The following is a 115,343-nucleotide window of genomic DNA, read 5'->3' on the forward strand; positions in this document are numbered from 1 at the left end:
GCACCGGCGCAGGCGCCGGCTGCCGCCCGCCGAGGACGTCACGGCCCCCCGCGAGGAAGCGGTCTAGTGCTGTGGCCGGGAAGGTTTGCCGGGAAGCTCGCGGCGTCCGGTGCGGTGCGTCGCAAGGCGGAGGATCGTCCTCGCACTGGGCGCACTCGGACGACTCGGCAACGCGGAGAGGTGCCGTGCCGGACGTCGCGAGCCGGTGAACCTTCCCGGCCACAGCACCGGCTTCCCCGCGGCGGGGGCCGCCGCCCGCCGCTCCGGGGAGCGCGGGGAGCGGCATACCGTGGAGAGGACCGGTCCGGATTGAGCGCGCCGCCCGGACACAAGGGAAAGCAAGCGCTTAGAAAAGAGTCCCGCATCACACCCTGCGAGCAGTGACCCGGGGCTTACGGACAGGTAGCTTCCCGCACGTAGCCAACGTGCCGACGCAGACACCCTCTGGAGCCGTGATGCCCGAAGCAGTGATCGTCTCTGCAGCCCGCTCACCCATCGGACGCGCCTTCAAGGGGTCGCTCAAGGACGTACGGCCCGACGACCTCACCGCGGAGATCGTCAAGGCGGCGCTCGCCAAGGTCCCGGAGCTCGACCCGGCGCAGATCGACGACCTGATGCTCGGCTGCGGCCTGCCGGGCGGCGAGCAGGGCCACAACCTCGGCCGGGTCGTCGCCGTCCAGTTGGGCATGGACCACCTGCCCGGCTGCACGATCACCCGGTACTGCTCCTCCTCTCTGCAGACGATGCGGATGGCCATGCACGCCATCAAGGCCGGTGAGGGCGACGTGTTCGTCTCCGCGGGCGTCGAGGCGGTCTCGCGCCAGGTGAAGGGCACCTCCGACGGCATGCCCGACACCCACAACCCGTTCTTCGCCGAGGCCGAGGCACGCACCGCCGCACGCGCGGAGAACGGCGGCGAAGGCTGGGAGGACCCGCGTGAGAGCGGCAACGTGCCCGACGTCTACATGGCGATGGGCCAGACCGCCGAGAACCTCGCACGCCTCAAGGGCGTGACGCGCAAGGACATGGACGAGTTCGGCGTCCGGTCCCAGAATCTCGCCGAGAAGGCCATCGCCGACGGCTTCTGGGAGCGCGAGATCACCCCCGTCACTACGCCGGACGGGAACACCGTGGCCAAGGACGACGGCCCGCGCGCCGGCGTGACGATGGAGGGCGTCGAAGGGCTCAAGCCGGTCTTCCGCCCCGACGGCCTGATCACCGCGGGCAACTGCTGCCCCCTCAACGACGGCGCCGCGGCACTGGTGATCATGTCCGACACCAAGGCGCGCGAGCTCGGACTGACGCCGCTGGCCCGCATCGTCTCCACGGGCCTCTCCGCCCTCTCCCCCGAGATCATGGGCTACGGGCCGGTGGAGGCCAGCAAGCAGGCGCTGGCCCGGGCCGGCATGTCGATCGGCGACATCGACCTCGTCGAGATCAACGAGGCCTTCGCGGCCCAGGTCATCCCCTCCTACCGGGACCTCGGCATCGACCTGGACAAGCTCAACGTCAACGGCGGCGCCATCGCCGTCGGGCACCCCTTCGGCATGACGGGCGCCCGCATCACGACGACGCTGCTCAACTCCCTGCAGTGGCACGACAAGCAGTTCGGCCTGGAGACCATGTGCGTCGGCGGCGGCCAGGGCATGGCGATGGTTCTGGAGCGCCTCAGCTGACACCGCCGCGGCGGCCCTCAGGGGCCGCCGCACGAGGTGCCGGGCGGCCGAACTGCCCGGTTCCACGCGAAGCATGCGCCCCCGGGATGTGATTTATCCCCCGGGGGCTTTGCGTTTGCCCAGCTCACAACGGAGGGGGCGACAGAGGTCGCTGTTCGCCTCTGTCCTATTCACGGCGTTTGGGACTACGGTCGAGACGCCTTCCGCCTGAATGGTGGATGCACAAGACCTCGGGGGAACAGACCAGACCAGGAGTACGTCAGTGAGCGCCATATCCCTGCTTCTGCTCGCGACCGCGGTGACCGCCACGGCCGTCGGCGGCGCCGCCCTGTACTCGGCTCGCGGCCTGCGCCGCCAGCTCGACGACCTGGGCGCCCGACTCGGCGTGCCCGCGGGCGCCGCCGCGGCCTCCGGGAGCCCCGCCGCCGCTGCCGCGGTGGTGCCGCAGGCCCGTACCGCCGCCTCCGCGGAGGAGATCCGCAGCATCGTCGCGGAGGCGCTCGCCGAGGAGCGGGAGCGCGAGCTGGCCGAGGCGCGGGCCTTCTGGGCCGCGCAGGAGACGCGGGCGGAGACCCCCGAGGAGGGCTCTCTGCTGGCGGGACACGGCACCGAGTACGAAGTCGCCTCCACGCCCTCCGGCGTCGACTCCACCCTCTGGGACGCGCTGCTCAAGGGCCGCGTCGACGAAGACGTCCTGCGGATCCTGCGGGAGCTGCGGGAACGCGACGTGCCCGAGCCGGGTGTCTTCGTGCCGCGCCAGGCGGAGCGTGAGATCGAGCCGGCGCTGGACCTCGACGTCGACGCCGCACCCGCGGACGGCGGGCACGGCCTGCCCGGGCCCGGAGCGGACGCCGCGGACACGGCCGACGGCTCCGTCGCGGAGCCCGCGGACGCGGGCCCCGCAGCTCCGGGAAGCGCCGAACCGCACGCGGGCGCCGCCCCGGCCTCCGGGCCTGATCACTGCCCCGAACCGCCCGAGGTCGCCGCCGCCCGCCGGCGCCACCCCTCGCAGCCCGAGTACACGCTCAGCGGCGACCCGTCCGCGCCCGCCGGGGCTCCGCCGTCCGGCGCCCAGGTCGTCGCCGGCCACGAACGCACCGTGGGGCGGCTGGCCGAGCTGGCGCACGCCCGCACGGCGCTGGCCGACGTACGGCAGGGCCCCCTGGGCACCCTCGACGTCTACCTCTTCGAGGACGGCACCACCGTGTGCCTCTCCCCCGGCCACCGCGAGACGGCGGACCTGCTGTGCGCGGCGATCCGCGACGGTGACGTGCCGGTGCTGATGGGCGGATCCAGCGTCTCCGGGGCCTACGCGCTGACCTTCGCCTACGGGGAGGGGCGGACCGCCTACCTGCTGGCGGACCGCGTCATCGCCTCGCTGTAGCGGCGCCGATGCGGCGGCCCGCCTCTTCGACGAGTGCCGTCGCTTCCGCGAGCTCGTCCGCGGCGTCAAGGCCGCGCACGATTTCCGCCAGATCGTGTGCTGCCACCGCGAGCTGGTCCCCGACGGCGAGAACGCCCACGTCGGGGAGGTCCAGCGGGGTGCTGCCGGGGAACTCGAGGAGCTGCGCCCTGCGGGCCAACTCCCGGGCCAGCGCCAGCCCTTCAGCCGCCGCGCCCCTGCGCAGAGCGCTCTCCGGAAGCCTTCGGAGACGGTCGCTGTGAAGCTGCGCGGCGGTGGTCAGCGGGGCTGTATCGAGCACCGTGCCAGCGTATGCGCCCCCTCCTGACTGTTGCCAACGCCCCCGCGCTCAGGCACCTTGGCGGGAAGGACTCCAAAAGGCAGCATCCGGAGGCGCCGATGTCCCAGATCTTCTCCGAAGAGACCCACCGGAACATGCTCACCCGCATCCCACACTGCACCGGTCGTGAAGTCGCCGACTGGCTGCGCACCGTCGACGAAGGTCCGTCCCTTTTCCGCTTCGAGGAGAAGGTCAGCTGGCTGCGCGGCGAGCACAACCTCGCCTACGGCCACGCGAAAGCCATCATCCACGAGTACGACCTGCGGCGCGCTGCGCGTCACCGCTGAACCTGCCTCCACCACGACTTGGAACCTCGGAACACGCGAAAGGGCCCGTGAGGCGTCGCCGCCTCACGGGCCCTTCGTCGTACGGCTACGGGCTCAGGCTCCGAGGCCGCTCACGGGCCTCGCCGCCCCGCCCGGTGGTGCGGGGAGCCCGGTCAGTCGTTCCCTTGCAGGATCGCGATCAGCCGCAGGAACTCCAGGTAGATCCACACCAGGGTCAGCGTCAGCCCGAAGGCCGCCAGCCACGACTCCTCACGGGGCGCGCCGTAGGAGATGCCGTCCTCGACCTGCTTGAAGTCGAGCGCCAGGAACAGCGCACCGATCACGATGCCGGCGACCCCCATGATGATGCCGAGGGTGCCGCTGCGGAAGCCGAGACCGTCGCCGCCGCCGATGACCGCGAACAGCAGGTTCACCATCATCAGCAGGACGAAGCCGATCGCCGCCGCGATCGCGAACTGGTAGAAGCGCCGCGTGACCCTGATGATCCGGGTCTTGTACATCACCAGCACCGCGGCGAAGACCGCCATGGTGCCGAGCACCGCCTGCATCGCGGCGCCATTCGCGATGTTGCTGTCGACGTAGTTGCTGATGGCGCCCAGGAAGAGACCTTCCAGGGCGGCGTACGCCAGGATCAGCGCGGGAACTGCCTTGCGCTTGAACGACTGCACGAGCGCCAGCACCATCGCGACGAGACCCGCCCCGATGGCCAGCGGCAGCACCAGGTCGGGCCTGGCATCCGCAGCGACCCAGGCCACAGCGGCCATGACCACGACGAGCCCGACCGTCATACCCGTACGGGCGACGACGTCGTCCATCGTCATCCGCCCGGTCTGGGGCGGTGCGGCGGGCGGAGCGCCGAAGGGCTGCCCCGTGGTCTGGGGCTGCTGCTGGGCGTAAGGGTTGTTCGCGTAAGGGCTGTTCGCGTACGGGTTCCCGGCCTGCGGCTGCTGTCCGGCGTTGAAACCGGCGTAGCCGCCCGAGCGGCTGAACCCCCGTCGCGAGAAGACCGGGTTGCTGCTCCTCATCTCACTCCTCCATGGCCGCACGGCACGACCTAGCTTTCAGAGTAATGCTTTAGCAAAACCAGCACGCTACTCCACCGTCAAGAACGAAGAAAAGCAACGGCTGGTTCCGTCTTCGTTCCGTTCTTGTACCGCTGCGGGAGCGGCGTACACGGTGAACGTCACACTGCGGCGGAGCTGTTCCGGCAAAGCTGTTTCCGGCCCCGGGCCCGCGGGCACCGGCACGGGGCCGCGGAACCGGTGGCGGAGGACGGCGAGGCCCTCCGGCGGAGGAAGAACCGTGCCGGGTGCGGCCAGGAGGGTCACGGCCGCGTGACTGCTGCCGGCGTTCCCGCCGCGCCCGTCAGCCGAGGCCGTGGCCGGTGGTGGCGTCGACGTGCCCAGGAAGCGGGTCGTGCCGGTCGCCCACGCTCGACGTGCCCGACGGCTCGAACAGCATGATCGAGGCGCCGTCCACGGCGACGGGCCTGTGCGGGACGCCGCGCGGGACGACGAAGACGGAGCCCTTCCGCAGGGTCACCGTCCGCTCGGCCGCGGGACTTCCGGCGCCGTCGCGGAGTGTGATGTCCATCTCCCCATGGAGGACGAGGAAGAACTCGTCGGTGTCCTCGTGCACGTGCCACACGTGCTCCCCGGCGACCTTCGCGACGCGGACGTCGTAGTCGTTCACCGTCGTCACGATGCGCGGACTCCACAGTTGCCCGAAGCGCGCCAGCGCGGAATCCAGATCGATCGGCTCGTCTCCCATACCGGGCATCCTCGCCGCTGGTGCCCGCAGGCGGTGAGTGCTAGGAATCGCATGTGCCGCACGAATCCTCGCAAGACGCCCGGCTCGGCCGGAGCCGCCGTACGGCAGGGGGAGCCGGCGCGGCACGTGCGCCGCACCGTGTCGCCGCGATCGTCGACGAGGGCTCCAACCCGTTCGAACTGGGCGTGGCGACCGAGCTGTTCGGGCTGCGCCGTCCCGAAGTGGATTCACCCTGGTACGACTTCACGCTGTGCGCCGCGGCGCCCCGTACCCGGATGCATCTCGGGATGTTCACGCTCTCGGACGTGGCGGACCTCTCCGCGGCCGACGAGGCGGGCACCGTCCTCGTCCCCAACCGGCCGGACCCCGAAGTACGGCCGTGCGGGCCCGTCCTGCAGGCCGTCGCGCGGGCGGCTGCCCGGGGCGCACGGCTGGTCGGCTTCTGCACCGGTGCGTTCACGCTGGCCGAAGCAGGCGTGCTGGAGGGCCGGCGGGCCACGACGCACTGGCGGTGGGCGGAGCTGTTCGCTGCCCGCTATCCGTCGGTCCAACTCGAACCGGACGTGCTGTTCGTGGACGACGGCGACGTGCTCACCGCCGCGGGCAGCGCCGCCGCCCTCGACCTGGGGCTCCATCTGATCAGCCGCGACCACGGGGCCGAGGTGGCCAACACGGTCAGCCGCCGGCTGGTCTTCGCCGCCCACCGCGACGGCGGGCAGCGGCAGTTCGTCGAGCAGCCGGTGCCGGTGGTACGGGACGCCTCGCTCGCGCCTGTGCTCGACTGGGCACGCCCGCGGCTCGGCACGCCGCTGACGGTGAACGCGCTGGCGGCCCGGGCCGCGGTCAGCCCGGCGACCCTGCACAGGCGCTTCCGCGCGGAGCTGGGGACGACGCCGCTCGCGTGGCTCACCGGTGAACGCGTGGCGCTGGCCTGCCGGATGATCGAGCGCGGCGAGCCCTCACTCGACGTCGTGGCCCGCGAGAGCGGGCTGGGCACAGCGGCGAACCTGCGCGCGCAGCTGCGCCGGCGCACAGGGCTCTCCCCCAGCGCGTACCGCCGCCAGTTCGGCGCCGGACGGGCCTGACGGGCCGGGGCCGCGCCGGAACGCGGGCCGTCCGGGGCCCTCTGACCGCGGATCTTCCGCGAGTACGGGCGGGCTGTGGGCGCCGCGCTCTACGCTGAGCCGGTGACCAGCAAGCGATCAGTGCCGCCGTGGGCGCGCACGCGCGTGTGCGTGGCGGTACGCAGCGGCTGTGCGATGGCCGTGCTGGTCGCCGTCGTCCTCGGCGGTCTGCTCGCCATGCACGGGCTCGGTACGGCGGCGCCACCCGTACCGGCAGCGGGCTCCGGGCACGCAGCCGCCGGCGAGCACTCGGGCGGGCACGGCGGTGTCCCGGGCGGCGGCGGGCACAGCGGGTGCCCGCACCACCGGGCTGCGGCCCATGCGCCAGGCCCCGGTCCGGACGCACCGGAGCCGGACGCACACGGGGCGGGAGCGCACGGCGCCACCCATGGCGCGCAGAGCCCCGCCACGCACGGGGCCGGCGCCACGGACGGCGACGGGGCGGGCCACGGCGGTCACCTCGCGCACGCCGACGCCGCATGCGCCGCCCAGGGCACGAGCGGCGCCCCCGATCTGCCCGTGCCCGCGGCGGGGACGGCGTCCGGACCGCCTGCCGCGCCGGGCGGCGGCGCGGGGCTCGCCGGGACGGCCGCTGCCGTGCCGGAGCGTGCTCCTCCCTCGCTCCACCAGCTCCAACTCCTGCGCATATAGGCGCGCTTGACGGCACGGAGTCCGCCTCCGGCGGGTCCGCCGCCGTCTCCGGCACGCCCGAAGTCACCACAGCACGCAGGAGTTTCACTCATGAAGTCAGACCACCGTTCCGTCACACGCGCGGCCCGCACCGCCGCTTCCGCCGTGGCAGCCGCTCTGCTGCTCGCCGCCTGCGGCGCGGGCGCCCACGAGAAGACCGCCGGCGGCGGGTCCCGGCACGGGGACCACGCGGGGAGCGAGAAGGGCTCCGGTCCGGGCAACGCCGCCGACGTCGCCTTCGCGCAGGGGATGATCCCCCATCACCGGCAGGCGCTGGAGATGGCGGAGCTGACGCCCTCCCGCGCGTCGTCCCAGGAGGTGAAGTCGCTGGCCGCGGCCGTCCGCGGGGCGCAGGAGCCCGAGATCGAGACCCTCTCGGGCTGGCTCAAGTCCTGGGACGAGAAGGTCCCGCCGAAGGGCTCCTCGGGGCACTCGGAGCATGCGGAGCACTCGGGGCACGCCATGCCCGGGATGATGACCGCGGAGGACATGGAGCAGCTGAAGAAGGCGTCCGGCAAGGAGTTCGACCGGAAGTTCCTGGAGCTGATGATCGAACACCATGAGGGCGCCGTGGAGATGGCCCGCACCGAGATGGACAAGGGCTCGTACGGCAAGGCGAAGAGCATGGCCCGCGACATCGAGCGGTCTCAGAAGGGCGAGATCGCGCAGATGCGGAAGATGCTGAAGCAGTAGCCGCCACCCCTGGCCGGGGCCGGCGGCATGCGGCGGGCCGTGCCCGGAGGCGCGGCCCGCCGTTCCGCTCCTGCGGCGCGGGGATGCGGGACCTGGGTGCCGGTCCTCAACTCCCCTTCCGCGCACCGTCGTCGGGGGCGGGCGGTCCTGAGGGCCGGTCGCCCGCGGCCTCCCCTGCGCGCACGCCGTCCCCGGCCTCCGCGCCGTCCCGTGCTCCGGTGCCGCCCCGTGCCCCCGCGCCGTCCCGTACGTCCGCGCCGCCCATCCGCCGCCTGATGAAGCGCGACCCGGCGAGCAGCGCCAGACCCGCGAGGAGGCCGCTCCCGCCGACCACCGCGAAGTACCCGGCCGCGTCCTCGCGGTTGTAGAGACGCACCACCTGCGCCGAGATCCCCTGGGCCGCGGCGTTCGACGCCAGCCACAGCCCCATCATCTGCGTGGTGAACGCGGCGGGGGCGAGCTTCGTCGTCACGGAGAGCCCGATCGGGGAGAGGAAGATCTCGCCGACCGTGATGATCGCGAAGCTGCCGAACAGCCACAGCGGACTGCTCATGCCCGGTCGCGCCGCGGGCAGCACCAGGACGAGGTACGACAGCCCGGCGAGCACCAGGCCTACGCCGAACTTCACGGGCGTCGACGGCGCCCTGTTCCCCAGCCGCACCCACAGGGAGGCGAAGAACGGCGTGAGGACGATCAGCACGAACGATCCGGTCGACTGGAACCAGGAGGAGGGGATCGCGAAGCCGAGGGCGTCCAGGTCGGTGCTCCGGTCGGCGTACTGGGCGAGCACGCTCGCCCCCTGCTCCTGGATCAGCCAGAAGAAGACCGACCCGGTGAACAGCGGTATGTAGGCCCGTACCCGGGAACGTTCGACTGCTGTGGTGCGCGGGCTGCGCAGCATCACGGTGAAGTACGCGACGGGCAGGGCCACGGCCAGCAGGCTGATGAGGTCGACGACGCGCTGCGCCGTGAGGAGCCCGGCGACCGCCCCCGCCGCCACCGCCCCGGCGAGCAGCACGGCCCCGGCGGTGATCCCGGCCGGCAGGCGCGTACCGACGTCGCGGAGGCGCAGGGGGTTGCCGGGCCGCAGGTCCTCGGGGCTGAGGTGACGCTGCCCCCGTACGTAGACCAGGAGCCCGGCGGCCATGCCCAACGCGGCGACACCGAAGCCGAGATGGTAGTCGTACGTCTGCCCGAGCGTGCCGACGATCAGCGGTGCGACGACGGCGCCGACGCTGATGCCCATGTAGTAGATGCTGAACCCGGAGTCGCGGCGTACGTCCCGCTCGTCGTAGAGCCGGCCGACCGACGCGGAGACGTTCGGTTTGAGCAGTCCCGTGCCCGCCACGATGAAGGCCATCGAGCCGTACAGAGCGCCCCTGCCGGCGGGCAGCGCCAGGCAGACGTGCCCGCACATGATCAACACGCCGCCCCAGAGGGTGGCACGACGCGCGCCCAGCAGCCGGTCGCTCACCCAGCCGCCCGCGATGGCAGCAAGGTAGATGGAGGCCCCGTACACGGCGATGAGGGAGCCGGCGGTCGCACTGTCGATGCCGAGGCCGCCGTCCCGCGCCCTGTCGTACATGTAGAACAGCAGGATCGCTTTCATCCCGTAGTACGAGAAGCGCTCCCACGCCTCGGTGAAGAACAGCGTGGCGAGACCGCGGGGATGGCCGAAGAACTCCCGGCCCGCTCCGAGACGTTCAGAGCCGGGGTTCTCGGGACCGGGCGGTCCGGGAACAGGCCGTCCGGGCGGCGGGGCGGCAGCCTTCATGCGCTCTCCGGGCTGATCGCGGCGGCCGGGCGGGGACGGCGGGAGCGGCCCGCCCGTCGACGGCTGTACGTGCGCGTCCCGGCCTTGGACTTCCGATGGGCGCACACAGGAGAGCACCCGTGCACGCGGACAGACAAGATGTAGGCAGCAACTGTCTGCCGCCGCCGTCCGCAGCCCGGTGGTGCGTCAGCTCACCCGGACCCGCCCCGCGCGTCAGGGCTTCCGCGCGACCCCCGCCAGGATCAGGGCCCTGTTGTCGGGGAGTCCGGGATCGTCCGTTTCCGGACGCCACCGGGTGACGGGCACGAGGCCGGGCTCCACCATCCCGAGGCCGTCGAAGAGCGAGAGGATCGTCCCGTACGGGCGCGCCTGCCCGTCGGAGACCTTGGACCGGTAGTACTCGGCGGCACGCTCCGACACCTCCGCCTCCTCCGTGTCCTCCGTGCCGTGGGAGATCACGAGGTAGCTGCCGGGCGCCAGCGGCTCCAGCAGCTGCCGCACGATGTCCGTCGCGGCGCCGTCGTCGGCGATGAAGTGCAGCAGCGCGACGAGCGACAGGGCGACCGGCTGATCCAGGTCGAGGGTCTCGCGCACCTCCGGGGAGGTGAGGATCGCCCGCGGGTCGGTCACGTCGGCGTGGAGGTAGGCGGTGCGGCCTTCCGGTCTCGACCGCAGCAGGGCCTGCGCGTACTGCAGCACGATCGGGTCGTTGTCGACGTAGACGACCCTGGAATCCGGGGCGCACTCCTGCGCGATCTGGTGGAGGTTCGGCTCCGTGGGGATGCCGGTGCCGATGTCGAGGAACTGCCTGATGCCCGCCTCTTCGGCCAGGAAGCGCGTCGCCCTGTGCATGAACGCCCTGTTGGCCGCGATGAGCGCGCGTACCCCGGGCCACATCTCCTCGAAGCGCCTGCCCGCTTCGGCGTCGACCTCGTAGTTGTTCTTGCCCCCGAGCCAGTAGTCGTAGACCCGCGCCGAATGGGGCTTGCTGGTGTCGATCTCCGGATTCACGTCGTCCCCTCATGAGCCCTGCCCCGTCCCCGGCTGGATCCGGGGTCGCTCCCCGGCAGGGTCTGGCCAGAGTTTAGGCGCAAGCAGTCCGCAGTTGTCCGGCTTTCGCCCGGGCCCTCTCCGCTTCCCCCCGCACCACCCCCCGACCGGCGGCGACCGGCCGGCGCCGCGCTGGGTACCCGCACGCGCGGCCCCGGCAGGCACGGCGCACGGAGAGGCGAGGACTCGGTGACTGAGGCAGGACCCGGACGTGTCTGACGTACGCCGGCGGGAGACCGCGCGCCGCTGGAAAGCGCTGGCCGTCTGCCTGGTCGCGGGCTTCATGGCGCTGCTCGACGTCTCGATCGTGAACGTGGCGCTGCCGTCCATCAAGGAGGGGCTGCACACGAGCGAGTCCGAACTGCAGTGGGTGCTCTCCGGCTACGCGCTCTCCTTCGGGCTGTGCCTGGTCCCCGCGGGACGGCTGGGGGACGCACGGGGACGCCGCAGGGTCTTCATGGCCGGGCTGGCCCTCTTCACCCTCGCGTCCGTGGGCTGCGGCACCGCCCGTACGAGCATGTGGCTGATCGTGGCCCGTCTCGTGCAGGGGCTGGGCGGCGGACTGATCTCCCCGCAGATCTCGGCGCTGATCCAGCAGATGTTCAAGGGCCAGGAACGCGGCAGGGCCTTCGGGATGTTCGGCACCGTCGTCGGCGTCTCCACCGCGGTCGGTCCGCTGCTCGGCGGGCTGCTGATCCACTGGGCGGGAGCGAGCGAGGGCTGGCGGTGGGTCTTCTACGTGAACCTGCCGCTCGGGATCGTCTGCCTCGTCCTGGCGCGGCGCCTGCTGCCGGACACGCCTTCCGCCGCCACCCGGCGCACGCAGAGCCTCGACCCGGTCGGCGTCGCCCTGCTCGGTGCGGCGGTGGTGGCGGTGCTGCTTCCCTTCGTGCAGTCGCAGCAGTGGCGCGGCGACGCCAAGTGGCTGCTGCTCGTCGTCGCGGCAGCCCTGATGGCGGTCTTCGTCGCATGGGAATCGCACTGTTCACGCAGGACCACGGTGCCGCTCGTCGACCTGACGCTCTTCCGCATCCGCTCCTACTGGCTGGGCTGCCTGCTCATCCTCTTCCACTTCGCCGGATTCACCTCGATCTTCTTCGTCACCACGCTCTACCTGCAGAGCGGACTGGACTACACGGCGCTGGAGGCGGGCGCCGCCATCACCCCCTTCGCCCTGGGCTCGGGAGCCTCGGCGGGGCTGGGCGGCAGGCACGTCCTGCGCTTCGGCAGGCCGCTGGTCGCCTGGGGGCTCGCGCTCACGGCCGTCGGCCTCGCCGGTGCCGTCGTCACCGCCCACGCGGTGCCGGGCCGCGAGACGGGCTGGTATCTGGCGGTGCCTCTGCTGGTCGCCGGCGTCGGGTCAGGGCTCGTCATCTCCCCGAACCAGACGCTGACGCTCTCGCAGATCCCGGTGGCGCGCGGCGGCAGTGCGGGCGGAGTGCTGCAGACCGGGCAGCGCATCGGGGCGGCCGTCGGCATCGCGGGGGTGGGGTCCATCTTCTTCAGCCGCCTCGACGCGGGCGGCGGCCGCCAAGGCGCCTGGCCGGACGCGTACCAGCACGGGCTCGTCCTCTCCGTCGGCTTCGTCCTCGTCGCGCTGGCCGCCGCCCTCGCCGACGTGTGGACGGAACACCGCGAGAACGGACGCGGAAGGAACCAGCCGAAGCGTCCCGGCGTGCTGCGGCGGCTGCCCCGCTGACCGGCCGGGCAGCTCGCGTGCCCGTCAGTTGCGCTGCTGCGGCTGCCCGCTGCCGTCCGCGGCCGGCTCGCCCTCGGCCCCTCCCCCGCCGCTGGAGCCGGTGGGCATCGCCGGGTGGCGCCCGAGCAGGAAGATCGCCGAGACGGCCGCCCCCAGACCGACGATCTCCCCGGTCAGCGCCAGCGGCGTGACCCGCACGGTGTCGCCGAGGAAACCGATGCTGCACGCGATCCCGGAGAGCGGGTTGGCCGCCGTCAGCGCCGGCAGCGACTGGCGCAGCGGCCCCGCCTCGAAGGCGCTCTGCACCAGGACGAGGCCCACGACCGCCGAGGTGACGATCGTGTAGGGCTGCCACGTGGTGATCAGCCCACCGATGCCCGACTCCTCCAGGACCGTGCTCGCGTCCCGCGTCAGCGCGTCCTGGAGCCCGTAGAGCACTCCCGCGCCGGCCGCCAGCCAGGGCGGCTCCTCCGCCAGCCGCAGATGGCGGGCGATCATCACCATCAGCAGGGCGACCGCGAGCACGGCCCCGATGACCAGCCAGCGGCGCAGCGGGCCGATCTGCGCGTCGTCGTTGCCCTGCGGCGAACCGGCCGCCACGAACACGGCCACGCCGCCGCTGAGCATCACCACGCCCGCCCAGCCGGTGCGGCCGAGCCGCTGACCGCTGATACGCCTGGCCAGCGCCATGGCGAACAGCAGATTCGTCGCCAGCAGCGGAGCGACCCGGGAGACGTCGCCCAGGGAGAGCGCCAAGGCGCTGAGCAGCTGTCCGACGACCATGAAAGCGATGCCCAGCAGCCACCGCGGGACCTTCATCAGGTCCAGCAGCAGACGGAACGAGAGGATGTCGCCGAGCGGGGCGCGGGCGGCGGCGTCCTGCTGCAGCACGAACCCCACTCCCAGAAAGCAGGACGCCGCCAGGCCGTACACGTAGACCAGGATCGGCATGCCACTCCACGGCGCTCGGGCGGGGCCCGCGCAGCTGCCCCGGCAGTTCGTCCGGTTTCGCCCCAGCATCTCCCACCGGTGACGCCCGGAGGCGTTCACGAGGCCGCGACACAGGCGATTGACCTCCGTGCCGCCGTCCCCCGCTGCTCCACCACGGGTGCAGGCGGGACAGGTTCACCGGCCGAGGCGCGTCCGTCCCGCCCGGGCCCGGCCACCCGTGGCTGGAAAGGCAGTGCTCACAGGACGCGCGTCGGCCCCATTCCGCAACCCGGCACACGCCCCCTTCCGCGCTGCCTAGCGTGGACGGCATGAGCCTGATGACCGAGGGAGAGGCACCGGGGCCCGTCCGGTTCTACCTGGCCTGCGACGACATCGGCTGTCCCGCGCGCGCAGTGTTCGACCTCGTGATCGACGAGCCGCCGCCCCCGATCGAGGAGGACCTCTTCGCCCACGTCCTGCACAGCAGCACGCGAGCGGCGCCCTACATCGAGAGGCAGGGCTGGACCTTCACCCGCGGCATCGGCTACTGGTGCCCCGATTGCTCCACTCCCCGCTCCCGGCGGACGGCTCCGCCGAGGCCCGCGCGGCGGTCCCCCGTACGGCGCCGGCGGCGGGACCCGAAGGGGCCGCAGGGCCCGCAGTGACCGCAGTGACCGGTCGGCGCGCCGGCCCCGGCGCCCGGCACCGCGGGACGGGTGAACCGCGGCCCGCCCGTCGCCCGCCGCAGGGCGCCGGTTTCCCGGCCCCGGCGGCCCTCCGTTCCCCTCCAGGGCCCCACCCGCGTCCGCTGCGGTTGTGTCCGGTCCCGTCTGGATCGACCCTGTAAGAAACGAATGCGGGCTGGATTGGTGCCATGAACGCGTGGAGCGAGGCCGAGAGCATCGACTTCCGTGGGCCACTCGACGTCACGAGTGCCGCCACGGCGCTGCTCGACAGCGACAACATGGTCATCGGGTGGAGCGAAGCCGCCGAAGAGCTCTTCGGCTACGAGCCGCACGAGATCCTGGGCCGCCGGGTGGACACGCTGATGGTGGGCCGCTCGACCCACGAACACGCGCTGATCGAACTGCTCGACCGGTCCGTCGGTCCCACCTGCCGCAACGAGGCCCGTATCGCCCGCCACCGCGACGGCCACCAGGTCGAGGTGGCCACGACGATCTGCTCCCTCGCCGGCCGGGACGGCTCGCCGCAGATCATGGTCGCCGTGCCGCTGGAGCCGCTGCGCTCCTGGGAGGCGCACCAGGCCATGCTCCGCGGCCTGGCGACGCAGTCCCCCATCGGCCTCGGCATCTACGACACGGAGCTCAGGCTGACCTGGGCCAACGCCAAGTACCAGAGCGAGATCGACCGGAAGTTCAGCGAGTACGCCGGGAAGCGCGTCAACGAGCTGTACAACGGCGGCGAGGTGCTCACCGAGGGGTATCCCCGCGCCCTCGAGGACGTCATGCGCGGGGTGATCGAGACCGGTGAGCCCGTCTTCGGGCTCCTCTACCAGGCGCGCCCGCCGGCCGACCCCGATCACGATCACGTCTGGTCCTGCGCGTACTACCAGCTGCGCGATCCCGACGGCCACGTGCTCGGCGTCTGCGAGGACGCACTCGACATCACGGAGCGCTACCGCGCGCAGCAGCGGCTCGCGCTCACCGTCCGGGCGGGCGTCCGCATCGGCACGACGCTGGACATGATCACCACGGCCCGCGAGATCGCCGAGGTCGTCATCCCGGCGTTCGCCGACAGCGTCACCGTGGACCTGGTCGAGGGCGTCCTTGAGGGCGAGGAGCCCCGGCCGCAGGGAGAGTCGCCCTCCCTCGTACGGGTCGTGGAGCGCGTCGGGAGCCCGTACGCGGGCGCCGACGGCGAGGACGCCCCGACCGGGGGGCCCTTCCGCGTCGCGTACGAGCCCGGCTCCCCGCAGCAGGCCGCGCTCTCCTCCCGCAAGGCCGTGATCATCGACCGGCGGAGCGAGTCGGCACCCCCGGAGAGGAACGGCATGCACTCCACGCTGGCCGTCCCGCTGCGCGCCAGGGGCACGACCATGGGGCTCGTCACCTTCCGGCGCGGCGAGAGCTCCGCCCCGTTCGACCACGACGAGATGTCGCTCTCCAACGAGCTGGCGACGCGTACCGCTCTGTCGATCGACAACGCCCGCCGCTACACGCGCGAGCGGGCCTCTGCGCTCACGCTGCAGCGGAATCTGCTGCCCCGGGGCCTTCCCGAGCAGTCCGCCGTCGAGGTCGCCCACCGCTACCTGCCGGCCGACATCGGCCTCGGCGTCGGCGGTGACTGGTTCGACGTCATCGCTCTCTCCGGTACGCGTGTGGGCCTCGTCGTCGGCGACGTCGTGGGGCACGGCATGAACGCCGCCGCCACCATGGGACGGCTGCGCACCACTGTCCGTGCGCTCGCACGGCTGGACCTCTCCCCCGACGAGCTCCTCTCCCGCATGGACGACCTCGTCCTGCAGGGGGTGGAGGAGCAGGAAGCGGGCGCCGGACCGGGGGCGGACGAGGGGCTCGGCGTCGCCTGCCTGTACGCCGTGTACGACCCGGTGTCGCGCGTGTGCACCGCGGCCCGCGCAGGCCACCCGCCCGCCGCCGTCGTCGATCCCGACGGCACGTTCAACCTGCTGGAGATCCCGCCCGGTCCGCCGCTCGGCGTGGGCGGCCTGCCGTTCGAGTCGATGGAGATCTCCCTGCCGGAGGGCAGTCTCCTCGCTCTGTTCACCGGGGGGCTCGTGCAGGATCGCGACCGCGACTTGGACACCGGTGTCGAGAAGCTCAAGGACGTCCTCTCCGACCGGGCGAGCACCCTGGAGGAGCTGTGCGACCGGGCTCTCGCCGAGCTCCAGCCCAACGGGCCCGCCACCGACGACGCGGCCCTGCTGCTGGCCCGTACCCATGAGCTGGGTGTGGACCAGGTCATCGGCTGGGAGCTGGAGGCGGAACCCAGCGCGGTCTCGCGCGCCCGCACGCTCGCGCTGGAGCAGCTGGCCGAATGGGGCCTGGACGAGCTGGCGTTCACGACCGAACTCGTCGTCAGCGAACTCGTCACCAACGCCGTCCGGCACGCCTCCGGCCCGGTCTACCTCCGGCTCATCCGGGACCGCAGCCTGCACTGCGAGGTGTCCGACAAGGGGCACACCTCGCCGAACCTGCGGCACAGCGCCACCGACGACGAGGGCGGGCGCGGGCTGTTCATCGTCGCGCAGATCGTCCAGCGCTGGGGCACCCGGTACACGGCGTCCGGCAAGACCATCTGGACGGAACAGGCCCTCCCCTGAGGGACGGGGCCCGCTGTTCGATCGGGTGGTGCCCGGAGCCGGACTTGAACCGGCACGGCCCTTGAGGGCCAACGAGGTTTAAGCTCGTCGTGTCTACATTCCACCATCCGGGCACCGGCTCCAGGACCGGCCGCCGCTACGGAGAGCGCGCCGGTCCTACCCCAGGGTGCAGGGAGAGCCTATCCAGCGTCACGCCCTCAACTACGGGGCGCTGGCCCGATGTTGTCTTATTTTATGGGCAACTGACGAGCCGTCAGCACCGCGCCCCCCATTTCGGGGCCTCCCGCGTAGCGCTTCGCATGCTCGGGAAATGACGGAAAGTCGCCGTCCGGACACTGGAATTCACCTTCCGCCGCTGAGCCGCCGCACCCGTAGCGGCCGTCAGGGAGAGCGTCATACCCAGGGATGACGGCCCGGCCGGGAGTACCCCGTAAGGCTGGGCCGGAAAGGGGCACGGGGGCGGATCCGCAGGCAGGGACCGCACGGAAGGATGAAGTCGTCCCGATCCGCCACACCTTCCGACAGGAGCACAGTCCCGTGACCACCACCTACACAGGCGTCAACGCGACCGCACCCGCGCCCGCCGGCGTCGCCGCCGCGCGCGCCACAGATCTCACCAAGGTCTACGGACAGGGGGAGACCAAGGTGGTCGCCCTGGACCATGTTTCGGTCGAATTCCGGAAGGCCGAATTCACCGCCATCATGGGCCCGTCGGGCTCCGGCAAATCGACGCTGATGCACTGCATGGCCGGACTGGACACCGTCTCCGGCGGCAGCGCCCTCATCGGCGGCACCGAACTGACGAAGCTCAAGGACAAGAAGCTCACGCAGCTGCGCCGCGACCGGATCGGCTTCATCTTCCAGGCGTACAATCTGCTGCCGACGCTCAACGCCCTGGAGAACATCACCCTCCCCCTGGACATCGCCGGCCAGAAGCCCGACAAGGCGTGGCTCGACCGCGTCATCGACACCGTCGGTCTCTCGGGGCGCCTCAAGCACCGCCCCAGCGAGCTCTCCGGCGGTCAGCAGCAGCGCGTCGCGGTGGCCCGCGCCCTCGCGAGCAGGCCGGAGATCATCTTCGGTGACGAGCCGACGGGCAACCTCGACTCCCGTTCCGGCGCGGAAGTCCTGGGCTTCCTGCGCAACTCGGTACGCGAACTGGGCCAGACGATCGTCATGGTCACCCACGACCCGGTCGCCGCCTCCTACGCGGACCGCGTCATCTTCCTCGCCGACGGCCGCATCGTCGACGACATGTTCGGGCCGACGGCCGAGTCGGTCCTCGAGCGGATGAAGAGCCTCGACGCGAGGGTGCGGACGAGCTGAACGGCCGGATCTGACGGGATGGCTCCCGGGCGGTCCGCAGACGGCGGCCCGTCCGCGCCGCGGCCTCAACTCCCGCGAACCCGCCACCAGGACAGTCCACTCGGCAGGGCACGCCACCCGACAGGGCGGGCCCTCGGGTCGGCCTGCCCGCGCACACCCACCGACGCCCGTCCGCGTCCACGACCGGACCGGCACCTCTCACTTCCAGGACTCACCGATGCTCCGTACCGCCTTGCGCAACGTCTTCGCGCACAAGGCCCGGCTGCTGATGACCGTGCTCGCCGTGCTGCTCGGCGTGGCCTTCGTCTCCGGCACCCTGGTCTTCACCTCGACCATCTCCGACGCCTACCAGAAGAGCTCCGAGAAGGGCTTCAGCAACGTCGACCTCGCCATCGAGCCGTCCGGCGGCGAGAAGCAGGGCAGGGGCGCACCGGGCAAGCAGCCCCGCCTCTCCCAGGCGACGCTGGAGAAGGCGCGCGACCTGCCCGGCACCTCCACCGTCACCGGCTCCGTCTCCGGGTTCGCCGCGCTCGCCGACAAGGACGGCAAACTCGTCGGCGAGGGCTGGCAGTCCACGGGCGCCAACTACTACGCCGGCGCCGGCGGGAAGGGCAAGGACGCCCGCTACCCCATGAGTGAGGGCAGGGCACCGCAGCGCGGCGGTGAGATCGCCCTCGATCAGAAGACCGCTGAGCGCACCGGCTACAAGGTGGGCGACACCGCACGCCTGTCCATCGACGGCCCCGTCCGCAAGGACCGCGTCGTGGGCGTCTTCACAACCGACGACGGCAACGTGGCGGCGGGCGGCACGCTCGTCCTCTTCGACACCTCCACCGCCCAGCGCCTCTTCTCCGCCCCCGGCCAGTACGACCAGGTGACGCTCGAGGCCGCCGCCGGCACGTCGCAGGCGGAGCTGAAGTCGCAGGCGCAGAAGATCCTTCCCGACGGCGCCGAGGCCGTCACCGGGAAGAAGCTCGCCTCCGACCAGTCGAAGGCGATCGAGGAGAGCATGAGCGGCATGCAGACCGGCATGCTGGTCTTCGCCGGGATCTCGCTGTTCGTCGGCATCTTCATCATCGCCAACACCTTCACCATGCTCGTCACCCAGCGGACCAAGGAGCTGGCGCTGCTGCGCGCGGTCGGCGCGAGCCGGCGGCAGGTGACCCGCTCCGTACTCGTCGAGGCGTTCGTGGTGGGGACGGTCGCGGCCGTCGCGGGCCTCGCGGCAGGCGTCGGGATCGGCGCGGCGCTGCGTTCGCTGATGGGCGAGATCGGCGCCACCGTCCCCGACGGGCCGCTCGTCGTGGACAGTTCGGCCGTCGTCACGTCGCTCGTCACCGGCATCGTGGTCACCGTGCTCGCGGCGTGGCTGCCGGCGCGGCGTGCCGCGAAGATCCCACCGGTGGCGGCGATGAGCAGCGTCCACGCCACCGCCACCGTGCGTTCCCTCGTCGTGCGCAACTCGATCGGGGCGCTCCTCGCCGCCGCCGGCACGGCGCTCGTGCTGTACGCGACGACGCTCGACAGTGCCGGCGAGGGCGACGTCCCCATGGGTCTCGGCGCCGCCGTGCTGCTGATCGGCATGTTCGTGCTGACGCCGCTGCTGTCGCGTCCCGTCATCGCGGCCGCCGCTCCGCTGATGCGCATCTTCGGGGTCTCGGGGAAGCTCGCCCGCCAGAACTCCGTGCGCAACCCGCGCCGTACGGCCGCGACAGCCTCGGCGCTGATGATCGGCCTGACCCTCATCACGGGCATGACCGTGATCGCAGGCAGCGTGCAGGAAGCCATCGACAAGATGGCGACCGAGTCGTTCAAGGCCGACTACACCATCAGCATGGCCAACTTCACGCCGCTCGCACCGCAGGTGGAGGAGAAGCTGGAGCGGGACGGCCAGGTCACCGCGTCGAGCCCGATGCGCAACTCCCCTGCCCGCGTGGGCAAGGAAGTCGAGTACATGACCGGCGTGAACGGCGAGACCATCGGTGAGCTCACCGATCTCGACTTCACCTCCGGCAGCTTCGACGGCCTGACCGGCGACAAGGTCGTCGTGGACAAGAAGACGGCCGACAGCAGGAAGTGGAAGGTCGGCTCGGCCCTCCCGGTGGTCTACGAGGACGGCAAGAAGGGCACGCTGACCGTCTCGGGCGTCTACAAGGGCAACGAGATGCTCCAGGGCATGCTGATGGACACCGGCACCCTCGACCCGCACATGGAACGCGTCACGAGCATGCAGGTGATGGTCAAGACGGCGGACGGCGCGAGCGAGTCGGCCAAGTCCACGCTGGAGGAGGCTCTCGGCAACAACCCGGCGATCCTCGTCCAGGACAGGAAGGACCTCTCCGAGTCCATCGCCGAGATCTTCACGCTGATGCTCAACATGCTCTACGGGCTGCTGGCGATGGCTGTGATCGTGGCGGTGCTGGGGGTCGTGAACACCCTGGCCATGTCCGTCTTCGAACGCTCGCAGGAGATCGGCATGCTGCGGGCCATCGGACTCGAACGCCGGGGCGTCAAGCGGATGGTGCGGCTGGAGTCCCTGGTGATCTCCCTCTTCGGCGGGGTGCTGGGAATCGGTCTGGGCGTCTTCTTCGGCTGGTCGGCCGGCGAGCTGATCGCGTCCTCGCTTCCGCAGTACGCACTGGTGGTGCCGTGGGAGAGGATCGGCCTCTTCCTGGCGCTGGCGGCCGTCGTGGGCATGCTGGCGGCGCTGTGGCCGGCGCGCCGTGCGGCGAAGCTGAACATGCTCGCCGCCATCAAGAGCGAGTGAGACGCGACAGCTGAGGCGGAATCCGCCCCAGCGGCGGACAGTGGCCCGGCTCCCCGGTCGCGGGGGCCGGGCCACTGCCGTACGCGCACCGGCTCCGGCCCGGGCGGCTGTGCGCCGCGACGTGGCCGGAGGCGCGTCAGCGCGGCGGGTCCCCGAAGTCCGGCACCGTCAGCCGCTCGCCGTCCCTGCGCGCCGAGTCGTGGGCGACGATGCCCGGCACGGTGTAGCGGGCGGCGACCCAGGCGTTCACCGAAGGCAGCGTGCCCTCGTTGACGGCGTTGACGAAGTCGTCCACGAGGAAGTGGTGCGAGCCTTCGTGCCCGTTGGGCGCGTGCGCGAACTCGCGGGGCAGGCGTGAACGGTCGTGTACGGGGGCCGTGCCGGAGATGAAGGCGTCCCGCAGCGCCGGCGCGACGTTCTCCAGGGACGGGTCGTCGGCCGCGAGCGTCGGAACCGCCTGGAGGTGTTCGGACACGTCCTGCACGCCCGTCTTGTCCTGCCAGAAGCTGACCGTCGCCAGCTGCTCGAAGCTGGCCTCCGTGCCGAAGAAGCGGAAACGGGACTCGCGGATGTGGGAGGGGTAGCCGACCCTCCGGAACTCGTTCGTACGGAACGAGCCGCCGCCGGCCACCTCGAAGAGGGCGGTGGCGTTGGAGAAGTCGTTGCCGAACTGGCTGATCCCGCGGTCGAAGACGCCGTCCCCGCGGTCGTCGGGGACCCCTACGGCGCTGACGCTGGTGGCGTACGTCTGCCACGCGCCGAGGATCCCGCCGATGGAGTGCGTGGGGTAGAGCAGCGGCGGGTAGCTGGCCGTCTCCTTCCACCGCTCCCCGCCGCTGTACTTGTACGCGTCGTAGAAGCCGAGATCCATGTCGTGGACGTAGTCGCCCTCGGCGTAGAAGAGGCGCCCGAAGCCCTCGGCGGCGATCTTCCCGCGGGCGTAGACGGTGGCGGGGTTGTAGTGGCTCGTCTCGCCCATCATGTACGTCAGGCCGGTCTCCTCGACCGCCTCGATGATGGCCTCGGTCTCCTCCAGGGAGACGGCCATCGGCACCGCCGAGTAGACGTGCTTCCCGGCCCGCAGGGCCTGCACCACGAGCGGCCCGTGCGTCCAGCGCTGGGTGAAGAGGGCGACGGCGTCCACGTCGCCGGCGAGGAGTTCCTCGTAGGAGGCCGCGCTGCCCGCCAGACCCAGCTGCTTCACGAGTCCGTCCGCACGCTCGGGAAGCAGGTCGGTGGCGTATATGTCACCTACGCCGGGGTGCAGTTGGAAGAGTTTGGCGAACGAGCCGGCGAACTGTCCGGCGCCGACGATTCCGATGGAGAAGGGCACGGTGAAGCCTTTCCTGTGCGTGCCGTCATGGATGACCAGCGAGGTGCCGCCAGTTGTGGTGCTGGCTCAATCGTCTTGCTGGAAGAGGAAGTTGACCTGCTTGTTCGTGGTCGTGAGAGAGCTGGCCGGTGCGTCCCCCGCGTAGACCTCCTGCATGGCCGGGAGCATGATCGCGTTGATGTCCGCGGCGTGGTCGGTCACGGGGAACGAGAAGGTGGTCCCGTCCTCGATGTGGCGGGTGAACGGCGTGACGTCCAGCCCGTTCTCGCGGTGAGTGGCGACGGCCTTCTCCGTCCCCTCGGGGGTCGCGGGGAAGACGGTCGCGTCCTTGCCCACGATGTTCTGGCATTCGGCCGAGGCGAGGAAGGCGACCCATTTCGCCGCACCCTTCTTGTTCTTCGCTCCCTTCGGTATGGAATCGGCGAGACCGCCCATCATCGACGCGCGCTCGCCCGTCGGCCCCTTGGGTGTCGGCGCGATGCCCAGGTCGACGCCCTTGAGGCCGGAGAACGCGCTGAGCTTCCAGGAGCCCTCCGTGGCCATCGCCGCCTTCCCCGAACCGACCTGCACTTCCGGGAAGTTGGTCTGGGAGTAGTCCTCCAGCGGGGCCATGAAGCCCTTCTCGGCGAGGCCGAAGTACCAGTCGATGGTCTCCTGGAAGCGCTTCCGGTCGTAGTTGTAGTGCTCGCCCCACGGGTTCTTGTCCGTGTAGCTCCAGCCGTTCGAGCCGGTGAAGGCGCTCCACTGCGACTGGCCGTGGTTGTCCCCGCCGGCGTCGTTGGTGGCCAGGCCGTAGCGCACGACGCTGTCCTTGTCGAAGCCCGGCTCGTCGCCGCGCTTGCCGTTCGCGTCGACCGTCAGCCGGGCGAGGACCTTCTCGAAGCTGCCGCCGTCCTCGGGGTTCCAGTCCATGTCGCGCAGTTCGGCGTCGCTGACGCCCGCCGCCCTGGTGACCTTCTTGTCGTAGAAGAGGCCGACGGTGTCCCAGTCCTTCGGGGCGCCGTAGCGGTGGCCGTCCCGCCCCATCCATGGCTCGGCGAGGCCCGGTTCGTAGTCCGACGCCTTGATCCCGCGGGTGGGGCCGAGTTCGTCCAGCGGGCTGAGCACGCCGATCTTCTCGTACTGCGGGTAGTGGGCCACGTGGTTGGTGAAGACGTCCGGTTCGGTGCCCGCGATGAAGCTCGACGTCAGCTTCGTCCAGTACGAGTCCCATCCGATCTGGGTGATCTTCACGCGCAGCCCGGGGTTCTTCTTGTGGAACGCCTTGGCGCACGCCTCGTACGCGGGCTGCTGGGCCGCGTCCCACATCCAGTACGAGACGGTGCTCCCGTCCCCGGCGGAGCCGGTCTGCGGTGCGCAGCCGGCGGCGGGGACGGCGAGGGCAAGGGCCGCGAAGGAGGCCGCGCAGGCCCTGGCGGACGTGCGGCGCCGGTTGCCGCGTAGTGCGGTGCTCATCCCACTCTCCTTCACTTGATGCCGCTGAAGCCGATGGAGTTGACGATGCGCTTCGCCAGCAGGGCGAACAGCACGACCATGGGCAGCGCGGCCACGAACGTGGCGGCCATCAGCCCGGCCCAGTCGGTGCCCGTCTGCGGGGTCTGCGCCCGGAAGATGCTCAGCGCGACGGTGAGCACCCGCGAACTGCCGCTGTAGGACACCATCAGCGGCCAGAAGTACTCGTTCCACGCGGTGATGTAGGTGAGGATGCTCAGCGTCGCGATGGGCGCCGCGGACATCGGCAGCACCAGCTGGAAGAAGACACGGACCCGCCCCGCCCCGTCGATGAGGGCGGCCTCCTCCACCTCGTGGGATATCCCCAGGAAGAACTGGCGCAGGAAGAAGACGGCGAACGGCATCGTCATGAACACCATCGGCATCGTGATGCCGAACAGGCTGTCCACCAGGCCGGCTTCCTTGATCAGGACGAAGTTCGGCAGCAGCGTGAAGACCGCCGGGATCATCAGGCCGCCCAGCAGGAACCCGAAGGCGGCGTCCCGTCCGCGCCAGCGCAGCCGCGCGAACGCGTAGGCGGCCATCGAGGCGAAGAGCATCTGGCAGAAGGTGACGAGCGTGGCGACGAGCACCGAATTGGCGAGGTACCGCCAGAAGTCGAGTGAGCCGCCCGCACCTCCCTCCGCGAGTGCCTCCTCCGTGCTCTGCAGTCCGAAAACCCGCAGGAATCCGCCGAAGCTGAAGTCCACCGGAAGCGGGGAGGCCGGGGCCTGCGCGAGCGCGGTGTTGGTGGAGAGCGCCGTCCTCAGCATCCAGTAGAACGGGAAGAGGGTGAGCACGGTGATCGCGCCCATCGCCACCCAGGCGAGCACACGCCCCCACGACAGGGGCCGCCGCTCACGCTTGCCGCCGTCCGGCTTCTCGCGGGCCTCCGGGCCGCCGCCGGTCTCCGCGTGCGTCATCGTTGCCGTCACTGCAGACCTTCCTTCTCAGCCGAGGTCCGACCGGCCGGCGCGCATGAGGCGGTACTGCATGACCGTGATGACGGTCAGTACGAGCATCAGCGCGACGGAGATGGCGGAGGCGTAACCGAACTGCAGGCGGTCGAACGCGAGGTCGTAGACGTACAGCTGCAGGACGTTGGTGGCGTTGGCGGGCTTGCCGTCGGTGGTGACGGAGACGGTGTCGAAGACCTGGAAGGAGCCGACGACGGTGATGATCAGGACCAGGGACAGGACCGGCCGCAGCAGCGGCACCGTGATGGACCGGAACATCCGCCACTCGCTCGCGCCGTCGACGCGGCCCGCCTCGTAGACCGTCGGCGATATGGACTGCAGGCCCGCGAAGATCAGCAGCGCCGTGTAGCCCACGTGCCGCCACACGTTCACCAGCGCGATCGTCGGTATCGCCCACGAGGCGTCACCGAAGAAGGCGATCCTGTCGAAGCCGAGCCATTCGATGACCTCGTTGCCCACACCGAGCTGCGTGTCGAGGATCCACAGCCACACGATTCCGGCGACGACGTTCGAGACCAGGTACGGCGCGAGGACGATCCCCCGCACGACGGTCGAGCGGGTCAGCCGGTGCATGAGGACGGCTATCAGCAGCGCGGCGACCGTCTGCACGCCGATGTTGATCACTACGTACTGCAGCGTCACGCCCAGCGAGTCCCAGAAGACCGGGTCGTTGAGCAGCCGCCTGTAGTTGCCGAGGCCGGTCCACTTCTCCTCGCTCAGCAGGTCGAAGCTGGTGAAGCTGAGATAGACACCGCGCAGCGTCGGCCACACGAGGAAGACCAGATAGCCGAGCATCGCCGGGGCGACGAAGGCGAGAGCGACGCGGGTGTCGCCCCTTCTGCGGTTCGGTGCCGCGCTCGCCGGCTTGACGGCGGCCATCGGCAGACCCCCTTCTCCGCGTCGTTTCCGGCTTGTCCGCGTTTGTCGCCGGGTCGGGCGCTCCGGGGCGAGCACCGACCGGATTACTTCTACGTGGAAGTTATAGGGCTGTCAAGGGATCGCACAGCCGCTGGTTTCCCCGGCTCCCACCATGACACCGGAGCCCTGATCGGGGAGCTATAGTTTCAGACGGAAGTTACGCGCTCCCGGCATAAGCTGAGGAGCCACCCCCGAAGTGCCGTAGTGGAGGCCGCGGTTGACCAGTCCGAGCAATGCCGGCAGTCCGGTGCCCAGCTGGAGACCCCTGTCGCCCACCGAGCGAGCGGTGGCGATCGAGGTGCTCACCAACGGGCCGAGCTCGCGCAGCGAGATCGCCCGCCGCCTCGGCATGTCCGGAGGCAGCCTCACCCGTCTCGCCAAGCCGCTGATCGACTCGGGGCTGCTGCTGGAGGTGCACCAGCCCCCTCCGGGCCTGACGGTCACTTTGGGGCAGGGGCGCCCCGGCCGGCCCCTCGACATCGTCACCGACCCATGGCACTTCGTCGGCCTCAAGATCACCGCCGACACCGTGTACGGCGTCGTCACCACCCTGAAGAGCACGGTCGTGCGCCGCGAGGACCGGCTGCTGGAGTCGCAGGAGCCAGAGGCGGTGGCGGACGCGGCTCACTCGATCGTGCGGTCCTTCTCCGAAGACTTCCCCCAGCTCGCCGGTATCGGCGTCGGGATCGGCGGCTCCGTGCGGGACCGCTCCGTCGCCGCCGACGCCCCCTGGCTGCATTGGCAGGAGGTGCCCTTCGCCGACCTGCTGCGGGAGCGCACCCACCTCCCGGTGGTCCTGGAGAACGACTTCGCCGCCCTGATGGAGGCGGAGACGTGGTTCGGCGCGGGGCGGGGCCACGACCGCTTCGCCGTGCTGACCATCGGCGCCGGCGTGGCATACGGCCTCGTCATAGGCGGCGAGCCCATCCGCCCCTCGGACAACTACAGGGGCACCGCGGAGCGCTGGATCCTCGATCCGAGCGGGCCGCTGACGCCCTACGGGGAGCGCGGCAGCGCCACGTCGCTGCTCACCGTCCAGAGCATCGAGTACCAGGTACGGGCGGCGACCGGCCGGTGGGTCGGCTACGAGGAGATCCTCAAGGCCGCAGGGGACGGCGAACCGGCGGCCGCCCGCGTCGTCGGCGAGGCCGCGCGGGGTCTGGGCTTCCTCATCGCCCAGATCGCGAACTTCGCCATGCCGGAGAAGATCCTGCTCGCGGGAGAGGGCGTCGGGCTGATGGACGTGGCGGGCGAGAAGGTCCACGAGTCCCTCGCGGCGAACCGCAACCCCTGGGCGGACCCGGTGAACCTGGAGACGAAGGTGTCCGACTTCCACGACTGGGCCCGCGGCGCCGCGGTTCTCGCCATCCAGGTGCTGGTCCTCGGCGGCGGCGCCGAGGACTGACTCCGAGACCGCCGCCACCGCCCCGGGCGCCTCCGCCACCGCCCGCCCCGGGCGCCGTCACCTCGGCCCGCCCCGGACGGGTCGGGCACACCCGGCGCGCTCCCCGCCCGCAGGACGTACCGCCGGTTCAGAAGCCCTCCCGCCGCGCGGGGCCGGCCGTACCGGTGCGGGCCCCGGTCGCCGCACGGGCCCCGGTCGCCGCACGGGGCCCGCGCGGCGACCGGACGGCGCGGGTGTGTCAGCCGCCGAGCCACTCCCTCGTCCGCAGCGGAAGCCCCGACTCCCCGCTGACGGGAGTTCTCACCGCGAGGATCTGGTTGACGCCGATCCGGTTGCGTTCGAAGGCGAGCGCGCTCGCCGCCATGTACAGCCGCCAGACCCTCGCGCGCCCGGGCGAAGTGAGCGCAGCGGCACGCGGGAAGGCCCCCTCCAGGTTGTCGACCCAGGCCCGCAGCGTCAGGGCGTAGTGCTCCCGCAGCGACTCCACGTCCCGCACCTCGAAGCCCGCTTCCTCCAGCGCGCCCGCTGTGCGGGCCAGCGGCGCCAACTCGCCGTCCGGGAAGACGTACGCCTCGATGAAGTCGTCCACCCGGTACGCCGATTCGTCCCGCAGCGGGCGCCGCGCGATCTGGTGGTTGAGCAGCCTCCCCCCGGGTTTCAGCAGCGAGTACAGCCCGCCCGCGTACTGCAGGTAGTGCTCCCTGCCGACGTGTTCGGCCATACCGATGGAGGCGATGGCGTCGTAGGGGCCGTCGGCGACGTCGCGGTAGTCCTGCACCCGGATCTCCACCCGGTCGGCCAGGCCCTCCTCCGCCACGCGTTTGCGTGCGTACGTCGCCTGCTCGTGCGAGAGCGTGATACCGACGGCGCTCGCTCCGTACTCGCGCGCCGCGTGCAGCACCAGCGAGCCCCACCCGCAGCCGACGTCCAGCAGCCGGCTGCCCGTGGTGAGCGCCAGCTTGCGGCAGACGAGATCCAGTTTGGCGTGCTGAGCCTCTTCCAGCGTGGGCTTCCGCCCTTCGTCCCCCGGCTCCCAGTAGGCGCAGGAGTAGACCATGCTCGGGCCGAGCACCAGCTCGTAGAAGTCGTTGCCCACGTCGTAGTGGTGCCTGACGGCCTGGCGGTCGCGTCCCGGCGTATGCCGCACTCCGAAGCGCCGCCGCGTCTCCTCACGGGGCGGCGCGGGAGGGGGCAGCGGACCGCCGAGGGACAGCAGTTCGCGCGCGGCCGCCCGCACGTCCGGGTCGCGGACGAGCGCCGCCACGCGCTGCCGTGAGCCGCCGTCTTCGTTCTTCTCCCAGAGCAGCGGGGCCAGTTGGGCGAGCAGGCCGTACAGGTCTCCGTCGACGTCGAGTTCGCCGGCGACCCATGCCCGGGCGAGGCCCAGCTCACCGGGGGACCACAGGATGCGGCGCAGAGCGCGGCGGTGGCGGATGCGCAGTACGGGGGCGCTGGGCGGCCCGGCCGTACTGCCGTCCCAGGCCCTGATACGGATCGGAAGCGGTTCCTCGAGCAGTCTCTCGGCGAGCGCGGCGAGCCGCGGCGCGACGTCGGTCAATGCACACACCTCCAGGCAGGAAGGGGCGAATCTCCCTTATGCAACCTGATTGTCGTGCAAAGTATGCCGAACCACACTGACTTGGGGACTATTCGTCACAGCCGCCGTGCCCGTCCGCACCCTGTGCCGCGCGCGTCCCGGCAGACGACGAAGGGGGCGCCCGCCCCACGGATGGCGGACGCCCCCTTCGCGGGGCTCTCGTTCTCGTATCCCGGCCTTGCAGCCGTCAGGAAGCCTTGGCCTCTTCCCGCCGCTGCGCGCGGTCCTCCTTGACCCGGGTCTTGCGCTCCGCTTCCGCCACTTCGCCGGCGGCCCTCGAGACGGGCGAGGCCGCCTCGTAGAACTCCTCGCGCGGGTGCTCCATGGCGCCCAGCGAGACGACCTCCCGCTTGAGGAACATCGCCAGCGTCCAGTCGGCGAAGACGCGGATCTTGCGGTTCCAGGTCGGCACGGCCAGACCGTGGTAGCCGCGGTGCATGTACCAGGCCAGCCGGCCCTTGAGCTTGATCCGGGTCCTGCCCAGAACGATCATCGCGACGCCCTTGTGCAGCCCGAGGCCCGCGACGGCGCCCTTGTTGGCGTGCTTGTAGTCGCGCTGCGGGAAGCTGCGCAGCCGGGAGATGACGTTGTCGCCCAGCACCTTGGCCTGGCGGAGCGCGTGCTGCGCGTTGGGCGGGCAGTACGCCTGCTCCTTGCCCGCCGCCAGGTCGGGGACCTGCGCGTTGTCGCCGGCGGCCCAGACGTGGTCCGTGCCGCGGACCTGCATCGTGGCGTCGACGTCGACGTGGCCCTTGGGGCCGAGCGGCAGACCGAACCGGGCCAGCGCCGGGTTGGGCTTGACGCCCGCCGTCCACACGATGGTGCTCGACTCGACGTCGAGGCCGTTCTTCAGCAGGACGCGGCCGCCCACGCAGGACTCCAGCGAGGTGCTGAGGTAGACCTCCACGCCGCGGCTCTTGAGGTGCTCCAGACCCCACTCGCCCAGCTTCGGGCCGACCTCCGGCAGGATGCCGGGCGCCGCGTCGACCAGGATGAACCGCATGTCCTCGCGCCGGACGTTCGGGTAGTACTTCGCGGCGTCGCGGGCCATGTCCTCGACCTCGCCGACGGTCTCGGCACCCGCGAAGCCGCCTCCGACGAAGACGAAGGTCAGCGCGCGGCGCCGGACGTCCTCGTCGTGGGTCGAGTCGGCCTTGTCCAACTGCTCGAGCACGTGGTTGCGCAGGCCGATGGCCTCCTCCACGCCCTTCATGCCGATGCCGTTCTCGGCCAGGCCGGGGATCGGGAAGGTACGGGAGACCGCTCCCATGGCGATGACCAGGTAGTCGAAGGGCAGGTCGTACGCCTCGCCGACCAGCGGGGCGATCGTGGCGACCTTGCGGTCCTGGTCGATGGTCGTGACGCGACCGGTGAGGACCTCGGCCTTCGGCAGCACGCGTCGCAGCGGCACCACGACGTGGCGCGGCGAGATGCTGCCGGCAGCGGCTTCGGGGAGGAAGGGCTGGTACGTCATGTACGAGCGCGGGTCGACGACTGTGACCGTCGCCTCGCCGTAGCGCATCTTCTTCAGGATGCGGCGCGCCGCGTACAAGCCGACGTACCCGCCGCCCACTACGAGGATTCGGGGACGCTCCGTGGTGCTCATGTCTCCGAGTATCCACCCGGCCCCCGGGGGGACCTCGTGAGGGGCTTCACAAGCACCCTCCGAGGTGGTGCTACACTGCGCCGCCACGCACCGGAAGCCGTCCGGCCCACCACGGGCCCGTTGCACGCCCGGAGCCTCCGCGCACCCCTTGAGCTGCACTTATCGTCGCCCCCACGAGAACAGCGGAGGGGACGCCGGTGAACGTGTCACACGGCTGGAATGCGCCGTTCACGCAACGGGGCCGCACCCGAGGCCCGAATCGGGCTCTTCGCGGTGTGATACGCGTCCGACGAGGCACTTTCCCACGTGAATTATTTCACGAGACTTCTTCGCGGAGGCTTGCGAAGGCCCCCGCGACCCCTTTCAAAGGAGCCGCGGAGGTCTCAAGTGAGGCTCCACGCAATGCCGTCGAGGATGGCTCGCGAACGCGACTCCTACACCTGGCAGTGTGTACACGCAAATGCGTACACTGAGTCCATGACCGAGAACACCGCGACCGTCAGAGACGCACGCGCACACCTCGCGGAGCACATCAACCAGGCCGAGGAAGGCACCCCGACCGTCATCACACGCAACGGTGTCCCGGTCGCCGCAGTCGTGCCGATCGCCGACTTCGAAGCGTTGGAAGAAGCGGCCGACCTGATGCTGGCCCGTGAAGCGGAAGCAGTTCTGGCCGACGGCGAGCCCACGATTTCGATGGCCGAGCTGCTGGCGGACCTGTTCAGCGAGCGCGGTGAAGGCGCCGCGTGAAGTACGCGTTCCGGTTCACCACAGCGGCACAGCGGCAGATCCGGGCCATCGACCGACCCGAAGCCATGCGCATCCTGACCGCGCTGACCGCCCTCGGCAACGATCCGTACCGCGAGGACACCGACATCAAGAAGCTCACCGGCCCCTCGGGTCTCTACCGGCTCCGGGTCGGCAACTACAGGGTCGCGTACCAGATCAACGACGGGGAACTCCTCATCCTCGTCGTCAAGGTGGGCGACCGGCGGGACGTCTACCGCAACCTGTAGCGCCCTCTCCTCCTACCGCGCATCGAGTGCCGTGTGGATCGCAATGCCGTCGAGGATGTCGTGCTCGCTGACGACGACCTCGCCCGCACCCGTCCGTTCCATGATCATCTGCAGTATCAGCGCTCCCGCGACGATCACGTCCACCCGTCCCGGATGCATCACGGGGATCGCGGCGCGCTCCGCGTGCGTGCTGTCCAGCAGGCGCTGGACGATCTCCCGTACCTGCCCGGCGGAGACGCAGGAGTGGTGGATGGCGGCCGAGTCGTACTCGTCCAGTCCGAGCGCGATGCCGGCAACCGTCGTGACCGTCCCCGCGAGCCCGACGAGGGTCCGCGCCTCGGCCAGCGGAACGCTCCGTGCGGCCTCGTCGAGAGCGGCGGTGACGTCGGCGCGCATCGCCTCGATCTGGTCAGGAGTGGCACGGCCCGAGAGGCCGTGGCGTTCGGTGAGCCGCACGCAGCCCACGTCGACGGAGCGCGCCGCGCGGACCTCCTCCGAACCCACCACGAACTCGGTCGAGCCACCGCCGATGTCGACGACCGCATAGGGCCGCTCCACGTCCTGGCGTCCGGCGAGCTCCTTCGTGGCGCCCGTGAAGGAGAACTGCGCCTCCTGGTCACCGCTGATCACTTCCGGCTCGACGCCGAGGATCTCCACGACGCCGCGTACGAACTCGTCCCGGTTCTCCGCGTCCCGCGACGCCGATGTGGCGACGAAACGCAGACGCTTCGCGCCGTGCTCCTCGATCACCTGCGCGTACCGGCGGCATGCGGCGAACGTCCGCTCCAGCGCCTCGGGCGCCAGCCTGCCCGTACGGTCGACGCCCTGGCCGAGCCGGACGATCTCCATCCGCCGGTCCAGGGTCTCCAGTTCGCCGGTTGCGGCATCGACGTCCGCCACCAGAAGCCGGATCGAGTTCGTACCGCAGTCCACAGCGGCGACACGGGGCATGCGTTCTCCTCACGGCAGCCGGCTGCACGACGGCCGCCTCACGACGGGCGGACCACCAGCGTATTCGGCTCCGGCACCGGACCGGCCCGCTCCGCCCGTCAGTCCTCGCCGGGCTCGGCCGGGGCGGGGGCGACGCAGGGACCCTTGGCCCACCACTCAGGCAGCATCGCCAGCGCCTCGTCGCCCAGGGGATTGACACCGGGCCCCGCGACCAGGGAGTGCGCGACCAGAACGTGCAGGCACTTCACACGGTCAGGCATGCCGCCCGCGCTGGGGAAGCCGCTGAGCACCTCGATGGCGTCACGGCGGGCCAGGTAGTCCTCGTGGGCCGCGCGGTAGGCGGCGGCCAGCTCCTCGTCCTGCTCCAGCCGCGCCGTCATCTCCCGCATGACGCCGTTCGCCTCCAGCGTGCCGATGGCGGAGGCGGCACGCGGGCACGTCAGGTAGTACGTCGTGGGGAAGGGGGTGCCGTCCTCCAGCCGGGGCGCCGTCTCCACCACGTCGGGGAGCCCGCAGGGGCAGCGGTGCGCGATGGCGCGCAGACCGCGCGGCGGGCGCCCCAACTGCTCCTTGAACGCGGCCACATCCGCGTCCGTGGGGGGCGTGGGCCGGGTCTGCGGCGGGGGCGATTCCATCGGTCGTCGGCTCTTTCCGGGGTGAGGCGGTGGCGGGCGGGTCCAGGCAGGGGGCGGGTCAGGCAACGGGTCGGGAGGACATGGGTTCGGAGGACGGGGTCGGGCGGACGGGGGTTCCCGGCGAACGCGGCCGGAAGAGCTCCGGGAGAACGGCCCGGGCGGAGGGGATGTCAGGACGCGGGACGGACGGGGCGACGGGGGGCGGCGGACGGGCGTCAGCGACGGCCGTCGGCCTCGTCCACGCCGTCCCACAGGTTCTGGTACCAGGCGCGGTCCGGACCGTGGTCCGAGGGCCGGTGGGCGGCGCCCGTACCGTCGCGCACGGTGTATCCGACCTCGCCGGGACGGACGAAGTGCAGGTGCTCGCGGGCCTGTTGCTCGACGAACGCCGGGTCCTCCCACCGTGCCCGCAGCTCACGCAGCTGCTTGACCTTCTTGCGTGCGTGCTCCGCCTGGCGCTGCTGCTCGGCGATCTCCGAGCGCTGCGAGACGTACTGCCGCATCGGGTAGGCGAGCGCCACGACGAGGGAGCAGACGACCAGGGCCAGCAGCGCCGCGCGTCCGGTCAGGCGGCTGCGGCGCGGTGCGCGCACGGTGCGGCCGCGGGCCCGGTAGAGACGTTCGGCAGCCTGGGCACCGAGAGCCCTGATCCTGGTCGCGGTGGAGAACCGATCCGCGGGCACGTTCCTCCCCTGTCCCCTTCAGCTGTCCGTTTCAGCTGTCCGTTTCAGCTGTCGGTGGCCCGGTCCCGGCGGCCTCCGGCGGAGCGCCGGCGAGCGGCTCCCGGGACGAAGCCCCCGCCACCGTACGGGAACGGCGGCGGGGACGGGTGCAGCGACGGCCGGTCGGACCGGCCGTCGCCGCCCCTCGTCGGCCAGGCCCCGGCTGTCAGCCCTTGTAGCGCGGGAAGGCGCTGCGGCCGGCGTAGACAGCGGCGTCGTCGAGGATCTCCTCGATACGCAGCAGCTGGTTGTACTTGGCGACCCGCTCCGAGCGTGCCGGGGCGCCGGTCTTGATCTGGCCGCAGTTGGTGGCGACCGCGAGGTCGGCGATGGTGACGTCCTCGGTCTCGCCGGAGCGGTGGGACATCATGCACTTGAAGCCGCTGCGCTGCGCCAGCTCCACGGCGTCCAGCGTCTCGGTGAGCGAGCCGATCTGGTTGACCTTCACCAGCAGGGCGTTCGCGGCGCCGTCCTCGATGCCGCGGGCGAGCCGCTCGGGGTTGGTGACGAACAGGTCGTCGCCGACGAGCTGGACCTTCGTGCCGAGCTTCTCGGTGATGGTCTGCCAGCCCGCCCAGTCGTCCTCGAACAGCGGGTCCTCGATGGACACCAGCGGGTAGGCGTCGACGAGTTCGGCGTAGTAGTCCGTCATCTCGGCGGCGGTACGGTCCTTGCCCTCGAAGGAGTAGACGCCGTCCTTGTAGAACTCGGACGCGGCAACGTCGAGAGCGAGGGCGATGTCCTGTCCGACGGTGTAACCGGCCTTCTGGATCGCCTCGACGATGAGGTCGAGCGCCTCACGGTTGGAGCCGAGGTTGGGCGCGAACCCGCCCTCGTCGCCCAGGCCGGTGGCCAGACCGCGCTCCTTCAGGACGCCCTTCAGCGCGTGGTACGTCTCCGCACCCCAGCGCAGCGCCTCCGAGAACGACTCGGCGCCGATCGGGGCGATCATGAACTCCTGGACGTCCACGTTCGAGTCGGCGTGGGAGCCGCCGTTGAGGATGTTCATCATCGGCACGGGCAGCATGTGCGCGTTCGGACCGCCCAGGTAGCGGAAGAGCGGGAGGTCCGACGCCTCGGACGCGGCGTGGGCGACCGCGAGCGAGACGCCGAGGATGGCGTTGGCGCCCAGCGACGACTTGTCGGCGGTGGCGTCCAGGTCGAACATCGCCTGGTCGATGAGGCGCTGCTCGGTGGCGTCGTACCCCACGAGCTCGGGGCCGATCTGCTCGATCACCGCGAGCACGGCCTTCTCGACGCCCTTGCCGCCGTAGCGGCCCGTGTCGCCGTCGCGGAGCTCAAGGGCCTCGAAGGCACCGGTCGAGGCGCCCGACGGGACGGCAGCACGGCCCGTGCTGCCGTCGTCGAGGCCGACCTCGACCTCCACCGTGGGGTTGCCTCGCGAGTCGAGAATCTCGCGGGCTACGACGACGTCGATGGACGGCACGAGGATCTCCTTCGTGAAGGGTCTGGCTTACTGCACCAGAGCCTAACGGGCGCGGAGGCCTGCCCTGCCCGTGCACTCGTGTCGGGCGGGACGACAGCCGGCGAAGCTCCAGCTCAGGAGATGGGGCGACGTCCTCGATTTTGTTTGATGGCGGAAGAAAAGGCGCGCTCCCGGCACGGACCGCCAGGTCCGTGCGCCCGCACGCCCTCCGTGCGCTCACCACGCGCACGCGCGGGACGGAAGGAGCTCGGCGCGAGGCGCAAGGAGCTCGGGCAAGGAGCTCGACGCGCGGGGCGCAAGGAGCTCGGCGCGGGGCCGGCGGCTGCGGGTCAGCCGCCGCCGGGGCGCCCCGCCGCTACCGCTGCCGCCGTCAGAAGCGCAGTTCCTGGCCGGGGCGGATCAGGTCCGGGTCCGACCCGACGACGTCCCGGTTGCTCTCGTACAACTCGGGCCAGCCGCCTTGAACTCCGTACTCCTCAGCGATGCCCGAGAGGGACTCCCCGGGGGCGACGCGGTGGCCCTCGGCGTCCGCACCGGAGCCGGGGCGTGCGTCGTCGCCTTCGCGGGAGGGATGTTCGTCCGCGTCGCCGCGGCCCCCTTCGGAGCCGTCGCCGGAGCCGTCGGGGCCTGAAGCGTCATCGGAATCCGAGGAGTCACCGGAGTCCGCGGAGCCGTCCGAGCCGCCGGAGTCCGAGGATTCGCCGGAGCCGCCCGTGGCGCCGCCTTCCGATCCGTCACCCGACTCCGAGTCGCCGCCGGGATATGACGGATAGTCCGACTCTCCGGACTCGTCCGGATCAGCGGATTCACCCGAGCCGTCCGATTCGCCGGAGCCCGAGGAGTCACCCGAGTCGTCCGGCGTGTCGCCCGGCGAGGGGGACGCCTCGCCGGACCCCTCGGAGGTGTCGCCGTCGCCCGAGCCGCCGTCACCGGACGAACTGCCGTCGCCCTCCGGGGCACTGTCCGACGGGTCTGTGGGATAAGGGCGTTCGGGAACGGGTTCGTACGATTCCTCCGAGCCGTCCGGTTCCGTCACATCCGGCGTCTCGCCGGAGTCCGCCGAAAGTCCCGCACTCTCGGCGCAGTCGGACCAGACCTCGGTCCCGCGGCCCTCGAGGATCTTCTCCGCGACCTCGATCTGCTGACCGCGGCTGGCGAGGTCCGGGCGCTCCGCGAAATCGGTGCCGCCGAACTCCTCCCAGGTCTCCTGGTCGAGTTGGAGTCCGCCGTAGAAGCCGTTGTCCTCGTCGGCGCTCCACAGGCCGCCGCTCTCGCACTCGGCCACCTTGTCCCAGGTCGAGGTGTCGGCGGCGTTCGCGCCGGTGGCTCCGAGCAGCGGGAGTGCGATGCCCGCGCCTGTCACGCCTGCCGTGACCACGAAAGAGGGTGCCTGACGCGGACGCCTGTGGCGTCCGTTCCCGGAGAACAAGGGCGGCATGGGGGGCCTCTCGTAAGGACTCGGAAGTTCGCCGCCCGAAGCTATCTTTGAATGTTCATCATCACAAGGCCGTGTCACACAGATCACGCGAAGGTCACACGCAGTTCAGGCGCCACACACGTCACAGCGATTCGGACCGCCGAGTCCCGGCACTGCCCACCGCGCCGAACTGGACGGGCAGTTGACGGAGCCCGCGCATGATCAGACCGCCGCGCCACCGCAATTCGGACGGGTCCACCGCCAACCGCACATCCGGAAGCCGACGCAGAAGCGAACCCAGCGCCACCCGTCCCTCCAGCCGGGCCAGCGGAGCCCCCAGGCAGTAGTGGATCCCGTGCCCGTAGCCGAGGTGCTGGTTGTCGCGGCGCCCCAGATCCAGCACGTCCGGCCGGTCGAACTTGGCCGGATCACGATCGGCGGCGGCGAGCACGACCAGCACCGGGTCCCCCTCGCCGATACGCTCCCCACCGATCTCCAGCGGCTCGGTCGCGAAACGCCAGGTCGCCATCTCGACAGGCCCGTCGTAGCGGAGGAGTTCCTCGACCGCCGTAGCCAGCGCCGCCTCGTCCCCCTCCTCGACCGCACGCGTCAGCTCCGCCCGCTGAACAGGGTTGCCGAGCAGCGCGTACGTGCCGTTGCCGATCAGATTGACCGTCGTCTCGAAGCCGATCTGACCATGAGGAGAAAGAATGGTGTAGCCGGGCTCCTTCGCCAGGCCAGTGCCGGGTCCGGGTATCGCTGCCTCCCCCTTGTCCCGGGAGGATCGCTCTTAACCTCTGCGAGCAGGCCGGCCCGCAACTGGCCGGTGACCGTCAACTGCGGCAGGGTCGGCCGCCTGTAGGCCGGCAGTGGCGGAAGCTCGCACTCCGCTTATTGATTTAGGTGCCTCCCGTCGAGCGATTCGGCAGAATCTCCGGGCAGACCCCTCGCCCGCAGCATCGGAGGAGAGCCCCGACGCGCGGTTCACGACGCTATCAAGGCGTCGGCCCACAGGGGAATTGAGCTGGGGAATTGAGCTGGGGAATTGGGCCGCGGCTGCGGATTCGAAACGGACGAGCGGGGCTCGGCGAGGGCGGGTGACGAGACCGGGACACTGCCTGGAAGGCTATGTCGCTCCACGTTCCCTAGTCGGATGCCCGGGGGACGAAACACGAGCCGGAGGTCGGCAATGAACGAGAGCGAGGGTCCTGACGGACCTGTTGCCGGGTCAGACGAACCCCGTCGCCCCCCAGGGACTGACTCTGCAACACCAGCTTCCGAAGAGGCTGAGCGCAGGAGTCCTTCCGATGAAGGCGATTCGCAGGGCGGCTCCCACGATGAGGACACCGACGCACTGCGACGCCTAAGAAGCTGGTTGAAAGATCATGCGGGAGCTGTAATCGGTTGGACGGTATCGATAGTCCTCACCACAATCCTCGGCTGGTACTTAACCCCGGCTCTAGAGGTCCGCTCCGACCGGGCGGTCGAGCGGGATCAGCAAGAACGGGCGAAAGGCAAAGATTCGCTCGACTGGGAGGCGTCGTACAACTTCAGCCCCATGGATGGCTATGTCTATGCCATGCCGGGAGTTCTGCCGGCAAAGACGCAGAAGAAGCTTATTGTCCCCACTCCGCTCGACGAGGACTACTACAGAGATCTGCTTAAGCCGCACGGAGCCGTTCAAATGGGCCACCCTCTAGACGCCACCCCCGCTTCGAGGAAAATGCTGACCCGTGTACGAGTCAATTTGACAGGCCAGCAAGCCGACCCGGTGCTGATCAAGGGCATCACAGCGCACGTTCTCAAGAGGCATAAACCCTTGAGCGGCACTCTTACCGTTGGCGCAGGAGAGGGGGAGGGCGAAGTGGTGAAGGTAGGGTTCGATCTCGACGCCGGCGATCGAATATCCGCGCGTAAGATGACTGATTCTGGCCATCTAGGAAATCGCTACTTGGACAGCAAATATATCACCTTGAAGCAAGGTGAACCGATCGTGATTGACTTCGTCGCATTCACTGCCAACTGTCATTGTGAATGGCAGATCGACGTGACCACCAGGTCTGACGGCCACGATGAGGTCGTGACCATCGATGACGGGGGCCGCCCGTTCCACAGCACCGGCATTGCGCACAAATATCGATCGGAATTCCAGTACGTCTTCCCGTCCGGGGAGGTGAGCCACTTCAAGGAGATAGCTCCCAAGTACAGGGAGTGATCCGGGTCGAAATCTCAGACACGTGCAGCACGGCAGTTCTCAGCCGGTAAACGGCTTCAGTCGCGGCTTGTGCGGCGGCTTGGGCATGTCCGCGAAGCGCAGCGGATACGCCGGGTCGTCCTGGCGGAACGGCCAGGCGTTGTCGCTGACGATGTCCGGCGCGCGACTGGCACAGTGGCGCCGACTAACACCTACTTGGCTAGGCGTCGTTGACTTGGCCGCATTGTCCGCATCTCCCTGATTCGATTGCTATGGCAGTTTTGGCGACAGGATGACAGCGAGTATGTGTGGGCTGCCAGAGCGCGGTACCGTCGTCCGGTGATTGGCAGCCCGACCCCTCCGCCGCTCTTCGACTGGGAGTTCGCAGCCGACCCGTACCCCGCCTACGCGTGGCTGCGCGACCACGCGCCTGTCCGCAGGACCGAACTGCCCAGCGGGGTCGAGGCGTGGCTGGTCACCCGTTACGCCGATGCACGCTTTGCTTTGGCGGACCAGCGTTTGTCGAAGAACCCTGAGAACCATTCCGTTGACGCCTCGGGGAAGCGGAAGACCGGGATTCCCGGCGAGCGCAGCGCGAACCTGATGACGCACCTGCTCAACATCGACCCGCCCGACCACACGCGGCTGCGGCGCCTGGTCTCGAAGGCGTTCACGCCGGCCCGGGTCGCCGAATTCGAGCCTCGTGTACGGGAGTTGACGGACCAGCTCATCGACGGTTTCGCGGCACGCGGAGAGGCCGATCTGATCCACGAGTTCGCCTTCCCCCTCCCCATCTACGCGATCTGCGACATGCTCGGCGTCCCCGCCGAGGACCAGGACGACTTCCGCGACTGGGCGGGCATGATGATTCGGCATGCTGGCGGTTCTCGGGGTGGAGTTGCCCGGTCGGTGAAGAAGATGCGGGGCTATCTCGCTGAACTCATCCACAGGAAGCGCGCAGATCTCGGTGAGGATCTGATCTCCGGTCTGATCCGAGCGAGCGACGGCGGTGAACATCTCACGGAGAACGAAGCCGCGGCGATGTGCTTCGTGCTTCTCTTTGCGGGTTTCGAGACCACCATCAACCTGATCGGTAACGGGGCGTATACCTTGCTCCGGAACCCAGAACAGAGAGCGCTTCTCCAGGAAAGCCTTAGCCGCGGGGACAGCGCACTTCTGGAATCGGGGATTGAGGAACTGCTGCGCTACGACGGGCCCGTGGAGATGGCCACCTGGCGCTATGCCACGGAGCCCCTTCAGCTCGGCGGGCAGGACATCGCCCGGGGAGATCCGATCCTGGTCGTACTCGCGGCAGCTGACCGCGACCCCGCAAAGTTCGATCAGCCGGACGTGCTGGACCTCTCACGCCGGACCAATCCGCACCTCGGGTACGGCCATGGCATCCACTACTGCCTTGGCGCACCTCTCGCACGACTGGAGGGCCGCGTCGCCCTGAGTACGCTGCTGCGCCGGCTCCCGGACATCCGGCTCGCCGCGGACCCTGCCGACCTTCGCTGGCGCGGGGGGTTGATCATGCGTGGCTTGCGGTCGCTTCCCGTCGTGTTCACCCTCGAAGACAGATGATGATCATGGCTACGGCCCCCGCCCGATCTTGAGTGGCGGCCGTAGTCACGACGCTTCCGCAGGTCAGATGCGGATTAGCAGGCACGGCGCGGCGCCGGGCAGTGTCATCCCTCGGTTCCTGGGAGTACGACGGGCGACGGGCGACGGGTCGACGAGCAACGTACGGCGGGCGGAAGGCGCGTGGCCCAGCTCCCCCGCACGATGTGCGGCTCAGGAGCGTCCGGCGGACGGGCTCAGTGATGGCCCAGGCCACCGCTCCCGAACGAACCGCTGCTGCCCTCGTCCCACTTGGGCTGAGGTCGCTCGTGCTCACCAGGGTGACTGTCGGAGTCGTAGTCCTTGAACTCGTAGGGCATGCGCCGCTGCCCGTCGTGCGGCACCTCGTCAGGGACGCGGTGACTCGTCTCGTACCCTTGCGGCTCCTCCGGCCCTGGCTCCCCGGGGCTGGAAGGGCGTTGGTCACCGCGGCTGCGGATCCGGATGCCGTACGAGACGGCCAGAATCAGGCCGACCACGACCACAATCCCTGCCACCAGTGGGGCGATTCCCACCAGCAGGTCGCGGTTCTCGGCGAGCGGAATCATCGGAGTGTTTCCGGCGAGAGCTGCGTACATGGCCTACGGGTACCCCCGATCGACCGGATATGCGGTCCCTTCGCAGGGGGTGGGGGGCGAGAGGGGACGGAGCGGGGGGGGAGGCTGGAGCGGGGTTGGGGCCTGGCCCTGCGCGGTGTCCCGCACGGGAGCACCACGACGGGACCGGTGGGCACCACCGCAGGGTCGCCGGAACGGGAGCACCGCGCCGGGGCCCGATCACCACGCCGTAAGGAGAGCACCGCCCCGGGACGAGAGCGTCGCTCTCCGAGTGGCACGGCGTTACGGGTTCTGGGCGCCGCTCTTGGAACGTCGCTCCGAACGAAGAGCACCGCTCACGAGGGGAGCGAGCACCGCGCCGGTCGCGGATCAGCGCTCTCGCTACTGCACAGCGTCACGTGGCCGGAACATCGCTCAGCGTGGAGCACCGCACCGACCTCAGAGCACCGCTCACAAACAGCACAGAAAGCAGCACCAGGCCGGAGCACCGCTCACGGAGTGGAGCGGTGGGCGCGACATGGGCGCGACGTGGCCGGGTGCGCTGACATGGCTTCCGCCAGCGCGGCGGCCCGGCGAAGAGTCACAAGTCGGCTCTCCGATCGAGCATCGCTCCCCTCTCCGCACGGCCAGGCGCTTGCGGGCAGGCAAGCTCGGCTCAGCAGTCACGCTTCAGAGCACTGCTCTCTTCACAGGTCGGCGCTCCCTCGTCGAGGGGAGACTCGAAGCGGAGGCTCGAAGTGAGAGCAGAAGTGAGAGCACTGTTCTCAAAGGCGGACGGTGCTCGCAGTCCTACGGAGAGCAAACGGGGACGAGAGCGCCGCTCTCATCGCAGAGCGCTGCTCACGGGCGGCACGGGGCGTTCGTACGGAGAGCACTGCTCTCGCACTCACCGCACCAGCACCGCCCGCCCGCCCGCCACTGATCACTCCGGGATCACTCACTCAGGCCCCCGTCACTCAGGACCGAGCGACTCCAGAACCGATGGCTCAGGGACCGATGACTCAGGGACCGCTCCGGCAACTCCAGGACCGCTCCGGTAACTCCGGGACCCCTCACCCCGACCGGACTCCGCCACCGCTCACCCCGACCGATGGCTCAGGGACCGATGACCCAGGGACCGCTCACGCCCGTCCGCTCCGAACTCCAGGCCCGCTCACTCCGGGTCGGCTGCGCCTTCCGCCGCGCGGATGGCGTCGCGGTACGTGCGTGCGGCGGCTCGAAGTGCCGTCTCCGGGTCGACCCCGTCGGCCTCCGCGCGTACGGCCAGCGCCAGCAGCTCGTACCCGACGCCCGGTCCCGCCGGCACTCCTTCCGGCAGTTCCAGTCCGGCCAGCCGCACCCGGCTTGCCAGCTTCGCGGCGAGCGCCAGAGCAGGCTGCCCCAGCGGAATCCCCTCCGTGACGGACTCGCGCTGCTTCTCCTCGGCCTTGGTGCGCAGCCAGTGGGCCCGTACGTCCTCGGCCGTCGCGGCCTGCTCCTCGCCGAAGACGTGCGGGTGCCGGTGGACGAGCTTCTCGACGATGGCGCCGGCGACGTCGTCGACGGAGAACGGCTCGTCCGGGTCCTCCTGAGCGATGCGGGCGTGGAAGACGACCTGCAGCAGCACGTCCCCGAGTTCCTCGCACAGCTCTGCGCGGTCGCCGTTCTCGATGGCTTCGACGAGTTCGTACATCTCCTCGATGCCGTACTTGGCCAGGCCTTCGTGGGTGCGGGCGCCGCTCCACGGGCAGTCGCTGCGGATGCGGTCCATGACCTGCACCAGATCCAGGAAGCGCGCTCCGGGCAGGTCGTAGGAGCCCGGAAGCAGTTCCAGCTCGGGCATCGCGGTGCGGCCCGATCCGGCGAGGGTCGCGAGCGAGTCGGTCAGCCGCGTCTCACCTTCCGGTGCGGCGATGACGACTGTCGTACGGCCTTCTGCGCCCGCGTCGACCAGGTCCTGTGCCTTCGGCTCGCTCCCGGCGTCCACCTCGATCCCGGCTTCCCGCACGTACGGCAGTTGCGGGTGGTCCGGGTCGGCGCACACGACGTGGTCCGCGTTGCGCAGGGCCTCCCAGGCGGGCCAGGACAGCAGTCCCGGAGCGACGCGGTGGCTGGTGGTGAGGAGGACGATGCGACCTGCGGGAACTGATGTGCTCACGCGTCGAACGTACCGCAGGGGCCGATCAGTCCGGCCCTCCCCGCTGGGCGGCCGCACTCGCCCCGCGCCGCGGTACCGGACTCCTCCGGGGCCTGACGGGGCGCCTGCCGGCCCCGAGGGGCCCCACCGGCTGTCTGGTCCCGTCAGTGCTCATGCTGTTCGCGGTCCGCCTGCCGGCCGGTGACGTCCTGCAGCCACGGCTCGGTGCGGTTGCCGAGCACGGACTGCTTCACGTCCCACTTGCCGAAGCGCGGGTTGACGCGGATGTGCATGCTCTTGGAGGTCTTGGAGAACTTCTGGGCCAGAGCCTTGTTGCTCTCGGGCGAACCCGGCTGGATACCCGAAGCCTTGGCGATCTTGTCCACGGCGATCTGCATGCGCAGCCGGTCGTCGATGTCGCCGGGAGCGATGGCCTGCTGCTGGAGCAGGGCCTCCTTCAGCTTCTTCGATCCGCCCGCCTGCTTCTCCAACTGCGCCCGCGCCTCGCCGACCTCGCGGCGGGTCACCGAGACTCCGGCGTCGTCGGCGGCCTTCTTCACGATGCGGTCGCGGATGAGGTTGTCGAGGGTGGCGCGGGTCAGCTGACCGCTGCCCTTGATGATCTCCTCGCCGCGCGGGGCCTCGCGCTGCGCGTCCCTGACTTCCTTCACCTTCGCCTGGAGCTGCCCCACCGTGATGCGTTCGCCGCCGAGCACTGCAGCCGCACCGGGGTGCGCGTCGTTGCCGCATGCGGTGAGCAGCGGTGCTGCGACGAGCAGCGCGGCTGCACCGCAGACGGTGAGCGCGGACCTACGGCGACGGCTTCCCTTTGTGCTGCTGTGCATCGATTCTCCCGGACGGCGGCAAGGGTCGTGCGAGGGTGCATGACCTGGCGTTGCTCGATGTTAAGTAGATCGCGGTGGTTGAGACCACCGCTTCAGCTCTCTTCCCGACAACGATTCGACGTTGCCGTGGACTCGCCCTGACCGCAACGGGCCCGCCAACACCCGTGGAAGACCGAAGAGGACGGCCCCCGCACAGCCCCGTCTCACGCCCTCGACCGCCCCGTCCCGCCCCACGGGCCGCTCCCGCCCCGCCATCCCACCGCGCTGGGCCGGGCCACCGCCCCGCCCCCGCCTCGTCCCCTCCTCCGGCGGCCCCACCGGCCGGACGTCGGGCTCGGGTTACCCCCACTCCCCTTCAGGGGCTTGCCGGATGGCCGCGCCCGTGCCGAGCGCCTAGCTTCCCTTCCATGCCACTGATGACGCTCCGTGCGCACCACCGCGCACCGTCCGCCGCCGTGCTCGCTCTCGCCCTCACCCTCGCCCTGCCGTTCGTGACGGCCGCCGACGCGGCAGCCGCGGCAGGCGGCGCGGGGACCGCCGCTCCGCCGGAGCGGGCGGCGTCGACGTCGGACCCCGCCCAGGCGGCTGCGCCGAGCACCAAGCCCGGTGCGGCGCGCGAGAGGCTGACGATTCCGCGTCCCTCGGGCCCGTACGCCGTGGGCCGCGACACTCTCCACCTCGTCGACCGCTCCCGCACCGATCCGTGGCAACCGCAGGCCGGGGCGCGGGAGTTGATGGTCTCCGCGTACTACCCGGCGCGGCACGGCACGGGCGGCCGTACGGTCCCGTACATGACCCGGCGCGAGGCCGAAGCCCTGCTGGAGGGTCAGGACCTGGCCGGGAAGGTGCCGGTGGAGACGGTGACGTCGGTGCGCACCAACGCGCGGACGGACGCCCGTCCCGTCCGCGGCAGGCGTCCGCTGGTCGTCCTCTCCCCCGGTTTCACGCTGCAGCGCACCACGCTCACCGTCCTTGCGGAGGAACTCGCGGCGAGGGGTTACGTGGTGGCTGTCGTGGACCATGCCTGGGAGTCGTTCGGTACGTCCTTCCCCGGCGGACGCGTGACGACGTGCGCCGCCTGCGACGCCGTGGAGGAGGCGCCCGACGGGGAGGGGTCGCGGGCGGTGCTGGCGAAGGTCGCGAGTGGCCGTTCCGCTGATGTGTCCTTCCTGATCGACGAGTTGACGGGCCCCCGCCCCGCCTGGCGGCACGCCCGCATGATCGACCGGCGGAGCATCGGTGTGGCGGGCCACTCCATCGGCGGCAACTCCGCCGCTCGGCTCATGGCCGACGACGAGCGCGTCCGGGCAGGCGTGAACCTGGACGGCACGTTCTTCTCCCCCGTGCCCGAAGAGGGCCTGGACCGCCGTCCGTTCCTGATGATGGGCACCGCGGCGGGCCACAGCCCCGGTGGCGTGGACGGGACGTGGGACGAGGCATGGGAGCGGTTCGACGGCTGGAGGCGATGGCTTACGGTCGAGGGCTCCGGGCACTTCACGTTCAACGATCTGCCCGTTCTGGCAGGGCAGTTGGGCATGACCGATCCCGATACGCCGCTGCCCGGCGACCGTTCGGGGCAGATCACCCGCGCCTACACGGGTGCGTTCTTCGACCGGCACCTGCGCGGCATCCCGCAGCCGCTGCTGCGTGGGCCCTCACCCGCGAACCCGGAGGTGCGCTTCCACCGGCCGTGACCTGCATACGGCCCGCCGCCCTCGCGCCGCGGGTTCCGTCCCGGAGTCCGCGGGCCCCGCCCCCGAGTTCGCGGCCCCGGTCCCGGAGACCCGCGGGCCCGTCCCGCGTCCACCGTCTCGCGGCCCGCGTCCCCACCGGTCCGGCCGCCGGCGCCTCAGGCCCCCGGTACCGACGTGAGGAACTCCCCGACCCATGCCAGCAGTTCACGGCCGACGACGGGCTTCCCGCCGATGCCGCCCGCCTTCGGACGCGGCACCAGCACCTGCCGCGTCGCGCTCTTGACGACGGAGCGCGGATAGAGCCGGTTGAGCCGCAGCTCCTGCGACTCGCGCAGCTCCACCGGGCCGAACCGCACGTTGTTGCCCTGGAGCGTGACGTCCGTGACGCCGCACGACCGGGCCAGCATGCGGAGCCCCGCCACCAGCAGCAGGTTCTCGACCGGTTCGGGCAACGGGCCGTAGCGGTCGGCGAGTTCCTCGCGAACGGCGGCGATGTCCTCCTCGGAGTTGGCGGAGGCGATGGCCCGGTACGCCTGGAGGCGCAGCCGCTCGCCGGGGGCGTAGTCGTGCGGTACGTGCGCGTCCACCGGCAGTTCGATCTTCACCTCGAGCGGGGCTTCCTCGACCTCGCCGCCGCCTTCTTCCAGCGCCTTGCGGTAGTCGGCGACGGCCTCGCCGACCATCCGCACGTACAGGTCGAAGCCGACCCCGGCGATGTGGCCGGACTGCTCTCCGCCGAGGAGGTTGCCGGCGCCGCGGATCTCGAGGTCCTTCATCGCGACGTACATGCCGGCGCCCATCTCGGTGTGCTGGGCGATGGTCGCCAGCCGCTCGTGCGCGGTCTCCGTCAGCGGCTTCTCCGGCGGGTAGAGGAAGTAGGCGTAGCCGCGTTCCCGGCCGCGCCCGACCCGGCCGCGCAGCTGGTGCAGCTGCGAGAGGCCGAAGTTGTCGCCGCGTTCGACGACGAGGGTGTTGGCGTTGGAGATGTCGATGCCGTTCTCGACGATCGTCGTGGCGACCAGCACGTCCGACTTCTTCTCCCAGAAGTCGACGACGACCTGTTCGAGGGCCTGCTCCGACATCTGCCCGTGCGCCGTGGCGATCCGGGCCTCAGGCACGATCTGGCGCAGCCGCGCCGCCGCGCGCTCGATGGACTCCACACGGTTGTGGATGTAGAAGACCTGCCCCTCACGCAGCAGTTCGCGGCGGATCGCGGCGCCGATCTGCTTCTCCTCGTACGGCCCGACGAACGTCAGCACGGGGTGCCGCTCCTCGGGCGGGGTGGTGATCGTCGACATCTCGCGGATGCCGGTGACGGCCATCTCCAGGGTGCGCGGGATGGGGGTGGCCGACATGCTCAGCACGTCGACGTTGGCGCGGAGCTTCTTCAGCTGCTCCTTGTGCTCGACGCCGAAGCGCTGCTCCTCGTCGACGATGAGCAGTCCGAGGTCCTTGAACTTGGTGTCGGACGAGAAGAGGCGGTGCGTGCCGATGACGACGTCGACGGAGCCCTCCTGGAGCCCGTCGACGACGGCGCGTGCCTCGCTCTCCGTCTGGAACCGCGACAGCGCCCGCACGTTGACGGGGAACTGTCCGTACCGCTCGGAGAACGTGGAGAAGTGCTGCTGCACGAGCAGCGTCGTCGGTACGAGGACGGCGACCTGCTTGCCGTCCTGCACGGCCTTGAACGCGGCGCGCACGGCGATCTCGGTCTTGCCGTAGCCGACGTCTCCGCAGATCAGCCGGTCCATGGGGACCGACTTCTCCATGTCCTCCTTGACCTCGCCGATGGTGGTGAGCTGGTCGGGCGTCTCGGCGTAGGGGAAGGCGTCCTCCAGCTCCCGCTGCCAGGGCGAGTCCTGGCCGAAGGCGTGCCCGGGGGCCGCCATGCGCGCCGAGTACAGCTTGATGAGGTCGGCGGCGATCTCCTTGACGGCCTTCTTCGCGCGGGCCTTGGTCTTCGTCCAGTCGGCGCCGCCGAGGCGGTGCAGCGAGGGCTGCTCGCCTCCGACGTACTTGGTGACCTGCTCCAGCTGGTCCGTGGGGACGAACAGCCGGTCCCCGGGCTGTCCGCGCTTCGCGGGCGCGTATTCCACCAGCAGGTACTCGCGGGTGGCGCCCTGCACGGTGCGCTGGACCATCTCGACGTAGCGGCCGACGCCGTGCTGCTCGTGCACGATGTAGTCGCCCGGGACGAGGGTGAGCGGGTCGATCTGCTTGCGGCGCCGCACGGGCATCCGCGCGGCCTCGCGGCCCGCGGCTTTCTGCCCGGACAGGTCGGTCTCCGTCAGCACGGCCAGCTTCAGGCCCGGGTCGACGAAGCCGTTGTCGAGGCATCCCTGCGCCACGTGCACCACGGACGGCGCGATGCCGTCCAGGTCGCTCTCCAGGCGGGCCGCGATCCCCTCGTTCCCGAGCACTTCCGCCGTGCGGACGGCCGGCCCGTGCGCCTCGGTGACGTACACGCAGCGCCAGCCCGCCGACAGCCAGCCCTTGGTGTCGGCGAGGGCGCGGGCGGTGTCGCCGCGGTACGTCTCGGGTGCGTGCATGCCCAGCCGCAGGACGTCGTCCCCGCCGGTCTCCGGGTCGTCCGTCTCCAGGTCGGCGTCGCCGCTGAAGGGGCTGACCGACCACCACAACATGCCCAGTTCGCGGGCATGCTCCCGTACGTCGGCGATGCCCCACAGCGAGGCGGCCCCGAGATCGACGGGCGCCTGCCCCGAGTCGGACATGGCGGTGGCGCTCCAGGAGGCCTGGAGGAACTCCTGCGACGTGGCGACGAGGTCGGCCGCCCGGGTACGCACCCGTTCCGGGTCGCAGACCACGGCCATCGTGCCCTGCGGTACGACGTCGAGCAGCAGCTCCATGTCGTCGACGAGGACCGGCGCCAGCGACTCCATGCCTTCGACGGCGATACCCTCGGCGATCTTGCCGAGCAGTTCGCCGAGTTCGGGGTGGTCCTCCGCGAGGTCGGCTGCCCGCTGCCGCACCTCGTCCGTCAGCAGCAGTTCCCGGCACGGCGGTGCCCACAGACCGTGCTCGGCGGCCTCCAGGGAGCGCTGGTCGGCGACGCGGAAGTAGCGGATCTCCTCGACCTCGTCGCCCCAGAACTCCACCCGTAGGGGGTGCTCCTCGGTGGGCGGGAAGACGTCCAGGATGCCGCCCCGTACGGCGAACTCGCCGCGCTTCTCGACGAGTTCGACGCGGGAGTAGGCCGCCGCGGCGAGAGCGTCGACCGCCTCGTCCATCTCGGCGCTCTGCCCCTGCCGCAGCGCGACGGGCTCCAGGTCCCCCAGGCCCCGCACTTGCGGCTGGAGCACGGACCGCACGGGTGCGACGACGACGCTGACGGGCCCCGCACCCGGATCGTCCGCGTCCGGGTGCGCGAGGCGGCGCAGCACGGCGAGACGGCGGCCGACGGTGTCGGAGCGGGGCGAGAGCCGCTCGTGCGGCAGCGTCTCCCACGACGGGTACTCCACGACGCCCTCGGGCGGCAGCAGCGAGCGCAGCGACTCGGTGAGGTCCTCCGCCTCGCGGCCCGTCGCCGTCACGGCCAGCACGGTGCGGCCGGAGGAGCGGGCGAGCGCGGCGACGGAAAGAGGCCGGGCGGCGGCGGGGCCGACGAGGTCGACGTGGCGCCGGTTGCCGTCGGCGGCGGCCTTGACGGCCTCCTCGAGTGCGGGGTCGCGGGCGACGGCGTCGAGCAGTCCGGTGAGACTCATGTGGGGCTTCCCGTCCGGGGGTGGGCAACGCGAGATGCCCCGCAACGGCGCGACGCGGACGTTCCGGGGGTTTCCAAGCGTACGGCGGCCGGACGACCGCCGCCGACCCGATCGGCGGTGGCCCCTCGCAAGGGGACGGCGCCGCCGGGACGACTCGACCGCCCCGCCGCAGTGGAATCGCGGGCCTGACAGCGGGCGGCGTCACGCTGGCGCGGCGGGAGGCACAGGTGCGGTGGCGGAACGGGCGAGCCCGGGTGGTTTCCGTCACGCGCACCCGGGCCCGCCCCGTCCCCTCCGAACGGCTACTCGGTCGCGATCGCGTTCAGCACGTTCATGCGGCCCGCGCGGAACGCGGGGACCAGCGCCGCCACGAGGCCGACCAGGGCCGAGCCGACGAAGACGGCTCCGATCGTCTGCCACGGGATCTCCAGCACGCCCAGCCCCTCCAGCGCGAGCAGCTTCTGCGCCGCCGTGCCCCAGCACATGCCCAGGCCGAGGCCGAGGAGGGCGCCGAAGAGGGCGATGACGACCGACTCCAGGCGGATCATGCGGCGCAGCTGCCGCCGGGAGAGGCCGATGGCCCGCATCAGGCCGATCTCACGGGTGCGTTCGACGACGGACAGCGCGAGGGTGTTCACCACGCCGAGCACGGCGACGATGATCGCCAGCGCCAGCAGCCCGTAGACCATGTTGAGCATCTGCCCTACCTGGTCCTGGAGGGTCTTCTTGTAGTCGGCCTGGTCGCGCACCTGGTACTGCGGGTACGGCTTCATCTGCTTCTTCAGGGCGGCGTACGCGGCCTTCTCGTGGCCCTCGTCGGCCGTGGCGAGCACCATCCAGCTCAGTGGGAACCGGTCGGCGGGCAGGTACTGGCGGGCGGTGTCGACGTGGGTGTACATCGCGCCCTGGTCGACGTTGGTGTCGTCGGAGGTGATCGCGGCGACCTCGAGTTCCGCCTTGCGCCCGCCGGAGAAGGCGACCTCCAGGGTGTCCCCGACCTCGACGCCGTGCTTCTTCGCGTACTCGGCGCCGACCGACATGGCGTCCTTGCCGTACGCCGCCGCCAGGTCGCCCGACGTCGTCTCGCGCCGCAGGGCGTCCATGTACGCGGGTTCGGTGGCGGCGAGGTGCCGGGCCGCCGTGGAGCCGTCGGGGGCGGTGATGCGGGCGCCGACCATCTTGTAGGTGGTGACGGTCTTCAGCCGCTCCGACTTCCGCGCCCTCTTCTCGGCCGCGGTCGTCACCGGCTGGCCGTTGCCGGACTGGACGATGAAGTCCGCTCCGACGGACCGGTCCAGTTCTTCCGTGGCGGAGGCGACCATCGAGGAGCCGACGACCGAGAGCGACGCGACGAGTGCGAGCCCGATCATCAGCGCCGCGGCGGTCGCACCGGTACGGCGCGGGTTGCGCAGGGCGTTGCGTTCCGCGAGGCGGCCGACGCGTCCGAAGGGGCGCAGCGTCACCGCCGAGAGCACCCGCACCAGCCCGCCCGCGAGCAGCGGGCCGACGACGACGAACCCGACGAGGGTCAGCACCACGCCTGCGCCCAGCCACACCGATCCGTCCGAGGCCTCCTCGGCCTGCGTCGCCGCGTACAGTCCCGCTCCGCCGCCTGCGGTGAGGAGGAGGCCCAGCACGCCGCGCACCGTCCCGGCCTTGCCGTCGGCGGGGGTTCCTGCGTCCCGCAGCGCCGCCATCGGGGAGACCCGTCCGGCGCGCCGCGCCGGCAGGTAGGCCGCGAGGAGGGTGACGAGGATGCCGAGGACGAGCCCGGCGACGGGTGTCGTCCAGGCGAGGGTCAGCTCCGAGGTGCTGAGGTTCATGCCCAGGGCGCCCATCAGCTCCATCAGCCCGACGGCCAGGCCGACTCCGGCGCCGACGCCCAGCACGGAACCGGCGACGCCCAGCAGCAGCGCCTCGATCATCACCGACCTGTTGACCTGGCGGCGGCTGGACCCGATGGCCCTCATGAGGCCGATCTCGCGGGTGCGCTGCGCGACGAGCATCGAGAAGGTGTTGACGATCAGGAAGATCCCGACCAGGAGCGCGATGCCGGCGAAGCCGAGCAGGGCGTACTTGAGCACGTCCAGGAAGGAGCCGATCTGCTCGCGGCTGGAGTCGGCCGCCTCCTTCTTCGTCTGGTACGTGTACGTGCCCGCCCCGAGGGATTCGGTGACGTTCTTCTTCAGCTCGGCGTGCGTGACGCCGCTGTCGGCGGTCACCGCGACGCCCGTGTAGGCGTCGGTGGCCCCCAGCAGCTCCCGCTGCGCGGTGCGGGTGTCGAAGTAGACGATCGCCGCGCCGGGGTTGGTGACCTGGAAGGTCGCGATGCCGGAGATCTCCGCCTCGAAGTCGCCGGTGGCGGTGATGGTGCGCAGCTCGTCGCCCAGCTTCAGCTTCCGCTTCTTCGCCGTGTCGGCGTCGACCATGACGTCGGAGGCGCCGCGGGGCGCGTGCCCCGAGGTGATCTTCATCGTCGTGCGGTCGCCCGCGGTCCAGTTGGAGGCGATGGTGGGGGCGCCGGTCGTGGAGCCGATGTTCTTGTCGTCGCCGTCGACGACGGTGACCTTCTCGCTGGAGACCATGCCCTCCACGGACTTGGCGCCCTCCGCGGTCCGCGCCCCGGCGAGGGCGGACTCCGGCACCGACGGCGGACGGCCCGTCTCCTGCTGCGCCTTGTCGTCCTTCGGCTTCTTCGGGCTGACGGTGACGTCCGCGGACGTCGAGGCGAAGAGCTTGTCGAAGGTGGTCGTCATGGTGTCGGTGAAGACCAGCGTCCCGCATACGAACGCCACGGACAGCACGACCGCGACGGCGCTGAGCGCCATGCGCCCCTTGTGCGCGAAGAAGTTGCGCAGGGATGCCTTGAATACGGTCACGACACGCTCCTGCGGGTGCCGTTGGCGGCGACACCGGGCGCGGCGGCACCGGGGCCGGTGGCGCCGGGGCCGGTGCCCCGGGCGCCGTCGTCCGCGCCGGGGGCGTCCTCGGCGAGGCGCAGCATCCGGTCGAGCACCGCCTCGGCGGTGGGCCGGTTCATCTGGTCGACGATGCGGCCGTCGGCGAGGTATAGGACGCGGTCGGAGTAGGCGGCCGCCACCGGGTCGTGGGTGACCATGACGATGGTCTGACCGAGTTCGTCGACGGAGCGCCGCAGGAACCTGAGCATCTCGGCACCCGAGCGGGAGTCGAGGTTGCCCGTCGGCTCGTCCGCGAAGATGATCTCGGGCTGCGCCGCCAGGGCGCGTGCGACGGCGACGCGCTGCTGCTGTCCGCCGGAGAGTTCGCTGGGGCGGTGCTTGAGGCGGCCTTCGAGGTTCACGGTGGCTATGACGTTCTCCAGCCACGCCTTGTCGGGCTTCCGGCCCGCGATGTCCATGGGGAGCGTGATGTTCTCCAGGGCGTCGAGCGTGGGCAGCAGGTTGAACGCCTGGAAGATGAAGCCGATCCGGTCGCGGCGCAGACGCGTGAGCTTCTTCTCCTTCAGCCCCGTGATCTCCTGCTCGCCGACCCACACCCTGCCCTCGGTCACCGAGTCGAGCCCGGCCAGGCAGTGCATCAGGGTCGACTTGCCGGACCCGGAGGGCCCCATGATCGCGGTGAAGGCGCCGCGGGCGATCTCCACGTCGACGTGGTCGAGCGCCACGACCCGGGTCTCACCGGAGCCGTAGGCCTTCACCAGTTGCCGGGCGGAGGCGGCAACAGCCGAACGCGCCCCGTTGCCCCCTGTCGCGGGTGTCGTCACAGCCGTCGTCACTTCTCTTCTCCTCGTTCGTCTGGCGGGCGGCCCGGAAGGGCTGCGGATTGTCGGACGGGCTCGGCGGCAGTCGTGCGGAGCGCCGTGGTGCCGGGCGGCGGTGCCGCCGGTGCCCGGCACGGGCGCCGCGGCGTGCCGCTCCGGGCCGCCCGGCGGACCTCCTCCGCATGCCGAGGGTCGGCGGGGCGGCCTGTGCGGCGGTTGCGTCCGCCGCGCAGGCCGAGCCTTACGCAGGAAGGCGGCCGTCGCGATGGTGCCCGTACGCGTTCACGTGCGGGGGTTACCCCCACCCCGGAGCCGGGTCCCGGCGCGGGGTGGAGGCGCGAGTGAGGAACAGGAACTGCCCTTGCCGGTACGGACGTTCCGGGCAGGACGTACCAGCAGCTTATAGACCGCCCGAGGCGGACTCCTCCTGCCCCGGGACGAAACTCCCGGACCCGGATCAACAGGGTGCCGACAGGGGCCGCCCCTAAGGGGCATTGACACTTTCCGTTATTACCGTAAGTAACAATGTGGAGTTTGTGACGGGTTCCCGCACAGCCCTTCCACCCGGACCGGACCCACCAGTAACGTGCCGACGACCTTGGGTTTTACGTACTCCGGGCAGAAGGAGAGCCACGAATGGCGTTCAGCACCGATGATCATCGTGGGTTTCCTGACAACTACGGAACGTATCCCCCTCCGCCCCCGTATCCCCCCTGGCACCACCAGCCCCCGCCACCCTCCCACAGGCCGCCGCCCGGCTACCCGCCGAGCGTCCCGGCACGGGAGAACACCGCCCTGCACCAGCTGCGCTCCGCCTACCGGCGGCTGCGCCGCGGCCTGGCGGCAGCGCTCCTCGCCTACTACTCCGCCTTCCTGGTGATGGCCGCCTACCTGCCGGACGCCATGGGCGCGAAGGTCGCCGGAAACCTCAACCTCGGTGTGTGCCTGGGGCTTTCGCTCGTCCCGATCACCCTCGCGGCGATCCTCGTGTACGAGTTCCTCGCCCGCTCCACCATCGACCCCGTCGCACACCGCGTACGCATCGTCGAGGCCGAGGCCCGCGAGAAGGCCAGGGCACAGCAGAGGTGGAGCCGATGAACTCGCAGACGGTGGACGCCAGTTCGCAGTCGCTCTCGTTCGCGATCTTCGCGGGGCTGGTCAGCGTCACGATGCTGCTGTGCATCATGACCAGCGCAGAACGCGACGACCTCGACGAGTTCTACACCGGTTTCCGCACCCTCGCTCCCCTGCGCAACGGCCTCGCCATCGCCGGCGACTACATATCCGCCGCGACCGTCCTGTCGACCATCGGCATCATCGCCCTCACCGGCTTCGACGGGCTCATCCTCGCCCTGAGCACCGCACTGTCGCTCCTCCTGCTGATGGTGCTGCTCGCCGAACCGCTGCGCCACGCGGGCCGGTTCACCATCGGTGACGCACTCACCCACCGGGCGCCCAGCCGCGGCGTGCGCCTCGCGACGACGGCCGTCACCCTCGCCTCGCTGCTGCCCCTGATGGTCTTCCAGCTCTCCGGCGCGGGGCATCTCGTCACGCTCGTGCTGGGATTCGAGGGCTCCTCGGTCCGTACGGCGACGATCATCGCCCTCGGCGGACTCATGATCGGCTACGCGGCCATCGGCGGCATGAAGGGCACCGCCCTCATCCACATCATCAAACTCGTCGTGCTCTTCGCCGCCTCGGCGCTGCTCGCCGTGCTCGTCATGGACAAGGTCGGCTGGAACCCCTCGCGCCTCCTCGCACTCGCCGACCAGGGAAGCGGCGCCGGGCCGGCCTTCTCCCGGTCCGGGCTGCTCATCGAGGCGACGCCGCTGGGGAAGGTCGACCTCGTGTTCAGCGCGCTGACCGTCGTCTTCGGCGCGGCGTGCCTGCCGCACGTCACGATGCGCATGTTCACCGCGAAGAACGCGCCCGCGATCCGGCGCGCCATGTCGTACGCCGTGATGATCATGGGTGTCTTCGTCGTCCTCATCGCCGTCGTCGGCGCCGGCGCCACCGCCCTGCTGGGGCGGGGCGTCATCGAGGCGGGCGGCCCCCAGGGCAGCACCGCGATCCTCCAGCTGGCGCAGGCGATCGTCGCGGACTCCGCGTCCTTCTCCACGCTCGTCTTCACCACGGTCGCCACCGCGGTGTTCCTGACGCTGCTCTCCTCGGTGGCCGGCATGATCCTGGCCTGCGGGAACTCCCTCGCCCACGACCTGTACGCGCACGTCACGATCCGCAAGGGCGCCGAGCCCGAACCACGGCGAGAGCTGCTCATCGCGCGTGCCGCCGCGTTCGCCGTGGGCGTGCCCGCCATCGTGATCGCCGTGCTCGTCCAGGACAACGGCCTGCGGGCCCTGATCATCCTGTCGTTCAGCATCGGGGCATCCGCCATCGCGCCCGCTCTCGTCCTCAGCCTCTTCTGGCCGCGCTGCACCCGCACGGGTGTGCTCGGCTCCCTCATCGGGGGAACGGTCTCCGCGACGGTGGTGACGATCTTCTCCACCACCGTCTCCGGAACACCTCAATCCCTGTTCCCCGACTCGGATTTCGACATCTTCCCGCTCACCACCAGCGGCCTGATCAGCATGCCGCTGGGCTTCCTCCTCGGGTGGGCGGGAACCCTCCTCAGCCGGCCGGAGAGCCAGGCCCGGCAGATCCAGGAGTACGCGGCGGCCGAACCGCGTCTCCTGGCGGGGGCGGAGCGGAGGTGACGGCGGCGGGCCCGGGCGGAGATCCACCCGGGCCCGCCGCCCGCCCCAGTCCCGGAGCCCCGTGGAGGGGCGAACTCCCCGCCCCTCAGGGCTTGTTCAGCGCGAGGACCCGCCGGGCTGCTCGCTCTGCCCGGGCACGATGACCTGCGGGCCCCCGGGAGCGTTCCGCGCGTCCGGCCGCGCGTCCCGTTCGTCCGGCCCGTCCGCCCCCTCACCGTCCAACTCGGGCCCCACATCCGGCTCACGGCCCGTGAGCGACGCGAGGGTGCTGCGCACGCGCGTCATGTGCTGCCTCAACTGCTCGGCCCGCACGGCGTGTTCGTGCAGCACCTCGGCGGTCCCGCGCTCGACGGCCTCCTCACGCACCCGCGCCTCCGCCAGCAACTCCTCCCCCCGCGCGACGGCCTCCTCATGCCTCAGCCGCGCCGCCTCCTCCGCCTCCGCTCGTTCCGCCCGCGCCTCACGCAGCAACTGCTCGCCCCGCGCGGCCAGGCTCTCGATGTAGGCCTCGACCTCCCCCTCCCGGGCAGCGAAGCGGCGCTCCGCCTCCTCCTGCGCCTGAGCCCGGGCCCGCTCCTGCTCGGCCAAGGCCTCCGCGCAGCGCCGCGAGACCTCCCGCAGGTTGTCCTCCGCGCCGGTACGGGCCTCCTCCGCAGCCGCGCGGGCCTCCGCGAGCAGCGTGACGGCTTCGCTCCGCGCCGCCTCCACCGTGCGGGCCGCGTCAGCTGCCGCCTCCGTACGCACACGCTGCGCGTCACGCTGCGCCGCCTCGCGCCACGCGACCGACACCGACTCCGCCTCCAGCATCGTCCGCCGCGCCTCCGCCTGGCCCGCCTCGCGCAGCCGCGCGCTCTCGGTCTCCGCCAGCGACAGCAACTGCCCCGCGTTCTCGCCCAGCGCCGCGTACTCCTCCGGCGGCCTGGCCGCGACCGCGTCCTGCAACCGCGCGGCCTCCAACCGCAACTCCTCGGCCCGTGCGGTGAGTTCGGCGACGTGCTCCCAGTCCTGCCGGGACTGCTCGATCAGGCCGGCCACCATCCTGTCGACCTGCTCGGGCCGGTAACCACGGCCCCGTACAACAGCGAAGGCATGCGGCGACGCACCCATTTCGAGCCCCTTACTCAGCGATCGGCAACACTCAACGGCGGAGAGGCACATCTTTCTTGATCCGAGCGAAGCGGGCATAACGCAACACTCCATACGAGCGCATCACGAACGGGGCGCAGAGTCACCAGGCCGCGCCGGAGCGGACAGGGCCAGGGCGTTGACCGGCCGGATTCGGCAGCAGGCGCTGGAAGCGGCGGCCCGCGGCCGGTCGTCGTGCGCCGGGCGGCGGACCATCCGCGCGAGTGACAGGTCAGGCGTGGAAAGCCGCCGCGAAGGGTGAACGGAGGGCGCACCCCGGCTTTCGCGAGCGGCGGCTCCGAGGACTCCTGGACGCACCGGTGGGCGGCGGCGTACGCGCACACGGCGCCTCGACTCCCGGAGAGGACGCAGAACTCGTGGCCCTCCGTCCGCCGGCTCCACGAGCACACCGGATCGTCCTCGACGCTGGTGATCCCGCTGGCCCGCAGGGTGAGTTCAACCTCGTCGTGAGGGGCGGCGGCGTGCGCCCGTCCAGCAGGGAAGCCCAGGACCGGGCTGGCCGCGGCCGCCGGGTGCACGCAGCCGAAGACGATGTCGCGAAGCCGCGCCGTTCAGCCGTCGTCTGCGTCCACCCCGGCGGTTGTCGGGAGGCCCCCGGCCACACCGGCGGGGTCGTAGGGGTCGGCGGTGGTGGCGGGGGACGGGTCTAGAAGAGCCCGTCCCACATCTGTTCCAGCAGCACTGCCCACCAGTTCTCCGGCGAGGAGAGCGCCGCCGGGTCCAGCGCGGCCAGTTGCAGCTGGAAGTCGACCGTCCAGCGGCCCGCCTGCTCCTGCGTGAGCCCGAACCGCAGCGGCCACATCCGGCCGAGGGCCGCCATGCAGCGGACGAACTCGGGCAGGCCGGTGTTGACGAACTGCGGCTGCGCCGCCCGCCCGTCCGGGGTCCCCTCCAGCGGTACGGCCACGATGTGGGCCGTCCCGTACTGCACGCACAGCTGACGGCCGAAGTCGTTCCCCATCACCAGGTACGACCCGGCGTCGGAGGCCGGCAGCACACCGCGTTCCTGAGCGAGTTCCGCGAGCGTCGGCACCGGACGGCCGGGCTGGGCCTGCCCCCAGAAGAAGGGGTTCACGTCGACGGGAACACCCGCCCACATCAGCGTCTGCCCCACGACGTCGGGCACGCCCTGCCGCGAGACCGCGTGCTGCTCGAAGCGGAAGACGCCCTGCGGGCCGAATGCCTGGGCGAGCTCCTGCCCGACGGCGTCCGGCGGGAGCGGCGGCATGGGCGGGATCTGGTGCTGCGGCGGCAACGGCACCCGGAACGGGGCGGGCCGCGCCGGGCCGTCGGCGACCTGGTGCAGCTCGCCCTGGTGCTCCAGCAGGTGCCGCACGCCCTGTTGACGGGAGGCGTGGTCTCGTCCGTACGGAGCGGTGTGTGTGATCCGCACCTGCGGCCAGGTCTCCCGGACCATGCGCGCGCAGTAGCCGCCCGGCAGGTCGCAGGACTCCAACTCGGTGTGCAGCTCCACCACTTGCTGCGGCGGGACGTTCATGTTCCGCAGCTCGTGCAGGATCTGCCACTCGGGATGCGGGGTGCCCGGAGCGGAACGCCGGATGAGCTGCTGCTCCGACCCGTCCGGCGCCCGGTAGCTGAGCACCGCCATGTAGCCGGGGCCGACCGTGGGCTGCCCGCTGGGCTGCTGCTGTTGCTGCTGCTGGGGATACCCGTACGCGGGCGGCGCTCCCCCGGGCTGCGGGCCCGGCGGGCCCTGCGGGAAGCCGTACGCCTGCGGCGGGACGCCCCCGCCCGGAGCGGCGGGCACTCCGGGAGGCGCGCCCGGGACGCCGGGCGGAGGCCCGGGAGGTGCGGGCGCAGCGGGGCCACCGCCCTGCGCCGGGCCGGCGAGCATCGTCGCCGCATGGTGGACGTCGCCCCCGCCGGCGCCTCCGCCGCCCGGGGGAGGCGGGGTGCCGGGCGCGGGAGGCGGGGTTCCGGGAGCAGGTGGCGGGGTGCCGGGAGCGGGAGGCGGGGTGCCGGGAGCGGGAGGCGGGGTGCCGGGCGCCGCCGGGGCGCCGGGCGCAGGGGGCGGAGGCGGTGGGCCGCCGGTACCGCCGGGACCGCCCTGGGAAGGTCCCGCGAGCATGGTGGCCGCGTGGTGCACGCCGCCCGAGCCGGGCCCCTGGCCCTGACCGCCGCCCTGGCCGCCGGACGGTCCGGAACCTCCGGAGGAGCCCTCACCGCCGCCGGAACCGCCCGCGGGCTGCCCGCTCCCGCCGAGCCGGCCCTCCACTTCGGCGGAGGAGACCAGCTGCGTCGGCACGTATCCGCCGCCGGACGGCCCGGACGCGCCGGAGTCGCCCGGCCGGGCACCGGGCGTGCCCGGGGCTCCCGGCGGGGGAGGCACGGACGGCCCGCCGCCCCGCGACGGGTTGTCGCCGCGCGGGGCACGGCTCGTATCGGCGTCGGCGAAGTCGCCGGCGCTGCCGGGCGCCCCCGGTGGGGCCGGAGGCGGCGGGGGCGTACCGTCCGGGCCCCCGGAAGCCGGACCGGCGAGCATCGTCGCCGCGTGGTGCACACCGCCGGAACCCGCGCCCGTTCCCTGGCCCGGGGCCGAACCGGCAGGCGGCGCGGGGACGTTCGGCGGCCGGGACGGGGGAGGCGGAGCCGCGGGCCCGGCGCCCGCCCCGGGTTGTTCATCCACTGCCGGGTTCACGGCCGTGCTGGGCAGCGGGCGCGTCTCCGGCATCATCTCCGTCTTCGCCTCCCACCGCTCGTCGTCGCCGCCGGAGAACTCGTCGTCGCTGCCGGAGAGCGGGGGCGCGAAGACCGTCGCGGGCGGCGACTGCGCTTCACCACCACCCGAACTGCTGGTGTCCGCCGCGTCCCAGGGGCTCACGCCCTCCGCAGCCGGAGCCTGCGGGGCGCCCGCGGCGGCAGCGGGGGCGTTCTGCCCGGCGGCGCCGGACCCCGGCGACCGCCGGTCCGGGATGCCCATCTGGTCGGCCGCCTCCTGGAGCCACCCCGGCGGGGTCAGCAGGAACGACGTCGCCTCCAGATCCAGGCGCTGCGGCGGAACACCCGAAGGGGCGGGAACGGAACCGGAGTTGCCGTACTCCTCCTCGTAGCGCCGGATCACCTCGCCCACGGGCAGGGCGGGCCACAAGGTGGTGTCCCCGCTGTCCCGCGCGATCACCAGACGCTGGCGGCCGGCCTCCTGCGCCGCGCCGACGGCGCCGCCGGAAGGTTCCTCGGGCGCCTCGGCCCACGCGACGAACCCGAGGTCGAACTCCCGGACCCGTACCTCCAGCCGCCGGCGTCCCGGCTCCTCGGAGACACCCCCGTTGACCCAGCGCTCCGCGCGCTCCTGAGCCTGTGCGAAGGTCACCATCGCGTTCTCACCCCACCCTCACGTCACCCTCAGAGCTGGACGGCACGTGCGAAGCCGCCGTCCACCATGAGGTTCGCCACGGTCTCCAGCTCCGGCGGATTGCCGGCCAGCCGCAGCAGGAACTCGTCGAAGTCGGCGCCGCACGGACGCAGCAGCCGCTCCGTCCGCTCCTGCACCTGGAGCCCGTCCCGGTCCCGTACGTCGTCGAACGGGCAGAACCACACCGAGCCGGCGGCCTCGCCCCTCACCTTCACGGCGAGCAGCCCGCCCTGCACGAACCCCACACCGAGGAAGTCCTTCGTGAAGTGGTCACGCAGGCACTTGTTGACGTAGACCACGTCGTTGACGGCCGCGTCCTCGCGCACCGTGAAGAACGGCTGGTCCACCAGCAGCCCCAGCTCGGCGTCCAGCGCCACGCCCCGGGGCGCGCAGCCGCCCGCCGCCTTCAGGAAAGCGCGGTACGCACCCGGCAGCCGGTACCCCAGGCGCTCCTCGACCTCCAGCACCTGCGACTCGCTCACCGCCGGACCGTGCGGCACCTCGAAGTGCACGGGCCGGGTGTCCTGCAGAGGCCGCGTCCCCGTCTTCCCGTGATCGACGGCCGCCGCCGCCAGGCCGCCGTGATGCCGCAGCAGCGCCTTGACCTCCACGGGCACCAGCTCCATGCGCCGCCCGGAGGCGACGTGGTGCCACGTCCAGCCGTGCGGCGTGGCGACGGGCGGAAGATCGGCCCACAGCTCGTGCCCGGCGGCGTGCAGCGCGGCGTTCGCCGAGACGTAGTCCGTCAGGCGCAGTTCGTCACCGCCGAAACCCTCGGGCGGCTCCGCGATCTCGGCGGCGGCACGCGCGTAGGGCGAGAAGTCGGGCAGCCCGTACTCGTCCACCCGCACCCCTCCGGGATGGCGGGCGGCACGCACCGGATCGGGGAAGTTCACGACCTGCCCGGCGTAAGCCCGGTTCGGTGGCGCGGCGATCCCCGAGCCCTGGGAACCGCTAGGCGCCCCCAGCCCGAGCCGACCTGTCGTCATGGCTTTGGCCCCCTGCTGCACGTCCGGCTGACTCGGCACAGCCTATGCGGTAGGGCGAGAGGTCAGCACCGCCCGGGGACACCCCGGGCGCCCGGCCCGCCGGGACCACCGCGCGGCTTCAGGCGCCCGGTCCGGACACGGACGGACCGAAGCGGGTCGGAGCGGACGGGAGGGGGCTGGAGCGGACGGGAACGGGTGGAGCGGCAGGGCGGGCCGGGGGCCGCCGCCGTCCGCTGCCGTCAGCGGCCCCCGCCGAGCGCCGCCAGCTTCCGGTGCTGCTTCACCGCGAGGGCCTTCTCCACGGGCTGCGGCTTCCCCGAGAGCGAGATCGACATGAACGTGGCCGTCCTGCCACCGGTCCGGACGACCGTGAAGACCAGCGGCGAATCGCTCTGCTGCCTCACCCTCAGCGTGAACTCCACCGAATCGTCCCCCACCACGCCCACCGGTCCGCGGGACACGGTCAGCCGCACCTTGTCCCCCGCACCGTCCTTGGCGGTGAAGGACTTGCAGCCGCCCAGGGCCCTCTTCAGATCGGACAGCCACTCCTCGGCCCCGCCCTTCGCGTACGAAGCGAGCAGCACCTGCTGCACCGCACCGCCCGCCGAAGGCGAAGAGCCCTTCTGCAGCACGCCGTTGGTGTACGCGGTACGGGCCCGCTCGGGGTCCGAGTCCATCACGTCGGTGACAGCCGAGCACTTCCGCTCGTACGACTGCACGGTGTTCTGCGCGGGCAACGCGTCCTTCTTGCTGCGCTGCACCCGATACCCCTTCACATCCCCCGACTTCAACAGCGCGGAGGCGAGCCGCTTCTCCTCCGCGGCCCCTCCCCCGCCGGAACCGCCGCCCCCGCTCTTCCCGGCCGAACCGCCCGAGTCCGCGCCGCCGGAACCCCCCGAAGCGCGCTCCTGCCGGCTGCCGTCCTTCTTCCCGCCGTCCCCCGCACCGTCCGAACCCGCCCCGCAGGCCACCACGGAAACGGCCAGCACCGGCACGCTCACCACGACCCCGACGGCGCGCCGCACACGCACGGACAGAGCACTACCACTCCGACCACACGTTCGAGTGTGACGGTCACGAGCATCGCGACGCCGTATAGAGGTGCTGAGCATTACCGGACTCCTGCCTCGAGGTTGGACGTACCGCGCATGCTGGCTCCCGCTCCGCGGAACCACCACCCCTGTTCCACACCGCAGCGGAAACCGTCACAACTCCATGACATACGACGCGACATGATCGACTCGACGCCCACACTGCATACTTGGCGCCACACGCAGGCGACACACACGACACAAACGGCAGAAAGGGCCGTGCGGGGAGGAACCACCACATGAACACCGCACCGCTGCGCTCCGCACGGCTGCAGTCCACGCCGCCGCAACCCGGACCGCCCCCCGCGGGACCGCCCTACACCGGGCCCTCCCCCGCCGGCACACCCACCGCTCCCGGCGCCGCAGCCGCACCCGGCACCGCACCGGCCGACCCCCGCCTCGGCTGGACCGCCACAGGCGACGACCACGCACCCCCGCTCCAGCACCGCCGCGACGGCATCCTCCCCGCCATCGCCGCCGCCCTCTCCGTACGCGGCCAGACCCTCACCTCCACCGCACACAAAGGCGACCAGGAACCCGCACCCCACCCCCTCGTCCAGGACTTCCTCGACACCCTCGCCACCGAACACCGCACCCGCCACACCGGCCGCTGCCCCGAAACCGTCCTGCTCTCCCGCTTCCTCACCTCCGCCGAGGACACCCGCACCACCAAGCGCACCCACCGCAGGAACACCGCCAAACCCCGCCGGATCACCCACAGCGAAGCCCGTCGCGCCCTCAAACACGCCAAGATCACCGCACGCCACATCCGCGAGGACGGCGACCCCCTGCACGGCCGCTACGCACCCCCCTGCCGCACCTGCGCGGCCCTCCTCGCCCACTTCGGCGTACGCCCCGTCGACCCCGCTGCCGCCGCCGAGGCCACGCAGTGAGCCCACCCCGATCGCGCACCTCGGCCACCCGCTTCCCCATCGCCGTGGACGACGCCCTGCGCACCGCGGGATGGGAACCCGGCCGCTGGGACATGCTGCAGGCAGAGCAGTGGGCCGACACCCTCCGCGGCCACACCACCCCCGCCGGCCACCAGCACTCCGTCTGCGCCGCCGCCGTCGAAGTCTGGGCCGAATTCGGCAACCTGCCCATCGACCCCACCGGCCCCGGCACCCAGATCGCCCCCAGCAGCCTGCGCATCGACCCCCTGCGGGCCCTCCACGCCGCCCGCACCCTCGCCGACCTCGGCCGCGCCCTCGACACCGCGATCTGCCCCCTCGGCACCGACGGACCCGACGCCGCCCTCCTCGCCATCGACACCGACGGACGCGTCTACAGCCTCGACCACACCGGCGACTGGTACCTCGGCCGCGACTTCGACACCGCCCTCTCGGCGCTCCTCACCGGCACCCGGCCCCAGCGCCTCACACGCGAGAGCACACCCCCCGCCTGAGACCGCGCCCGCGACCGGACCCGCCCACCGGCGCTACCGCCGCCGCGCCTCCGGCCCACGCGCCGGAATCACCGCCGACACCCGGAATCCCCCCGAATCCGTCGGACCCGAAACGAACCCCCCGCCCAGCGCCGCCACCCGCTCCTTCATCCCCACCAGGCCGTTCCCCCCGCTCGGCAGCCCCGCACCCGCCGCGTCCCCGCCGTCCTCAGGACGCTCGTTCTCCACCTGCACCGCGACCTCCCCCTCCCGGTGCGCGAGCCGCACCCGGGTACGGGCACCCGACGCATGCTTGTGGACGTTCGTCAGCGCCTCCTGCACCACCCGGAACGCCGTCTGCTCCACACCCGGCCCGTAACCACGGGACGCCCCCGCGCCGTCCACCGAGAACTCCACGGACATACCCGCCTCACGCGACTGCCCGACCAGCGCCTCCAGCTCCTCCAGGCAAGGCCCCCCGTCCTCCCGGACGCCCGGCCCCCCGGAACCACGCGACACGGAACCACCCGACGCGGAACCACCGCCCGAACCCCCCGCCGGACCGGCCTCACCCCACCGCTCCAGCTCCGGACCGGCATCCCCGGCCCTCGACGACCCGGCCGCCGCCACCGCGAACTCCGCCAGCCGCTCCGACACACCGCCCTCCCCCGCACGGCCCTGCTGCCCCGGACGACCGGCCTGCCCGCCCTCCGGAGAACGCAGCACCCCCAGCATCGTCCGCAGCTCCGTCAGCGCCTGCCGCCCCATGTCCCCCACAAGCGCGGCGTTCTTCGAAGCCTTCTCCGGATCCTTCAGCGCCACCGCCTGCAACGCCGCCGAATGCACCACCATCAGACTCACCCGGTGAGCCACCACGTCGTGCATCTCCCGCGCGATACGGGTCCGCTCCTCGTTGCGTGCCCACTCGGCACGCTCCTCCGCCCGGTCCGCCAGCAGCGCCAACTCACGCGCCAGACCGTCCGCCCGCTCCCGAAGCGACTCCACCAGCCGCCGCCGCGCCCCCACGTACAGGCCCATCAGCACCGGCGGCGCCGTCAGCACCAGCGCCAGGGCCAGGGACATCAGCGGAATGAACCACACCGGCGGGTTGAACCCGCGGTCCTGCCCGATGCTCTGATGCATGCGTATCAGCGTGATGACCACGCCCGCCGCCGCCTGCATGCCCGTCAGCAGCACCAGGATGCGGCGCGGCACGTCGGCCACCGCCAGGCTGTAGAGCCCGACGAAGCCCAGCAGCAGCCCCATCTCCGCCGGAGACACGGCCACCGAGACCAGCACGACGGCCACCGGCCACCGCCTGCGCAACACCAGCGTCGCCCCGGCCAGAACCCCCAGCACCACGCCCGCCGCGGCCGGCAGCCCGGCCGACTCCGCGAAACCGACCCCCTGGAACCCGCACTCCGCCGACGACGCCGAAGCCAGGACGACGTCCAGCGCCATGCTCCTGCGGCGCTCCCACCACCACGGTCCGCCGACCGCCGCCCGGCTCTCCCCCGTCTCGGTCATACGGCCCAGCGTACGACCGGCCGCCGGGCGTTTTCCCGCCTCCACCGAGGAACCGTCCATTCCGCCACAGAACCCGAACACGCCGTCGCACAGCCAGAACAGGGGCGACATCGCAATGGAAACGCAATTTCCCTACTCGAACTGGCGAATAACCCCCAACTCGCCCCCATGCGGCCCGGCCTGCACGGAGGCTGCCGTCATGGTGCAGGCGAAACCCGAACTGAAGGCCCGCGCACGGGAGCTGCGGCAGGCCGGCAAGACGTACGACGAGATCGTCGCGGAACTGGGAGTGGCGAAGAGCTCGGTGTCCCTGTGGGTGCGCGACCTGCCGGCTCCGAAGCCCTCCGTGGCGCGGGCCCGGATGATGGCCGAGGCGAGATGGGGCCCCTACAGGCACGAGCGGGATCTCGCCCGCGAGAAGACGGTGACGCAGGCGGCCGCGGAAGTCGGCCGGCTCTCGCCACGAGATCTGTTCGTCGCGGGAGTGGCTCTCTACTGGGCCGAGGGCACCAAGAGCAAGTCCTACCGCTTCAGCGAATCCGTCACCTTCGTCAACAGCGACCCGGACATGATCAAGGTCTACCTCGCCTGGCTCGGACTCCTGGAGGTGGAACCCGCTCGCCTGCGCTTCTCGGTCATGATCCATGAGTCGGCGGACGTGAGCGCCGCGGAGCGCTTCTGGGCGGATCTCGTCGGACGGGAGGTGGCCGACTTCGGAAAGACGACGCTCAAGAGGCACAACCCGAAGACCGTGCGCAAGAACGTGGGCGCCGGCTACCGGGGCTGCCTCGTCGTACGGGTCTTGCAGGGGGCCGAACTGTACCGTCGCATCGAGGGCTGGTGGTCGGGCATAGTATGTGGTGTCCGAGAACCCGAGACGGGGGACCGGGTGCAAGATCCTTCCCGGGTCGACTAAGGGCAAGTCCTTGGTTTTTGGTGCCAATGATGGGGGTTCGAATCCTCCCCCGGGAGCTCACCGTACGTAAGCGCCGCGTTCGAGTCCCGTCCTCTCCCAGACCCGGGGCCCGCTCGCGTGTCCGTGAATCCCGGCCTTGTGCAACCCCCCGGTATCCTGCGGGTGTTCCCCCTGACCCCGTAGCCGAAGGGCACCCCCGTGAGCGCCAACCGCCCGGCAGCCGTCGTCGTACTCGCAGCGGGTGAGGGCACCCGTATGAAGTCCGCGAAACCCAAGGTCATGCACGACATCTGCGGTCGCTCCCTCGTCGGCCATGTCGTCGCCGCGTCCCGCAGTCTCGATCCGGAGCACCTCGTGGTGGTCGTGGGTCACGGCCGGGAGCAGGTGACGGCGCATCTCGCGGAGATCGACGCCGGCGTGCGCACGGCGGTGCAGCACGAGCAGAACGGGACCGGTCACGCGGTGCGGATGGGCCTGGAGGAGCTGTCCGACAGCGGTGTCGCGCTGGACGGCACGGTCGTCGTCACGTGCGGGGACACTCCGCTGCTGACCGGGGAGACGCTGCAGGCGCTGGCGGACACGCATGCGGCGGACGGCAACGCCGTCACGGTCCTGACGGCTCAGGTGCCGGACTCCACGGGGTACGGCCGGATCGTGCGCGACGCGGACAGCGGCGCGGTGACGGACATCGTCGAGCACAAGGACGCCACGGAGGCGCAGCGCGCCATCTCCGAGATCAACTCGGGGGTGTTCGCCTTCGACGCGCGGTTGCTGGTCGACGCCCTGGGCAAGGTGCGGACGGACAACAGCCAGGGTGAGGAGTATCTGACCGATGTGCTCGGCATCCTGCGCAGTGCGGGGCACCGGGTGGGGGCGTCGGTGGCGGGTGACCACCGGGAGATCCTGGGGATCAACAACCGTGTGCAGCTCGCGGAGGCGCGCCGGCTGCTGAACGGGCGGCTGCTGGAGCGGGCGATGCTGGCGGGTGTGACGGTGGTGGATCCGGCGTCGGTGCTGCTGGATGTGACGGTGTCGTACGAGCAGGACGTGACGGTGCTTCCGGGGACGCAGTTGACGGGTTCGACGCATCTTGCGGCGGGCTGCGAGGTGGGGCCGAATTCGCAGCTGGCGGACACCGTGGTGGGTGCGGGTGCGTCGGTGGGCAACACGGTCTCGCAGGGGGCGGAGATCGGGGCGGGCGCGAAGGTGGGTCCGTACACGTATCTGCGGCCGGGTACGCGGCTGGGTGCGGGGGCGAAGGCGGGCAGTTTCGTCGAGGTGAAGAACGCGGAGATCGGTGAGGGCACGAAGGTGCCGCATCTTTCTTATGTGGGTGACGCGTCGATCGGTGATCACAGCAACATCGGTGCGGCGTCGGTGTTCGTGAATTACGACGGTGTGAACAAGCACCGGACGACGATCGGGTCTCATTGCCGTACGGGCGCGGACAACATGTTTGTGGCGCCGGTCACTGTCGGGGACGGTGCTTATACGGCTGCTGGTTCTGTGATCACGAAGGATGTGCCGGCGGGTTCGCTCGCTGTGGCGAGGGGTCAGCAGCGCAATATCGCGGGCTGGGTGGCGCGTAAGCGGCCTGGGAGCGCCGCGGCGCGTGCGGCGGCGGGGGCCGGGGAGGCCGGTGACGCAGAGCGCGGGGACGGCGACTGACGTGCGCGGTCGGCTGTTGCCGGGTGCGGTGGGGGTTTCGCCGGGGCGTACGGTTGTGTGGCACGCACGCCCCGCGGAACTCAAGGAGACGGTGCAGTGACCGGGATCAAGACGACCGGCGAGAAGAAGTTGATGCTCTTCTCCGGCCGCGCCCACCCCGAGCTGGCGAAGGAGGTCGCGGATCAGCTGGGTATCGGTGTGGTCCCGACCAAGGCTTTCGACTTCGCCAACGGTGAGATCTACGTTCGTTTTCAGGAGTCGGCGCGTGGTGCTGACTGCTTCCTGATGCAGAGCCACACTGCTCCGATCAACAAGTCGATCATGGAGCAGCTGATCATGATCGATGCGTTGAAGCGGGCGTCCGCGCGGAGCATCACGGTGATCGTGCCGTTCTACGGTTATGCGCGGCAGGACAAGAAGCACCGTGGGCGGGAGCCCATTTCGGCGCGGTTGATGGCGGATCTTCTGAAGACGGCGGGTGCGGACCGCATTCTCACCGTCGATCTGCACACGGATCAGATTCAGGGTTTCTTCGACGGTCCTGTGGATCATCTTTTCGCTCTGCCGGTGCTGGCGGACTATGTGGGCGGCAAGGTCGACCGCGACAAGCTGACCGTGGTGTCGCCGGACGCGGGGCGGGTGCGGGTGGCGGACCGGTGGGCCGACCGGCTGGGTGCGCCGCTGGCGATCGTGCACAAGCGCCGTGATCCTGAGGTGGCGAATCAGGTGACGGTGCATGAGGTGGTGGGTGATGTCGAGGGCCGGGTGTGCGTCCTGGTCGACGACATGATCGACACCGGGGGGACGATCTGCGCGGCGGCGGACGCGTTGTTCGCGAACGGCGCGGAGGACGTCATCGTGACGGCGACGCACGGTGTGCTGTCGGGTCCGGCGGCGGACCGTCTGAAGAATTCGAAGGTGAGCGAGTTCGTCCTGATGAACACGCTGCCGACGCCGAGCGAGCTGGATCTGGACAAGATCACGGTGTTGTCGATGGCGCCGACGATCGCGCGTGCGGTGCGTGAGGTGTTCGAGGACGGTTCTGTGACCAGCCTCTTCGACGAGCAGGCGTAGTTCTGCCGCGGCTTGTGCGGGCTGCTGCGGTGGCCGCGCGGGCTGCTCGTTGATCGATTTCCGCACGGCCTTCCTCGCCGCGTAGACTCCTGGGGTCGCTCGGCGAGGGAGGCCGTGTTCGTGCGCAGGCGTGCGGGCCCGGCTCATCCGTTATCGACGCGCGCTCTTCGTCAGGGCTCCTGGGACGGTTCGTTCATGGTCGGCTCTGCGGCGTAGCCGGTCTGTCGTGGACGGACCGAGTGACACCACAGATGCGGGATCCGTTTCGATTGCGAGGAGCGCAGCATGGCTGACGTCAATCTTTCCGCCAGTGTCCGTACCGAGTTCGGCAAGGGTGCGGCGCGGCGTCTGCGCCGCGAGGAGAAGATCCCCGCGGTGATCTACGGCCACGGCGCGGAGCCTCAGCATGTGGCGCTGCCCAGCTACGACATGATGATGGCGCTGAAGACGCCGAACGTCCTGATCCACCTGGATGTCGACGGCAAGAAGCAGCTGGTCATTCCGAAGGCCGTGCAGCGTGAGGCGATCCGCGGCTTCCTGGTCCACGCGGACCTGCTGATCGTCCGCAAGGGCGAGAAGGTCAACGTCGACATCCCGATCCACGTCGAGGGCGATCTGGCTCCTGGGCAGCACCTGCTGGAGCACGTGCTGGTGGCGCTGCCCGTGGAGGCGGAGGCGACGCACATTCCGGAGTCGGTCACGGTGTCCGTGGAGGGTCTCGCGGCGGGCGACTCGGTGCACGCGCACGAGATCCAGCTGCCGAAGGGCACGACTCTGGCGATCGACGGCGACGACGTCGTGATCCAGGTGCTGTCGGCGCAGGCCGAGGAGCCGGCTGCCGACGAGGAGACCGAGGGCACGGCGGAGGCGCCGAGCGAGGTCGCTCCTGAGTGATCCGCTGTTGCGGGTCGCCCGCCGGTGAGGTGCCCTGTTGGGCCTCCGCCGGGTGACCGTGGCTTTCCGCGGCTGCCGTCGCGTTCTCCGGCTCGTGCTGCTTGTACGGCCGGGTGCGCGGCGGCAGTTGTTCCTCTTTCTTTGAGATTTCTCCCGAGGTCTCTCTCCCGAAGTCTCTCCTCCGAGGATTCTCTCCCGAGGATTCTTCCCGAAGGTTTTCTCCCGAAGGACCGCACAGATGACGACCGATGCCAGTACGGGTGGGCCGGCCGGGCCGTGGCTCGTGGCGGGGCTGGGCAATCCGGGTCCGGGTTACGCGGGCAACCGGCACAACGTGGGTTTCCTGGTGACCGATCTGCTCGCTTCGCGTCTCGGCGGGAAGTTCAGGACGCACAAGTCCCGTGCACGTGTCGTGGAGGGGCGTGTGGGTGTGCCGGGGGTTTCGGGGCGGCGGGTGGTTCTGGCCCAGCCGATGTCGTTCATGAATCTCTCGGGCGGACCGGTGGGGGCGCTGCGTGATTTCTACAAGGTGCCGGTGGAGCGAATCGTCGTGGTGCACGACGAGTTGGACATCGATTTCGGTGCGCTGCGTCTGAAGAAGGGCGGCGGGGACAACGGCCACAACGGGCTGAAGTCGCTGACGAAGACGCTGGGGCCGGATTATTTCCGGGTGCGGTTCGGTGTGGGCAGGCCTCCGGGTCGCATGCCGGTTGCTGACTACGTGCTGAAGGATTTCTCCGCCGCGGAGCGCAAGGAGCTGGACTACTTCGTGGACCGGGCCGCGGATGCGGTGGAGACGCTGATCGTGGACGGTCTGGAGCGGGCGCAGAGCACGTACAACTCGTAGACGGTTGACCCGCCGGTAGGTTTCCCAGAAGGATCTCGCCATGTCCTCCTCGACGAGCACCGTGAAGCGCAGTCGTACCCGCAGGGCCGGGGAGAGCGCGTTCGGGATGCTTCTCCTGGTCCGCAACATCGTGCTGCTGCTGGTCTGCCTGCTCGTGCTGGCGGGCGGGGCGTGGACGTCGTGGAAGACGGCGGGGCCCGCTCTGACGGGTGACGAGCGCGGCACCGTGCGGGTGACCGAGTGTGTGGCCGACGAGTGTTCGGGGACGTTCCGGCCTGCGTCCGGGGGTGGTTCGGGCGTGCGGCGGGTGACGGTCGCCGAGTCGGTCTCGGGGATCGTGGGCGAGCGTCTGCAGGTGGCTCTGGTGCCGGGTTCGAAGGAGGCCGTGCGTACGGGGCCGGCGGGTGCTCTCTACGGTGCGGTGCCGTTCGGCGGTGCGCTGATGCTGGCGGCGCTGGTGCTGTGGCTCGGGCTGCGGTGGCGGGGAACGGCGCTGGTGGTGGGGTTGCTCGGTGCGGCTTCGACCATGACGTCGTGGGCGTTGCTGACGTTCTGAGCGTGTTCGGGCCGCCGCTCTGTGCGGGCGGCCGTTTCTGATTTCTCTGTGCGTGCGGCTCGGCGCCGCCGCTGCGGGTGTGCGTCCCGCTGCGGCGGCGCCGTGGCCGTTCCGCGGCCGGTGAGGCTTTCGTGACCGCGGGGAGGGGTCAGCCGGTGTTGCGCAGTCCGGCGGCGACGCCGTTGACGGTCAGCAGCAGGGCGCGGCTGAGCATCTGGTCGGGTTCCTCGCCGCGTTCGGCTGCCGCGCGCTGCCGGTGCAGGAGCGTCACCTGGAGGTAGGACAGCGGGTCGAGGTAGGCGTCGCGGATGGCGAAGGTCTGCTTGAGGACGGGGCTCGCGTCGAGGAGTTCGCGTTCCTTGGTGATGCGGAGGACTTCCCGCACGGTCAGTTCGTGTTCGGCGCGGATGGTGTCGAAGACGTGCTTGAGCTCGTCCGGCACGAGGGTGTCGACGTAGTGCTGCGCGATGCGCAGGTCGGTCTTGGCGAGGGTCATCTCGACGTTGGCGAGGAAGTTCTGGAAGAAGTGCCAGTGTTCGTGGGCCTCTTCGAGCACTCCGCCGAGTCCTGCCTCGCGGGCGGCGGCGAGGCCGGTGCCGACGCCGAACCAGCCGGGGACGATCTGGCGGGACTGCGTCCAGCCGAACACCCAGGGGATGGCGCGCAACCCGTCGAGTCCGGCGCCGCTGTCGGGCCGCCTGGAGGGGCGGGAGCCGAGGTGGAGTTCGGCGAGCTGGTCGACGGGGGTGGAGGCGAAGAAGTAGGCGGGCAGGTCGGGGTCCTCGACGAGCCGCCGGTACGCGCCGTGTGCCGCGTCGGAGACGGTGTCCATGGCGGCGTCCCAGCGGGCGAGCGCTTCGTCGGACTGGCGGGGCGCGGTGTGCAGCGCGGACGCCTGGAGGGTGGCGGCGACGGTCAGTTCGAGGTTCTCCCGGGCCAGGGACGGCACGAGGTACTTGTCGGAGATGACCTCGCCCTGTTCGGTGACCTTGATCTCGCCTTCGAGGGTGCCCCAGGGCTGGGCGAGGATCGCGTCGTGGGTGGGGCCGCCGCCGCGGCCGACGGTGCCGCCGCGTCCGTGGAAGAGCCGCAGCCGCACGCCGTGCCGGTGCGCGACGTCGCGGAGGCGCCGCTGGGCGCGGTGGATCTCCCACTGGGAGGTGGTGATGCCGCCGAACTTGGAGGAGTCGGAGTAGCCGAGCATGACCTCCTGCAGGTCGCCGCGGAGGGAGACGAGCTTGCGGTAGGAGGGGTCGGAGAGCATCGCGTCGAGGAGCTCGTCGGCGATCTTCAGCTCGTCGGTGGTCTCCAGCAGCGGCACGATGCCGATGCGGGCCCAGCCGGCGTGCAGGTCGATCAGTCCGGCTTCGCGGGCGAGCACGGCGGCGGCGAAGACGTCGTCGGCGCCCTGGCACATGGAGATGATGTACGACTCGATGACTTCCGGTCCGAAGGTCTCCAGGGCCTTGCGGACGGTGGTGAACACGCCGAGGGTCTTGGCGCCCGCCGCGTCCAGGGGCGCGGGCGAGGGAGAGAGCGGCCGGCGGGAGCGCAGTTCCTTGGCGAGGAGGCGCTGCCGGTAGTCGCGGGGCATGTCGATGTAGCGCCAGGACTGCTCTCCGAGCCGGTCGAAGAGCTGCCCGAGGGCGTGGTGGTGGGCGTCGGCGTGTTCCCGTACGTCCATCGTGGCGAGCTGCAGGCCGAACGCGGCGAGCGTGCGCAGGACGCGCTCGAGGCGTCCGTCGGCGACGAGTTCGCCGCGGTGGGCGCGCAGCGACGTCTGGAGCAGCTTCAGGTCGTCGACGAGTTCGGTGGTGCCGAGGTAGTCGCGTCCGTCGGTGTGGGGGGCGCCGGAGGCGAGCCTGTCGCGGGTGTTGAGGAGCTTCTGGCGGATGCAGGTGGCCTTGAGGCGGTAGGGCTCTTCGGCGTTGAGGCGCTTGTAGCGGGGGCTGATCTCGGGCAGCCGGTCCAGGTCGCGGCCGAGGGAGTCGAGCAGTTCGCGTGTGGCTCCGCTGTTGCGGATCGAGTTGGACAGGGCGCCGCGCAGCTCGTCGATGTGTTCGAGGGCGTCGGTGATGCCGTGTTCGTGCTGGAGGAGCAGCACCTCCCAGGTCACTTCGGGTGTGACGTTGGGGTTGCCGTCGCGGTCGCCGCCAATCCAGGTGCCGAAGGTGAGGGGACGGGTGCCGGGGGGCAGGGGGGCGCCGGCGCGGGCGAGTTCGGCGGCGAGGTCCTCCAGTACGTCGCCGACGGCGCCGCGGTGCAGTTCGTCCAGGTAGTAGACGGCGTTGCGGGCTTCGTCGGCGGGTTCGGGCCGTGCGACGCGCAGTTCGTCGGTCTGCCAGACGAGGTCCACGTTTTCCGCAAGGCGCAGGTCGGTGCGTCCGCGGTCCGTGGGGTCGGTGTGCTCCAGCAGTTCGGCGATCTTGCGGAGCTTGGTGAGGACGGAGCGGCGGGCGGCTTCGGTGGGGTGCGCGGTGAAGACGGGGCGCACGCCCAGGTTGCGCACCGTTGCGGCGAGGTGCGCGGGGTCGGCGTCCTTGAGCATGTCGGCGGTGCGGGAGAGGTTGCCGCCCTCGGCGGCGCGCCTGGCGCGCAGTTCGCGGCCGCGGTGCACCTGCTCGGTGACGTTCGCGAGGTGGAAGTACGTGGAGAAGGCCCGTACGAGCTTGGTGGCGGTCTCCAGGTCGGTGCGGCCCAGCAGGGCGGCGGCGGCCTCGCCGTCGCTGCGGGTCAGGGCCCGTACGCGTTCGACGAGTTCGAGCAGCTCGGCGCTCTCCTGGCGTACGAGGGTCTCGCCGAGCAGGTCGCCGAGTCGGCGGATGTCGGCGCGCAGCGCGCTCGTGGACTCGGCTTCCGCGGCGGCGCTGTCGGTGGGTGCGGCCTGCGCCGCGGAGTGGGTTCCGGTGGCGGTCGGCGCCTGGTGTCCGGGGTCGTCGGCACGGCTCACATCGGCACTGCTCACAGGTGCGGCTCCTTGCAGATCTTGCAGTGTTCGCTTCTGGCAGGTCGCGGACCGCGCTGTCCGGCGCCTCCCAGGATAGGCGGGGCTACTCAGCGTCCGGACGTGCCGTCCGATGGGTGAGCACGGTGCCCGCTCCGCGAACCCCCTCTTGATAGGCCACTCAGGGCTGCCATACTTACGAGGCCGTAGGTTACGGTTCCGTAGGGCTTGTGTGGGTACCCGCCACCGACCCGTTCCGAATTCGACTCCCCGACTCCGAACCCCCCTTACCGCTCTGAACAAGGGACATCTATGACCAGCAGCCCCCCTGACGTACTCGACTCCCCGAAGACCGAGACCCGACCGGACTCCGCCGAGGCCGCTTCCCTGGCGACGCTGGGTGGTGACAAGCGTCATTCGGCCGAGCAGATCGCCCTGCTTCTCTTCATCGTCGTCCCCTTCCTCGCACTGGTGGCGGCCGTGCCGCTGATGTGGGGCTGGGGGGTGAGCTGGCTGGACCTGGGCCTGCTCACGGCGATGTACTTCATCGGCTGCCACGGCATCACCATCGGTTTCCACCGCTACTTCACGCACGGCTCGTTCAAGGCGAAGCGGCCGTTGCGCATCGCTCTGGCGATCCTCGGCTCCCTCGCCGTCGAGGGCCCGGTCGTGCGGTGGGTCGCCGACCACCGCAAGCACCACAAGTTCTCCGACGCCGAGGGCGACCCGCACTCGCCGTGGCGCTACGGGGAGACCGTCCCCGCCCTGATGAAAGGCCTGTGGTGGGCGCACGTCGGCTGGATGTTCGACGAGGAGCAGACCCCTCAGCACAAGTACGCGCCCGACCTGATCAAGGACCCGGCGATCCGGGCCGTCTCCCGGCAGTTCGTGCTGTGGACGACGGTGACGCTGCTGCTGCCCGCCGCCATCGGCGGCCTGGTGACGATGTCCTGGCAGGGCGCGCTGACGGCGTTCTTCTGGGGTTCGCTGGTGCGTGTGGCGCTGCTGCACCACGTGACGTGGTCCATCAACTCCATCTGCCACGCGGTGGGCAAGCGCCCCTTCAAGTCCCGCGACAAGTCGGGCAACGTGTGGTGGCTGGCGATCCTGTCCTGCGGTGAGTCCTGGCACAACCTGCACCACGCCGACCCCACCAGCGCGCGGCACGGTGTGGAGCGGGGCCAGATCGACTCCAGCGCCCGCATCATCCGCTGGTTCGAGAAGCTGGGCTGGGCGTACGACGTGCGCTGGCCGAGCACTTCGCGAATCGACTCCCGCCGCAAGGAGCAGTCCGGCCAAGCGGCATGATGGAGGCTGTGCCGATCGACGACAGCACCGCCAAGCCGGCCAGGGCGCCCAAGAAGGAGAAGCGCGCCGCCCGGCGCCGCATGACCGGGAAGGAACGCCGCGAGCAGCTCCTCGACATCGGGCGTGCCCTCTTCGCCGAACGCGGCTTCGAGGGCACGTCCGTGGAGGAGATCGCGGCGAAGGCCGGGGTCTCCAAGCCCGTCGTGTACGAGCACTTCGGCGGCAAGGAGGGCCTCTACGCGGTCGTCATCGACCGTGAGATGCGCCAGCTGCTGGACATGGTGACGAGTGCCCTCACCGGAGGGCACCCCCGTGAGCTGCTGGAGCAGGCGGCGTTCGCGCTGCTCGACTACATCGACCTGTACACGGACGGCTTCCGCATCCTCGTGCGGGATTCCCCGGTCGCCCAGTCGACGGGCAACTTCGCCTCGCTGATCAGCGACATCGCCACGCAGGTCGAGGACATCCTGGGCCGGGAGTTCAAGTCGCGGGGCTTCGACCCGAAGCTCTCGCCGCTGTACGCGCAGGCGCTGGTCGGGATGGTCGCCCTGACGGGGCAGTGGTGGCTGAACGTCCGCAAGCCGAAGAAGGCCGAAGTCGCGGCGCATCTGGTCAATCTCGCCTGGCACGGCCTGGACGGGCTGGAGGCGAAGCCGCGGCTCATAGGCCACCGGCGGAACTGAGCGTCTCCGGCCCGCACGGGCTTGTGCGCCGGCTCGCCGCAGGCACTGGAAGGGGCGCCCCGTCGGAACGGGGCGCCCCTCCGTCATGTCCTCTTCGGAGATCCTCCTCGCGGAGCCTCCGTCAGCGGGTGCCGATCAGGGCCTCCCACGTCTTGGGACCGACGAGGCCGTCGACAGCCAGGCCGTGTGCCCGCTGGAAGTCGGTGGCCGCCTTCTCCGTCGCGGTGCCGAACTGCCCGTCGACCTGGAGGCCCGCGCCGTAGACGTTCAGCTGGGTCTGCGCGGCGCGGACGGCGTCGCCCGTCGCGCCCTTCTTGACGGCCTTGATCAGCTTGGGCCAGGACTTGGGGCCGATCTCGCCGTCCGCGACGAGCCCCGCACCTGACTGGAACGCTTTCGCCTGCGCGACGGTCTTCGGCCCGTACGCGCCGTCCGCGTCGGTCATGTGGCCGTGGGAGCGCAGCAGGTACTGGGCGGCGGTCACGTCGGCGCCGCTGGAGCCCTGGGTGAGCATCGGCCACTGCGCGCTCGGGGGCGTCTCCGGCGGTGCCTCGCCGCTCAGCTTCACGGGGCGGTAGGGCTTGTACTCGCTGCCGGCGTCGAGGCCGTACTTCAGGACGCGGTGGTCCGTGCCGTGCCCGCCGCGCTGCTCGAACGCGGAGTAGGCGGAGTGCGAGGAGTCCGTCCACTTCTCGAAGATCACGACGTGGCGGGTGGTGTTGGAGCCGTCCGCGTCGATGAGCAGGTCGCCGGGCTTGAGGTCGCCCAGGCCGATCGGGGTGGTGATGGAGCGGTCTCCGGCGAGCCCCACGGTGTTCGGGCCGGGCTTGGACAGGCCGAGCGTCATCGAGACGTAGCCGGAGCAGTCCTGGCGGTAGCCGTCGGACCAGGTCTTGGTCTGGCTGTAGGGGACCTGCGAGCCGTTGTTGGCGGTGAGCCACGTCGCCGCCCGGCGCAGCATCTCCTTGGGGCTCAGCTCGGCCGTGGCCTTCTGTTCGGCGGCGGCGGCCTTCGCCGTGCCGGGTTCGCCGGCGAACGAGGCCGGTACGAGGACGGCTCCGACGACGGCGACCGCGCCGGCGACGGCGGTGGCCGCGTAGATTCTGGCTCTGCGGCCCAGTCCGGACATGAGCACGGCGGTACCTCCTGCGGTGGGGGGACGGTTGCCCGCCGCACCCGTGGAGAAGCGGGGATGCGGCGGCGCTCACATCGTTGTCCAGTTCACGTCAACTCCTGATGCGTGAGCTAAATTTTCACGGCTCCACCACAAACGGAATCAGCCCAAGTGCCGTATGGAGGGATGTTCGGCGCATCTCCCGGACGCACCGGCGCCCCGCGACGCATCACGGACGCGGCTCACTCCGGCGGATCGGGCTCCAGGAACTCCAGCCGGTTCCCGACGGGATCCTCGCTGTAGAAGCGCCGGTGCGCGGGGAGCCCGCCGTCCCACGTCACCGGTGCGCCGGCACGGCCGAGCCGCGCCGCGAACGCGTCGATCCCCCGCACCCGGATGCCCGGATGCGCCTTGCGGGCCGGACGGAAGTCCTCCTCGACACCGAGGTGCAGCACCACGGAGCCCGCCGCGAACCAGCAGCCGCCGCGCACGGCCAGCGCCGCCGGTTTCGCGATCTCCGTCATGCCGAGCGTCCCCGCGTAGAAGGCGCGCAGCGCGTCCTCGGAGCCCGCGGGCGCGGCGAGCTGGACGTGGTCGAGGGAGTCGATCACCGGTCCCCCTCCCTCTTCACGGCGACGACGAAGACGCGGCGGAAGGGGAGCACCGTCCCCGCGGAGACACCGCCCGGCAGCGGCGGATACGCCTCGCGGAGCAGCGCCCCGTACTCGCCGACGAACTCCTCCCGTGCCGCCGGGTCGTCCCCGAGGAGGGTGAGGACGGGACGCAGGGCGGTGCCCTTGACCCAGTCGAGGACGGGGTCCTCGCCGTGGAGCAGGTGGGCGTAGGTCGTCTCCCACGCGTCGACCTCGCAGCCCAGGGGCGCCAGAACGGCGAGGTAGCCGGCCGGGTCGAGTACGCCGCCGCCCCGCGGCTCCGCGCCGAGCCGGTCGCGCCAGCGCGGCGAGTTGCGCAGCTCCCACAGCAGGGTGTGGCTCGGGGCGTCGAAGTTGCCCGGCACCTGGAAGGCGAGGACGCCTCCCGGGCGCAGGGCCGCCGTCCAGCGGCGGAGGAACTCCACGAGGCCCGCGTCCCCCTCGCCGATACCTCCGGCAGGGAGAACCCGTCCCTTGCCTCCGGCAGGGAGAACCCGTCCCTTACCTCCGGCAGGGAGAACCCATTGGAGGGCGGCGTTGGAGAAGAGGAGGTCGAAGGTCTCCCCCGGTTCGGGACGCCACGTCGTGAGATCGGCGTGGGTGAAGTCGAGCCGGCCGCCCGAGGAGGTCGTCCCGGAGTAGGAACGCGCCTCGTGGAGCATGGCCGGCGAGTTGTCGTAGCCGGTGACGTGCGCCCCGGGCCAGCGCTCGATCAGCGGCACCGAGGGGCCGCCGGGCCCGCAGCCGAGGTCGGCGACGCGCGGCCTCTCGTCGTCGGGCAGCGGCGGAACCCGGGCCAGCAGGTCGTGGACGGGGCGCAGGCGGTGCCCCGCGTGACGGGAGTACTGGTGGGGATCCCACACGGGTGACGTCATGGCGGTCACGCCTCCTCCGGGCCAAGTACCTCGACATCGAGAGACTTCATCCTTCAACGGTATTATCTCGACGTCAAGAGACTTCACGTCGACACAACTACTACACTGATCACTATGGAGGACGAGGTCGATCGACTGGTGGCAGCCTGGCGCCGCGAGCGCCCGGACCTCGACGTGGAACCCCTGGAGGTGCTCAGCCGTGTCAGCCGCCTCGCGCGTCACCTCGACCGCGCACGCCGCCTCGCGTTCTCCGAACACAACCTGGAGCCATGGGAGTTCGACGTCCTGACCGCGCTCCGCCGCGCAGGCACGCCCTACCAGCTCTCGCCCGGGCAGCTCCTGACGCAGACGCTCGTCACCTCCGGCACCATGACGAACCGCATCGACCGGCTCGCCAAGAAGGGCCTCGTCGAGCGGCTGCCCGACCCCAGCGACCGGCGCGGCGTCCTCGTGCGCCTCACTGCCGAGGGCCGCGACAGGGGCGACAGCGCACTCGCCGGGCTGCTCCACCAGGAACGCGCCATCCTCGCCGAGCTCTCCACCGCGCAGCGCGCCGAACTCGCCTCGCTGCTGCGCCATTTGACGGCGCCGTTCGACAACGTCCCCGGCTGAGACGGGCGTAGCACACGCCCCGCCGGGCACCTGCCGCTCGGCGGGGCGTCGGCCGGGGCGTGAACCCCCGTACGGCGTAACGCTGTTGACCGCTGACGGGCCGGCGGAGTGCCCCGGTGCATCCGGTGGTGCACAGCCCGTAGCATCCCTGGCATGGGCGGACGTCATTCAGATCGTTTCGCGGGGCGCACCGTCCTCGTCACCGGCGGTGGCGCGGGCATCGGTGCCGCCACCGCACACAGGCTCGCGGACGAGGGTGCGGCCGTCGTCATCCTCGACAACGAGGAAGAGGGCGGCCACCGCACCGCCCGGGAGATCACCGCGTCGGGCTCCCGCGCGGCCTTCGTACTGGGCGACGTCACCGACGAACCGGCCTGGCAGCGCGCCGTCCGCACCGCGCACGACGGCTTCGGCCCCCTCGACGGACTGGTGAGCAACGCCGCCCTCATGCGCCCGGGTCCGGCCCACGCGCTCTCGCTGTCCGACTGGGAAGGGCAGTTAGGCGTGAACCTGACCGGCGCGTTCCTCGGCGTGCGGGCGTGCCTGGCGGATCTGCGGGCGCAGCGGGGCTCCATCGTGCTGACGTCCTCCGTACAGGCGCACTTCGGGCTCCCCTCCCGCCCCGCCTACGCGGCCACCAAGGCCGGTCTCACGGGTCTCGGCCGCCAACTCGCCGTGGACTACGGGCCGATGGTCCGCGTCAACTGCGTCCTGCCCGGCCCCGTCCTCACCCGCGCGTGGGACGGGGCCGACGAGGCGGACATGCGGCGGGCGGCCGCGGAGACCGTCGCCGGCCGGCACGGCCACCCGGACGAAGTGGCCGCGGCCATCGCGTTCCTGCTCTCCGACGACGCCTCCTACGTGACCGGCACGAGCCTCGTCGTGGACGGCGGCTGGAGCGTCCGCAAGAACTCCCCCTGACCCGGCCCGCCTGCCGCGCCCCCGCCGCGCCCTGAGGCGGACCCGTTCGCGGCTCCGCCCGCGCCGGGTGTCAGTTCGCGGCGCTCGACTCGAGGTCGGCCGGGCCGACGCCCGCCCGGCGGGCCAGCGCCACGGCGGCCAGCGTCGAGTGGACGCCCAGCTTGCCCAGCACGTTCTGCATGTGCGTACGGACCGTGTGCGGGGAGAGGAAGAGCCGCTCCGCCACCGCTTTGCGGCCGAGCCCGGCGACCATGCAGCGCAGCACCTCGCGCTCCCGGGGCGTGAGCGACGCGACCAGCCGCTCGCTCTCCGTGCGGTGCTTGCGGGAAGCGGTCAGCTCCTTCAGGACGCCTGTCAGCAGCGCGGGCGGGAGGTGCGTCTCGTCCTTCAGGACGCCGCGGATCACATGGAGGAGCCGGGAGAGCGAGCAGTCCTTGGCGACCCAGCCGCAGGCGCCGGCCTGGAGGGCCGAGGCCGCCAGGCGCGGGTCGTCGCGCTCGGCGAGGACGACGGTGCGCACGGCGGGGTGGTCCGTGCGCACGCGGCCGACGAGGGGGATGCCGCCCGGTTTCGTCCCGGACGCCGCCGCGTGGCCCCCGTCCGGCGTGGCGCCCGGCCTCCCTCCCGCGGTGCCGGGGCTGCCGTCCCGCTGCACGACCGCGGACAACTGGCCTACGGCACCGTTGAGTTGGGCGTCCCCCGGAGCAGTGGAGGCACCGCCCGCCGGTGAACTCCGCTCCACGGAGGCGGAGTCCGGCGTGCCCGGAGGGGCCGTCCCCCCGCCCGTACCCGGCGAGCCGAGGTCCGCGTCGACGAGTACGACGTCGAACTGGCGGCCCTCCACGGCAGCCCGCTCCAGACAGCGGAGCGCCGCCGGCGTGCTGCCCGCCGCCGCGACCTCGACGTCGGGCTCGGCGGCGAGCGCCGCGGCCAGTGACTCGGCGAAGATGCGGTGGTCGTCGACCACCAGCACCCGGATACGTTGCATTGGCACCCCCTGGCAGTGCGGGTACGTCACCCGGTGCGGAGGGAAGAGATCCGCGTGAGCTGTGGGCACCTCCCCCACCAAGCCAGTGGGGCGGACACCGCCGCGCCTCTGCTGTCCCACCCGGCAAGCGCTGCCCGGCGTCGCTGCCCGGCGCTCTCGCCCCCTGAAACAAGGCACCGGCCCCCACCGGTGCGTGCGTCACACTCAGGGTAAGGCCGCGCTGTGACTACCGAAACCGATTGGCGAAAGTGCCGGGCCGCTCCTGGGCCCCGTCCGGCGGCCGGGCGGGGTGCCGCACCGGCCGCATGCGGGGTCCCGGTGGAAAGCGGTTGCCGCCCTTGCCGCGTGGGGCTCAGGACAGCGGGATCCGTCCGGCGCCGTCCCCGGGGACCGCCTCGAAGACGCGCGGCTCCCGGTACTCCGCCTTCACGAAGGCCTCACGGACTGCCGCCGCGACCGCTGCCGCGTCCGCCGCCTCGACGAGCACGACGGCCGAACCGCCGAAGCCTCCGCCCGTCATCCGCGCGCCGAGTGCGCCCGCCGACTCGGCCGCCTCGACGGCCAGGTCGAGTTCCGCGCAGGAGACGGCGAAGTCGTCGCGCAACGAGACGTGGCCCGCGCTGAGCACGGGCCCGATGTCCCGCGTCCGTCCGGTCTCCAGCAGGCGTATGACCTCGCTGACGCGGTGGTTCTCCGTCACGACGTGCCGCACGAGGGGACGCAGCCGCGCCTCCCCGAGGCGTTCCAGCGCCTCCGCCAGGCCCTCATGAGGCACCTCGCGCAGTGTCCCGACGCCCAGGGCCGCCGCCCCCGCCTCGCACCCGGCGCGGCGCTCGGCGTAGGCGCCGTCGCCCAGCGAGTGCTTCACGCGGGTGTCGACGACCAGCAGCCGCAGGCCCTGCGCGGCCAGGTCGAAGGGCACCTGCCGCTGCGTGAGGTCGCGGGTGTCCAGGTGCAGCGCGTGCCCGCGGGTGCAGCAGGCGGACGCCATCTGGTCCATGACGCCGCAGGGCACGCCGACGAACTCGTTCTCCGCGCGCTGGCAGAGCTGTGCCAGACGGGGCGCGTCGAGACCCAGGCCGTACAGGTCGTCGAGGGCCACGGCGGTCGCGACCTCCAGCGCCGCGGAGGAGGAGAGTCCCGCCCCGGTGGGCACGGTGCTCTCGAAGTGCAGGTCGGCGCCGCCCACTTGGAGGCCCGCCTCCCGCAGCGCCCACACGACGCCCGCCGGGTAGGCGGCCCAGCCGCCGCGGTCGCCGGTGGCGCCCAGCGGGCCGAGCGAGTCGACGCGCAGCTCCGTGACGCCTCCCCGCACGTCCGAGGAGTGCAGCCGCAGCACGCCGTCGTCGCGCCGTGCCGCCTGGACCGCGCAGGTGTGCGGCAGCGCGAGCGGCATCACGAATCCGTCGTTGTAGTCGGTGTGTTCGCCGATCAGGTTGACCCGGCCGGGAGCCGCCCACGCGCCGTCGGGCTCGGCGCCGTAGACCTCCCGGAAGCGCTCGGTCATGCCGGTCCCCGTCAGGCTCTCCGTCATGCGGCGCCCGTCCGCCGGTCGAGCTGCCGGGCGAAGTCCCAGGCGTCCTGGACGATCCGGGCCAGGTCGGTCCGCGAAGGGTGCCAGCCCAGGCGTTCGGCCGCGCGCCGCGCGGAGGCGACCAGCGTCGCCGGGTCGCCGTCCCGCCGGGGCGCGGCGGCCTCGGGCACGTCGTGCCCGGTTACCTTCCGTACGGTCTCGACGACTTCGCGGACCGAGAAGCCGTTGCCGTTGCCGAGGTTGCAGATCAGATGCTCGCCCCGGCCGACGCGGTGCGGTGCCGCACCCTCCGCTCCGCCCGCGGCCTGCGTCTCCCCGTCCGCGGCCGTCATCGCGTCCATCGCGAGGAGGTGGGCTTCGGCGAGGTCGGCGACGTGGATGTAGTCGCGGACGCAGGTGCCGTCGGGCGTCGGGTAGTCGTCGCCGAAGACGGAGATTGCTTCGCGGCGGCCCTGCGCGACCTGAAGCACCAGCGGGATGAGGTGCGACTCGGGGTCGTGCCGCTCGCCGTGTCCGCCGTACGCCCCGGCGACGTTGAAGTAGCGCAGCGAGACGGCGGACAGCCCGTAGGCCCGGCAGTGGCCGCCGATCATCCGGTCGACGGCGAGCTTGGAGGCGCCGTAGGGGTTGGTGGGCGCCTCGGCGGCGTCCTCGGGGATCGGCGAGACGTCGGGCTCTCCGTACGTGGCGGCCGTGGAGGAGAAGACGAGCCTGCTCACGCCGGCCCGGCGCATGGCGCCGAGCAGCTCGATGGTGCCGCCCACGTTGTTGCGCCAGTACTTCTCCGGGTCCTGCACCGACTCGCCGACCTGCGAGTGCGCGGCGAAGTGCAGCACGCCGTCGAAGCCCGGGCCCCGGCCGCCGTCCGCGGTCAGCCACCTCGCCGCGTCCTGGATACGGCCCTCGACGAACTCGGCGCCCTCGGGGACGGCCTCGCGGAAGCCCGTGGAGAGGTCGTCGAGAACGGTCACCGCGTGTCCCGCCTCCAGCAGGTGCGCGGTGACGACACTGCCGACGTAGCCGGCTCCGCCGGTCACCAGGTACTTGCGCGGAGGCACGGAACCCGGCACGCGGGCCGCCGTGGGGGGCATGTCAGTCACTCGCTACCTCTCGCAGTCGCTCGGCCGCGCTCTCCGGCGGCACATCGTTGATGAACACGTTCATCCCGGATTCGGAACCCGCGAGGAACTTCAGCTTGCCGGAAGTCCGTCGGATGGTGAAAAGCTCGAGGTGCAGCGCGAAGTCCTCGCGGGTCACTGCTGCCCCGGGGCGTCCGGCAGCCGCCGCACCGCCGTCCTGCCCGTGGCGCTGTCCGTACCGGGACGAGGTGAACGGCGCCTGGTGCCAGGCGGCTATGTAGGGCGTCGGCGGCTCGTCCGGGCCGAAGACCCGGTCGAAGCGGCGCAGCACTTCCAGGTAGATGCCGGGGAACTCCTCGCGGGCCTCCTCGCTCAGCGCGAGCAGGTCCGGGACCCGCCGCCGCGGGTAGAGGTGCACCTCGTAGGGCCAGTGCGCGGCGTGCGGCACGAAGGCGACCCAGTACTCGCCCTCGGCCACCACGCGCCTGCCGTCGGCCAGTTCGGCGGCGAGGACGTCGTCGAAGAGGTTGCGCCCGCCAGTGCGCGCGGCGTGCCCGGCGACCGAGTCGAGCATGCGCGCGGTGCGGGGGGTGGTGAACGGATAGGCGTAGATCTGCCCGTGCGGATGCTGCAGGGTGACGCCGATCTCCTCACCGCGGTTCTCGAAGCAGAAGACCTGCTCAACACCGGGCAGCTGGGACAGTTCGGCGGTCCGGTCCGTCCAGGCGTCCAGCACCAGCCGCGCCTGGGCGTCGGTGAGGGAGGCGAAGGACGCCCCGTGGTCGGAGGTGAAGCACACGACTTCGCAGCGGCCGGCGCCCGGCCGGTGGGCGAAGAGGCCGGGCGGGGCGTCCGCGGCTTCCGGGCCCGGGCCGCCCGTGAAGGAGGGGAAGCGGTTCTCGAAGACGGCGACGTCGTAGTCGGCCTCGGGGATCTCGCTGAGCCGCCCGCCGCTCGTCGGGCAGAGCGGGCAGGCGTCGGCCGGGGGGTGGTACGTGCGGCCCTGGCGGTGCGCGGTCACGGCCGTCCACTCCGAGAGCAGCGGGTCGTAGCGGATCTCCGACGCCGTGGCCGTGCGGTCGAGGGGGCGCTCGTCGGGGGCTTCGCGGACGGCGTCGTCGCGCAGGTCGTAGTAGATGATCTCGCGGCCGTCGGCGAGCCGGGTCGATGTCTTCTTCAACGGGTCACTCCTCACCTTCCGACCCGAACATAATCGCACACAAAGAATCAGGCCCCAACACGCGAACCCGTACGAGCTGCTCGTGCACGGCGGAACGGCAGCCCGAGCCGAGAGCCGCTGCACACGCCGAGCCCATCTCACCGGACGCGGACGGCGGGAGGCCGAGGAGCGGCGGAAAGACGCGGCAGAAGACCCGGATGCAGGCAACACGGCATGCGGCTTGCGGCTTGGGCCTGCTGAAGCAGTGCGGACGGTCCGCCGGGTTCAGTCCGGCGAGGCACCGGGGCGCGGGACCCGCTCCAGCAGCCCCGTACGGGCCGCGAGCGCGGCGGCCTCCAGCCGCGAGCCCACCCCGAGCTTCATCAGCACCCGCTGCACATGCGTGCGCGCGGTGCTCGGCGCGATGCGCATGCCCTCGGCGATGAGCCTGGTGTCCTCGCCCTCCGCGACGCGTGTCAGCACCTCCACCTCGCGCGGCGTCAGCATCTGCAGGAGCCGGGCGCCCTCGTCGTCGGGCTCCGCGACGGGATTGAGCAGCTCCGCGAAGGACTCCTGCAGCAGCTGCGGCGCCACGGCGGACTCCCCCGCCCGCGCCTTCATCATGGCGCGTTCCACACCCTCGATCCGCTCGTCGTGCCGTACATAGCCGGACGCCCCCGCGGCGAACGCGGAGGCGATACCTCGCGGGCTGGGCACAGGACCCAGCACCACCACCGCTATCTGCGGCTTCTCCCGCTTGATGCGGACCACCGGATCGAAGACGCCCGCCTCGGCGGGCACCGCGGTCCCCAGCAGGCACACCTCCGGCGCCCGGCTCAGCACCAGGTCCGCGGCGCCGGCGCTGGGCGCCGCGGCGGCCAGCACCCGGTGCCCGCGCAACTTCAGCGCCGAGGCGAGGGCCTCGGCGAGCAGTCTGTGCTCGTCCACGACCATGAGACGGACACCCATGCGCAACAACCCCCACCATCCCGCGGAGGCCGCGCCCTCCCCTCGCCCCGGCGGGCTCGGTGCCCCGGGCCGCCGTGCGGCAGCCGTGAGACCCCACCCGGGCACAGCCCCTCTCCTGTGCTCCCGGAAGCTACACGCTCGTCCGCCGTTCCGCGCCCCTTCGGTCCGAGAAGGGCGCAGAACGGCGGAGGACGGGCGCGCGGGCGCCGGGGCGGGCCGTGGAGCGCCGTCCGCGCGCGGCGGCACCGCGCGCGGACGGGCTCAGACGGTCACGAGGTCACTGCGGGCCGAAGCCGATGCCGAGGTACTCCGCGTAGCTGCGGGAGCTGTTCCGGCTGAGCAGCGTGTGGTGCAGGAAGAGGCGCCCGTTCTGGTACAGGGGCGGTTCACGCATGGAGAGCGACGCGAAGTTGTTCTCCTGGCGCGAGGAGGTACCGGGGTTCTCCAGGTAGATCTCCTGCTTGCCGCCCCCGTCGGGGTCCAGTGCCACGACCTGGCCGCCGCTGCCCGAGTACGTCGGCTTCTTGTACGCGATGACCTTTCCGTCGAGCAGCCGCACGGGGATGATCGTCCGCTGCTCGCCCGCGTCCGACTTCCACTTCGGCTTGCCGCTCTCGAAGTCGAACGCGAACAGCTCGTTCGTGGACGAGGTCTGGCCCTCGTGGGTGCCGGTGGGCATGTAGACGTACTTCTTGTCCGCCACCGCCGTCGCGCACGACTCGACCTCGATGCTGCAACCCGGGTCGTACTTCCGGTCGCCCAGGGAGATCTTCGCCTTCAGCTTCTCGTCCTCGCCCACCGTCATCACGTCGGTGGTCGTGCTGGTGCCCGCGCTGACGGCGAGCACGACGGGGTCGGTGGAGATGATGCGCACCCGCTCGACGCCGTCCGGCACGTCGAACTCCCACTTCGACTTGCCCGTCCTCGGCTCGACCTTCTGCACCTTCAGCGTCGGGTCGGAGTAGCTGCCGCACTTGACGACGGCCATGAGCTCCTTGCCGCCGGCGAAGCCCTCGTCCTGGCAGCTCCCGTCCTCCTTGGAGTGCCACAGCTGCTTGCCGTCGGAGACCTTGTAGGCGACCGACCCGCCGATCCACTGCGCGGCGACGGTGTTCTGGCTGATCGTCAGGCTCACGCCGCTCGACGTGGCGAGGCCGGTGCCCGGCAGCGGCTTCTCCCACACCTTCTTGCCGCTGTCGACGTCGAAGACCGCGGCCTTGCTGCAGTCCGAGCGGTAGGACTCGTTCTCCCTGAAGATCACCGCCGTCCTGCCGGAGTCGGTGACGTGCTTGGAGGCCGCGCAGACCTCGCCGTCGAGGGCGAGCTCCCATGCCTTCTCGCCGCTCTCGGCGTCCATGCCGACGACGCCGTTGACCGTGGTCTTGGCGAACACGTCGTCCGTGGCCCACGCGCCGGGGGTGATGACCGCGCGGTCGTCGTTGATCTTCGGCGACTTGATCTTGAAGAGCTCCTCGCCGGTGGTGTTCCCCGGCTTCTCGCCGCCGTTCTCCGACGTGGGCCCCCGGTTCTTCTTCGACTGCGTGGTGCTGTCGTCGTTGACCAGGAAGAAGCCGACGGTGGCGATGACCACGACGGCCGCGACCGCCGCGGCGACGATGGCGATCACCTTGCCGTTGGCGCCGCCGCCTCCCGGGGAGCCGGGACCGCCCGGGCCGTAGCCGCCGGGAGGCGCCGTCGGGTACATCCCCGGGCCGTAAGGCGGCTGGCCCGGCTGCTGCGAGTAGCCGTAACCGGCCTGCGGAGGCTGCTGGGGGGCGCCGTAGCCCGCACCTGGCGGCGGTGCGCCGAAGCCTCCCGGCTGCTGCGGGTAGCCGTAACCGCCGGGCGGCTGCTGGGGATAGCCGTACCCGCCGCCGGGCGGCTGGGGCGGCGCGCCGAAGCCTCCCGGCTGCTGCGGCGGCGCGGGAGGCGGCTGCTGGCCCGCGGGCTGCTGCCCGGCGGCCGGCTGCTCCGGACCTCCTGGAGCCTGCTCAGGGCCGCCCGGGCCCTTCTGGTCCGAACCGGACTGGGCCGGCGCCTCCTTGGACAGGGAGGGGGTGCCCTCCGGTTCGTCCGGGGAGGCGCCGCCGGGCGGCTGACTGGGAGGCGGAGGCGGAGGCGGCTGCGACATGACGGGTCCCCTCGTTGATGAACAGACCGGACGTCCACCCCTCAAACCCCCGTAGGGCGGAGCGAATCGGACATCAGGCCCGCCTAGCGGCTGACTTTGTAACCGGAAGCTCTTTCTATCACCGGACAACACGAACCAGCGGTCCGGTTCCCGCTCGGGCGCACGGGCCGAAACGCGCTCGATGCGGAGCCGTTGCCCCGCCGTTAACGCGCCTCCGGGCCCCTCGCGGCGCCCTCAAGATCCCCCTGTGTCACTGCCCTTCGGCGAGCTCCAGCCACCGGGACTCCAACTCCTCGCGCTGGCCGCTGAGTTGGCGGAGTTCGGCGTCGAGGTCCGCTACTCGTGCGAAGTCCGTCGCGCTCTCTGCCATCGCGGAGTGCAACGCGGACTGCTTCTCCTCGATCTTCTCCAACTGCCGCTCGATGCGCTGCATCTCCTTCTGTTCCGCGCGAGCGGCCGCTGCCGGCTTCGCCGGGGCGGACTTCGCCGGCGCACCTCCGGACGCACCGCTGCCCGGCGATGCCGCACCCCCGGTGTTCGCGGCCGCACCGCCACCGGACGACTTCGCGGGCACCGCCACGGCCTCCCGCTGCCGGCCACGCCTCTCCAGGTACTCGTCGATGCCGCGCGGCAGCATCCGGAGCGTGCCGTCGCCCAGCAGCGCGAAGACCCGGTCGGTGGTGCGCTCCAGGAAGAAGCGGTCGTGCGAGATGACGACGAGCGAACCCGCCCAGCCGTCGAGGAGGTCCTCGAGCTGCGTCAGGGTCTCGATGTCGAGGTCGTTGGTCGGCTCGTCGAGGAAGAGCACGTTGGGCTCGTCCATGAGGAGACGCAGGATCTGCAGGCGGCGCCGCTCACCGCCGGAGAGGTCCCCGACGGGCGTCCACTGCTTCTCCTTCACGAAGCCGAAGCGCTCGCAGAGCTGGGACGCGGTCATCTCACGGCCCTTGCCGAGGTCGACGCGTCCGCGCACCTGCTCGACGGCCTCCAGCACCCTCTTCCCCGGGTCCAACTCGGCGACCTCCTGCGAGAGATACGCCAGCTTCACCGTCCTGCCGACCTTGACGCGTCCGCCCGCCACCAGCTCCGACTGCACCTCGCCGCCGCTGCGCGCGGCGTCCGCCAGAGCCCGCAGCAGCGACGTCTTGCCCGAGCCGTTGACCCCGACCAGACCCACCCGGTCACCCGGGCCGAGCTGCCACGTCAGGTGCTTCAGCAGCGTCTTCGGTCCGGCCTGCACGGAGACGTCCTCGAGGTCGAAGACGGTCTTGCCCAGCCGGGAGTTGGCGAACCGCATCAGCTCGGCGGTGTCCCTGGGCGGCGGTTCGCCCTCGATCAGCGCGTTGGCAGCCTCGACGCGGAACCGCGGCTTGCTGGTGCGCGCCGGCGCTCCGCGGCGCAGCCAGGCGAGCTCCTTGCGCATGAGGTTCTGCCGCTTGCTCTCCTCCTGGGCGGCGACGCGCTCACGCTCGGCCCGTGCGAAGACGTAGTCGGAGTACCCGCCTTCGTACTCGTGGACCACGCCGCGCTGGACGTCCCACATGCGGGTGCACACCTGGTCGAGGAACCAGCGGTCGTGCGTGACGCAGACGAGCGACGAGCGGCGCGTGCGCAGATGCCGGGCCAGCCAGGCGATGCCCTCCACGTCCAGGTGGTTGGTGGGCTCGTCGAGGACGATCAAGTCCTGTTCGGCGATGAGGAGTTGAGCGAGGGCGATACGGCGGCGCTCCCCGCCGGAGAGCGGGCCGACGACCGTGTCGAGGCCCTGGGGGAAGCCGGGGAGGTCGAGGCCGCCGAAGAGCCCCGTCAGCACGTCGCGGATCTTCGCGTCGCCCGCCCACTCGTGGTCGGCCATGTCGCCGACGACCTCGTGCCGTACGGTCGCGGCGGGGTCGAGCGAGTCGTGCTGCGTGAGGACTGCCGGCCGCAGCCCTCCCGAGTGGGTCACGCGGCCCGCGTCCGCCTCCTCCAGCTTCGACAGCAGCCGGATCAAGGTGGTCTTGCCGTCCCCGTTCCGCCCGACGACGCCGATCCGGTCGCCCTCGCTCACCCCGAGGGACACACCGTCGAGCAGCGCCCGGGTGCCGTAGGCCTTGCCCACGGCTTCCAGATTGACGAGGTTGACGGCCATTTCACTCCTGTCACGCGTGCTTCCCCCGGCCTTCGGCGCGGGGCCCCACCGGGCGCCGGACGCGGTGAGCCCCGGCATCAGCCCTCCAGGGTACTGAGGTGCCCGGAGGCTCCGGCGGGTGCGCCCGCCGGAGCCCGGGCGGCCCGGTGGACGGCGGCGAGGAGCGGCCGAGGGCGGGCGCGTGGCGCGCGGACCGGGGGCAGGAGGCGGCCGGCCCCCGCCGCTGCGGGGGCGCGTCCGGCAAGGGCGGCGGTGGCGGCCGGGCTGCTCAACTCCCGTGCAGCATCAGGGCGATACCGCCGACCATCAGCATGGACGCGGCCACGCGCGGCGCTCCGAAGCGCTCCTTGAAGAACAGCGCCCCTATGGCCGCGCCCGCGATGATCGACGACTCGCGCAGCGCGGCGACGGGCGCGAGGGGCGCCCGTGTCTGCGCCCACAGCACCAGCCCGTACGCGACGACGGAGAGGGCCCCGGCCGTCAGTCCGCGCACCGCGACGGGGCGGATCCCGGAGCCGAGTCCGCGGCGCCGGGTGAGGAGCGCGTAGACAGGGATGGGGACGCCTTCCAGCAGCATCAGCCACGCGACGTAGCTCACCGCGGAGCCCGAAGCGCGCACGCCGGCGCCGTCCACGACGGTGTAGGAGGCGATGGCCAGGCCCGTGGCCACGGCGGCGGTCAGCGCGGGCAGCCTGCTGCCGGCCCGTGAGGCGCGTCCAGGCCGCTGGTGGCCTGAGCCGCCGGCGGGGCGCTCCCTGCGGATCCCCCACAGCGCGACGCCCAGCAGTCCCGCGGCGGCGACGGCCACTCCGGCCGTCTGCCAGGCGCCGGGCCACTCGTGCAGGAAGACGGCGGCGAGGACGGTCACGACGAGCGGGGCGGTACCGCGGGCGATCGGATACATCTGCCCGAAGTCGCCGAGCCCGAAGGACCGCATCAGCAGCAGCTGGTAGACGACGTGCAGCACCGCGGAGAGCAGCAGCGGCGGCCACGCCGCGGCGGCGGGCAGGGGGGCGGCGAGGGCCAGCGCCAGCCCGCAGAGCGCTCCGCCCGTCCCCACGAGGGTGAAGGCGATGAGCTGGTCCTCGATGTGGTGCGCCAGCGCGTTCCACGAGGCGTGGGTGACCGCGGCGGCCAGGACGGCCGCGACGACCAGCGGCGTCACGGCACGTCGGCGCTCTGCTCGCGTACGTCCACGACCGAGCCGCCGGCGTGGGCGATCAGCGTCCGCGGGTCGAGCGCGAAGACGGTGTGGGGCGTGCCCGCGGCGGCCCACACGACCTCGTGGCCGAGCAGCCGGCGGTCGGCGAGCACCCGCATCGTCGTGACGTGCCCGAAGGGCGGGACGCCGCCGATCGCGTAGCCCGTCGCCTCGCGTACCAGGCCGGCGTCGGCACGCTGCACGCTCCGGGCGTCCAGCTCGTCCCGCACGAGACGCACGTCGACGCGTGAGGCACCGTCCATCAGGACGAGGACGGGTTCGCCGTCTGCCGCGAAGACCAGGGACTTGACGATCTGGCTGAGCTCGCAGCCGATGGCCTCGGCGGCCTGTGCGGCGGTGCGGGTCGCCTCGGGGAAGGCGCGGATCTCGACGTCGCCCGGAGGCCGTCCCGGCGAGGCGATCGGGCCCAGCGCCGCGAGGGCGGCGGCGAACCGCGGGTGCGCTGAAGGAGCCTTCGTCATGCGGGCGACGCTACCTGCCGCCGGGCGGCGCGGGCGAAGCGGTTTCGGCCTCCTCCGGCTCACGGCACGCACGCGGGGCGGAGAGCGGCGCGCAAGGGGGCGCAACGCGCTGCGGGCGGCGCCCCGTTGAGGGAGCGCCGCCCGCTGTGCGTGCGCGCCTGCCGCAGTGCCTCGCGGGGCACCGCAGCGGGTCAGCCGGCCGAGGCGTCCAGGATCTGGCGGACGACCGGTCCCGCGTTGTCGCTGCCGTGGCCCGAGGCCGGAACCACCGCCGCCGCCGCGAGGTCGCCCCTGTACGCGGTGAACCAGGCGTTGGGCTTCTTCTGGCCGTCGACCTCCGCGGAGCCCGTCTTGGCGCCGACGTCTCCGCTGAGGCCCGCCATGGGCTTGGCGGCCGTGCCGCTCGCGGCCGTCAGCTGCATCAGGCTCTTCAGGTCCGCCTGCGTCTGCGGCTTCATGTTCCGGCTCGCCTTGGCGATCGTGCGGTCGTCCAGCGACGGCGAGACGATCAGCGGCTGCTTGAACGTGCCGTTCTGGACGGTCGCCGCGACGGACGCCATGTTGAGCGGGTTCATGCGGACCGCGCCCTGCCCGATGAGGGAGGCCGCCATCTGCGCGTCCGTCTGGGTGGGGACGCTGCCGTCGAAGGTGCCGGTGCCCACCTGCCAGTTCTGGCCGATGCCGAAGACCTCGCTGGCCTCCTTGCTCAGGTCGCCGTCGTCGAGCTTCTCGGCCTGGGTGATGAAGGCGGTGTTGCAGGAGCGGGCGAAGCTCTGCGCGAACGTGCCGTTCTCGATCTCGAACTTGTCGTCGTTCTGGAACTTCCAGCCGCCGTAGGTGTGGAACTTGGGGCAGGGGTGCTCCTTGCCGGGCGACGCGAGGCCCTTGTCCAGCAGCATGGCGCTGGTGATGACCTTCATCGTGGAGCCGGGCGCGAGGGAGCCGCGCAGCGCCGTGTTGAAGCCGTCCGCGGGCGAGTTGGCGACGGCGAGCACTTCGCCGGTGCTGGGCTTGAGGGCGACGGCGCCCGCCTTCGCCTTGCCCTTGACCGCCTGCTCGGCCGCGGTCTGCACGTCCTTGTCGAGCGTGGTCTTGAGGGTGCCGGGCCGGCCCTTGGAGAGGGTGCGCAGGGTGGTGCCGGTGTCCTTGCCCTTGGCGTCGACGATGCGGGTCTCGACACCGGGGGCGCCGTCCGTCTTGTCGCCGTAGCGCTTGCGGAGGTCGTCGAGGACGCCGGCGAGCATCGGGTGCGCTTCCTTGGTGAGCGGGGCACCGTTGCGGTCGACGGCCTTGATCGGCGGGGTGCCCGCCTTGCCCGTCCTGACCGACTGGCCGTCCTTCAGCTTCGGGTTGATCACCGTCGGCTTCCAGTCGACGACCGCCTCGCCGCTCTTCTTGTCGCGCTTGACCTCGAGGGAGGAGCTGTAGTTCCAGGTGGCGCGCTGCTGCTGGTACGCGACCTGGGCGTTGACGTCGAAGGGCACCTTCGTGCCCGAGGCGGAGCCCTGCGCCAGGCCGACCTTGGAGACGTGGGCCTCGTCGCGGTACCCCTTCAGCTCCTTCGCCGCCGCGGCGGCGTCGTCGGTGAGCTTCGCGGCCTTCGCCGAGTCCCCCGAGGACCAGGCCGCGAGGAAGCGCTTCGCCGTGGTGCGGACCTCCGCCGCGCTGGGCGGCCCGGCCTCGGCCTCGCCGGGTCCCTTCCCGTCGGACGAGGCGACGCCTCCCTTGCCGCCCTTGTCGTCACCTCCGACGAGGGCGTAGACGCCGAAGCCGGTGGCCGCGACGACGACTGCGGCGGCGCCCCCGATCAACGCCATCTTCTGAGTGTCACGCATTAGAGATTCTGCCCCTCCACCCCGCCTCAGCCGACGCGCCAAGGACCGTGCGAGGCACCCTAGAGCACTCGGGCGACATCACGTGCCCCTGGTATCCCTGTTAGGGCGCATATGGCCGGGAAGCGGATTCGAATAATCACCGGATCGAGACTACGGACGCCGAACACACCCTACGCACAGGGGAGTCGGGCGGTCAGATCCAGGTGTCGAACCACATGCGCTGCCGCCACTCCTCCATGGGAATCGCCTGCCCCGTGTAGATCGGCCAGAAATAGACGAAGTTCCACACGACGAGCAGCACCAGTACGCCCGCGCCGACGATTCCCGCAGTGCGTCTGCGTTCCCCCACTCCCGGCGGTCCGGCGAGAGCCCCGATCATCATGGTCACGGCAAGACACAGGAACGGCACGAAGACGACCGCGTAGAAAAGGAAAATGGTCCGCTCCTGGTACATGAACCAGGGCAGATAACCGGCGGCGACGCCGCACAGCACGGCCCCCGCACGCCAGTCCCGCCTGAAGAACCAGCGGTAGAGGACGTAGAGCAGGGCGAAGCAGGCGGCCCACCACAGCAGCGGCGTCCCCAGCGCGAGGACCTCCCGGGCGCAGCCCTCGCCCTGCGCGGTGCAGCCGTCCTTGCCGGCCTTGGGCGACTCGTAGAAGTAGGAGACGGGACGGCCCAGTACGAGCCAGCTCCACGGGTTGGACTCGTAGGTGTGGCCGGAGGTGAGGCCCACGTGGAAGTCGTAGACCTCCGCCTCGTAGTGCCAGAGGCTGCGGAGCGGCCCCGGCAGCCAGCCCCACGGGCCGGCCGCACCCCCCTTGTCCGCCCAGTCGCGGAAGTAGCCGCCGGAGGTCGCGAACCAGCCGGACCAGGAGGCGATGTACGTGCCCAGCGACACCACGACGAGGGACGCGAACGCGGGGAGGGAGTCCCGCCGGAGCATCGCCGCGAGGGGACGGGGCGCTCCGGCCGTGCGGCGGGCGCCCATGTCCCACAGGACGGTGAGGAGCCCGAACGCGGCGAGGATGTACAGGCCGTTCCACTTCGTGGCGCAGCCGAGGCCCAGGCAGAGACCGGCGAGGAGCCGCCACGGGCGCGGGCCGAACCCGAAGCGGGCGCCGGTCTCCGGGTCGGGGCGGACGGCGGCCCGGTCCGGCCGGGCCGAGGGGTCGACCGGGTCGGGCGGATCGTCCGGAGGCAGCGCGCGGGCGAGGGCCGCGCGTGTCCGGTCGCGGTCGGCCAGCAGGCAGCCGAAGGCGGCCAGCACCCAGAACATCAGCACCAGGTCCAGCAGCGCGGCGCGGCTCATGACGAAGTGCAGCCCGTCGACGGCCATCAGCAGCCCCGCGAGGCAGCCGAGGACGGTGGAGCGGAACAGGCGCCGCCCGATCCGGCACAGCATCAGCACGGACAGCGTGCCGAGCACGGCCGTCATGAAGCGCCAGCCGAAGGGGTTCAGCCCGAAGAGCCACTCGCCGAGCCCGATCGTCCACTTCCCGACCGGCGGGTGGACGACGTAGGCGCCCTCCGGTGACAGCGGGATGCGCTGGGGGGTGTCGAGGATGCGGTCGTTGGCCTTCTCGGGCCAGCTGCCCTCGTAGCCGTACTGGAAGAGGGACCAGGCGTCCTTGGCGTAGTACGTCTCGTCGAATATCACGGCGTGCGGGGAGCCGAGCTGCCAGAAGCGCAGCACCCCCGCCAGCAGCGCGACCAGCAGCGGACCGCCCCATGCCGCCCAGTGCGCGAGGCGGGCGGCGGCGTGCGGCGAGAGCCCGAACAGGGCGCCGATGCGCCCGTCCGGCGCGGGGAAGGGCGGCACCAGCCGCTCTCGGGTGCCCACACGCGAGCGTCCCGCGTAGCCGAAGCCGCGGAGCCGGGCCTGCCATGTCGGCGCGGCCTCCGGGGTCTCCGCGCGTGGGACGTCTGCCGCGGTGTCACTGGTCGTCACCGGGCCATCGTAGGGAACGGTCTCCCGCGAGGGTGGCCGCACGGGAACACGCGCAGCGCTCCGCACGCGGAGGCGGCGCGGCAGCCCGCTGCCGGGGGGCCTCCGGCCGGGGCCTGCGCACGGTCCGGCGCTCCCCGAAGGGCTGGGAGGATGGCGGGGTGACTGGAACGCTCGTACTCGCCGGAACGCCCATCGGGGACGTCGCGGACGCGCCGCCGCGCCTCGCCCGCGAGATCGCCGCCGCGGACATCGTCGCCGCCGAGGACACCCGGCGGCTGCGGCGGCTCACGCAGGCGCTGGAGGTGCGTCCCGGCGGGCGGATCGTCTCCTACTTCGAGGGCAACGAGGCCGCCCGCACCCCTGAGCTGGCGGACGCTCTCGCCGACGGCGCGCGGGTGCTGCTGGTGACGGACGCCGGCATGCCGTCGGTGTCCGACCCGGGGTACCGGCTGGTGGCGGCGGCGGTGGAGCGGGGCATCGCCGTCACGGCGGTTCCGGGGCCTTCGGCGGTGCTGACGGCGCTGGCGCTGTCGGGGCTGCCCGTCGACAGGTTCTGCTTCGAGGGGTTCCTGCCGCGCAAGGGCGGCGAGCGGCAGGCCCGGCTGCTGGAGGCCGCGGAGGAGCGGCGCACGCTGGTCTACTTCGAGTCCCCGCACCGGCTGGAGGCCGCGCTGGCGGCGATGGCTGAGGTCTTCGGCCCCGGCCGCCGTGCGGCGGTGTGCCGGGAGCTGACGAAGACGTACGAGGAGGTCCGCCGCGGGCCGCTCGGAGAGCTGGCGGAGTGGGCCGCGGCCGGCGTGCGCGGAGAGATCACCGTCGTCGTCGAGGGCGCGGCGCGGGAGGACGGGCGGCAGCTGGACGCGGCGGAGCTGGCGGGCAGGGTGGCCGTCCGCGAGGAGGCGGGCGAGCGCCGCAAGGAGGCGATCGCCGCCGTGGCGAAGGACGCCGGTGTACCGAAACGCGAGGTGTTCGACGCGGTCGTGGCCGCGAAGAAGGCGCCGCCTGCGGCGACTTCGCCGGGGGCGTCCGGCAGCGCGTCGTAAAGCCGCTGCCCGAGGGGGCGCGGGCGGACCGGGAGTCGGTGGACGGGCAGGGCACGGACGGTGCGCGTCCGCACCACGGCGCGGCCAAGTTCTCCTCAAGTTCCGGGCACGGACGGCGCCTTTCCCTCCGGCGAGGAGTCCACTGGTAGTGGACCCACCGGCCGGAAAGAGGTGCTGCCATGGACCGCTCCGGAACGACAGCCCACGAGGCGTACTCCTTCGCCTGCATGAGGTGCGGATACGGCTGGGAACAGGAATACGAGATCAGGCATCTCGAATATCCCGACGGGACCCCGTTCGTGACGTACCACTCGGACGGGAAACGCGTTCCTTCGCCGATCAAGCACCCGACGTGCGTGAATTGCGACGGCCACCAATTGCGGATCATGCGTTCGGGAAGGGTCGCCGACGCCCAGTCGCACCTGGAACCGCGCACGCCCCCGAAAACGGGGACTCCCCCGGAAACGCCGTCGCAGGCGGGCCCGTTGACGCGCAGGAAGCCCCGGCGCTCCCCCACCCCGAACACCGCCGCGAACACAGCCCCGGACACCGCCGCGGAGAAACCGGCGGACGAGCGCGAGGGACCCGGCGCGCGGCCCCGCACGGTCCTGCGCTTCTTCAGACGGTGACGCGGTGAGGTGCCGCACCGAGCGGCACCGTGCGGACAGGACGGGCCCGGCAGCGCCGCGTAGCCACGTCCTAGGATCGCGGGCATGCCCACTTCCCCGCAGCAGCCCGCACCTCCGCTGCCCGAGCCGCTCCGCGTGCCGGTCGCCGACTCGCACACCCACCTCGACATGCAGGAGCCGTCGGTCGGGGAGGCCGTCGCCGCGGCGGCCTCGGTCGGGGTGACCACGCTCGTCCAGGTCGGATGCGACCTGGAGCGCTCGCGGTGGGCCGCGGAGACGGCCGCCGAGTTCCCGTCGGTGCACGCCGCCGTCGCGCTGCATCCCAACGAGGCGCCGCGCGTGGGCGACCGGGCCGCCCTGGACGCGGCGCTCGCCGAGATCGAGAAACTCGCGGCGCTGCCCGAGGTGCTCGCCGTGGGAGAGACGGGCCTGGACTACTTCCGGACGGGTGAGGAGGGCGTCGAGGCCCAGCAGCACTCGTTCCGCGCGCACATCGCCATCGCCAAGCGGCTGGGACGCGCCCTCGTCATCCACGACCGGGACGCCCACGACGACGTGCTGCGCATCCTCGACGAGGAAGGCGCCCCGGAGCGCACCGTCTTCCACTGCTACTCCGGCGACGCGGAGATGGCGCGGCACTGCGCCGCGAGGGGCTGGTTCATGTCCTTCGCGGGGAACGTCACCTTCAAGAACGCGCAGCCGCTGCGGGACGCGCTCGCCGTCGCCCCCGCGGAGCTCGTGCTCGTGGAGACCGACGCGCCCTTCCTGACGCCCGTGCCGTACCGCGGACGGCCTAACGCGCCCTACCTCGTTCCGGTCACGCTGCGCGCGATGGCGGAGACGAAGGGGATGTCCGAAGACGCCCTGGCAGAGCACGTGGCGGCCAACACCGCGCGCGCCTTCGGCTATTGACGAACAGCCCCTGAGGCGCGCCGAATTCACGGGAAGACAACTCTGTGTAGTGACGCCGCTTTGGAGAGTGACGCGACTCCGGCTACAGTCCGCGCGACATCCCGCCGGAAGTTGGAGTGCGTCGTTGAGCCAGTCGCAGTCGCAGGGAAGTCACCGCGCGGTGCGCCGGGCAGAACGCCTGACGCGCGTGCAGGCCGCAACCGTGCCGCGCGTACCGGAGCAGGGATACGGTCCCCCGCCGCGCGGGCACTCCGTACGTCCCGGGCGTCCCGCGATGTACGTCCCGCCGGTGTACGCGCAGCCTCCCGGCCGTCTCCAGCCGGACCGCGCGCCGTCCTCCTCCTCTCCCGGCGGCTACGACCGGAACCCCGACGACACGTACCGGCCCTCGTACGAGGCCCGGCGCCCGCCCGGCGTGAAGACCCGGGCCGCCTCCGCACCTGCTCCGGCACCGGCCTCCACACCGGCGGCTCCGCCCGGCGCACGGCCCGCGAGCACGCCACGGCCCCGTTCCGTTCCCGGACCCGGCCCCGGATCCGGCGCGGTCCCGCGCCCGGCGCGCCCGCGTACGGACGCGGTCTCCGCGCCCGGCGGCCCGGTGGTGCGCCCCGCGGGCGGCCGGGCCGCCGCCCGCCGCGCCGAACGCGCCCGCAGAGCGGCCCAGCGGCCCGAGACGCTCCGCCGGCTGGTGCCGCAGGCCCTCGTCGTCGCCTTCCTCGCCGGCGGCACGACCGCCTTCGTCGCACACGACAAGACGGTGCATCTCACCGTCGACGGGCAGCCGCGTACCGTCCACACCTTCGCCGACGACGTCGGTGAACTCCTCGACGAGCAGGGCGTGCACGTCGGCGGCCACGACGAGGTCGGCCCCTCGCCGCGGCACGCCATCGCCGACGGGGAGAGGGTCGCCGTGCGGCACGGCAGGCGCATCGACCTCACCCTCGACGGCGCCCGCAGCAGGGTGTGGACGACGGCCGCCACCGTCACGGGCGCGCTGCGGCAGCTCGGCGTCCGCACCGAGGGCGCGCGGCTGTCGACGGCGCCCGACGCCCGGATCGGTCAGGACGGCATCACCCTGGAGGTCGTGACCGAGCGGAGCATCACGTTCCTCGCCGACGGGCGTGAGAGGACGGTCGCGACCAACGCGGCCACGGTGCTCGAAGCGCTCGGGGACGCGGGCATCGAACTCGGCGGCCTGGACGCGACGTCGGCGCCGATCGACAGCTTCCCGCGCGAGGGGCAGACCATCACCGTCATGCGGGTCACCGGCCGGGAGAAGGTCAAGGAGGAGCACATCCCGTTCAGGACGGTGCGGCGGGCGGACCCCACGCTGCTGCGGGGCACCGAGGTCGTCTCCCGGGCGGGGAGGCCCGGCCTTCGGCGGGTCACCTACCGGCTCCGCACCGTCGACGGGGTGCGTGAGAAGCCGCGGCGCATCGCCGTCGAGGTACTGCGGCGCCCACGCGAGCAGATCGTCCGCGTGGGCACGAGCCCCCTGTCCGTGCCCGGCGCCGACCATCTGAACTGGGCCGCCCTCGCGCAGTGCGAGTCGGGCGGCAGGCCCGGCGCCGTCGACGCCTCCGGACACCACGGTGGGCTGTACCAGCTGGACCACGGCACGTGGAACGGCCTGGGCGGAAGCGGCCGTCCCGAGCACGCGTCCCCGGGGGAGCAGACGTACCGGGCCAAGAAGCTGTACGTATCGCAGGGGGCGAGTCCGTGGCCCTACTGCGGCCGTAAACTGGCGCGGTGAACGCAGTCCCCGCCCCCGCCCCCGGCCACGGCCCGGACCGCGCCACCGGTTCCGGAGCCGGCGGCGAGAGCGGCAGTTCCGGATCCGGCCCGGGCACCGGCCCCGCGCCCGAGCCGCAGGAAGGCGGCGGCGGGGCGGATGCCCTGCTCGGCCCCTCCGACGTCCGCGAACTCGCGGAGACGCTGGGGCTGCGGCCCACCAAGCAGCGGGGGCAGAACTTCGTCATCGACGCCAACACGGTGCGCCGCATCGTCCGCACCGCCGATGTGCGCGCGGACGACACCGTCCTGGAGGTCGGTCCGGGCCTCGGCTCGCTGACGCTCGCGCTGCTGCGGGCCGCGCGGCACGTGACCGCGGTCGAGGTCGACGACCAGCTCGCGGCCGCCCTCCCCGGGACGGTACGGTCCCGGCTGCCGGGGCGCGCGGACGACTTCACGCTCGTGCACGCGGACGCGATGCAGGTGGACTCGCTGCCGGGTCCTCCGCCGACCGCGCTGGTCGCCAACCTCCCCTACAACGTGGCCGTTCCGGTGCTGCTGCACATGCTGGCCACGTTCCCGACGCTGCAACGCGTCCTCGTCATGGTGCAGTCGGAGGTCGCGGACCGGCTCGCCGCACCTCCCGGTTCGAAGGTCTACGGCGTCCCCTCGGTCAAGGCCGCCTGGTACTGCGACGTCAAGCGGGCCGGCGCCATCGGGCGCAGCGTCTTCTGGCCCGCGCCGAACGTCGACTCCGGGCTCGTCTCGCTCGTACGCCGGGACCCTCCGCGCACGAGCGCGGGACGCGAGGAGGTCTTCGCCGTCGTCGACGCGGCGTTCGCGCAGCGCCGCAAGACGCTGCGCTCGGCGCTCTCCGGATGGGCGGGGTCGGCGGCGGCGGCGGAGGAGGCGCTGACCCGGGCGGGGGTCTCCCCGCAGGCGCGGGGCGAGGCGCTGACGGTCGAGGAGTTCGCCGCGGTCGCCGAGCAGCACGCACAGCACAGGGAGACAGCCGCGTGAATGACGCCGATCTCGTGAACGGCGCCGGGTACGTGACGGTGAGGGTGCCCGCGAAGGTCAACGTCCAGCTCTCCGTGGGGGGTCTGCGGCCCGACGGCTTCCACGGCCTGGCGAACGTCTTCCTCGCCGTCGGCCTGTACGACGAGGTCACCGCGTTCCCCGCGGACGGCCCGCAGGTCACCGCCGAGGGCGCCGACGCCTCCCAAGTGCCCCTGGACGAGAGCAATCTGGCCGTCCGTGCCGCGCGGCTGCTCGCCTCCCGGCACGGCCGTGCCCCCGACGTGCGGCTGCACATCGCCAAGGACATCCCCGTCGCGGGAGGCATGGCCGGCGGCAGCGCCGACGCGGCGGGCGCGCTGCTCGCCTGCGACGCCCTGTGGGGCACAGACACGTCGCGGGACGAACTCCTCGCCATGTGCGCGGAGTTGGGTTCGGACGTCCCGTTCTCCCTCGTGGGCGGCGCCGCGCTGGGACGCGGCCGTGGCGAGCTGCTGACGCCCCTGGAGACCGGCGGCGCCTTCCACTGGGTGTTCGCCGTCGCGGACGGCGGCCTCTCCACGCCCGCCGTCTACCGCGAATGCGACAGGCTGCGCGAGGCCGGCGGCGGAGGCGCGACCGTGGAGGCGGTCCCGGAGCCGGAGGCGTCGAGGGCGCTGCTGGAGGCGCTGCGCGGCGGCGACGCCCGCGCTCTCGCGGAAGCCCTCTCCAACGACCTCCAGGCGGCGGCGGTCTCGCTGCGCCCGTCGCTCGCGGACACCCTCAAGGCCGGTGAGGCCGCCGGGGCGCTCGCCGCTCTCGTGTCCGGCTCGGGACCGACGTGCGCGTTCCTCACCGAGGACGCCGCTTCTGCCGAGGCCGTGGCGGCCACGCTGCGCGCCTCGGGCCACTGCCGTACCGCACGCACCGCCACGGGCCCCGCTCCCGGGGCTACGGTCGTGCGCCAGGGCTGAAGCCTGCCGAAGTCAGCCCGGCGGCGCGGGTCACGCCCCGGCACCGCCGTCGTCCCGGACCACGTGCCGGAAAGCGGAGTTGACGGACGTGATGCCGCCGTCCACGGGCAGGGTGACGCCCGTGATCCACGCGGCGTCGGCCGATGCGAGGAAGGCGACGGCGGCCGCGATGTCGTCCGGGCTGCCGACGCGGCCGAGCGGGTAGACCTCGCCGAGCCGATCCAGCACCTCGCCGCGGCCGGACCACGCGGCGGTGCGCACCGTTCCGGGGGCGACGAGGTTGACGCGCACCCCTCGGGGCCCGCCCGCCCCGGCCAGCGTGCGGGTGAGGCTCGTCAGGCCCGCCTTGGCCGCGCTGTAGGCGTGGTTGCCGAAGTCCTGGAGGCCGTTGACCGAGCCGATGTGGACGATCGCGCCGCGGCCGCCGGCGGCCGCGAGATGGGGCATCGCGGCGCGTGCGCAGCGGAAGGCGCCGGTGAGGGTGGTGTCGATGTCCCGTTCCCAGTTCCCGTCCGGCTCGTCCTCCAGCAGCTCCACGTCGGGGTGGCAGGAGTAGGCGTTGCTGACGAGGACGTCCAGCCGGCCGAACCGCTCGACGGCGTGCGCCACCGCGGCCTCGACGCTGCCCCTGTCGCGCACGTCGCAGACGAGGGCCTCCGCGTGGCCGCCGGGGGCGTCCTGCCCGCCCGCGGCGTCGCGGATCTCCTCCGCCGCGCGTCCGGCCCGCTCTCCGTCCACGTCCGTCACGAGCACCCTGGCTCCCTCTGCCGCCAGCCGGCGGGAGACGGCCGCGCCGATCCCCTGCCCGGCCGCGGTCACCAGCACCGCGTAACCCTCGAACCGCCGCATCGGGCGAGGCTAACGCCGTAACCGGCCGGACGGCGAGAGCCGTCCGGCGGCGGGCCCCGGCGGGCGTTCCGCCTGGAGCCCTGCCGGACGTCCTCCGGGAGTCCCGCCCGCGCCGGGGCGGGGGTCAGTCCTTCTGCTCGCCGTCGCCGCCCGGAGCCGGGGTGCCGTCGCGGCCCGCCCGCTTGAACGGGAGGACCGGCGCCAGGTGTTCGGGCTCCCCGCCCGTGCCGGGCGCCGGGAGGCCCGCGGCCTGCGGGGCCGCCGCTGCGGCCTCGCTCCCGTACCGGCCCGCGCCCATGAAGACCGCGAGCACCTGCTCCAGGCTCTCCCCCGTCGTACGGGCACGGACGCGGGCCGCCTCCAGCTGCTGCGGCGTCGGCCCGCGCCCGGGCCCGGGTGAGCCCTTGCTCACGGGGGCGTTCACGGCTTCCTGCCCACGCCCGCGTAGAGCGTGGCGCTGCGCAGCTGCTCGGCGTCGGCGCCGAGTTCGTGGCCCTCCTCGGGGCGCCACTCGTGGGCGGCGGCCACCCCGGGGTCGAGCAGCTCCAGACCGTCGAAGAACAGCCCGACCTCCCGGTGGGAGCGGAGCTGCACCGTCGTGCCGCCCGCGTCGTAGACCTTCTTCACGCCCTGCCAGGCGGCGGCGTCGAAGTCGGTGGTGCAGTGCGAGAGGACGAGGAAGCTGCCGGGAGCGAGCCGGTCGACCAGACCGCGGACGATCTCGTACGGCTTGTTCTCGTCGGGGACGAAGTGCAGGAGCGCGACGAGGGAGAGCGCCACCGGCTCGTCGAGGTCGATGATCTCGCGCAGCCGGGGCGAGGCGAGGATGTCGTCCTCGCGGATGTCGGCGCTGATGTAGGCCGTGCGGCCCTCGGGCGAGCTGCGCATCAGGACGTGGGCGTACTCGAGCACCGTGGCGTCGTGGTCGGCGTAGACGACGCGCGCGTCGGGCGCCACGCCCTGTGCGACCTGGTGCAGGTTGGGCGAGGTGGGGATGCCGGTGCCGATGTCGACGAACTGGCGGACGCCGTACTCGGAGGCGAGGGCCCGCGTCGCCCGGTGCATGAACGAGCGGTTCGTCTCCGCGGTGAGACGGATCTGCGGGCAGACCGTCAGCACCTTCTCGGCGGCTTCCTCGTCGACGGGATACCAGTCCTTGCCGCCGAGGTAGTAGTCGTACATCCGGGCAGAGTGCGGCCTGCTGGTGTCGATCTCCGGCTTGCCGGACGTGGTCATCGTTCATCCCTTTTCTGCCTGTGGGCCGCGGGAGCACAGGGCGCGTGCTCCGCGCGACCGGTCGGATTGGTCTGTGGATCCGGGGATGGTGCTGGGATCCGCGCTGGTCGGGCGCTCGTCCTCGTGTTCTCGGTTCTGCTTCCGTACTGCTTCCGGTGCTGTCCCCCGCTGTCCCCCGCTGTCCCCTGGTGCGGGCTCCGGCCGGCGGCCGACCGGTGCTGCGCCCGCGTGGCCGCCCGGCCTCCCTCAGCCGGAGCGCGGCCCGGACTCCGGTGCGGGGACGGTCATCTGGCGTACTCCTTGCGCAGGTTCATCAAGTACGTCCGCGGGTCGGGCACGTACTCGGAGGCCAGCAGCGAGACGCGGGTCAGCGCCTCCAGATGCGTGACCACGTCGGGTCTCTGGTCCAGGTAGACGGCGCTGGTGAGCCCCACCTCGGTATAGACGATGTCCTGCAACTCCCGTTCGCGGAAGCGGAAATAGGTCAGATGGCCGCCCGTCGCCGGGTGTGCCCCCGCCGCCATGGGGACGATCCGCAGCGTGATGCCGGGATGCCCGGCCACCTCGATGAGCCGGTCCATCTGGCCCCGCATGACCTCCGCGCCGCCCACGTCCCGCCGCAGCGCCGCCTCTTCGAGCACCACCCACAGCGTCGGGGCGTCCGGCTGCTCCAGCAGCGCCTGGCGGCGCACCCGCAGGTCCACGCGGTGCTCCAGCGCCTCCTCGGACGCGTTGGGGAAGCCCGCCCGGATGACGGCGCGCGCGTAGTCGCGTGTCTGCAGGAGGCCGGTGACGTAGTGGGGTTCGTAGACGCGGATCACCTGGGCGTCCGTCTCCAGGCTGACGTACGCACGGAACCAGTCCGGCAGCGCGTCGCGGAACGGGTACCACCAGCCGGGCGCGTTGGCCTGCTCGGCCATCGAGATGAACTCGCCGATCTCCGCGTCGCCGACGCCGTAGAGCCTCAACAGCTCTTTGACGTACGGGACTTTGAGGCCGACCTGCGCGTTCTCCATGCGCCTGATCGTCAGGTGGTTGACCCGAAGGGCCTTGGCGGCGTCCTCGACACGGACGCCCGATCCCTCGCGCAGCTCCTTGAGCCGCTTTCCGAGGATGATGCGCAGCACCGTGGGGGCACTCGACCCACTCGGCAGTGCATCAGTCACGCCCCACCTCCGGGGATCGGCGTCGACAGCGGTTCTCGTTCACAGCGACGCTGACAGTGTCCGACATCTGTCGGGGCGTCAACTTCCGTCTCTCCACCGGGTCTTCACTCTGAAATTATCAGAAGGAAGCTTGCGAGTTGAAGACCGCAGCGCTCATAGTGAACTCCGTGCTCCCCTTGAGCGTGCCCCCCACGCACCTCCCACCGCGCCATCCGTCCGACACGACCACGGATTCACACGCGCTCCGGCTGCCGGCCGAGGACGTCAGCGTCCCCCGGGCCCGCCATGCCATGGACCGCTGGCTCCGCGAACGGGGCGTCTGTCCCGATTTACGCGAACAGGCGGCCCTTGTCATCTCGGAGCTGGCCACGAATGCCGTGAAGCACACCGACAGCAGCTGGATCGTGTGCGCCGCCACCTCCTCGCCGTACGGCGGGGTGCAGTTGGAGGTCCACGACGACGACTCCGGCAGCCGTGCCCCGTGCCGCCGCACACCGACGGCGGAGAAGGAGGGCGGCCGCGGGCTGCACATCGTCGAGGCGCTGTCCGAGAGCTGGGGCGCGACGGCGTCGCCCGTCACGCGCGGCAACGTCGTGTGGGCCCGGCTGCGGGTCTGACCGCGGGCCCAGGTCCGGCACACGGACGCGTGCGGCGCGCCCGCCCCGGTGGCGGAACCGCCCTACAGGCAGGCCCGCAGGGCCCGTACCACGGCGTGCGTGCGCGGGTCCGACGTCACCGAGCGCTGCATGGCGGCGGTGACGTACGCGACGGCCGTACCGGACTCGGGGTCGGCGAACGCCAGCGAACCGCCGCGTCCCGGGTGCCCGAACGAACCCCGGGCCAGCATCGGCGCCGAGGGGCTGTGCAGCATGAACCCCAACCCGAAGCGGGAGTTGACGACCAGCACACGGTCCGGTCCGCTCGACTCCTGCGAGCGTGCCTGGGTGAGCGTCGCGGGAGTGAACAGCCGCTTCTGTGACGCCTGTACGCTCCGCGCCGTCCGCCGTTCCGCGACGGCCGCGGGGGCGGCCTCCCGTCCCGCCGCGGGCCCGGCTCCGTGCGGTGCGCCGGGCGCGCGCCGGGCGTCGGGCAGCGGGCCGATGAGCGCGGCGTAGAAGCGGGAGAGCGAGCGTGCCGTGGCGACGGCCCCCGAGCCGGGGAGCCCGGCGGCGAGGCACGCGGGACTGTTCTCGTCGGGACGCGGGTCTATGGAGTCGAAGGCCCGCCTCGTCAGCGAGGCCGGGTCGCCGTACGCCGCCGTCACCTCACGCTTGGGCCGCACCCGCAGCCCCGCGGCGGCGGACGGCTCGGGGGTCGGCACGTCGGCGAGGCGCGCGAGGCCGGACGGACCGTGCCCGGCGCCGGGGAGGCCGAACCAGATGTCGAGCCCCAGGGGCCGCGCCACCTCCTCCGCGAACCAGCGACCCAGCGGACGGCCCGTGGCGCGCTGCACGAGTTCGCCGAGCAGCCAGCCATAGGTGTGCGGGTGGTAGCCGTGCGCCGTGCCGGGCTCCCAGTCGGGCGCCTGAGCGGCCAGGGCGGCGGGGCCGCTGATCCCGTCGTAGGCCTGCTCCGGGGTGAGCGGGACGTCCAGCGCGGGCAGCCCCCCGCGGTGCGCGAGCACGTGGCGGACCAGGAGCCGGTCCTTGCCGTTCGCCTTGAACTCCGGCCAGTAGGTCGCCACGGGCGCGTCCAGGTCCAACTGGCCCCGCTGGTGCAGCAGATGGAGCACGGCCGCCGCCGGGCCCTTGGAGGCGGAGCGCACGACGGCCGCGGTGCCGGACTGCCAGGCCCCGCCGTCCGCCTCCGTCCCGCTCTCCGCGCCGGGTGCCGCGTTCCTGCCGCCGGCCCACAGGTCGACGACGATCCGTCCCTCGCGGTGGACCGTCAGCGCGGCGCCGGTCTCCCCGCGCGTGCGGAAGTTCTCGGCGAACGCCTCACGGACCGGTTCGTACCCGTCCGCCACCTCGCCCCGGACGTCCACAGCGTCATCCGCGTTCTCAGCGTTCTGCGCGCTCACGCCCTCGTCCGTCCGCTCGTGCCGTCTTCCCGTGCACCTACATGGTGCTACCGCCCCGGGACCGTCACCGATCCGGGGTCGAAGCCGAAGGGCAGTTCCAGACGGTGCCGCGCCATCAGCCCCTCGTCGCACAGGAGTTGCTGTGTACCCCCGTCGGCGACGATCACGCCGTCGCTCAGCACGACGGACCGGGGGCAGAGCTGAAGGGCGTAGGGCAGATCGTGCGTGACCATGAGCACGGTGACGTCCAACGTGCTCAGGATGTCGGCCAGTTCACGGCGGGAGGCCGGATCGAGGTTGGAGGACGGCTCGTCCAGGACGAGGATCTCCGGGCGCATCGCCAGCACCGTCGCCACTGCGACCCGGCGGCGCTGGCCGAAGGACAGGTGGTGCGGCGGCCGGTCCGCGTGGGACTCCATGCCGACCTGCTCCAGCGCGTGCCGGACCCGCGAGGCCAGCTCCTCGCCGCGCAGCCCCGCCGTGGCGGGCCCGAAGGCGACGTCCTCGCGGACCGTCGGCATGAAGAGCTGGTCGTCGGGGTCCTGGAAGACGATGCCGACGCGGCGCCTGATCTCGGCGACGTTCCGCGGCTCCAGGGGCAGCCCCGCGACGCTCACGGAGCCCGCGCCGGCCGTGAGGATGCCGTTGAGGTGCAGCACGAGCGTGGTCTTTCCGGCCCCGTTGGGGCCGAGCAGCGCCACGCGTTCACCGCGCCGGACGGTCAGGTCGACCCCGAACAGGGCCTGGTGGCCGTCCGGATAGGCGTAGGCGAGGCCGGAGACCTCGAGGGAGGGCGGCGGGCCGTCCGCGGGCCGCGCGCTGCCGGTGCCGGTGCCGTCGGTGCTCGTCACAGCGCCCATCCCAGCAGACACACCGCGAGCGCCGCGAGCGGGAGGGCGGCGGCACCGCCCCACTGCGCACGCGTCGCGACGGCCTCGTCGACCACGGGCATCGTGCCGGTGTAGCCGCGGCTGACCATGGCGAGGTGGACGCGCTCCCCGCGCTCGTAGGAGCGGATGAACAGCGCCCCCGCCGACTTGGCGAGGACGCCCCACTGCCGTACGCCGGTGGCGCGGAACCCCCTGGACAGGCGGGCGACGCGCATCCGCCGCATCTCGTCCGCGATGACGTCGCCGTAGCGGATCATGAAGGAGGCGATCTGCACCAGCAGCGGCGGCAGCCTCAGTTTCTGCAGCCCGAGGAGCAGTTCGCGCAGCTCCGTCGTGGAGGCGAGCAGGACGGACGCGGCGACGCCCAGCGTTCCCTTGGCGAGGATGTTCCAGGCGCTCCACAGCCCGGACACCGAGAGGGAGACCCCGGACAGCCCCGGTACGCCGCCCAGTTCGGTGTACGGGCCCTCCGCGACGAACGGCATCAGCAGCGCGAAGCCGACGAACGGCACCTCGATCAGCATCCTCTTGAGCAGATGCCCGTACGGCACCCGCGCCGCCGCCGCGACCGCCGCGAGCAGCAGCGCGTACAGCCCGAAGGCCCACACCGCCTCGCGCGGCGTCGCGACGACGAGGAGGACGAACGCGAAGACGGCGGCGAGCTTGCAGTGCGCGGGGAGGGAGTGCACCGGCGAGTGGGCGTGCAGGTAGAGCTTGTGGGCGTGCCCCGCGTGGCGGGTGCTCACGCGCCGGTGCGGGCGGCGTCTCCGCCGGTGCCGCCGGCGGAGTCGCCGGCGGAGTGGGAGTCCGCGCCCGCCGGGGCGTCCTCCGGCCGCCTGCGGCGAACGGCCACGAAGACCCCGCTGCCCACGGCGAGGGTCACGCCGACGCCGATGACTCCCGCCAGGCCGCCGGAGAGGCGCGCGTCGGCGATGTCCGCGATGCCGTAGTCGGCGAGCGGGGAGTCCGCGGCGTCGTGGTCCCGCGCCTTCTCGTCGATGCCGTTGTCCGCCGCGACCTTCTCCAGGCCGTCGGGGCTTGCGGAGGCGTAGAAGCTGACAACGCCGGCGCAGAGCACCGTGGCCAGCAGGCCGCCCAGCCACATCCGGCGGTTGCTCCGGGGCGCGGCGGGGGCCTGCGCGGCCGTCGCGGCGGCCGGTGCGGCGGACTCGGCCGGCGCCGCGGCGGGACCGGCGGCCGTCCCCTCGGTGGCGTCGCCGGGCGTGGCCACCTCGACGGTACGCAGCTTCAGCGGACCGGACGCCAACTCCCGCGCCCCGTGGACGAGATCGGGCCGGACGGAGATGACCGCGCCCACCGTGGCGGCCGTGATGACCGCCTCGCCGACGCCGATCAGCACATGCACGCTCGTCATCGCGGCGAAGACCTTGCCCAGGGACACGTCGGCCGTGCCGCCCAGCGCGTAGAGCCCGGTGAACGCGATCGCGGAGGCGGGCACCGACACCAGGGCCGCGACGAAGGAGGCGGCGGTGACGCTGCCGCGGCTGCGGGGCAGGACACGCAGCAGCCCCCGGAGCAGCCCGTACGCGACGACGACCGTGACCACGCCCATGAGGACGATGTTCACGCCCAGCGCGGTGAGCCCGCCGTCCGCGAAGAGCAGGCCCTGCATCAGCAGGACGACCGAGACGCAGAGCACGCCCGTGAACGGCCCCACGAGTATCGCGGCGAGCGCCCCGCCGAGCAGGTGCCCGCTGGTTCCGGCCGCGACGGGGAAGTTGAGCATCTGGACGGCGAAGATGAAGGCGGCCACCAGCCCGGCCAGCGGCGCCGTACGCTCCCCGCCCACGGCGGCGCTCCGTTCGGCGCCGCCAGTGCCGCTCAGTTCGCGGCGGGCACCGCGCAGCGAGAGGGCGACCGCCCCCGCCGCCGCCACTCCCGCGGCTGCCGAGACAGGGGCGTCGAAGAATCCGTCAGGGACATGCATAACGCCGCTCCGCTTCTCGATCCGACTGGTGGTTCCGGATGGTTCCGGACATGCAAACCGTTCGATGATAGGGCCTTCCTGCAAACTGATTGCAAGAGCGCCGTCATGGCTGGAACCGCCGGGCCGCAAGGATCGATCGGCACCGCGAACCATGGAGAGGCGCCCGGGCGGGTAGACGCGTCTGGGGGAATTCACGTCCGGGGGGCGGTCGTTCACTCCCAAAACGGACTCTGTGGCGTAGCTCACCCGGGTTTTCAAGTGACGTTTCGCCTCCTCGCGCGTCTAGCAGCGAGAAGGGGCAACCCAGTCCTGAGCGGTCAGCCGCCCGACGACAGAGGAGCAGAGGATGTCCGCAGTCTTCGATCAATCCGTGACGGCCCGGCTGATCGCGGAACCGCCCGCCGATCGTTACTTCGGCGCCCGCCTCCGCTACGACGAAACGGACCCGCTCGCGGTGCGGCTGGTCTTCCCCGCGGACGCCTCCCTCGACGGCGCCGAGGTCGCCTGGGCCTTCGCCCGCGACCTCCTCGACACCGGGCTGCGGGAGCCGGCGGGCGAGGGGGACGTGCACGTCTGGCCGCGGGACGGCTCCCGCACCGTCGTCGAGCTGCTCTCCGAAGAGGGCGTCGCCGTGGTCGAGTTCGCCAGCGCGGACCTGCGGCGGTTCCTGCTGCGCACCTACGACGTGGTGCCCGCCGGCCAGGAGCACGGCGACGTGGACGTCGAGAACGGGCTGGCCGTGCTGCTGCGCGGTGTCTGACGTGGACGGAAACGTCACAGCAGCAGTGAACGGAAACGCCAGGACCTCGGCCGCGCAGCCCCCGGCTCCTCGGCGCGCGCACCGCATACCGGCCCCGCGGGGAAGGGGCCCCGCCGCCAGGACGGGCGGCATACCGGGCGCAGACGGACGGCGCACCCGGGACGTCCGGGCCCTCCGCCGCCCGGCCCGGCTCGCGCGGACCGCGCAGACCGCGCAGACCGCGCGCTGAGCGCGCCGCACCCGCATCCGGCCCTCCCGCCGCCGCCCGCGCGCAGCGCTCCCGGAGGGCCCTTCGGCGCACGGCCGCGCCTCTCCGGGGCGGTCACGAGTTGCCGGTGTTCCCACCTGCTCGAACCATGGCAGACATGGCCATGCACAGCGAACCCCGGTCGTGTGACGGAAGCATCCGCAGGGTCGCCGGCCCGAGGCACGGAAGCAGCGGGCCCGGGGAGGGCCTGCTCGCGATCCGCCTCGGCGGGCCGGGGCGGGGCAGGCCGTGACCGACGCCGACGGGGCGGACCTCCCGTACCTGCGCTTCCCGCACCTCCACGGCGACCTCGTCTGCTTCGTCGCCGAGGACGACGTGTGGGTGGCGCCGATGACGCCGGGCGCCACCCGCCGCGGCGAGGGCGGCATGGACCGTGGGCGTGCCTGGCGGCTGACGGTGGACCGGACCCGCATCAGCCACCCCCGCTTCTCACCGGACGGCCGGCAGATCGCCTTCACCTCCTGGCGCAGCCTCGACCCGGAGGTCCATCTCGTCCCTGCGGGCGGCGGCCCGTCCCGCCGGCTCACCTACTGGGGTGCCGGGCAGGCCCGCGTCTGCGGCTGGACCCCCGAGGGCGACGTGCTGGCCGTCTCCTCCCACGATCAGCCCTTCAGCTACCACACCTGGTCGTACCGCCTCCCCACGGACGGCAGCCCGGGCAGCCGCCTGCCGTGGGGCCCGGTGGCCGACATCGCCGTCGCCGGGATCGGAGGGGCGCGCCGCACCCTGCTGCTGACGGGCAAGCCGCCGCACGATCCCGCGTCCTGGAAGCGCTACCGCGGCGGCGCCATGGGACGGCTGTGGCTGCACGGCGAGCGGCTGCTGCCCGAGCTCGAAGGGCATCTGGACTCGGTGATGGTGCTGGAGAACAACCGCGTCGCCTTCCTCTCCGACCACGAGGGCGTGGGGAACCTCTACTCGTGCCTCCCGGACGGCTCCGACCTGCGCCGCCACACCGACCACGACGACTTCTACGCCCGCAACGCCTCCACCGACGGCCACCGCGTGGTCTACCAGTGCGGCGGCCGGCTGTGGATCGTCGAGGACTTCTCCGCCCGGGGCGGGCCCCGCCGCCTCGACATCACGCTCGGCGGCTCCCGGTCGGGACGCCGCACCTACCAGGTGCCGGCCGCGTCCAACCTGGACTCGCTGGCCGTCGACGCGACCGGTCGCGCCAGCGCCGTGTGCGTACGGGGCAGCCTGTACTGGCTCACGCACCGGGACGGCCCGGCGCGCGCCGTCGCGGACACCCCGGGCGTGCGGGTCCACACGCCGCACATGCTCGGCGACACCGGGAAGATCGTCTATGTCACGGACGCCACCGGCGAGGACGCCGTGGAGGTCGCGGACCTGCCCAGGGCGACGGGCGCGGGCCCGCCCCGGCGGCTGGCGGCGGGACTGCTGGGCCGGGTACGCGAACTGGCGGCCGCCCCCGACGGGAGCCTGGTGGCGGTCGCCTCCCACGACGGACGGCTGCTGCTGATCGACGTGGAACGGCCGGACGGCGGCGGGGCGGGCACGGGCTCGGGCTCGGGCAGAGACGCGAACGCGGGCACCGACCCGGGCAGCGACGCGAACGCGGGCACCGGCCCGGACGGCGGCGGTTCCGGCCCCGGCGGCATCACCGAGCTGGTCCGGTCGGACAACGGCCCGGTGCACGACCTGTCCTTCTCGCCCGACTCGCGCTGGCTCACCTGGGCGCACCCCGGGGTGGGCCGCTCGCTGAGCCAGATCAAGATCGCGAAGCTGGCGGCGGGCGAGGACGGGGTCCGCACCGTCCTCGACGTCACCGACGGCCGCTTCGAGGACGAGCAGCCCGTCTTCACCCGGGACGGCCGCTACCTGGCCTTCCTCTCGTGGCGCGGCTTCGACCCGGTGTACGACGTGCACACCGGCGATCTCTCCTTCCCGCTGGGCTGCCGCCCGTACCTCGTGCCTCTCTCGCCCGCCACGCCCTCGCCCTTCGCCCTCTCCCCCGAGGGCCGGCCCGCGCCGGGGGGCCTGGACCCCGAGGACGGCGGCGGGGAGGAAGGCCCCGTGGTGGTGGACGCCGAGGGCCTGGAGAGCAGGGTCACCCCGTTCCCCGTCACCGCGTCCAAGTACTCGTCGCTGCGCGCGGTCGCCGGAGGCGGACTCGTGTGGCTGCGCTACCCGATCTCGGGCGCGCTGGGCGAGACGTTCGCCGACCCCGCCGACACCTCGGGGCGTCCGACCCTCGAACACTTCGACCTCGCCAAGGCCAAGCGCACCGAACTCACCGGCGACGTCGACTGGTTCGCGGTCAGCGGCGACGGTTCGCGCCTCGTCGTCAACGACGACGGCGACCTGCGCGCCGTCCCCGCAGACGAGGCCGCCGAGGAGGAGAACACCACCCACATCGACCTGCGGCGCGTGATGCACACGGTCGATCCGGCCGCCGAGTGGCGCCAGGCGTACCAGGAGGCGGGCCGGATCGTACGGGCCCACTTCTGGGAGCCCGGGATGGGCGGCATCGACTGGGACGCCGTGCTCGGCCAGTACCGGCCGCTGGTCGAACGCGTCGCCTCGCCGGACGAGTTCGCGGACCTGCTGCGCGAGGTCCTCGGCGAACTCGGCACCTCCCACGCCTACGTCTCGCCCGCACGGCGCGACGAAGGGCCCTCCCCCTACCACCGGCCCATCGGGCTGCTCGGAGCGAACCTCGCACGCACCCCGTCCGGGGAGTGGCACATCCAGCGCATCCTGCCCGGCGACTCGTCGGACTCCAAGGCCCGTTCGCCGCTCGCGGGCACCGGCGTGCGCGAGGGGGCCGTGCTCACCCACGTCGACGGACGCCCCGTCGACCCCGTCGCGGGACCGGGGCCGCTGCTGGCGGCGGCGGGAGGCACGACGGTCGAGATCGGCTTCCGGCAGCCCGGCCCGGACGGCGAGGGCGCCGCACCGGGCGAGCCGTCCGGACCGCCGCTGCCGCCCCGCAGAGTGGCGGTGCTGCCCCTCGTCGACGACCGCCCGCTGCGCTACCAGGACTGGGTCGCCCAACGCCGCCAGGTCGTACGGGAGTTGAGCGACGGACGCTGCGGCTACCTGCACATCCCGGACATGGGCGGCTCGGGCTGGGCGCAGTTCAACCGCGACCTGCGCATGGAGGTTGCCCGTCCGGCTCTGGTCATCGACGTACGGGGCAACGCGGGAGGCCACATCAGCGAGCTGGTGGTCGAGACGCTCACCCGCACCATCCTGGGCTGGGACCTCACCCGCGACGCCGAGCCCGTCAGCTACGCCGGGAACGCTCCGCGCGGGCCGATCGTGGCGCTCGCGGACGAGATGACGTCCTCCGACGGCGACATGATCACGGCCGCCTTCCGGCTGCTCGGCCTGGGACCGGTCGTGGGGGCCCGGACCTGGGGAGGCGTCGTCGGAGTGACGGGACGGCACCGGCTCGTCGACGGGACGGCCATCACCGTCCCCATGCACGCCGCCTGGTTCGACGCGTACGGATGGTCGGTGGAGAACCACGGCATCTCCCCCGACATCGAGGCGCTGCGGTCGCCGGTCGACTGGGCGGAGGGGCGGCCCCTGGTGCTGAAGACCGCCGTGCGCACGGCGCTGGAGCTGCTGGAGAGGCACCCGGCCGCCGCTCCGCCCGGGTACCGCAGGGTTCCCGACCTGCGCCGTCCGCCGCTGCCGCCACGGCACTGACGCCCGCCCGGGAGCGCCCCGGCACGGTACACGGCGCGGGCCTGCCGTACGGGCGCGCCCGGATGCCGGGGCGCGCCCGCGCGGCGTCAGCTCCTGTCGGCGCGCTCGCTCTCGTCCGCCGCGCCTCCCGCGCCCACGAGCCCCCGGTGCGTGCCCTCCGCCGAGAGCCGCGGCTCGAAGCGGCGCATCTCCCGCGGCCCGACCAGGCCGATGACGCCGGGCACGTACCCGCGGACGCTCTGCATGCCGCGCAGCCACCACTGCGCGTACACGTGGTGCGACCGGCGTTCGATCCCGGCGACGACGCGGTCGACGGCCGGGCCGAGCGGGTAGGTCCGGTTCGCGGGCCACGGAAGCCGCTTGCGCAGATCCCGCATGACGTCGTCCTGGTCGGCGCCGCGGACCATGTCGGTGTCCGTCCAGGAGAGGTAGCCGACGCCCACCCGTACGCCCTTGTGCCCCACTTCGGCGCGCAGGCAGTGCGCGAAGGCCTCCACTCCCGACTTCGACGCGCAGTAGGCGCTCATCATCGGGGCGGGGGTGATCGCGGCGAGCGAGGCTATCTGCAGGAAGTAGCCGCGGGACGCGACGAGCCGGGGCAGGAAGGCGCGAGCCGTCACGGCACCGCCGATGAGGTTCACCTCGATGACGCGGCGCCAG

92 protein-coding genes, 2 tRNA genes and 1 pseudogene (1 of these 95 running past the window's edge) are annotated in these 115,343 nt (G+C 71.9%); 41 read left to right on the plus strand and 54 right to left on the minus strand.

The features are described 5' to 3' along the window. The first annotated feature begins 455 nt into the window (after positions 1-455). Both H181DRAFT_RS15930 and H181DRAFT_RS15935 read left to right on the plus strand, forming a co-directional pair. Positions 456-1,676: an acetyl-CoA C-acetyltransferase gene (locus tag H181DRAFT_RS15930; RefSeq protein WP_045865158.1), complete on the plus strand. Its 1,221-nt coding sequence runs from the start codon at positions 456-458 to the stop codon at positions 1,674-1,676. Positions 1,677-1,938: 262 nt separating this feature from the next. Beyond that, positions 1,939-3,060, plus strand: a complete 1,122-nt coding sequence (locus tag H181DRAFT_RS15935; protein WP_045865159.1) for a hypothetical protein — start codon at positions 1,939-1,941, stop codon at positions 3,058-3,060. Here the strand turns inward: H181DRAFT_RS15935 and H181DRAFT_RS15940 are convergent. Further along, positions 3,044-3,379, minus strand: coding sequence for a hypothetical protein (locus tag H181DRAFT_RS15940; RefSeq protein WP_045865160.1), 336 nt, complete (start codon positions 3,377-3,379; stop codon positions 3,044-3,046). The genes H181DRAFT_RS15935 and H181DRAFT_RS15940 overlap by 17 nt on opposite strands. 98 nt (positions 3,380-3,477) lie before the next feature. Between H181DRAFT_RS15940 and H181DRAFT_RS15945 the strand changes: the two genes are divergently transcribed. Next, positions 3,478-3,705: a DUF4287 domain-containing protein gene (locus H181DRAFT_RS15945; RefSeq protein ID WP_045865161.1), complete on the plus strand. Its 228-nt coding sequence runs from the start codon at positions 3,478-3,480 to the stop codon at positions 3,703-3,705. A gap of 152 nt (positions 3,706-3,857) precedes the next feature. On the opposite strand, the gene H181DRAFT_RS15950 is transcribed toward H181DRAFT_RS15945, so the two are convergent. Together H181DRAFT_RS15950 and H181DRAFT_RS15955 are read right to left on the minus strand one after the other, a co-directional pair. Continuing rightward, positions 3,858-4,730 carry a Bax inhibitor-1/YccA family protein gene (locus tag H181DRAFT_RS15950; RefSeq protein ID WP_045865162.1) on the minus strand — a complete coding sequence of 291 codons (873 nt, stop codon included), beginning with the start codon at positions 4,728-4,730 and terminating at the stop codon, positions 3,858-3,860. 340 nt (positions 4,731-5,070) lie between these two features. Continuing rightward, the gene (locus H181DRAFT_RS15955; RefSeq protein ID WP_045865163.1) at positions 5,071-5,475 is read right to left on the minus strand and encodes a cupin domain-containing protein; all 405 of its coding nucleotides are present in this window, start codon (positions 5,473-5,475) and stop codon (positions 5,071-5,073) included. Positions 5,476-5,624: 149 nt separating this feature from the next. Between H181DRAFT_RS15955 and H181DRAFT_RS15960 the strand changes: the two genes are divergently transcribed. From H181DRAFT_RS15960 to H181DRAFT_RS15970, 3 genes are all read left to right on the plus strand, one after another. After that, on the plus strand, positions 5,625-6,560 hold the full coding sequence (locus tag H181DRAFT_RS15960) for a helix-turn-helix domain-containing protein (protein ID WP_045865387.1): 936 nt from the start codon (positions 5,625-5,627) through the stop codon (positions 6,558-6,560). 102 nt (positions 6,561-6,662) lie between these two features. Beyond that, on the plus strand, positions 6,663-7,250 hold the full coding sequence (locus H181DRAFT_RS15965; RefSeq protein ID WP_139131710.1) for a DUF6153 family protein: 588 nt from the start codon (positions 6,663-6,665) through the stop codon (positions 7,248-7,250). A gap of 90 nt (positions 7,251-7,340) precedes the next feature. After that, positions 7,341-7,982, plus strand: a complete 642-nt coding sequence (locus H181DRAFT_RS15970; protein WP_045865165.1) for a DUF305 domain-containing protein — start codon at positions 7,341-7,343, stop codon at positions 7,980-7,982. 106 nt (positions 7,983-8,088) lie between these two features. Here the strand turns inward: H181DRAFT_RS15970 and H181DRAFT_RS15975 are convergent, their stop codons facing one another. Together H181DRAFT_RS15975 and H181DRAFT_RS15980 are read right to left on the minus strand one after the other, a co-directional pair. Beyond that, positions 8,089-9,756 (minus strand): peptide MFS transporter, encoded by a 1,668-nt coding sequence (locus H181DRAFT_RS15975; protein ID WP_074467894.1) that lies wholly within the window; start codon positions 9,754-9,756, stop codon positions 8,089-8,091. A gap of 213 nt (positions 9,757-9,969) precedes the next feature. Continuing rightward, positions 9,970-10,767 (minus strand): SAM-dependent methyltransferase, encoded by a 798-nt coding sequence (locus tag H181DRAFT_RS15980; RefSeq protein ID WP_045865166.1) that lies wholly within the window; start codon positions 10,765-10,767, stop codon positions 9,970-9,972. 250 nt (positions 10,768-11,017) lie between these two features. Between H181DRAFT_RS15980 and H181DRAFT_RS15985 the strand changes: the two genes are divergently transcribed. Then, a complete protein-coding gene (locus H181DRAFT_RS15985) occupies positions 11,018-12,505 on the plus strand; it encodes an MFS transporter (protein WP_045865167.1) in 1,488 nt (495 codons plus the stop codon). 24 nt (positions 12,506-12,529) lie between these two features. On the opposite strand, the gene H181DRAFT_RS15990 is transcribed toward H181DRAFT_RS15985, so the two are convergent. Then, the gene (locus H181DRAFT_RS15990) at positions 12,530-13,456 is read right to left on the minus strand and encodes a DMT family transporter (protein WP_045865168.1); all 927 of its coding nucleotides are present in this window, start codon (positions 13,454-13,456) and stop codon (positions 12,530-12,532) included. Positions 13,457-13,764: 308 nt separating this feature from the next. On the opposite strand from H181DRAFT_RS15990, the gene H181DRAFT_RS15995 reads away from it, so the two are divergent. Together H181DRAFT_RS15995 and H181DRAFT_RS16000 are read left to right on the plus strand one after the other, a co-directional pair. Next, entirely contained in the window at positions 13,765-14,100 is a 336-nt protein-coding gene (locus H181DRAFT_RS15995; RefSeq protein ID WP_045865169.1) for a hypothetical protein, read from the plus strand. A 209-nt stretch (positions 14,101-14,309) separates the two neighbouring features. Beyond that, positions 14,310-16,736, plus strand: a complete 2,427-nt coding sequence (locus H181DRAFT_RS16000; RefSeq protein WP_045865170.1) for a SpoIIE family protein phosphatase — start codon at positions 14,310-14,312, stop codon at positions 16,734-16,736. A gap of 26 nt (positions 16,737-16,762) precedes the next feature. Here the strand turns inward: H181DRAFT_RS16000 and H181DRAFT_RS16005 are convergent. After that, positions 16,763-16,849, minus strand: a tRNA-Leu gene (locus H181DRAFT_RS16005). Positions 16,850-17,273: 424 nt separating this feature from the next. Here H181DRAFT_RS16005 and H181DRAFT_RS16010 point away from each other — a divergent pair. Further along, complete coding sequence (locus H181DRAFT_RS16010; protein WP_045865171.1) at positions 17,274-18,062, plus strand: ABC transporter ATP-binding protein; 789 nt, start codon at positions 17,274-17,276, stop codon at positions 18,060-18,062. 217 nt (positions 18,063-18,279) lie between these two features. After that, the gene (locus H181DRAFT_RS16015) at positions 18,280-20,829 is read left to right on the plus strand and encodes an ABC transporter permease (protein ID WP_045865172.1); all 2,550 of its coding nucleotides are present in this window, start codon (positions 18,280-18,282) and stop codon (positions 20,827-20,829) included. A gap of 136 nt (positions 20,830-20,965) precedes the next feature. Here H181DRAFT_RS16015 and H181DRAFT_RS16020 read toward each other — a convergent pair whose 3' ends face one another. The 4 genes from H181DRAFT_RS16020 to H181DRAFT_RS16035 form a co-directional block, all read right to left on the minus strand. Continuing rightward, positions 20,966-22,162, minus strand: a complete 1,197-nt coding sequence (locus H181DRAFT_RS16020) for a Gfo/Idh/MocA family protein (RefSeq protein WP_045865173.1) — start codon at positions 22,160-22,162, stop codon at positions 20,966-20,968. Between the two features lie 66 nt (positions 22,163-22,228). Continuing rightward, entirely contained in the window at positions 22,229-23,617 is a 1,389-nt protein-coding gene (locus tag H181DRAFT_RS16025) for an ABC transporter substrate-binding protein (protein WP_045865174.1), read from the minus strand. Positions 23,618-23,628: 11 nt separating this feature from the next. Beyond that, positions 23,629-24,576, minus strand: a complete 948-nt coding sequence (locus tag H181DRAFT_RS16030) for a carbohydrate ABC transporter permease (protein WP_045865175.1) — start codon at positions 24,574-24,576, stop codon at positions 23,629-23,631. Between the two features lie 27 nt (positions 24,577-24,603). Further along, a complete protein-coding gene (locus H181DRAFT_RS16035; RefSeq protein ID WP_045865176.1) occupies positions 24,604-25,509 on the minus strand; it encodes a carbohydrate ABC transporter permease in 906 nt (301 codons plus the stop codon). Between the two features lie 325 nt (positions 25,510-25,834). Between H181DRAFT_RS16035 and H181DRAFT_RS16040 the strand changes: the two genes are divergently transcribed. Further along, on the plus strand, positions 25,835-26,953 hold the full coding sequence (locus tag H181DRAFT_RS16040) for an ROK family transcriptional regulator (RefSeq protein ID WP_045865177.1): 1,119 nt from the start codon (positions 25,835-25,837) through the stop codon (positions 26,951-26,953). 238 nt (positions 26,954-27,191) lie between these two features. Here the strand turns inward: H181DRAFT_RS16040 and H181DRAFT_RS16045 are convergent, their stop codons facing one another. After that, positions 27,192-28,511: an SAM-dependent methyltransferase gene (locus H181DRAFT_RS16045; RefSeq protein WP_045865178.1), complete on the minus strand. Its 1,320-nt coding sequence runs from the start codon at positions 28,509-28,511 to the stop codon at positions 27,192-27,194. A gap of 226 nt (positions 28,512-28,737) precedes the next feature. After that, complete coding sequence (locus tag H181DRAFT_RS16050; RefSeq protein WP_045865179.1) at positions 28,738-30,156, minus strand: NAD(P)/FAD-dependent oxidoreductase; 1,419 nt, start codon at positions 30,154-30,156, stop codon at positions 28,738-28,740. 477 nt (positions 30,157-30,633) lie between these two features. Here H181DRAFT_RS16050 and H181DRAFT_RS16055 point away from each other — a divergent pair, with 477 nt between their 5' ends. After that, positions 30,634-30,906: a type II toxin-antitoxin system Phd/YefM family antitoxin gene (locus H181DRAFT_RS16055; RefSeq protein ID WP_045865180.1), complete on the plus strand. Its 273-nt coding sequence runs from the start codon at positions 30,634-30,636 to the stop codon at positions 30,904-30,906. After that, entirely contained in the window at positions 30,903-31,172 is a 270-nt protein-coding gene (locus tag H181DRAFT_RS16060) for a type II toxin-antitoxin system RelE family toxin (protein ID WP_045865181.1), read from the plus strand. Before H181DRAFT_RS16055 ends, H181DRAFT_RS16060 begins: the two co-directional genes overlap by 4 nt. A gap of 12 nt (positions 31,173-31,184) precedes the next feature. Here the strand turns inward: H181DRAFT_RS16060 and H181DRAFT_RS16065 are convergent, their stop codons facing one another. The 6 genes and pseudogenes from H181DRAFT_RS16065 to H181DRAFT_RS16090 form a co-directional block, all read right to left on the minus strand. Further along, positions 31,185-32,123 carry a Ppx/GppA phosphatase family protein gene (locus H181DRAFT_RS16065; protein WP_045865182.1) on the minus strand — a complete coding sequence of 313 codons (939 nt, stop codon included), beginning with the start codon at positions 32,121-32,123 and terminating at the stop codon, positions 31,185-31,187. Positions 32,124-32,221: 98 nt separating this feature from the next. After that, entirely contained in the window at positions 32,222-32,758 is a 537-nt protein-coding gene (locus tag H181DRAFT_RS16070) for a DUF501 domain-containing protein (RefSeq protein WP_045865183.1), read from the minus strand. Positions 32,759-32,973: 215 nt separating this feature from the next. Then, positions 32,974-33,441, minus strand: coding sequence for an FtsB family cell division protein (locus H181DRAFT_RS16075; RefSeq protein ID WP_045865184.1), 468 nt, complete (start codon positions 33,439-33,441; stop codon positions 32,974-32,976). 205 nt (positions 33,442-33,646) lie between these two features. Further along, positions 33,647-34,927, minus strand: a complete 1,281-nt coding sequence (eno, locus tag H181DRAFT_RS16080) for a phosphopyruvate hydratase (RefSeq protein WP_045865185.1) — start codon at positions 34,925-34,927, stop codon at positions 33,647-33,649. A gap of 370 nt (positions 34,928-35,297) precedes the next feature. Then, on the minus strand, positions 35,298-36,305 hold the full coding sequence (locus tag H181DRAFT_RS16085) for a LysM peptidoglycan-binding domain-containing protein (protein WP_254666865.1): 1,008 nt from the start codon (positions 36,303-36,305) through the stop codon (positions 35,298-35,300). A 181-nt stretch (positions 36,306-36,486) separates the two neighbouring features. Continuing rightward, positions 36,487-37,032: pseudogene (locus H181DRAFT_RS16090) on the minus strand (cytochrome P450); the annotation flags it as partial. A 501-nt stretch (positions 37,033-37,533) separates the two neighbouring features. On the opposite strand from H181DRAFT_RS16090, the gene H181DRAFT_RS29180 reads away from it, so the two are divergent. Together H181DRAFT_RS29180 and H181DRAFT_RS16100 are read left to right on the plus strand one after the other, a co-directional pair. Then, positions 37,534-38,559 (plus strand): hypothetical protein, encoded by a 1,026-nt coding sequence (locus tag H181DRAFT_RS29180; protein WP_139131712.1) that lies wholly within the window; start codon positions 37,534-37,536, stop codon positions 38,557-38,559. Between the two features lie 318 nt (positions 38,560-38,877). Continuing rightward, on the plus strand, positions 38,878-40,122 hold the full coding sequence (locus tag H181DRAFT_RS16100) for a cytochrome P450 family protein (protein WP_045865187.1): 1,245 nt from the start codon (positions 38,878-38,880) through the stop codon (positions 40,120-40,122). Between the two features lie 233 nt (positions 40,123-40,355). Here H181DRAFT_RS16100 and H181DRAFT_RS16105 read toward each other — a convergent pair whose 3' ends face one another. The 3 genes from H181DRAFT_RS16105 to H181DRAFT_RS16115 form a co-directional block, all read right to left on the minus strand. Further along, complete coding sequence (locus tag H181DRAFT_RS16105) at positions 40,356-40,736, minus strand: DUF6479 family protein (protein ID WP_052708603.1); 381 nt, start codon at positions 40,734-40,736, stop codon at positions 40,356-40,358. 1,132 nt (positions 40,737-41,868) lie between these two features. Then, positions 41,869-42,852: a nucleoside triphosphate pyrophosphohydrolase gene (locus tag H181DRAFT_RS16110; protein WP_045865189.1), complete on the minus strand. Its 984-nt coding sequence runs from the start codon at positions 42,850-42,852 to the stop codon at positions 41,869-41,871. 143 nt (positions 42,853-42,995) lie between these two features. Then, positions 42,996-43,676 (minus strand): SurA N-terminal domain-containing protein, encoded by a 681-nt coding sequence (locus H181DRAFT_RS16115; protein WP_045865190.1) that lies wholly within the window; start codon positions 43,674-43,676, stop codon positions 42,996-42,998. A 416-nt stretch (positions 43,677-44,092) separates the two neighbouring features. Here H181DRAFT_RS16115 and H181DRAFT_RS16120 point away from each other — a divergent pair, with 416 nt between their 5' ends. Next, entirely contained in the window at positions 44,093-45,370 is a 1,278-nt protein-coding gene (locus tag H181DRAFT_RS16120) for an alpha/beta hydrolase family protein (protein ID WP_045865191.1), read from the plus strand. Between the two features lie 155 nt (positions 45,371-45,525). On the opposite strand, the gene mfd is transcribed toward H181DRAFT_RS16120, so the two are convergent. The 3 genes from mfd to H181DRAFT_RS16135 all read right to left on the minus strand — a co-directional run bounded on the left by mfd (position 45,526) and on the right by H181DRAFT_RS16135 (position 52,849). Beyond that, complete coding sequence (gene mfd, locus H181DRAFT_RS16125) at positions 45,526-49,092, minus strand: transcription-repair coupling factor (RefSeq protein ID WP_045865192.1); 3,567 nt, start codon at positions 49,090-49,092, stop codon at positions 45,526-45,528. A 302-nt stretch (positions 49,093-49,394) separates the two neighbouring features. After that, on the minus strand, positions 49,395-51,971 hold the full coding sequence (locus H181DRAFT_RS16130) for an ABC transporter permease (RefSeq protein ID WP_045865193.1): 2,577 nt from the start codon (positions 51,969-51,971) through the stop codon (positions 49,395-49,397). After that, complete coding sequence (locus tag H181DRAFT_RS16135) at positions 51,968-52,849, minus strand: ABC transporter ATP-binding protein (RefSeq protein ID WP_045865194.1); 882 nt, start codon at positions 52,847-52,849, stop codon at positions 51,968-51,970. The genes H181DRAFT_RS16130 and H181DRAFT_RS16135 overlap by 4 nt, the downstream gene beginning before the upstream one ends. Positions 52,850-53,470: 621 nt before the next feature. On the opposite strand from H181DRAFT_RS16135, the gene H181DRAFT_RS16140 reads away from it, so the two are divergent. Together H181DRAFT_RS16140 and H181DRAFT_RS16145 are read left to right on the plus strand one after the other, a co-directional pair. Further along, positions 53,471-53,932: a DUF485 domain-containing protein gene (locus H181DRAFT_RS16140; protein ID WP_052708604.1), complete on the plus strand. Its 462-nt coding sequence runs from the start codon at positions 53,471-53,473 to the stop codon at positions 53,930-53,932. Beyond that, entirely contained in the window at positions 53,929-55,548 is a 1,620-nt protein-coding gene (locus H181DRAFT_RS16145) for a sodium/solute symporter (protein WP_045865195.1), read from the plus strand. The genes H181DRAFT_RS16140 and H181DRAFT_RS16145 overlap by 4 nt, the downstream gene beginning before the upstream one ends. A gap of 96 nt (positions 55,549-55,644) precedes the next feature. On the opposite strand, the gene H181DRAFT_RS16150 is transcribed toward H181DRAFT_RS16145, so the two are convergent. The 4 genes from H181DRAFT_RS16150 to H181DRAFT_RS16165 form a co-directional block, all read right to left on the minus strand. Then, entirely contained in the window at positions 55,645-56,655 is a 1,011-nt protein-coding gene (locus tag H181DRAFT_RS16150) for a coiled-coil domain-containing protein (protein ID WP_074467896.1), read from the minus strand. Positions 56,656-57,340: 685 nt separating this feature from the next. After that, a complete protein-coding gene (locus tag H181DRAFT_RS16155) occupies positions 57,341-60,028 on the minus strand; it encodes an SUKH-4 family immunity protein (protein WP_045865196.1) in 2,688 nt (895 codons plus the stop codon). A gap of 29 nt (positions 60,029-60,057) precedes the next feature. After that, entirely contained in the window at positions 60,058-61,056 is a 999-nt protein-coding gene (locus H181DRAFT_RS16160) for an SMI1/KNR4 family protein (protein ID WP_074467897.1), read from the minus strand. Positions 61,057-61,295: 239 nt separating this feature from the next. Then, positions 61,296-62,087 carry a hypothetical protein gene (locus H181DRAFT_RS16165; protein WP_052708605.1) on the minus strand — a complete coding sequence of 264 codons (792 nt, stop codon included), beginning with the start codon at positions 62,085-62,087 and terminating at the stop codon, positions 61,296-61,298. A 299-nt stretch (positions 62,088-62,386) separates the two neighbouring features. Between H181DRAFT_RS16165 and H181DRAFT_RS16170 the strand changes: the two genes are divergently transcribed. Beyond that, positions 62,387-63,040: a YwqJ-related putative deaminase gene (locus H181DRAFT_RS16170; RefSeq protein ID WP_074467898.1), complete on the plus strand. Its 654-nt coding sequence runs from the start codon at positions 62,387-62,389 to the stop codon at positions 63,038-63,040. Beyond that, entirely contained in the window at positions 63,037-63,552 is a 516-nt protein-coding gene (locus H181DRAFT_RS16175) for an SUKH-3 domain-containing protein (RefSeq protein WP_045865198.1), read from the plus strand. The genes H181DRAFT_RS16170 and H181DRAFT_RS16175 overlap by 4 nt, the downstream gene beginning before the upstream one ends. Positions 63,553-63,585: 33 nt before the next feature. Here H181DRAFT_RS16175 and H181DRAFT_RS16180 read toward each other — a convergent pair whose 3' ends face one another. Next, positions 63,586-65,058, minus strand: coding sequence for a sensor histidine kinase (locus H181DRAFT_RS16180; protein WP_045865394.1), 1,473 nt, complete (start codon positions 65,056-65,058; stop codon positions 63,586-63,588). 199 nt (positions 65,059-65,257) lie between these two features. Here H181DRAFT_RS16180 and H181DRAFT_RS16185 point away from each other — a divergent pair, with 199 nt between their 5' ends. The 7 genes from H181DRAFT_RS16185 (at position 65,258) to H181DRAFT_RS16215 (ending at position 71,013) form a co-directional block, all read left to right on the plus strand. Further along, positions 65,258-65,974 (plus strand): hypothetical protein, encoded by a 717-nt coding sequence (locus tag H181DRAFT_RS16185; RefSeq protein WP_045865395.1) that lies wholly within the window; start codon positions 65,258-65,260, stop codon positions 65,972-65,974. Beyond that, positions 65,960-66,030, plus strand: a tRNA-Gln gene (locus H181DRAFT_RS16190). The genes H181DRAFT_RS16185 and H181DRAFT_RS16190 overlap by 15 nt, the downstream gene beginning before the upstream one ends. 142 nt (positions 66,031-66,172) lie before the next feature. After that, positions 66,173-67,642: a bifunctional UDP-N-acetylglucosamine diphosphorylase/glucosamine-1-phosphate N-acetyltransferase GlmU gene (glmU, locus tag H181DRAFT_RS16195; protein ID WP_045865199.1), complete on the plus strand. Its 1,470-nt coding sequence runs from the start codon at positions 66,173-66,175 to the stop codon at positions 67,640-67,642. Positions 67,643-67,738: 96 nt separating this feature from the next. Beyond that, a complete protein-coding gene (locus tag H181DRAFT_RS16200; protein ID WP_045865200.1) occupies positions 67,739-68,716 on the plus strand; it encodes a ribose-phosphate diphosphokinase in 978 nt (325 codons plus the stop codon). Positions 68,717-69,001: 285 nt separating this feature from the next. After that, on the plus strand, positions 69,002-69,610 hold the full coding sequence (locus H181DRAFT_RS16205; protein WP_045865201.1) for a 50S ribosomal protein L25/general stress protein Ctc: 609 nt from the start codon (positions 69,002-69,004) through the stop codon (positions 69,608-69,610). A 238-nt stretch (positions 69,611-69,848) separates the two neighbouring features. Further along, complete coding sequence (gene pth, locus H181DRAFT_RS16210; protein WP_045865202.1) at positions 69,849-70,457, plus strand: aminoacyl-tRNA hydrolase; 609 nt, start codon at positions 69,849-69,851, stop codon at positions 70,455-70,457. Between the two features lie 40 nt (positions 70,458-70,497). Beyond that, positions 70,498-71,013 carry a hypothetical protein gene (locus tag H181DRAFT_RS16215; protein ID WP_045865203.1) on the plus strand — a complete coding sequence of 172 codons (516 nt, stop codon included), beginning with the start codon at positions 70,498-70,500 and terminating at the stop codon, positions 71,011-71,013. 148 nt (positions 71,014-71,161) lie between these two features. Here the strand turns inward: H181DRAFT_RS16215 and ppc are convergent, their stop codons facing one another. Then, positions 71,162-73,849, minus strand: coding sequence for a phosphoenolpyruvate carboxylase (gene ppc / locus H181DRAFT_RS16220; RefSeq protein WP_254666887.1), 2,688 nt, complete (start codon positions 73,847-73,849; stop codon positions 71,162-71,164). Positions 73,850-74,269: 420 nt separating this feature from the next. On the opposite strand from ppc, the gene H181DRAFT_RS16225 reads away from it, so the two are divergent. Next, positions 74,270-75,265: an acyl-CoA desaturase gene (locus H181DRAFT_RS16225; protein ID WP_045865205.1), complete on the plus strand. Its 996-nt coding sequence runs from the start codon at positions 74,270-74,272 to the stop codon at positions 75,263-75,265. Continuing rightward, entirely contained in the window at positions 75,262-75,948 is a 687-nt protein-coding gene (locus H181DRAFT_RS16230) for a TetR/AcrR family transcriptional regulator (RefSeq protein ID WP_045865206.1), read from the plus strand. The genes H181DRAFT_RS16225 and H181DRAFT_RS16230 overlap by 4 nt, the downstream gene beginning before the upstream one ends. Before the next feature lie 121 nt (positions 75,949-76,069). Here H181DRAFT_RS16230 and H181DRAFT_RS16235 read toward each other — a convergent pair whose 3' ends face one another. The 3 genes from H181DRAFT_RS16235 to H181DRAFT_RS16245 form a co-directional block, all read right to left on the minus strand. Further along, positions 76,070-77,077, minus strand: a complete 1,008-nt coding sequence (locus H181DRAFT_RS16235) for a peptidoglycan-binding domain-containing protein (protein WP_045865396.1) — start codon at positions 77,075-77,077, stop codon at positions 76,070-76,072. Positions 77,078-77,304: 227 nt separating this feature from the next. Continuing rightward, the gene (locus H181DRAFT_RS16240) at positions 77,305-77,673 is read right to left on the minus strand and encodes a VOC family protein (RefSeq protein WP_045865207.1); all 369 of its coding nucleotides are present in this window, start codon (positions 77,671-77,673) and stop codon (positions 77,305-77,307) included. After that, positions 77,670-78,590, minus strand: a complete 921-nt coding sequence (locus H181DRAFT_RS16245) for a methyltransferase domain-containing protein (protein ID WP_045865208.1) — start codon at positions 78,588-78,590, stop codon at positions 77,670-77,672. Before H181DRAFT_RS16245 ends, H181DRAFT_RS16240 begins: the two co-directional genes overlap by 4 nt. 114 nt (positions 78,591-78,704) lie before the next feature. Here H181DRAFT_RS16245 and H181DRAFT_RS16250 point away from each other — a divergent pair, with 114 nt between their 5' ends. Next, a complete protein-coding gene (locus H181DRAFT_RS16250) occupies positions 78,705-79,202 on the plus strand; it encodes a MarR family winged helix-turn-helix transcriptional regulator (RefSeq protein ID WP_045865209.1) in 498 nt (165 codons plus the stop codon). 153 nt (positions 79,203-79,355) lie between these two features. Beyond that, positions 79,356-80,123 carry an SDR family NAD(P)-dependent oxidoreductase gene (locus tag H181DRAFT_RS16255; protein WP_045865210.1) on the plus strand — a complete coding sequence of 256 codons (768 nt, stop codon included), beginning with the start codon at positions 79,356-79,358 and terminating at the stop codon, positions 80,121-80,123. Positions 80,124-80,193: 70 nt separating this feature from the next. Here the strand turns inward: H181DRAFT_RS16255 and H181DRAFT_RS16260 are convergent, their stop codons facing one another. From H181DRAFT_RS16260 to H181DRAFT_RS16310, 11 genes are all read right to left on the minus strand, one after another. Next, positions 80,194-81,111: a response regulator transcription factor gene (locus H181DRAFT_RS16260; protein ID WP_045865211.1), complete on the minus strand. Its 918-nt coding sequence runs from the start codon at positions 81,109-81,111 to the stop codon at positions 80,194-80,196. Between the two features lie 352 nt (positions 81,112-81,463). Next, positions 81,464-82,645, minus strand: coding sequence for a galactokinase (gene galK / locus H181DRAFT_RS16265; RefSeq protein WP_045865212.1), 1,182 nt, complete (start codon positions 82,643-82,645; stop codon positions 81,464-81,466). After that, on the minus strand, positions 82,642-83,736 hold the full coding sequence (gene galE, locus H181DRAFT_RS16270) for a UDP-glucose 4-epimerase GalE (protein ID WP_045865213.1): 1,095 nt from the start codon (positions 83,734-83,736) through the stop codon (positions 82,642-82,644). Before galE ends, galK begins: the two co-directional genes overlap by 4 nt. Position 83,737: 1 nt before the next feature. Beyond that, positions 83,738-84,904 (minus strand): galactose-1-phosphate uridylyltransferase, encoded by a 1,167-nt coding sequence (gene galT, locus H181DRAFT_RS16275; protein WP_045865214.1) that lies wholly within the window; start codon positions 84,902-84,904, stop codon positions 83,738-83,740. A 264-nt stretch (positions 84,905-85,168) separates the two neighbouring features. Further along, on the minus strand, positions 85,169-85,852 hold the full coding sequence (locus H181DRAFT_RS16280; RefSeq protein ID WP_045865215.1) for a response regulator transcription factor: 684 nt from the start codon (positions 85,850-85,852) through the stop codon (positions 85,169-85,171). A gap of 277 nt (positions 85,853-86,129) precedes the next feature. Continuing rightward, positions 86,130-87,983 carry an outer membrane protein assembly factor BamB family protein gene (locus tag H181DRAFT_RS16285; protein ID WP_045865216.1) on the minus strand — a complete coding sequence of 618 codons (1,854 nt, stop codon included), beginning with the start codon at positions 87,981-87,983 and terminating at the stop codon, positions 86,130-86,132. Between the two features lie 250 nt (positions 87,984-88,233). Continuing rightward, positions 88,234-90,114 carry an ABC-F family ATP-binding cassette domain-containing protein gene (locus H181DRAFT_RS16290; RefSeq protein WP_045865217.1) on the minus strand — a complete coding sequence of 627 codons (1,881 nt, stop codon included), beginning with the start codon at positions 90,112-90,114 and terminating at the stop codon, positions 88,234-88,236. Positions 90,115-90,382: 268 nt separating this feature from the next. After that, positions 90,383-91,279 carry an EamA family transporter gene (locus H181DRAFT_RS16295; protein ID WP_045865218.1) on the minus strand — a complete coding sequence of 299 codons (897 nt, stop codon included), beginning with the start codon at positions 91,277-91,279 and terminating at the stop codon, positions 90,383-90,385. Then, positions 91,276-91,797 carry a YbaK/EbsC family protein gene (locus H181DRAFT_RS16300; protein ID WP_045865219.1) on the minus strand — a complete coding sequence of 174 codons (522 nt, stop codon included), beginning with the start codon at positions 91,795-91,797 and terminating at the stop codon, positions 91,276-91,278. The genes H181DRAFT_RS16295 and H181DRAFT_RS16300 overlap by 4 nt, the downstream gene beginning before the upstream one ends. A 191-nt stretch (positions 91,798-91,988) precedes the next feature. Further along, entirely contained in the window at positions 91,989-93,614 is a 1,626-nt protein-coding gene (locus H181DRAFT_RS16305) for a penicillin-binding transpeptidase domain-containing protein (protein WP_045865397.1), read from the minus strand. 211 nt (positions 93,615-93,825) lie between these two features. After that, the gene (locus tag H181DRAFT_RS16310; protein ID WP_045865220.1) at positions 93,826-95,583 is read right to left on the minus strand and encodes a dolichyl-phosphate-mannose--protein mannosyltransferase; all 1,758 of its coding nucleotides are present in this window, start codon (positions 95,581-95,583) and stop codon (positions 93,826-93,828) included. A 158-nt stretch (positions 95,584-95,741) separates the two neighbouring features. Here H181DRAFT_RS16310 and rsmI point away from each other — a divergent pair, with 158 nt between their 5' ends. The 6 genes from rsmI (at position 95,742) to H181DRAFT_RS16340 (ending at position 101,868) form a co-directional block, all read left to right on the plus strand. Continuing rightward, positions 95,742-96,626 carry a 16S rRNA (cytidine(1402)-2'-O)-methyltransferase gene (gene rsmI, locus H181DRAFT_RS16315; protein WP_045865221.1) on the plus strand — a complete coding sequence of 295 codons (885 nt, stop codon included), beginning with the start codon at positions 95,742-95,744 and terminating at the stop codon, positions 96,624-96,626. Between the two features lie 179 nt (positions 96,627-96,805). Continuing rightward, entirely contained in the window at positions 96,806-97,255 is a 450-nt protein-coding gene (locus tag H181DRAFT_RS29955; RefSeq protein WP_045865222.1) for a hypothetical protein, read from the plus strand. A gap of 84 nt (positions 97,256-97,339) precedes the next feature. Further along, complete coding sequence (locus H181DRAFT_RS16325; RefSeq protein ID WP_045865223.1) at positions 97,340-98,167, plus strand: TatD family hydrolase; 828 nt, start codon at positions 97,340-97,342, stop codon at positions 98,165-98,167. Positions 98,168-98,456: 289 nt separating this feature from the next. Next, positions 98,457-99,920, plus strand: a complete 1,464-nt coding sequence (locus tag H181DRAFT_RS16330) for a resuscitation-promoting factor (protein ID WP_254666866.1) — start codon at positions 98,457-98,459, stop codon at positions 99,918-99,920. A gap of 143 nt (positions 99,921-100,063) precedes the next feature. Continuing rightward, a complete protein-coding gene (rsmA, locus tag H181DRAFT_RS16335) occupies positions 100,064-100,918 on the plus strand; it encodes a 16S rRNA (adenine(1518)-N(6)/adenine(1519)-N(6))-dimethyltransferase RsmA (protein ID WP_045865399.1) in 855 nt (284 codons plus the stop codon). Continuing rightward, positions 100,915-101,868, plus strand: a complete 954-nt coding sequence (locus tag H181DRAFT_RS16340) for a 4-(cytidine 5'-diphospho)-2-C-methyl-D-erythritol kinase (RefSeq protein WP_254666867.1) — start codon at positions 100,915-100,917, stop codon at positions 101,866-101,868. Before rsmA ends, H181DRAFT_RS16340 begins: the two co-directional genes overlap by 4 nt. Positions 101,869-101,898: 30 nt before the next feature. Here the strand turns inward: H181DRAFT_RS16340 and H181DRAFT_RS16345 are convergent, their stop codons facing one another. From H181DRAFT_RS16345 to H181DRAFT_RS16360, 4 genes are all read right to left on the minus strand, one after another. Next, positions 101,899-102,717, minus strand: coding sequence for an SDR family NAD(P)-dependent oxidoreductase (locus H181DRAFT_RS16345; RefSeq protein ID WP_045865224.1), 819 nt, complete (start codon positions 102,715-102,717; stop codon positions 101,899-101,901). A gap of 124 nt (positions 102,718-102,841) precedes the next feature. Beyond that, entirely contained in the window at positions 102,842-103,141 is a 300-nt protein-coding gene (locus tag H181DRAFT_RS16350; RefSeq protein ID WP_045865225.1) for a hypothetical protein, read from the minus strand. Next, complete coding sequence (locus H181DRAFT_RS16355) at positions 103,138-103,953, minus strand: SAM-dependent methyltransferase (protein ID WP_045865226.1); 816 nt, start codon at positions 103,951-103,953, stop codon at positions 103,138-103,140. The genes H181DRAFT_RS16350 and H181DRAFT_RS16355 overlap by 4 nt, the downstream gene beginning before the upstream one ends. Before the next feature lie 284 nt (positions 103,954-104,237). Continuing rightward, complete coding sequence (locus H181DRAFT_RS16360; protein ID WP_045865227.1) at positions 104,238-105,119, minus strand: helix-turn-helix domain-containing protein; 882 nt, start codon at positions 105,117-105,119, stop codon at positions 104,238-104,240. Between the two features lie 137 nt (positions 105,120-105,256). Between H181DRAFT_RS16360 and H181DRAFT_RS16365 the strand changes: the two genes are divergently transcribed. Continuing rightward, positions 105,257-105,736 (plus strand): ATP-binding protein, encoded by a 480-nt coding sequence (locus tag H181DRAFT_RS16365; RefSeq protein WP_052708607.1) that lies wholly within the window; start codon positions 105,257-105,259, stop codon positions 105,734-105,736. A gap of 62 nt (positions 105,737-105,798) precedes the next feature. On the opposite strand, the gene H181DRAFT_RS16370 is transcribed toward H181DRAFT_RS16365, so the two are convergent. Genes H181DRAFT_RS16370 through H181DRAFT_RS16385 form a run of 4 tightly spaced genes read right to left on the minus strand, consistent with a single transcriptional unit; the run spans position 105,799 to position 109,977 of the window. Beyond that, entirely contained in the window at positions 105,799-107,139 is a 1,341-nt protein-coding gene (locus tag H181DRAFT_RS16370; RefSeq protein WP_254666868.1) for a serine hydrolase domain-containing protein, read from the minus strand. A 47-nt stretch (positions 107,140-107,186) separates the two neighbouring features. Beyond that, positions 107,187-107,990, minus strand: a complete 804-nt coding sequence (locus tag H181DRAFT_RS16375) for an energy-coupling factor ABC transporter ATP-binding protein (RefSeq protein WP_254666869.1) — start codon at positions 107,988-107,990, stop codon at positions 107,187-107,189. Beyond that, positions 107,987-108,775 carry a cobalt ECF transporter T component CbiQ gene (gene cbiQ, locus H181DRAFT_RS16380; RefSeq protein WP_045865229.1) on the minus strand — a complete coding sequence of 263 codons (789 nt, stop codon included), beginning with the start codon at positions 108,773-108,775 and terminating at the stop codon, positions 107,987-107,989. The genes H181DRAFT_RS16375 and cbiQ overlap by 4 nt, the downstream gene beginning before the upstream one ends. Next, entirely contained in the window at positions 108,772-109,977 is a 1,206-nt protein-coding gene (locus tag H181DRAFT_RS16385) for an energy-coupling factor ABC transporter permease (RefSeq protein WP_078895776.1), read from the minus strand. Before H181DRAFT_RS16385 ends, cbiQ begins: the two co-directional genes overlap by 4 nt. A gap of 346 nt (positions 109,978-110,323) precedes the next feature. Between H181DRAFT_RS16385 and H181DRAFT_RS16390 the strand changes: the two genes are divergently transcribed. Together H181DRAFT_RS16390 and H181DRAFT_RS16395 are read left to right on the plus strand one after the other, a co-directional pair. After that, positions 110,324-110,737, plus strand: a complete 414-nt coding sequence (locus H181DRAFT_RS16390; RefSeq protein WP_045865230.1) for an SsgA family sporulation/cell division regulator — start codon at positions 110,324-110,326, stop codon at positions 110,735-110,737. 496 nt (positions 110,738-111,233) lie between these two features. Beyond that, positions 111,234-114,683 carry a S41 family peptidase gene (locus H181DRAFT_RS16395; protein ID WP_045865231.1) on the plus strand — a complete coding sequence of 1,150 codons (3,450 nt, stop codon included), beginning with the start codon at positions 111,234-111,236 and terminating at the stop codon, positions 114,681-114,683. Positions 114,684-114,769: 86 nt separating this feature from the next. On the opposite strand, the gene H181DRAFT_RS16400 is transcribed toward H181DRAFT_RS16395, so the two are convergent. Next, positions 114,770-115,343, minus strand: the 3' portion of a protein-coding gene (locus tag H181DRAFT_RS16400; protein WP_045865232.1) for an SDR family oxidoreductase. Its footprint extends 314 nt past the window's final position; only the last 574 of its 888 coding nucleotides appear in the window; the start codon falls outside the window, past its right edge — the gene reads right to left on this strand; it ends in the stop codon at positions 114,770-114,772.

This window comes from Streptomyces sp. WMMB 714, assembly GCF_900090125.1.
In the GTDB taxonomy this organism is placed as follows: Bacteria; Actinomycetota; Actinomycetes; order Streptomycetales; family Streptomycetaceae; genus Streptomyces; species Streptomyces daqingensis.

What these genes read in the sequence shown, in the direction of transcription:
- H181DRAFT_RS16390 (WP_045865230.1), top strand. Translation starts at nt 110,324, where the DNA reads ATGTCCGCAGTCTTCGATCAATCCGTGACGGCCCGGCTGATCGCGGAA.
- H181DRAFT_RS16205 (WP_045865201.1), top strand. Translation starts at nt 69,002, where the DNA reads ATGGCTGACGTCAATCTTTCCGCCAGTGTCCGTACCGAGTTCGGCAAG.
- H181DRAFT_RS16050 (WP_045865179.1), bottom strand. Translation starts at nt 30,156, where the DNA reads ATGAGCACCACGGAGCGTCCCCGAATCCTCGTAGTGGGCGGCGGGTAC.
- H181DRAFT_RS16215 (WP_045865203.1), top strand. Translation starts at nt 70,498, where the DNA reads ATGTCCTCCTCGACGAGCACCGTGAAGCGCAGTCGTACCCGCAGGGCC.
- H181DRAFT_RS16230 (WP_045865206.1), top strand. Translation starts at nt 75,262, where the DNA reads ATGATGGAGGCTGTGCCGATCGACGACAGCACCGCCAAGCCGGCCAGG.
- H181DRAFT_RS16325 (WP_045865223.1), top strand. Translation starts at nt 97,340, where the DNA reads ATGCCCACTTCCCCGCAGCAGCCCGCACCTCCGCTGCCCGAGCCGCTC.
- H181DRAFT_RS16255 (WP_045865210.1), top strand. Translation starts at nt 79,356, where the DNA reads ATGGGCGGACGTCATTCAGATCGTTTCGCGGGGCGCACCGTCCTCGTC.
- H181DRAFT_RS16305 (WP_045865397.1), bottom strand. Translation starts at nt 93,614, where the DNA reads ATGGCGTTGATCGGGGGCGCCGCCGCAGTCGTCGTCGCGGCCACCGGC.
- H181DRAFT_RS15975 (WP_074467894.1), bottom strand. Translation starts at nt 9,756, where the DNA reads ATGAAGGCTGCCGCCCCGCCGCCCGGACGGCCTGTTCCCGGACCGCCC.
- H181DRAFT_RS15950 (WP_045865162.1), bottom strand. Translation starts at nt 4,730, where the DNA reads ATGAGGAGCAGCAACCCGGTCTTCTCGCGACGGGGGTTCAGCCGCTCG.
- H181DRAFT_RS29180 (WP_139131712.1), top strand. Translation starts at nt 37,534, where the DNA reads ATGAACGAGAGCGAGGGTCCTGACGGACCTGTTGCCGGGTCAGACGAA.
- H181DRAFT_RS15955 (WP_045865163.1), bottom strand. Translation starts at nt 5,475, where the DNA reads ATGGGAGACGAGCCGATCGATCTGGATTCCGCGCTGGCGCGCTTCGGG.
- H181DRAFT_RS16015 (WP_045865172.1), top strand. Translation starts at nt 18,280, where the DNA reads ATGCTCCGTACCGCCTTGCGCAACGTCTTCGCGCACAAGGCCCGGCTG.
- galE (WP_045865213.1), bottom strand. Translation starts at nt 83,736, where the DNA reads ATGCCCCCCACGGCGGCCCGCGTGCCGGGTTCCGTGCCTCCGCGCAAG.
- H181DRAFT_RS16385 (WP_078895776.1), bottom strand. Translation starts at nt 109,977, where the DNA reads ATGCATGTCCCTGACGGATTCTTCGACGCCCCTGTCTCGGCAGCCGCG.
- H181DRAFT_RS16120 (WP_045865191.1), top strand. Translation starts at nt 44,093, where the DNA reads ATGACGCTCCGTGCGCACCACCGCGCACCGTCCGCCGCCGTGCTCGCT.
- H181DRAFT_RS16245 (WP_045865208.1), bottom strand. Translation starts at nt 78,590, where the DNA reads ATGACGTCACCCGTGTGGGATCCCCACCAGTACTCCCGTCACGCGGGG.
- H181DRAFT_RS16155 (WP_045865196.1), bottom strand. Translation starts at nt 60,028, where the DNA reads ATGGTGACCTTCGCACAGGCTCAGGAGCGCGCGGAGCGCTGGGTCAAC.
- H181DRAFT_RS16170 (WP_074467898.1), top strand. Translation starts at nt 62,387, where the DNA reads ATGAACACCGCACCGCTGCGCTCCGCACGGCTGCAGTCCACGCCGCCG.
- H181DRAFT_RS16260 (WP_045865211.1), bottom strand. Translation starts at nt 81,111, where the DNA reads ATGCAACGTATCCGGGTGCTGGTGGTCGACGACCACCGCATCTTCGCC.
- H181DRAFT_RS16105 (WP_052708603.1), bottom strand. Translation starts at nt 40,736, where the DNA reads ATGTACGCAGCTCTCGCCGGAAACACTCCGATGATTCCGCTCGCCGAG.
- H181DRAFT_RS16055 (WP_045865180.1), top strand. Translation starts at nt 30,634, where the DNA reads ATGACCGAGAACACCGCGACCGTCAGAGACGCACGCGCACACCTCGCG.
- H181DRAFT_RS16065 (WP_045865182.1), bottom strand. Translation starts at nt 32,123, where the DNA reads ATGCCCCGTGTCGCCGCTGTGGACTGCGGTACGAACTCGATCCGGCTT.
- mfd (WP_045865192.1), bottom strand. Translation starts at nt 49,092, where the DNA reads ATGAGTCTCACCGGACTGCTCGACGCCGTCGCCCGCGACCCCGCACTC.
- galK (WP_045865212.1), bottom strand. Translation starts at nt 82,645, where the DNA reads ATGACGGAGAGCCTGACGGGGACCGGCATGACCGAGCGCTTCCGGGAG.
- H181DRAFT_RS15990 (WP_045865168.1), bottom strand. Translation starts at nt 13,456, where the DNA reads ATGCCGATCCTGGTCTACGTGTACGGCCTGGCGGCGTCCTGCTTTCTG.
- H181DRAFT_RS16030 (WP_045865175.1), bottom strand. Translation starts at nt 24,576, where the DNA reads ATGACGCACGCGGAGACCGGCGGCGGCCCGGAGGCCCGCGAGAAGCCG.
- H181DRAFT_RS16025 (WP_045865174.1), bottom strand. Translation starts at nt 23,617, where the DNA reads ATGAGCACCGCACTACGCGGCAACCGGCGCCGCACGTCCGCCAGGGCC.
- H181DRAFT_RS16035 (WP_045865176.1), bottom strand. Translation starts at nt 25,509, where the DNA reads ATGGCCGCCGTCAAGCCGGCGAGCGCGGCACCGAACCGCAGAAGGGGC.
- H181DRAFT_RS16290 (WP_045865217.1), bottom strand. Translation starts at nt 90,114, where the DNA reads ATGGCCGTCAACCTCGTCAATCTGGAAGCCGTGGGCAAGGCCTACGGC.
- H181DRAFT_RS16345 (WP_045865224.1), bottom strand. Translation starts at nt 102,717, where the DNA reads ATGCGGCGGTTCGAGGGTTACGCGGTGCTGGTGACCGCGGCCGGGCAG.
- H181DRAFT_RS16000 (WP_045865170.1), top strand. Translation starts at nt 14,310, where the DNA reads ATGAACGCGTGGAGCGAGGCCGAGAGCATCGACTTCCGTGGGCCACTC.
- H181DRAFT_RS16355 (WP_045865226.1), bottom strand. Translation starts at nt 103,953, where the DNA reads ATGACCACGTCCGGCAAGCCGGAGATCGACACCAGCAGGCCGCACTCT.
- H181DRAFT_RS16140 (WP_052708604.1), top strand. Translation starts at nt 53,471, where the DNA reads ATGGCGTTCAGCACCGATGATCATCGTGGGTTTCCTGACAACTACGGA.
- H181DRAFT_RS16145 (WP_045865195.1), top strand. Translation starts at nt 53,929, where the DNA reads ATGAACTCGCAGACGGTGGACGCCAGTTCGCAGTCGCTCTCGTTCGCG.
- H181DRAFT_RS15970 (WP_045865165.1), top strand. Translation starts at nt 7,341, where the DNA reads ATGAAGTCAGACCACCGTTCCGTCACACGCGCGGCCCGCACCGCCGCT.
- pth (WP_045865202.1), top strand. Translation starts at nt 69,849, where the DNA reads ATGACGACCGATGCCAGTACGGGTGGGCCGGCCGGGCCGTGGCTCGTG.
- H181DRAFT_RS15995 (WP_045865169.1), top strand. Translation starts at nt 13,765, where the DNA reads ATGAGCCTGATGACCGAGGGAGAGGCACCGGGGCCCGTCCGGTTCTAC.
- H181DRAFT_RS16285 (WP_045865216.1), bottom strand. Translation starts at nt 87,983, where the DNA reads ATGTCGCAGCCGCCTCCGCCTCCGCCTCCCAGTCAGCCGCCCGGCGGC.
- H181DRAFT_RS16280 (WP_045865215.1), bottom strand. Translation starts at nt 85,852, where the DNA reads ATGGGTGTCCGTCTCATGGTCGTGGACGAGCACAGACTGCTCGCCGAG.
- H181DRAFT_RS16070 (WP_045865183.1), bottom strand. Translation starts at nt 32,758, where the DNA reads ATGGAATCGCCCCCGCCGCAGACCCGGCCCACGCCCCCCACGGACGCG.
- H181DRAFT_RS29955 (WP_045865222.1), top strand. Translation starts at nt 96,806, where the DNA reads ATGGACCGCTCCGGAACGACAGCCCACGAGGCGTACTCCTTCGCCTGC.
- H181DRAFT_RS16160 (WP_074467897.1), bottom strand. Translation starts at nt 61,056, where the DNA reads ATGACGACAGGTCGGCTCGGGCTGGGGGCGCCTAGCGGTTCCCAGGGC.
- H181DRAFT_RS16180 (WP_045865394.1), bottom strand. Translation starts at nt 65,058, where the DNA reads ATGACCGAGACGGGGGAGAGCCGGGCGGCGGTCGGCGGACCGTGGTGG.
- H181DRAFT_RS16115 (WP_045865190.1), bottom strand. Translation starts at nt 43,676, where the DNA reads ATGCACAGCAGCACAAAGGGAAGCCGTCGCCGTAGGTCCGCGCTCACC.
- H181DRAFT_RS15930 (WP_045865158.1), top strand. Translation starts at nt 456, where the DNA reads ATGCCCGAAGCAGTGATCGTCTCTGCAGCCCGCTCACCCATCGGACGC.
- H181DRAFT_RS16250 (WP_045865209.1), top strand. Translation starts at nt 78,705, where the DNA reads ATGGAGGACGAGGTCGATCGACTGGTGGCAGCCTGGCGCCGCGAGCGC.
- H181DRAFT_RS16300 (WP_045865219.1), bottom strand. Translation starts at nt 91,797, where the DNA reads ATGACGAAGGCTCCTTCAGCGCACCCGCGGTTCGCCGCCGCCCTCGCG.
- H181DRAFT_RS16185 (WP_045865395.1), top strand. Translation starts at nt 65,258, where the DNA reads ATGGTGCAGGCGAAACCCGAACTGAAGGCCCGCGCACGGGAGCTGCGG.
- H181DRAFT_RS15945 (WP_045865161.1), top strand. Translation starts at nt 3,478, where the DNA reads ATGTCCCAGATCTTCTCCGAAGAGACCCACCGGAACATGCTCACCCGC.
- H181DRAFT_RS16235 (WP_045865396.1), bottom strand. Translation starts at nt 77,077, where the DNA reads ATGTCCGGACTGGGCCGCAGAGCCAGAATCTACGCGGCCACCGCCGTC.
- H181DRAFT_RS16150 (WP_074467896.1), bottom strand. Translation starts at nt 56,655, where the DNA reads ATGGGTGCGTCGCCGCATGCCTTCGCTGTTGTACGGGGCCGTGGTTAC.
- H181DRAFT_RS16225 (WP_045865205.1), top strand. Translation starts at nt 74,270, where the DNA reads ATGACCAGCAGCCCCCCTGACGTACTCGACTCCCCGAAGACCGAGACC.